Source organism: Streptomyces sp. NPDC088254, from assembly GCF_044740925.1.
Classification (GTDB): domain Bacteria; phylum Actinomycetota; class Actinomycetes; order Streptomycetales; family Streptomycetaceae; genus Streptomyces.
In genome coordinates this window covers 167,238-281,698 of sequence record NZ_JBIURQ010000003.1, presented here as the reverse complement: position 1 = coordinate 281,698, position 114,461 = coordinate 167,238, and the positions used below count along the sequence as shown (strand labels likewise).

The 114,461-nt window shown below is 71.4% G+C and carries 93 protein-coding genes and 1 pseudogene (2 of these 94 cut by a window edge); 40 read left to right on the top strand and 54 right to left on the bottom strand.

The features are described from left to right. Positions 1–133, top strand: partial view of a hypothetical protein gene (locus tag ACIOC0_RS11800; RefSeq protein WP_402154808.1) — the 3' portion only. 65 nt of this gene lie to the left of the window's left edge; 133 of the gene's 198 nt are visible here — the last part of the coding sequence; the start codon falls outside the window, past its left edge; the stop codon is at positions 131–133. 19 nt (positions 134–152) lie between these two features. On the opposite strand, the gene ACIOC0_RS11795 is transcribed toward ACIOC0_RS11800, so the two are convergent. The 3 genes from ACIOC0_RS11795 to ACIOC0_RS11785 form a co-directional block, all read right to left on the bottom strand. Beyond that, a complete protein-coding gene (locus tag ACIOC0_RS11795) occupies positions 153–1,103 on the bottom strand; it encodes an HpcH/HpaI aldolase/citrate lyase family protein (RefSeq protein ID WP_402154806.1) in 951 nt (316 codons plus the stop codon). A gap of 25 nt (positions 1,104–1,128) precedes the next feature. Beyond that, a complete protein-coding gene (locus ACIOC0_RS11790) occupies positions 1,129–2,346 on the bottom strand; it encodes a CaiB/BaiF CoA transferase family protein (protein ID WP_402154804.1) in 1,218 nt (405 codons plus the stop codon). Between the two features lie 231 nt (positions 2,347–2,577). Next, entirely contained in the window at positions 2,578–3,504 is a 927-nt protein-coding gene (locus tag ACIOC0_RS11785) for a LysR family transcriptional regulator (protein WP_402154803.1), read from the bottom strand. Between the two features lie 182 nt (positions 3,505–3,686). Between ACIOC0_RS11785 and ACIOC0_RS11780 the strand changes: the two genes are divergently transcribed. The 4 genes from ACIOC0_RS11780 (at position 3,687) to ACIOC0_RS11765 (ending at position 11,027) form a co-directional block, all read left to right on the top strand. Continuing rightward, positions 3,687–5,129 carry a CitMHS family transporter gene (locus ACIOC0_RS11780; RefSeq protein ID WP_402154801.1) on the top strand — a complete coding sequence of 481 codons (1,443 nt, stop codon included), beginning with the start codon at positions 3,687–3,689 and terminating at the stop codon, positions 5,127–5,129. 170 nt (positions 5,130–5,299) lie between these two features. Then, the gene (locus tag ACIOC0_RS11775; protein ID WP_402154799.1) at positions 5,300–6,694 is read left to right on the top strand and encodes a prolyl oligopeptidase family serine peptidase; all 1,395 of its coding nucleotides are present in this window, start codon (positions 5,300–5,302) and stop codon (positions 6,692–6,694) included. Positions 6,695–6,832: 138 nt separating this feature from the next. Continuing rightward, on the top strand, positions 6,833–9,286 hold the full coding sequence (locus ACIOC0_RS11770) for a glycoside hydrolase family 3 C-terminal domain-containing protein (RefSeq protein ID WP_402154797.1): 2,454 nt from the start codon (positions 6,833–6,835) through the stop codon (positions 9,284–9,286). A 136-nt stretch (positions 9,287–9,422) separates the two neighbouring features. After that, on the top strand, positions 9,423–11,027 hold the full coding sequence (locus ACIOC0_RS11765; protein ID WP_402154795.1) for a carboxylesterase/lipase family protein: 1,605 nt from the start codon (positions 9,423–9,425) through the stop codon (positions 11,025–11,027). Between the two features lie 161 nt (positions 11,028–11,188). Here ACIOC0_RS11765 and ACIOC0_RS11760 read toward each other — a convergent pair whose 3' ends face one another. Continuing rightward, complete coding sequence (locus ACIOC0_RS11760) at positions 11,189–13,588, bottom strand: SpoIIE family protein phosphatase (protein WP_402154793.1); 2,400 nt, start codon at positions 13,586–13,588, stop codon at positions 11,189–11,191. A 94-nt stretch (positions 13,589–13,682) separates the two neighbouring features. Here ACIOC0_RS11760 and ACIOC0_RS11755 point away from each other — a divergent pair, with 94 nt between their 5' ends. After that, on the top strand, positions 13,683–15,143 hold the full coding sequence (locus tag ACIOC0_RS11755) for an aldehyde dehydrogenase family protein (protein ID WP_402154791.1): 1,461 nt from the start codon (positions 13,683–13,685) through the stop codon (positions 15,141–15,143). A gap of 165 nt (positions 15,144–15,308) precedes the next feature. Here the strand turns inward: ACIOC0_RS11755 and ACIOC0_RS11750 are convergent, their stop codons facing one another. Beyond that, positions 15,309–16,181, bottom strand: coding sequence for a LysR family transcriptional regulator (locus ACIOC0_RS11750; protein ID WP_402154788.1), 873 nt, complete (start codon positions 16,179–16,181; stop codon positions 15,309–15,311). 131 nt (positions 16,182–16,312) lie between these two features. Between ACIOC0_RS11750 and ACIOC0_RS11745 the strand changes: the two genes are divergently transcribed. The 3 genes from ACIOC0_RS11745 (at position 16,313) to ACIOC0_RS11735 (ending at position 17,996) form a co-directional block, all read left to right on the top strand. Further along, entirely contained in the window at positions 16,313–16,702 is a 390-nt protein-coding gene (locus ACIOC0_RS11745) for a VOC family protein (RefSeq protein ID WP_402154786.1), read from the top strand. A 281-nt stretch (positions 16,703–16,983) separates the two neighbouring features. Further along, complete coding sequence (locus ACIOC0_RS11740; RefSeq protein ID WP_402154784.1) at positions 16,984–17,538, top strand: hypothetical protein; 555 nt, start codon at positions 16,984–16,986, stop codon at positions 17,536–17,538. A 98-nt stretch (positions 17,539–17,636) separates the two neighbouring features. Then, positions 17,637–17,996: a hypothetical protein gene (locus tag ACIOC0_RS11735; protein WP_402154782.1), complete on the top strand. Its 360-nt coding sequence runs from the start codon at positions 17,637–17,639 to the stop codon at positions 17,994–17,996. Positions 17,997–18,056: 60 nt separating this feature from the next. Here ACIOC0_RS11735 and ACIOC0_RS11730 read toward each other — a convergent pair whose 3' ends face one another. The 5 genes from ACIOC0_RS11730 to ACIOC0_RS11710 form a co-directional block, all read right to left on the bottom strand. Continuing rightward, a complete protein-coding gene (locus ACIOC0_RS11730) occupies positions 18,057–19,022 on the bottom strand; it encodes a YihY/virulence factor BrkB family protein (RefSeq protein ID WP_402154780.1) in 966 nt (321 codons plus the stop codon). Between the two features lie 24 nt (positions 19,023–19,046). Beyond that, the gene (locus ACIOC0_RS11725; RefSeq protein ID WP_402154777.1) at positions 19,047–19,289 is read right to left on the bottom strand and encodes a DUF6411 family protein; all 243 of its coding nucleotides are present in this window, start codon (positions 19,287–19,289) and stop codon (positions 19,047–19,049) included. Positions 19,290–19,414: 125 nt separating this feature from the next. Continuing rightward, on the bottom strand, positions 19,415–21,214 hold the full coding sequence (locus ACIOC0_RS11720) for a protein kinase (protein ID WP_402154775.1): 1,800 nt from the start codon (positions 21,212–21,214) through the stop codon (positions 19,415–19,417). Positions 21,215–21,301: 87 nt separating this feature from the next. Then, positions 21,302–21,589, bottom strand: coding sequence for a DUF4190 domain-containing protein (locus ACIOC0_RS11715; protein ID WP_352245003.1), 288 nt, complete (start codon positions 21,587–21,589; stop codon positions 21,302–21,304). Between the two features lie 155 nt (positions 21,590–21,744). Next, entirely contained in the window at positions 21,745–22,827 is a 1,083-nt protein-coding gene (locus tag ACIOC0_RS11710; RefSeq protein WP_402154773.1) for a glycoside hydrolase family 5 protein, read from the bottom strand. Positions 22,828–23,127: 300 nt separating this feature from the next. On the opposite strand from ACIOC0_RS11710, the gene ACIOC0_RS11705 reads away from it, so the two are divergent. From ACIOC0_RS11705 to ACIOC0_RS11690, 4 genes and pseudogenes are all read left to right on the top strand, one after another. Next, positions 23,128–23,748, top strand: a complete 621-nt coding sequence (locus tag ACIOC0_RS11705) for a TetR/AcrR family transcriptional regulator (RefSeq protein WP_402154771.1) — start codon at positions 23,128–23,130, stop codon at positions 23,746–23,748. Positions 23,749–24,172: 424 nt separating this feature from the next. After that, positions 24,173–25,852: an MFS transporter gene (locus tag ACIOC0_RS11700; protein ID WP_402154769.1), complete on the top strand. Its 1,680-nt coding sequence runs from the start codon at positions 24,173–24,175 to the stop codon at positions 25,850–25,852. Positions 25,853–26,219: 367 nt separating this feature from the next. Continuing rightward, the gene (locus ACIOC0_RS11695) at positions 26,220–27,443 is read left to right on the top strand and encodes an RNA-guided endonuclease InsQ/TnpB family protein (RefSeq protein WP_402154767.1); all 1,224 of its coding nucleotides are present in this window, start codon (positions 26,220–26,222) and stop codon (positions 27,441–27,443) included. Between the two features lie 62 nt (positions 27,444–27,505). Continuing rightward, positions 27,506–27,912 (top strand): annotated as a pseudogene (locus ACIOC0_RS11690) (MarR family transcriptional regulator); the annotation flags it as partial. 89 nt (positions 27,913–28,001) lie between these two features. On the opposite strand, the gene ACIOC0_RS11685 reads toward ACIOC0_RS11690, so the two are convergent. The 9 genes from ACIOC0_RS11685 to ACIOC0_RS11645 all read right to left on the bottom strand — a co-directional run bounded on the left by ACIOC0_RS11685 (position 28,002) and on the right by ACIOC0_RS11645 (position 40,875). Beyond that, complete coding sequence (locus tag ACIOC0_RS11685) at positions 28,002–28,265, bottom strand: hypothetical protein (protein ID WP_400024115.1); 264 nt, start codon at positions 28,263–28,265, stop codon at positions 28,002–28,004. Between the two features lie 302 nt (positions 28,266–28,567). Beyond that, a complete protein-coding gene (locus ACIOC0_RS11680) occupies positions 28,568–29,608 on the bottom strand; it encodes a rod shape-determining protein (RefSeq protein ID WP_402154765.1) in 1,041 nt (346 codons plus the stop codon). A gap of 218 nt (positions 29,609–29,826) precedes the next feature. Beyond that, a complete protein-coding gene (locus ACIOC0_RS11675) occupies positions 29,827–33,414 on the bottom strand; it encodes an SAV_2336 N-terminal domain-related protein (RefSeq protein WP_402154763.1) in 3,588 nt (1,195 codons plus the stop codon). Next, on the bottom strand, positions 33,404–34,510 hold the full coding sequence (locus ACIOC0_RS11670) for an AAA family ATPase (protein WP_402154761.1): 1,107 nt from the start codon (positions 34,508–34,510) through the stop codon (positions 33,404–33,406). The genes ACIOC0_RS11675 and ACIOC0_RS11670 overlap by 11 nt, the downstream gene beginning before the upstream one ends. Positions 34,511–34,580: 70 nt before the next feature. After that, complete coding sequence (locus ACIOC0_RS11665) at positions 34,581–36,296, bottom strand: trypsin-like peptidase domain-containing protein (RefSeq protein ID WP_402155078.1); 1,716 nt, start codon at positions 36,294–36,296, stop codon at positions 34,581–34,583. A 32-nt stretch (positions 36,297–36,328) separates the two neighbouring features. Next, positions 36,329–36,721, bottom strand: coding sequence for a CU044_2847 family protein (locus ACIOC0_RS11660; RefSeq protein WP_402154759.1), 393 nt, complete (start codon positions 36,719–36,721; stop codon positions 36,329–36,331). A 111-nt stretch (positions 36,722–36,832) separates the two neighbouring features. After that, a complete protein-coding gene (locus ACIOC0_RS11655) occupies positions 36,833–38,185 on the bottom strand; it encodes a carboxyl transferase domain-containing protein (protein WP_402154757.1) in 1,353 nt (450 codons plus the stop codon). Further along, positions 38,182–39,714 (bottom strand): acyl-CoA synthetase, encoded by a 1,533-nt coding sequence (locus ACIOC0_RS11650; RefSeq protein WP_402154755.1) that lies wholly within the window; start codon positions 39,712–39,714, stop codon positions 38,182–38,184. Before ACIOC0_RS11650 ends, ACIOC0_RS11655 begins: the two co-directional genes overlap by 4 nt. A 96-nt stretch (positions 39,715–39,810) precedes the next feature. Further along, positions 39,811–40,875, bottom strand: a complete 1,065-nt coding sequence (locus tag ACIOC0_RS11645; protein ID WP_402154753.1) for a MerR family transcriptional regulator — start codon at positions 40,873–40,875, stop codon at positions 39,811–39,813. Positions 40,876–41,035: 160 nt separating this feature from the next. Between ACIOC0_RS11645 and ACIOC0_RS11640 the strand changes: the two genes are divergently transcribed. Beyond that, the gene (locus ACIOC0_RS11640) at positions 41,036–41,920 is read left to right on the top strand and encodes a RimK family alpha-L-glutamate ligase (RefSeq protein ID WP_402154751.1); all 885 of its coding nucleotides are present in this window, start codon (positions 41,036–41,038) and stop codon (positions 41,918–41,920) included. On the opposite strand, the gene ACIOC0_RS11635 is transcribed toward ACIOC0_RS11640, so the two are convergent. Beyond that, positions 41,910–42,509 (bottom strand): hypothetical protein, encoded by a 600-nt coding sequence (locus ACIOC0_RS11635; RefSeq protein ID WP_402154749.1) that lies wholly within the window; start codon positions 42,507–42,509, stop codon positions 41,910–41,912. The two genes, ACIOC0_RS11640 and ACIOC0_RS11635, sit on opposite strands and share 11 nt — an antisense overlap. 175 nt (positions 42,510–42,684) lie before the next feature. On the opposite strand from ACIOC0_RS11635, the gene ACIOC0_RS11630 reads away from it, so the two are divergent. Further along, on the top strand, positions 42,685–43,458 hold the full coding sequence (locus ACIOC0_RS11630; RefSeq protein ID WP_130436932.1) for an IclR family transcriptional regulator: 774 nt from the start codon (positions 42,685–42,687) through the stop codon (positions 43,456–43,458). Then, positions 43,455–44,321, top strand: coding sequence for an SMP-30/gluconolactonase/LRE family protein (locus ACIOC0_RS11625; protein WP_402154747.1), 867 nt, complete (start codon positions 43,455–43,457; stop codon positions 44,319–44,321). The genes ACIOC0_RS11630 and ACIOC0_RS11625 overlap by 4 nt, the downstream gene beginning before the upstream one ends. Positions 44,322–44,356: 35 nt before the next feature. Here the strand turns inward: ACIOC0_RS11625 and ACIOC0_RS11620 are convergent, their stop codons facing one another. Genes ACIOC0_RS11620 through ACIOC0_RS11610 form a run of 3 tightly spaced genes read right to left on the bottom strand, consistent with a single transcriptional unit; the run spans position 44,357 to position 47,713 of the window. Further along, the gene (locus ACIOC0_RS11620; protein ID WP_402154745.1) at positions 44,357–45,763 is read right to left on the bottom strand and encodes an FAD-dependent oxidoreductase; all 1,407 of its coding nucleotides are present in this window, start codon (positions 45,761–45,763) and stop codon (positions 44,357–44,359) included. Then, positions 45,756–47,102 (bottom strand): MAB_1171c family putative transporter, encoded by a 1,347-nt coding sequence (locus ACIOC0_RS11615; RefSeq protein WP_402154743.1) that lies wholly within the window; start codon positions 47,100–47,102, stop codon positions 45,756–45,758. The genes ACIOC0_RS11620 and ACIOC0_RS11615 overlap by 8 nt, the downstream gene beginning before the upstream one ends. After that, entirely contained in the window at positions 47,099–47,713 is a 615-nt protein-coding gene (locus ACIOC0_RS11610; protein ID WP_402154741.1) for a toxin-antitoxin system, toxin component family protein, read from the bottom strand. The genes ACIOC0_RS11615 and ACIOC0_RS11610 overlap by 4 nt, the downstream gene beginning before the upstream one ends. A 319-nt stretch (positions 47,714–48,032) precedes the next feature. Here ACIOC0_RS11610 and ACIOC0_RS11605 point away from each other — a divergent pair, with 319 nt between their 5' ends. The 3 genes from ACIOC0_RS11605 to ACIOC0_RS11595 all read left to right on the top strand — a co-directional run bounded on the left by ACIOC0_RS11605 (position 48,033) and on the right by ACIOC0_RS11595 (position 50,908). Beyond that, positions 48,033–49,547, top strand: a complete 1,515-nt coding sequence (locus ACIOC0_RS11605) for an alpha-N-arabinofuranosidase (RefSeq protein WP_402154739.1) — start codon at positions 48,033–48,035, stop codon at positions 49,545–49,547. Between the two features lie 37 nt (positions 49,548–49,584). Then, entirely contained in the window at positions 49,585–50,043 is a 459-nt protein-coding gene (locus tag ACIOC0_RS11600; protein WP_402154737.1) for an RrF2 family transcriptional regulator, read from the top strand. A 217-nt stretch (positions 50,044–50,260) separates the two neighbouring features. Then, positions 50,261–50,908 carry a DUF4360 domain-containing protein gene (locus tag ACIOC0_RS11595; protein ID WP_402154735.1) on the top strand — a complete coding sequence of 216 codons (648 nt, stop codon included), beginning with the start codon at positions 50,261–50,263 and terminating at the stop codon, positions 50,906–50,908. 47 nt (positions 50,909–50,955) lie between these two features. Here the strand turns inward: ACIOC0_RS11595 and ACIOC0_RS11590 are convergent, their stop codons facing one another. Together ACIOC0_RS11590 and ACIOC0_RS11585 are read right to left on the bottom strand one after the other, a co-directional pair. Further along, on the bottom strand, positions 50,956–51,198 hold the full coding sequence (locus ACIOC0_RS11590) for a DUF397 domain-containing protein (RefSeq protein WP_402154733.1): 243 nt from the start codon (positions 51,196–51,198) through the stop codon (positions 50,956–50,958). After that, complete coding sequence (locus ACIOC0_RS11585; protein ID WP_402154731.1) at positions 51,195–52,040, bottom strand: helix-turn-helix domain-containing protein; 846 nt, start codon at positions 52,038–52,040, stop codon at positions 51,195–51,197. The genes ACIOC0_RS11590 and ACIOC0_RS11585 overlap by 4 nt, the downstream gene beginning before the upstream one ends. A gap of 129 nt (positions 52,041–52,169) precedes the next feature. Between ACIOC0_RS11585 and ACIOC0_RS11580 the strand changes: the two genes are divergently transcribed. Further along, positions 52,170–52,661: an ATP-binding protein gene (locus ACIOC0_RS11580; protein WP_402154729.1), complete on the top strand. Its 492-nt coding sequence runs from the start codon at positions 52,170–52,172 to the stop codon at positions 52,659–52,661. An 86-nt stretch (positions 52,662–52,747) separates the two neighbouring features. Here the strand turns inward: ACIOC0_RS11580 and ACIOC0_RS11575 are convergent, their stop codons facing one another. From ACIOC0_RS11575 to ACIOC0_RS11565, 3 genes are all read right to left on the bottom strand, one after another. Next, the gene (locus ACIOC0_RS11575) at positions 52,748–53,521 is read right to left on the bottom strand and encodes an intradiol ring-cleavage dioxygenase (RefSeq protein ID WP_402154727.1); all 774 of its coding nucleotides are present in this window, start codon (positions 53,519–53,521) and stop codon (positions 52,748–52,750) included. A 189-nt stretch (positions 53,522–53,710) separates the two neighbouring features. After that, positions 53,711–53,947, bottom strand: coding sequence for a hypothetical protein (locus ACIOC0_RS11570; RefSeq protein WP_402154725.1), 237 nt, complete (start codon positions 53,945–53,947; stop codon positions 53,711–53,713). 29 nt (positions 53,948–53,976) lie between these two features. Continuing rightward, entirely contained in the window at positions 53,977–60,894 is a 6,918-nt protein-coding gene (locus ACIOC0_RS11565) for a polymorphic toxin-type HINT domain-containing protein (protein WP_402154723.1), read from the bottom strand. A gap of 252 nt (positions 60,895–61,146) precedes the next feature. Between ACIOC0_RS11565 and ACIOC0_RS11560 the strand changes: the two genes are divergently transcribed. After that, positions 61,147–64,293, top strand: a complete 3,147-nt coding sequence (locus ACIOC0_RS11560) for an FG-GAP repeat domain-containing protein (protein ID WP_402154721.1) — start codon at positions 61,147–61,149, stop codon at positions 64,291–64,293. A gap of 97 nt (positions 64,294–64,390) precedes the next feature. Here ACIOC0_RS11560 and ACIOC0_RS11555 read toward each other — a convergent pair whose 3' ends face one another. The 8 genes from ACIOC0_RS11555 to ACIOC0_RS11520 all read right to left on the bottom strand — a co-directional run bounded on the left by ACIOC0_RS11555 (position 64,391) and on the right by ACIOC0_RS11520 (position 74,976). Then, positions 64,391–66,157: a pyridoxal phosphate-dependent aminotransferase gene (locus ACIOC0_RS11555; protein ID WP_402154719.1), complete on the bottom strand. Its 1,767-nt coding sequence runs from the start codon at positions 66,155–66,157 to the stop codon at positions 64,391–64,393. A gap of 163 nt (positions 66,158–66,320) precedes the next feature. After that, positions 66,321–67,475, bottom strand: a complete 1,155-nt coding sequence (locus ACIOC0_RS11550; RefSeq protein WP_402154717.1) for an aldose epimerase family protein — start codon at positions 67,473–67,475, stop codon at positions 66,321–66,323. Positions 67,476–67,623: 148 nt separating this feature from the next. Continuing rightward, positions 67,624–68,868 carry a multiple monosaccharide ABC transporter permease gene (gene mmsB / locus ACIOC0_RS11545; RefSeq protein WP_402154715.1) on the bottom strand — a complete coding sequence of 415 codons (1,245 nt, stop codon included), beginning with the start codon at positions 68,866–68,868 and terminating at the stop codon, positions 67,624–67,626. Further along, positions 68,865–70,415 (bottom strand): multiple monosaccharide ABC transporter ATP-binding protein, encoded by a 1,551-nt coding sequence (gene mmsA, locus ACIOC0_RS11540; RefSeq protein WP_402154713.1) that lies wholly within the window; start codon positions 70,413–70,415, stop codon positions 68,865–68,867. The genes mmsB and mmsA overlap by 4 nt, the downstream gene beginning before the upstream one ends. Positions 70,416–70,459: 44 nt before the next feature. Then, on the bottom strand, positions 70,460–71,566 hold the full coding sequence (gene chvE, locus ACIOC0_RS11535; RefSeq protein WP_402154711.1) for a multiple monosaccharide ABC transporter substrate-binding protein: 1,107 nt from the start codon (positions 71,564–71,566) through the stop codon (positions 70,460–70,462). A 155-nt stretch (positions 71,567–71,721) separates the two neighbouring features. Further along, positions 71,722–72,693, bottom strand: a complete 972-nt coding sequence (locus ACIOC0_RS11530; protein WP_402154709.1) for a hypothetical protein — start codon at positions 72,691–72,693, stop codon at positions 71,722–71,724. A gap of 121 nt (positions 72,694–72,814) precedes the next feature. Beyond that, positions 72,815–73,819, bottom strand: coding sequence for a zinc-binding dehydrogenase (locus tag ACIOC0_RS11525; RefSeq protein ID WP_402154707.1), 1,005 nt, complete (start codon positions 73,817–73,819; stop codon positions 72,815–72,817). Beyond that, entirely contained in the window at positions 73,816–74,976 is a 1,161-nt protein-coding gene (locus tag ACIOC0_RS11520; RefSeq protein ID WP_351098672.1) for a mandelate racemase/muconate lactonizing enzyme family protein, read from the bottom strand. Before ACIOC0_RS11520 ends, ACIOC0_RS11525 begins: the two co-directional genes overlap by 4 nt. Before the next feature lie 245 nt (positions 74,977–75,221). Between ACIOC0_RS11520 and ACIOC0_RS11515 the strand changes: the two genes are divergently transcribed. After that, positions 75,222–76,133, top strand: a complete 912-nt coding sequence (locus ACIOC0_RS11515) for a hypothetical protein (RefSeq protein ID WP_402154705.1) — start codon at positions 75,222–75,224, stop codon at positions 76,131–76,133. 22 nt (positions 76,134–76,155) lie between these two features. On the opposite strand, the gene ACIOC0_RS11510 is transcribed toward ACIOC0_RS11515, so the two are convergent. Further along, positions 76,156–76,593: a MarR family winged helix-turn-helix transcriptional regulator gene (locus ACIOC0_RS11510; RefSeq protein WP_402154703.1), complete on the bottom strand. Its 438-nt coding sequence runs from the start codon at positions 76,591–76,593 to the stop codon at positions 76,156–76,158. A 99-nt stretch (positions 76,594–76,692) separates the two neighbouring features. On the opposite strand from ACIOC0_RS11510, the gene ACIOC0_RS11505 reads away from it, so the two are divergent. Then, a complete protein-coding gene (locus ACIOC0_RS11505) occupies positions 76,693–77,715 on the top strand; it encodes an NADP-dependent oxidoreductase (RefSeq protein WP_402154701.1) in 1,023 nt (340 codons plus the stop codon). Positions 77,716–77,826: 111 nt separating this feature from the next. Here ACIOC0_RS11505 and ACIOC0_RS11500 read toward each other — a convergent pair whose 3' ends face one another. After that, on the bottom strand, positions 77,827–78,990 hold the full coding sequence (locus tag ACIOC0_RS11500; protein ID WP_402154699.1) for a serine hydrolase domain-containing protein: 1,164 nt from the start codon (positions 78,988–78,990) through the stop codon (positions 77,827–77,829). Between the two features lie 218 nt (positions 78,991–79,208). Here ACIOC0_RS11500 and ACIOC0_RS11495 point away from each other — a divergent pair, with 218 nt between their 5' ends. Further along, positions 79,209–80,015, top strand: a complete 807-nt coding sequence (locus ACIOC0_RS11495) for an EI24 domain-containing protein (RefSeq protein WP_402154697.1) — start codon at positions 79,209–79,211, stop codon at positions 80,013–80,015. Positions 80,016–80,184: 169 nt separating this feature from the next. Here ACIOC0_RS11495 and ACIOC0_RS11490 read toward each other — a convergent pair whose 3' ends face one another. Both ACIOC0_RS11490 and ACIOC0_RS11485 read right to left on the bottom strand, forming a co-directional pair. Beyond that, complete coding sequence (locus tag ACIOC0_RS11490) at positions 80,185–81,156, bottom strand: aldose epimerase family protein (protein ID WP_402154695.1); 972 nt, start codon at positions 81,154–81,156, stop codon at positions 80,185–80,187. Positions 81,157–81,171: 15 nt separating this feature from the next. Continuing rightward, positions 81,172–82,071 (bottom strand): SGNH/GDSL hydrolase family protein, encoded by a 900-nt coding sequence (locus tag ACIOC0_RS11485; RefSeq protein WP_402154693.1) that lies wholly within the window; start codon positions 82,069–82,071, stop codon positions 81,172–81,174. Between the two features lie 281 nt (positions 82,072–82,352). On the opposite strand from ACIOC0_RS11485, the gene ACIOC0_RS11480 reads away from it, so the two are divergent. Continuing rightward, the gene (locus ACIOC0_RS11480) at positions 82,353–82,847 is read left to right on the top strand and encodes a DUF3145 domain-containing protein (RefSeq protein WP_351098680.1); all 495 of its coding nucleotides are present in this window, start codon (positions 82,353–82,355) and stop codon (positions 82,845–82,847) included. A gap of 79 nt (positions 82,848–82,926) precedes the next feature. Here the strand turns inward: ACIOC0_RS11480 and fabF are convergent, their stop codons facing one another. From fabF to ACIOC0_RS11455, 5 genes are all read right to left on the bottom strand, one after another. After that, complete coding sequence (fabF, locus tag ACIOC0_RS11475; RefSeq protein ID WP_351098681.1) at positions 82,927–84,207, bottom strand: beta-ketoacyl-ACP synthase II; 1,281 nt, start codon at positions 84,205–84,207, stop codon at positions 82,927–82,929. Positions 84,208–84,293: 86 nt separating this feature from the next. Beyond that, entirely contained in the window at positions 84,294–84,542 is a 249-nt protein-coding gene (locus tag ACIOC0_RS11470; protein WP_030341284.1) for an acyl carrier protein, read from the bottom strand. 102 nt (positions 84,543–84,644) lie between these two features. Beyond that, entirely contained in the window at positions 84,645–85,646 is a 1,002-nt protein-coding gene (locus ACIOC0_RS11465) for a ketoacyl-ACP synthase III (protein WP_402154691.1), read from the bottom strand. Positions 85,647–85,655: 9 nt separating this feature from the next. After that, positions 85,656–86,594, bottom strand: coding sequence for an ACP S-malonyltransferase (locus tag ACIOC0_RS11460; RefSeq protein WP_402154689.1), 939 nt, complete (start codon positions 86,592–86,594; stop codon positions 85,656–85,658). An 89-nt stretch (positions 86,595–86,683) separates the two neighbouring features. Next, positions 86,684–87,892 (bottom strand): PucR family transcriptional regulator, encoded by a 1,209-nt coding sequence (locus tag ACIOC0_RS11455; protein WP_402154687.1) that lies wholly within the window; start codon positions 87,890–87,892, stop codon positions 86,684–86,686. 84 nt (positions 87,893–87,976) lie between these two features. Between ACIOC0_RS11455 and ACIOC0_RS11450 the strand changes: the two genes are divergently transcribed. Further along, positions 87,977–88,633 (top strand): pirin family protein, encoded by a 657-nt coding sequence (locus ACIOC0_RS11450; protein ID WP_402155077.1) that lies wholly within the window; start codon positions 87,977–87,979, stop codon positions 88,631–88,633. 12 nt (positions 88,634–88,645) lie between these two features. On the opposite strand, the gene ACIOC0_RS11445 is transcribed toward ACIOC0_RS11450, so the two are convergent. Continuing rightward, positions 88,646–89,470, bottom strand: coding sequence for a serine hydrolase domain-containing protein (locus ACIOC0_RS11445; protein ID WP_402154685.1), 825 nt, complete (start codon positions 89,468–89,470; stop codon positions 88,646–88,648). A 17-nt stretch (positions 89,471–89,487) separates the two neighbouring features. After that, positions 89,488–89,958 carry a GNAT family N-acetyltransferase gene (locus ACIOC0_RS11440; protein ID WP_402154683.1) on the bottom strand — a complete coding sequence of 157 codons (471 nt, stop codon included), beginning with the start codon at positions 89,956–89,958 and terminating at the stop codon, positions 89,488–89,490. A gap of 95 nt (positions 89,959–90,053) precedes the next feature. Here ACIOC0_RS11440 and ACIOC0_RS11435 point away from each other — a divergent pair, with 95 nt between their 5' ends. Next, positions 90,054–90,512 carry a MerR family transcriptional regulator gene (locus ACIOC0_RS11435; RefSeq protein ID WP_352244956.1) on the top strand — a complete coding sequence of 153 codons (459 nt, stop codon included), beginning with the start codon at positions 90,054–90,056 and terminating at the stop codon, positions 90,510–90,512. Positions 90,513–90,523: 11 nt separating this feature from the next. Here ACIOC0_RS11435 and ACIOC0_RS11430 read toward each other — a convergent pair whose 3' ends face one another. The 3 genes from ACIOC0_RS11430 to ACIOC0_RS11420 all read right to left on the bottom strand — a co-directional run bounded on the left by ACIOC0_RS11430 (position 90,524) and on the right by ACIOC0_RS11420 (position 93,387). Continuing rightward, positions 90,524–91,393 carry a DUF4429 domain-containing protein gene (locus ACIOC0_RS11430; RefSeq protein WP_402154681.1) on the bottom strand — a complete coding sequence of 290 codons (870 nt, stop codon included), beginning with the start codon at positions 91,391–91,393 and terminating at the stop codon, positions 90,524–90,526. Positions 91,394–91,450: 57 nt separating this feature from the next. Then, positions 91,451–92,668 (bottom strand): alpha/beta hydrolase, encoded by a 1,218-nt coding sequence (locus tag ACIOC0_RS11425; protein WP_402154679.1) that lies wholly within the window; start codon positions 92,666–92,668, stop codon positions 91,451–91,453. Between the two features lie 92 nt (positions 92,669–92,760). Continuing rightward, positions 92,761–93,387, bottom strand: a complete 627-nt coding sequence (locus tag ACIOC0_RS11420; protein WP_352244954.1) for a TetR family transcriptional regulator — start codon at positions 93,385–93,387, stop codon at positions 92,761–92,763. A gap of 66 nt (positions 93,388–93,453) precedes the next feature. Between ACIOC0_RS11420 and ACIOC0_RS11415 the strand changes: the two genes are divergently transcribed. Then, the gene (locus ACIOC0_RS11415; RefSeq protein WP_402154677.1) at positions 93,454–95,073 is read left to right on the top strand and encodes an MFS transporter; all 1,620 of its coding nucleotides are present in this window, start codon (positions 93,454–93,456) and stop codon (positions 95,071–95,073) included. A gap of 52 nt (positions 95,074–95,125) precedes the next feature. Here the strand turns inward: ACIOC0_RS11415 and ACIOC0_RS11410 are convergent, their stop codons facing one another. Then, on the bottom strand, positions 95,126–95,863 hold the full coding sequence (locus ACIOC0_RS11410) for a potassium channel family protein (RefSeq protein ID WP_402154675.1): 738 nt from the start codon (positions 95,861–95,863) through the stop codon (positions 95,126–95,128). A gap of 76 nt (positions 95,864–95,939) precedes the next feature. Beyond that, positions 95,940–98,687 (bottom strand): pyruvate dehydrogenase (acetyl-transferring), homodimeric type, encoded by a 2,748-nt coding sequence (gene aceE / locus ACIOC0_RS11405; RefSeq protein ID WP_402154673.1) that lies wholly within the window; start codon positions 98,685–98,687, stop codon positions 95,940–95,942. A 397-nt stretch (positions 98,688–99,084) separates the two neighbouring features. Between aceE and ACIOC0_RS11400 the strand changes: the two genes are divergently transcribed. The 6 genes from ACIOC0_RS11400 (at position 99,085) to ACIOC0_RS11375 (ending at position 103,507) form a co-directional block, all read left to right on the top strand. After that, positions 99,085–99,522, top strand: coding sequence for a DUF3052 domain-containing protein (locus tag ACIOC0_RS11400; protein WP_351098695.1), 438 nt, complete (start codon positions 99,085–99,087; stop codon positions 99,520–99,522). 113 nt (positions 99,523–99,635) lie between these two features. Then, positions 99,636–100,094: a peroxiredoxin gene (locus ACIOC0_RS11395; RefSeq protein ID WP_351097900.1), complete on the top strand. Its 459-nt coding sequence runs from the start codon at positions 99,636–99,638 to the stop codon at positions 100,092–100,094. A 114-nt stretch (positions 100,095–100,208) separates the two neighbouring features. Continuing rightward, positions 100,209–100,784 (top strand): TerD family protein, encoded by a 576-nt coding sequence (locus ACIOC0_RS11390; RefSeq protein WP_130436975.1) that lies wholly within the window; start codon positions 100,209–100,211, stop codon positions 100,782–100,784. 120 nt (positions 100,785–100,904) lie between these two features. Next, a complete protein-coding gene (locus tag ACIOC0_RS11385) occupies positions 100,905–101,480 on the top strand; it encodes a TerD family protein (protein WP_130436976.1) in 576 nt (191 codons plus the stop codon). A 48-nt stretch (positions 101,481–101,528) separates the two neighbouring features. Then, positions 101,529–102,671 (top strand): DUF475 domain-containing protein, encoded by a 1,143-nt coding sequence (locus tag ACIOC0_RS11380; protein WP_402154670.1) that lies wholly within the window; start codon positions 101,529–101,531, stop codon positions 102,669–102,671. A 101-nt stretch (positions 102,672–102,772) separates the two neighbouring features. Next, entirely contained in the window at positions 102,773–103,507 is a 735-nt protein-coding gene (locus ACIOC0_RS11375; protein ID WP_402154668.1) for a Tellurium resistance, read from the top strand. 24 nt (positions 103,508–103,531) lie between these two features. On the opposite strand, the gene ACIOC0_RS11370 is transcribed toward ACIOC0_RS11375, so the two are convergent. Then, positions 103,532–104,332 carry a TerD family protein gene (locus ACIOC0_RS11370; protein ID WP_402154666.1) on the bottom strand — a complete coding sequence of 267 codons (801 nt, stop codon included), beginning with the start codon at positions 104,330–104,332 and terminating at the stop codon, positions 103,532–103,534. Positions 104,333–104,501: 169 nt separating this feature from the next. Between ACIOC0_RS11370 and ACIOC0_RS11365 the strand changes: the two genes are divergently transcribed. From ACIOC0_RS11365 to ACIOC0_RS11355, 3 genes are read left to right on the top strand one after another with little or no spacing between them, the layout of a single operon-like run. Continuing rightward, positions 104,502–105,668 (top strand): HpcH/HpaI aldolase/citrate lyase family protein, encoded by a 1,167-nt coding sequence (locus ACIOC0_RS11365; RefSeq protein ID WP_402154664.1) that lies wholly within the window; start codon positions 104,502–104,504, stop codon positions 105,666–105,668. A gap of 54 nt (positions 105,669–105,722) precedes the next feature. Further along, complete coding sequence (locus ACIOC0_RS11360) at positions 105,723–108,239, top strand: phosphoribosyltransferase (protein WP_402154662.1); 2,517 nt, start codon at positions 105,723–105,725, stop codon at positions 108,237–108,239. Continuing rightward, positions 108,239–109,048 (top strand): HAD family hydrolase, encoded by an 810-nt coding sequence (locus tag ACIOC0_RS11355; RefSeq protein WP_402154660.1) that lies wholly within the window; start codon positions 108,239–108,241, stop codon positions 109,046–109,048. The genes ACIOC0_RS11360 and ACIOC0_RS11355 overlap by 1 nt, the downstream gene beginning before the upstream one ends. Before the next feature lie 50 nt (positions 109,049–109,098). Here ACIOC0_RS11355 and ACIOC0_RS11350 read toward each other — a convergent pair whose 3' ends face one another. Then, the gene (locus ACIOC0_RS11350; RefSeq protein ID WP_402154658.1) at positions 109,099–109,320 is read right to left on the bottom strand and encodes a zinc ribbon domain-containing protein; all 222 of its coding nucleotides are present in this window, start codon (positions 109,318–109,320) and stop codon (positions 109,099–109,101) included. Positions 109,321–109,503: 183 nt separating this feature from the next. On the opposite strand from ACIOC0_RS11350, the gene ACIOC0_RS11345 reads away from it, so the two are divergent. The 3 genes from ACIOC0_RS11345 to ACIOC0_RS11335 form a co-directional block, all read left to right on the top strand. After that, positions 109,504–111,780: an N-acetylmuramoyl-L-alanine amidase gene (locus ACIOC0_RS11345; protein ID WP_402154656.1), complete on the top strand. Its 2,277-nt coding sequence runs from the start codon at positions 109,504–109,506 to the stop codon at positions 111,778–111,780. 396 nt (positions 111,781–112,176) lie between these two features. Next, complete coding sequence (locus ACIOC0_RS11340; protein WP_402155076.1) at positions 112,177–114,342, top strand: transglycosylase domain-containing protein; 2,166 nt, start codon at positions 112,177–112,179, stop codon at positions 114,340–114,342. Positions 114,343–114,390: 48 nt separating this feature from the next. Then, on the top strand, positions 114,391–114,461 hold the beginning of the coding sequence (locus ACIOC0_RS11335; protein ID WP_402154654.1) for a hypothetical protein. 1,207 nt of this gene lie beyond the right edge of the window; the window shows 71 of its 1,278 coding nt (coding positions 1–71); it begins with the start codon at positions 114,391–114,393; the stop codon falls past the right edge of the window.

The following is a 114,461-nucleotide window of genomic DNA, read 5'->3' as shown; positions in this document are numbered from 1 at the left end:
CCCGCCCCTCGTCGAGGACCAGCCCTTGGACCACGTGCCGTCGTTCCTCGTCAACGGCTTCCGGGAGAGCCGATCGATGGCTGACGCCGCGCCGAACGTCTGCCCATCGACCACCAGATCATCTCCTCCCTGATCGCGGGTGGCGTTCTTGATCACAGGCCGGACGGCGGGAGTTCATCAGTCACCCGGATCTGCGCCCCGTGTCGTCCGAGAACGAGGCGTGCCGTAGAGGCCATGGCCTCGTCGACCATCTCGCCTCGGAAGGTCACAGCGCCCCTCCCGTCCTCCTGTGCCGCCTCGACCGCCGCTATCAGCTGTGCGCAGCGGTCCAGTTCGTCGAGGCTGGGAGAGAACACCTGGTTGATCACGGGGACATGGGAAGGGTGGATCGCCATCATCCCCTCGTAGCCGAGGGAGCGGTTCTGTTCGGCGAAGGCGCGGAGCCCCGGCAGGTCGGTGATGCGCGTCCACAATCCGCTGACCGGGCACGGCACTCCGGCTGCCCTGGCGTCCAGCAGAACGCGGGAGCGCAGTGCCACCGTTTCGGTTCCCTCCGGGCTCCAGCGGTAACCGACGGCGCGTTCCACGTCGCCGCCGGGTGCGGTGAGAGCGCCCAGGTAGGCGATACGCGGGGCGGCTCGGGCGATGTCGTAGGCCTCGCGCAAGCCACGGGCCGTCTCCAGCAGGGGCATCAGAGCGACCTGTCCCGGGGGCAGGCCCTGTTCCTGTTCGCACCAGCCCAGCAGCCGGTCGGCAAGCTTCACGTCCTGGGCGGAGCTGACTTTGGGGAGCACGATACCGGCGAGCCCGGGCCCTACGACCGCGCGCAGTTCCTCGGCCCCGGCCCAACCGCCCAGCGGGTTGACACGGACGAACAGCGCCATCCGTCCCGCCTGATCGGCCGACGCGGCGGCGGCCCGCGCGATGGCCTCGGCCACCTGCGCACGGGCTGTGAGCTTGCCCGGGGCGGGCACCGCGTCCTCCAGGTCGAGGACGGCCGCGTCGGCGCCCGCCGCTCGGGCCTTGGGCAGCCAGTCGGTTCTGGTGCCGGGGACGAAGAGCAGGGAGCGCAGCGGGGGCCGGCCGACCGTTCCCGCGTCCACCTCGGCAAGCCTCTTTGAAGACGTCTCAGATGACATCGCTCTTCTCCAGGTCGGCCAGCTCGTTCTCGCTGAGTCCGAGCCACTGCCCGTAGACGAGGTGGTTGTCCTGCCCGAGGGCGGGACCCGTCCGCCAGACCCGGCCGGGCCGCTGCCGGAAGTGCGGGATCACCGCTTGCATGCGCACCGGACCGAGGTCGGGGTCATCGACGGTGACGATGTCCTCGCGTTCGGCGTACACGGGGTCGGCGGCGATGTCCGCGGCGTCGAACACCCGTGAGGCCACGACTTCGGCACGGGCGAACTCTTCGAGGCACTCGCCGGTGCCACGCTCCGCCACCCAGTTCCGCAGGCCCTCGTCCAGTTGTCCCCGCCGGTCGTGCTGTTGCCGCGCCGTGGCGAACTCCTTCTCGGGGAGTCCCAGGAGACAGGCGATGTTGCGGACCGAGCGCAGCGTCGCGGAGGTCACCGTGATCCACTCGCCGTCGCGGGAGCGGTAGGTGTTGATCACGGCCGCAGGGGCGACCGCCAGCTGGTTGCCTGAGCGTTCGGGCACTTGTCCCAACTGGTCGTGGACGATGACCTGCCACTCGACGAGACGGTACAGGGACTCGAAGAGAGCGAGGTCGATCCACTCGCCGTCGAACCCGGGGTCGTGGTCACGGCGGTGCAGGGCGGCGAGGACGGCGTAGGCGCCCATCAGGCCGGTCACGGCGTCGCCGTGCGAGAACCCGGTGTGGACGGGCGGGCCGTCCGGAAAGCCGGTCAGGTGGACGACTCCGCTGCGCGCCTCACCCATCTTGCCGAAGCCTGGGGCGTCCGCCTGTGACGAGGTGGCGCCGAAGCCGGAGATCTGCAGCAGTACGGCCCGGGGGTTGATCCGGTGCACGGAGTCCCAGTCGAGTCCCCAGCTGCGCAGGCGCCCGGCGCGCAGGGTGACGATGACGACGTCAGCCCAGGCGACGAGTCGGCGGGCGACGGTCCGGCCGGCCTCGTGGTGCAGATCGAGGGTGACCGAGCGTTTGTTACGGCCGGCGACCTTGAACCACAGGGGGACACCGTCACGTTGCGGCCCCATGGCGCGGGCCGCGTCTCCGGTGCCGGGGGGTTCCACGTGTACGACGTCGGCCCCTTGGTCGGCGAGCATCGAGCCCGCCAGCGGCCCGGCGACCACATGGGCGAACTCGACCACTTTCAGCCCTTGCAACTGCCCGCGTCCGGTGGTGTTCCGCTCGTCGTCCGACACCGATGTGCTCCCTCACCCCTGCGGTTCGCCTTGGTTCCCGACCGCGTCGTCTGCGTTGGTGCGACACGGTCGTCGCGATTCGGGTCTTCAGGTTGCAGGAGCCGAGAAATGCCTGTCGAGCAACAGAAGGCCATCAATCAATGCGAAGAACGCATGAAACGGGAAGGGGCGGGTGCGTTGGGCGACCCGGGTGGCGCGGAGCTTCGGGCCCCCGGCACACTCCAGGCGGCCTCATGCCCAGGAAACCCCGGGCGGAAGGGAGCGGCCCTGGAGGCGGAACTCTTCGAGCGTATCCAGGAACCGCTCCGTCACGGTGGGGAGCGTTCGCCGGACGCGCAGCACGATGTCCAGGCGCCGGTGCACCACGGGGTCCACCAGAGGACGGCAGACGACGGGCCCGGCACCCATCAGCGGGAGCACGAGGGCGGGCATCGCCGACACCCCGAGGCCGGCGGCCACCAGTCCGCCCACGGTCGCGATACTGCCCGCCTCGGCCGCCGGTACCGCATGCGCGTCGATCTGGGCGAACGCCGCATCGGTGAGCCGGCGCACGCTCGAGCCGCGCCCGACGGCCAGGAACGGCTGACGAGCCAGGTCGTCCCAGGGGATCTCGTGGCGGTCGGCGAGCGGGTGGCCTTCCGGCAGCACCGCGACGAAGCGGTCTCCGACCAGGGGGCGGCGCTCCAACTGCTCGTGCGGGTTCCCGACGGTGGTGATCGCGAAGTCGGCGTCACCGGACAGGACCCGCTCCAGTACCAGCCGCTCCAGGCCGTCGAGGAGGCGTACCGCCGCCTGTGGCCGCCGCTCGCGGAAGTCGGAGATCACCTGCGGCAGGAGTACCGCGGCAACCGAGGGAAGGGTGGCCACGGCGACTGTTCCCGACTCGCCGAGCAGGAATCGCCGGAGTTCCTTCATGCCCGCCCGGTGAGCGGTGACGATCTGCTCGGCGATGCGCAGGGCCTCGACGCCTGCCGCGGTCAACTGCACGTTACGGGTGTCCCGTTCGAGGAGTTGGACGCCGAGCAGTCGCTCCAGGTCCGCGACCGCGCGGCTGAGCGAGGACTGGGACACGTGCATCTCCGCGGCCGCCGCGGTGAAGCTCGCAGCCCGGGCGACGGCCGTGTACGCCGCCAGTTGCCGCAAGGTGGTGTCCTCCATGGCCCACGAGAATAGGGCGCGCCCGCTTGAATTGATGCGCTTATGGCATGAACAGATCTCGGTTTGATGCTGGACACCGATCCGTCGGTGCTTCGAAACTCTCGCGTAACACCTCGGTCTGTCCCCGCCCAGCCCCCCGCCTACCGCCGCCGAGGGTCGTCCCCGAGAAAGCGAGCGCCGCCATGCTGGCAGCCCTGGGCTTCGCCACGATCGCCGTCATACTGCTGCTCACCATGACCCGACGCGCCTCGGTGCTGGTCGCTCTGATTGTGCTTCCGGTGCTGGCGGCGCTCATCGGGGGATTCGCGGCCGATCTGGGCGAGCTGATTCTCGGCGGGCTGTCCAAGGTGGCCCCCACCGGCATCATGATCGCCTTCGCAGTCCTGTACTTCAGCCTGATGGTGGACGCCGGGCTCTTCGATCCCCTGGTCCGCGGTCTGTTGCGCGTGGCGCGGGGCGACCCGTTGCGGATCACCGTCGCCACGGCCGTCCTCACGCTGTGCGTGGCCCTGGACGGCGACGGCGCCTCCACCTTCCTCATCACCGTTTCCGCGCTGCTGCCGGTCTACAAGAGGCTCGGTATGAACCCCCTGGTGCTGTCCGGAGTGGTCTGCCTGGGCGCGGGCGTGATGAACATGGTCCCCTGGGGTGGCCCGACCGTACGCGCCATGGCGGCGCTGAAACTGGACAGTTCCGAGGTGTTCAACCCCGTGCTGCCCGCGATGGGCTTCGGCATCGCCTGGGTGCTGGTGGCCTCGTACCTGCTCGGCCGCCGGGAGCGCAACCGTCTCGGCGCGCTGTCCCCGCGGGGCCCGGCCACGGACGTGGACAAGGGCGAGGACGAGTGGGACGACCGTGAACCCGCCGCTTCGACGACTGTCACGACTGCCGCGGCTGCCGAGTCGAGCGGGCGGACCACCACCACGACGGCCGATGGGCACGAGCGGCAGCCCCTCCGATCCCCCGGAGACGGGCCCGGCACCGTCCGGATCCCACCGCTGCCGCGTACCTGGCTGAACATCTTCAATCTCCTGCTCACCGTCGCCCTCGTGGTCTGCCTGATTCGGGAAGTGCTGCCGCTTCCGGTGCTGTTCGTCCTCGGGTTCGCGATCGCGGTGCTGGTCAACCACCCCACCTGGGAACAGCAACAGGCGCTGCTCGACAAGCACGCCAAGAGCGTGGTCCTGGTCACCACGATGATCTTCGCGGCCGGAGTCCTCACCGGAGTCCTCAGCGGCACCAAGATGCTCGACGAGATGGCCGAGGCGCTCGTCTCCGTCGTCCCCGACTCCTTCGGGTCACACCTGCCTGTCGCCGTGGCCGTCACCAGCATGCCGCTGAGCCTGCTCTTCACCCCGGACGCCTACTACTTCGGGGTGCTGCCGGTACTCGCCGAGACCGCGAACGGGTTCGGCACGGACCCGGCCGAGGTGGCCCGGGCCGCCGTCCTCGGCCAGATGACCACGGGGTTCCCGCTCAGCCCGCTCACCGCGTCCACGTTCATCCTGGTCGGCATGAGCGGTGTGTCCCTCGGCGAACATCAGCGCTTCATCTTCCGCTGGGCCTTCGCCACCACCCTCGTCATGACCGCCGGCGCCCTGGTGACCGGCGCCTTCTCCCTGTGACCGGCGTCCCGGGCCTGAGCGGAGCCTCCGCCGGTCACGGACTCCCGGCAGCCACCGCGATGCCGCTCGGGCCCACAACGTGCCGTCCGCTTCCGGGAGTCCGGAGGCGGGCGACCGGATCCACACAGAGGCACCTGGTCCGGGTGCCCCACCGACCGAGACGAGGACCCATGAGAGGGATCACCAGACGCACGGTGCTCACCGTCACGGCAGGTGCGGTCACGGCGCCGGCCGTGAGCACGGCGGCCGCCGCGGCCGCCGACACCACGACATCCACGTCCGAAGGACGACAGGCGGCCCGGAGATCCAATCCGGTTCTGCGGACGGACCTCGTCACGCGGGTGACGCCGAGGAACAACTGGCTGGTGACAGCGGTCGCCATCCAGTACTCGCATCGCATCGACTTACGCAGCGGGGCCATCCCGCCCTCCGCCTTCCAGGTGAACGCCACTGTGGGAGGGCGGACGGCGGCTCGCACGGTGACCCGGGTCTACTCCAACAACGCTGCCGAAGTGGACGACCGATCCGATCCCGGACGGCCGGGGGACCGCCTGATCGTCGAGCTCGACCCGAACGACTCCCATGCGCGGGCCGCCGGCACCGATCCCCTTCCACTCGACCGCGCCTACTCCGTCAGACAGGTCGCGGACGTGCGCACCCCGGGAGGTGAACCGGTGCTCAGGGCTGGTCCGTTCGCGAGCCGGAACAACGACATCATCACTCCCGTGGTCGACGACTTCGCCGCCGGCTCCTTCACCGACTCCGCGGGTTCTGAACTGGACTTCCGGCTGTACCGGCCCGAGGGATTCGTACGCGATCCTCACAGGCGCACGCGGTACCCGCTCGTCGTCACCCTGCACGGCGGTGGCGAAGTCGCGGACAACAACATGACCCAGCTCACGGCCAACCGCATCGCGGTCACGTTCGCCGAACCGGAACGACAGCGCCGCAACCCCGCGTTCGTCCTCTCCCCGCAGATCCCCCTGCCCCGTCCCATGGACGGACCCGACGGCACGGACTGGACCGACGCCAAGGTCCAGGCCGCGCTGATCGAACTCATCGACACCTTTGTGAGCGAGCACGCCCACAGCGTGGACACGGACCGGCTCTATGTCGTCGGCCTGTCCTCGGGCGGGCGTGGCATCTACAGCCTGCTGGCGAAGCGACCCGAGGTGTTCGCGGCGGCCCTGCCCACGGCCGGCTGGGGCGACGCGGCCGCCATGGAGGGGATCACGCACATTCCGATGTGGGCCGACCACTCCGTCGACGACCCGGTCGTCCCTTACCGGGAGGGCCGGTTCGGCAAACCCGGCACCTGGACACTGATGAACGCGCTGGAGACCGCCGGTGCACCGGTCAGCCGCGGGGAGTGGGCCAACGATCTGCCGAAGGCGCAGTTCGAGGCCCGGTCGCGGGAACTCCTGCGGCAGGCCCGGGCCGCGCGCAGTCACGTCCTGTTCACGAGCTACACGCCCGGAACGACACCGGTGAACCCGCACTTCGCATGGGCCCAGACGTACGAGAACGACGTGGTCATCGACTGGCTCTTCGAACAGTCCCGGTAGTCGGCCGCACGTGGCGGTCACCCGGTCCACCACCGTGGCGGACACCACCCGGAGATCGGCAGAAAAAGTCGCTTGCCGTCGTCCGCCGTCAGCCCGATCCGCCCTCTCACATCCGTCCATCAGAGACGAGGAGCCCGCATGGAGCTCAATCGCACATCGGTACGACGTCGCAGGACAGGCCGGTTGCGCCGCACGGCCCTGGTCGCGGGAGCGAGCGCGGTGCTCCTTGCCGCGGGCACGGTCGTGGCCCCCGGCGCCTCGGGCGCGGGCGACGCCCGGGTCACCGTCAGCGTGTCTCCCCGCGTGGCCGCCCTCATCGCCCGGATGTCACTTGACGAGAAGTTGTCCTTCGTCCACGGAGGCACCGATCCCCGTGCGCTCGGCCAGGCCGGATACATCCCCGGGGTTCCCCGCCTCGGCATCCCCGAGCTGCGGCTCACCGACGGTCCGGCGGGCGTACGGGTCAACGCGCACGCCACCGCGATGCCGGCGCCGGTCGCGCTCGCCTCGTCCTTCGACGACCGACTGGCCCGCACGTTCGGCGAGGTCGTCGGACGTGACGGCCGTGCGCTCGGCCAGGACGTCCTGCTGTCACCGATGACGAACATCATCCGGGTGCCGTACGCGGGGCGGAACTTCGAGACCTTCAGCGAGGACCCGCTGCTCAGCTCCCGCATGGTGTCCGGCGAGATCCGGGGCGTTCAGAGCCAGGGCCTGATCGCCACCGTCAAGCACTACGCGGAGAACAACCAGGAAGACAACCGCATGGGGGTGAACGTCAACGTCGACGAGCAGACCCTGCGTCAGATCGAGCTGCCCGCCTTCGAGGCCGCAGTCAAGGCCGGCGCCGGTGCGGTGATGTGCTCGTACAACTCGGTGAACGGCAGCCACGGCTGCGGCAGTCACGACCTTCTCAACTCCGTCCTCAAGGAGCAGTGGGGCTTCCAGGGCTGGGTCATGTCGGACTGGGGTGCGGCCCACGCGACGACCGACATCGTGAACGGCCTCGACCAGGAGATGCCGAGCGGCGTCTTTCTGGGCGACGAACTGAAGTCCGCGATAACGAACGGCACCATTCCGGTCTCGAAGCTGAACGACTCGGTCGCCCGCATCCTGGGCCAGATGAACAAATTCGGTCTCCTCGACGGCGCCGCGGGCCGGCGGCCCGCACGCGACCCGAAGGGCGGCGCCAAGATCGCGCAGAGGGTGGCCGAGTCCGGCTCGGTCCTGCTGAAGAACACCGGCAAGGCACTACCGCTGACCGGTAAGAACACCAGCATCGGACTCATCGGCCCGACGGCGAAGACGCCCAAGGTCACCGGCGGCGGCAGCTCCTACGTCGTACCGGACTCCGCGGCCTCGCCGCTGGCCACCATCACGCGCCGGGCCGGCCGGAACGCCACGGTGCGCTACGCGACCGGCGTCGACAACACCGGCGTCGCCATTCCCGCGACGGCCCTCAGCCCCGCCCTGCCGGTCGGCTCGGACGGCACGATCACCGTCACACCGGACGCCTCCTTCGAGCACAGCGGCACCCTCACGGTGCCGGCCGACGGCGACTACTCCTTCGCCTACGACCTTCCCGCCGCGTACGGCACGCTGAAGATCGACGGCAGCAGCGTCATCACCGGCTTCCTGGGCTCCAGCAGCGCCACGGTGCACCTCACGGCGGGAACGCACAGCTTCACGGCCGGCGCCCTCGCCATCCAGGGCGCACCGGCCAAGATCCGGCTGAACTGGGTCACCCCGCAGGCCGCGCGGGCCGCCCGGGAGCAGGCCGTGGCCCTGGCCCGCCAGGTGAAGACCCCCATCGTCTTCGCCTACGACGAGGGTACCGAGGGCTTCGACCGGAAGAACCTCTCCCTGCCGGCCGGCCAGAACGGGCTGATCTCCGCCGTCGCCGACGCCAACCCGAACACGATCGTCGTCCTCAACACGGGATCGTCGATCACCATGCCGTGGCTGTCGAAGGTCAAGGCGGTACTCGACACGTACTACCCCGGGGAAAACGGGGCGGAGGCCACCGCCCGGCTGCTCTACGGCGACGTGAACCCGTCGGGCAAGACCACGCAGACGTTCCCCGCGAGCGAGTCCGTCACACCGGTCGCCGGTGACCCGCTCAGGTACCCCGGAGTGGACAACCAGGAGAACTACTCCGAGGGCGTCTACGTGGGCTACCGCTGGTACGACAAGGAGAAGGCCGCCCCGCTGTTCCCCTTCGGCCACGGCCTGTCGTACACCTCCTTCGCCTACCGCGACCTCGCGGTCCGGCAGAGGCACGGCGAGTTGACCGTCTCGTTCACCCTGAAGAACACCGGCACCCGCGACGGTGACGAGGTCGCCCAGGTCTACGTCGGTGCGAGCCCGAAGATCACCGCGCCCCAGGCGGTGCGCTCGCTCGGCGGTTACCAGAAGGTGCGTCTGCGCGCCGGTCAGTCGAAGACCGTACGCATTCGGGTCGACGCACAGCAGTTGAAGTACTGGAACTCGTCCTCCCACTCCTGGGTGCTCGGCACCGGGCACCGGGAGGTGTGGGTCGGCTCCTCGTCACGGACGCTCCCCCTGCACGGCGGCGTCGACGTCACCCGCTGACCGTCCGGCTCGCAACATCGGCCGGGTGACGAGCGGCGTCTGATGCCGGGCCGGCCCCGGCCCGGCTCCCTGCCCCCACCAGCAAGGGTGCCGGCCGCACCGACGTGGCCGGCACCCGGCCAGAGAGGTCCCATCCATGACTGCCAGCAGAATCCGTACTGTCCTGGGCGGCGCGTTGGTCATGTCCCTGGCCGTCGTCGGGCTGCTGCCCGCGACGGCGTCCGCGAGTGCGCCGACCGTGGTACCCACCGACAAGGGCGCCGTGCGCGGCGCCACCTCGAGCGGCGTCGAGAGGTTCCTCGGCATCCCCTACGCGGCGGCGCCCACCGGCGCCCTGCGCTGGAAACCGCCGCGGCCCGCGGCGCGGTGGACCGGCGTTCGGGAGGCGGCCGGCTTCGGCGATCCCTGCCCCGTACTGCCCAGCGGCAACGGACCGCGCAGCGAGACCGAGGACTGCCTCGACGTCAACGTGTGGCGGCCGTCGGGTGTGCGGGCCGGCGCCCGTCTTCCGGTGCACGTCTTCATCCACGGCGGTGGCCTGACCAACGGCAGCGGCTCGCAGAACGACGAGTCGAAGCTCGTCAAGGAGACGGGTGTCATCGGCGTCTCGCTCAACTACCGGCTCGGCGCCTTCGGCTTCCTCGGCCTGCCCGCCCTCACCCAGGAGGGCGGCGAGTCCGGCAACTACGGGTTCATGGACCAGCAGGCCGCGCTGCGCTGGGTGCAGCGCAACATCGCCGCTTTCGGCGGGGACCCCGGTGAGGTCACCATCGACGGCGAGTCCGCGGGCGGCTGGTCCGTCTGCGGCCATCTGGTGTCGCCGGGCTCGCGCGGGCTGTTCACCCGCGCCATGATCCAGAGCGGCTCCTGCCCCAGCGGGCCGCAGACCCGGGCGGAGGCCGCCGGGACGGCGTTCGCCCGGCAGGCGGGCTGCGACGGCCCGGCCCGGGCGGCCGTCCTCGACTGTCTGCGGTCGGCTCCGGCGGGTACGCTCCTCGACGCGAGCCGGACCTTCTCGGCCGGCTTCGTGGACGGGACCCCGACGTTCCCGACCAAGGTGGGCGAGGCGCTGGACAGCGGGGAGTTCACCCGCGTGCCCGTGGTCGTCGGCGCCACCCGTGACGAGGGCCGCACCTTCGCCGCGGGCTACACAGGCGCGGGCAAGGAGGCCTACCTGGCCTTCGTCCAGGGCATCGCCGGCGCCCGCGCCGAAGAGGTCCTCGCCCGTTACCCCTGGCCCGACACGTCCGACCGGTACACCGCGGCGTACCTCATCGGCGGGATCATGACCGACTCGGGGATGATCGCGGGGATCGGCGGGTGTGGGCTCCGCTCGCTCGCCCGGACCCTCGAGCGGTACACCCCCACCTACGCGTACGAGTTCGACCACCGGACCGGCCCCGGCCTTACGCAGATCCCCGGCTACGTCTGGGGGGCCGGCCACGCCGCGGAACTCGCCTACATCTGGCCCAGCTTCAACAACGGCACGCCCATCGCCCCGCTGTTCAACGCCGACGAGCGCCGGCTCGCCCGCGAGATGACGCGGTACTGGGGCGCGTTCACGAAGACCGGCCGTCCGTCCGTCGCCGGGCAGACGGCCTGGCCCGGCTATCACAGGGGCAAGGGTCTGATGCTGTCGCTGCGGGCGGGGGGCAGGAGTGCCCTGATCGACGACGACCGGTACTCGACGCAACACCAGTGCGCGTTCTGGGACACCATGCCGGGCACACAGCACCTCTGAGCAGGTCGGGGGCCGGCAGAACGGAGCATCAGCCACCGCGCCGGTCCCCGACCCTGCTCAGGGAGCGTCAGGGAGCGTCAGGGAGCGTCAGGGAGCGTCAGGGAGCGTCAGGGACCAGGGCGACTTCGGGGACGGCCAGCTGGTCCTCGGGTACGACCGCCTCAGACGGCGGGAAGTGACTGCTCCGCCCAGATGATCTTGCCGTTGGTGGTCTGGCGGGCGCCCCAGCCCTGGGTGAGTTGAGCGACGAGAAGCAGCCCGCGCCCCCCTTCGTCGAAGGTCCGAGCCCGGCGCAGGTGGGGCGCGGTGGTGCTGCCGTCGGAGACTTCGCAGATGAGGTTCCGGTCGTGGATCAGTCTCAGTTCGATGGGCGGCCGGCCGTACCGGACAGCGTTGGTGACCAGTTCACTGACCACCAGCTCGGTGACGAACACGGCATCGTCCAGGCCCCACTCCGACAACTGCCGGCCCGCGTTCTTGCGTGCCTCGGCGACCGCGGCGGGGTCCGAGGGCACTTCCCAGGTGGCCACCTGGGAGGCGTCGAGGGCGCGGGTGCGGGCCACGAGGAGCGCCACGTCGTCGGAGGGGCGGTCCGTGAGCATGGTGCCCAGCAGAGCGTCGCAGGTGGCCTCCAGATCGTGGTCGGGTCCTCGCAGCACCTCGCGAAGGGCGGCGAGCCCTTCGTCGATGTCACGGCCGCGGGCCTCGACGAGCCCGTCGGTGAAGAGGACGAGCAGACTGCCCTCATCCAGTTCCAGCTCGGTGGACTCGAAGGGAAGACCGCCCAGCCCGAGGGGAGGGCCCGCGGGAACGTCGATGAACTCGACCGCGCCGTCCGGAGTCACCTGCGCGGGCACAGGGTGGCCCGCCCGGGCGACGGTGCAGTGACGGGAGACCGGGTCGTAGACGGCGTACAGGCAGGTGGCGCCGATGTCGCCGTCGGCCGAGGCCATGGCGTCGCCTCCGCCGGCCAGGTGGTCGACCAGGTCGTCGAGGTGGGCCAGTAGCTCGTCGGGCGGGAGGTCGACATCGGCCAGCGTGCGCACGGCGGTGCGCAGCCGCCCCATGGTTGCCGAGGCCTGGATGCCGTGGCCTACGACGTCTCCCACCACGAGAGCGACCCGGGCACCGGACAGCGGAATCACGTCGAACCAGTCGCCGCCGACTCCGGTCCGGGCGCTGGCGGGCAGGTAGCGGGAGGCGACGTCCAGGGCCACCTGCTCGGGCAGTCCTTGCGGCAGCAGGCTGCTCTGCAAGGTGAGAGAGATGTCCCGTTCACGGGTGTAGCGACGGGCGTTGTCGATGCACACTGCGGCGCGGGCGGTGATTTCTTCGCCCAGCAGCAGGTCGTCCTGCTCGAAGAGCTTGGGCTGCCGGTGACGGGAGAACGTGGCCACTCCCAAGGTGAGGCCACGAGCACGCATCGGCACCGCCAGTACCGAGTGGAACCCGAACCGTCGCATGCGTTCGGCCCGCTGCGGGGCAGTCCGGTCCAGATCCTCCAGGGCGGCGGGCGTGACGTGCTCGATGAATGGCCTGCCGGCAGCCAGGCACTTCGCCGCGGTGGATCTTTCCGGGTAGGCCGCCACCGTCCCGCGCGGCACCACGGTTTCGGGAGAGCCCTCCAGGACCGACTGGTAGGCGACGCGCCGCAGCCTCACCGGACCGCGCGGAGGGCCCTGCGGAGGATCGTCACCTCCCTCGATCGCCGGCAGGAGATCGACCGTGACGAAGTCCGCGAACCGCGGGACGGCGACGTCGGCGAGTTCCTGAGCGGTGCGGGGCAGGTCGAGAGTGCTGCCGATGCGCAGGCTGGCGTCGTTGAGCAGCACCAGCCGCTGCCGCGCGAGGTGCTGTTCCGTTATGTCGTGTGCCGAAAGCAGCACACCTTCCAGTCGTCCGTCGGAGTCCGCCACGGGGGTCAGGGACACCGACCACACGCTCTCGCGCTCATGGCCTGCGAGGTGGAGCGCGGCCCCGAGCTCCTGGCGACGACCGGTCTCCAGGACGGTCCGCATGCCCTCCTCGGTCCGTTCGCTCTCCGGGTCGAGGACGATCTCCGTCACCCGCAGCCCGCGCATCTCCTCTTCGGACAGGCCCATCACGCGTTCCATGTCCGCGTTCGCCCAGCGCAGCCGCAGTCCGGTGTCGTAGAGGGCCATCGTGTACGGGGACTGGGCAAAACTCCGCCCCAGGAACGTGTCGTCCTCAGGTGTCGGCGCCGGCCGGCTCACCGGTGACACCAGCAGCCAGCTGCCGTCTTCGTTCCAGCGGTGCGCCAGCAGTCCGACGGTGAGGCGGTGCCCGTCACGGTGCACCAGCGTCACCGTCCCACTCCATCTCCGAAAGCCCGTCGATGAACTCAGCACCTCATGGGGAGCGGCGCACCCGAACAACGCGGCAGCATTCCGGCCGACAACCTCGGGGGCCCGGTAACCGAGCAGCCGCCGCGCGCCTTCGTTCCACGCGGCCACGACACCGCGACCGTCGACGACGGCCCTTGCCGTGGCTGCTTCGTCGACCGTCTGCCTGGGAGCACATGAACCCAAACCGCACCTCATCTCCACATATCATGACAATAGAAAATAAGAGTGCCGGATAAACAATCTTCCCCCCACGGCAGGACGGCGACGACCCGGACGGAGGACGGCGCCCATGACTGTCAACGGCGAGAGCTGGCCGAACCAGGCCAGGTGGACCGGGAAGGTCTACAGCGCGGGGTGGCGCGAGTCCGAGGGCGGCACGCGACAAGTGACCGAACCGGCCACGGGGCATACGCTGGCCGAGGTCGGCGTCGCCTCCCCGGCGGACGTCGCTCGGGCCGGTGCACGGGCTGCCCGAGCTGCCGGGGCCTGGGCCGCAGAAGCTCCTTCCGATCGGGTCGAGGTCCTGCTCCGCACATCCGCTGCCCTGCGTGCGCACAGCGATGCGATCCGCGACTGGATCGTCCGGGAATCGGCCGGCGTCCCCGCCAAGGGCGACTACGAGATCAACGCCGGCCTTGCTCAACTGACCCACGCCGTCGGACTCGCCTTCCTGCCCCGGGGCGAGGTGCTGGCCGCCCAAGCCAACGGTGAGGTGAGTCTGACGTGGCGGGTGCCGATCGGCGTCGTCGGTGTCATCAACCCGTGGAACGCGCCGTTCCTGTTCGCTCTACGCGTGCTGGCACCCGCCCTCGCACTGGGCAACGCCGTGTTGCTCAAGCCCGACCCGCTCACCCCGGTGTCCGGGGGCGTCCTCGTCGCGCGGCTCTTCGAGGAGGCGGGGCTGCCCGAAGGCGTGCTGCACGTCCTGCCTGGCGACGCGCAGACCGGGCGGGCAGTCGCGGCGGATCCTCATGTCGCCATGGTCTCCTTCACCGGTTCCACCGAGGCCGGACGTGAGGTGGCCCGTGTGGCGAGCCAGGGGCTGAAGCGGATCTCCCTGGAACTCGGCGGCAAGAACTCGATCATCGTGCTCGACGACGCGGACATCGAGGCAGCCGCCCTGGCCGGAGCCGCGAGCACTTTCGGATACCAGGGACAGGCGTGCGTCGCCGCCGGGCGCCACGTGGTCCACGCCGACCTGGTCGAGGCCTACAGCGATGCGCTGGTCAGGTATGCGCAGAGCATGCGTATCGGTGACCCCCGCGCCGAGGGCGTCGCCCTCGGCCCGGTCATCAGCGAGCGTCAGGCCGCCAGGATCGAGCACATCGTCGACGAGAGCGTGGCCGACGGGGCACGGCTGCTCACAGGCGGCCGACGCGACGGGCTCTTCTACCCGCCGACCGTCCTCGACCACGTCGGCCGAGCCATGCCCGCATACACCGAGGAGATCTTCGGTCCCGTCGCCCCTGTCCTTTCCTTTCACAGTGAGACGGAGGCCATCGAGATCGCCAACGACACCGAATACGGTCTGACGGCTGCCGTGCACTCCGGATCCGTACCGAGGGCGACCGCTGTCGCCGAGCGGTTGCACACCGGCATGGTCCACATCAACGACGTCTGCGCCAAGGACGCCGCGAACGCCCCCTTCGGCGGCATGGGAATCTCCGGCAACGGCTCCCGCGTCGGAGGCACTGCCGGCCTGGAGCAGTTCACCCAGTGGCGCTGGATGACGGCGCCCGGGCAGATGTGACATCCGCTCCCGGCACCGAGCAGGCGCTGTCTCCCTGCAGTGGGACGTCCTACCTGCGAAAAGGTTGCCGGCCTGGGGCGGCGCAAGGTGGTGAGTGGCTGAGTGCTTCGCGGACGCCCTTGGCGGCCCGGTCGCGGTCCTTGCGGCAGGCCGCGAGAGGGGCCTCTACTCGCCCACGCCCAGCAGGGAGAGGAACGCGGTGGCCGCCGGGGGCGGGGTGGAGTGGCTCCAGATGAGGCGTTCCACTCGTACCGGGCCGTCGGTGACCCGTACGCAGCGCAGGCCGTGCAGTTCGGGGGTGAAGGTCGCGGGCAGCAGGGCGATGCCCAGGCCGTGGCGGACCATCCGGACCATCAGCTCCACGCCGGACACCTCGAACGCGACCTCGCGCCGCAGGCCCGCCGCCGCGAACGCCCGGTCCGACTGGGCGCGGGCGGCGCTGCCGTCGGCGAAGTCCACGAACACCTCGTCGGCGAGGAGGCGCAGGTCCACCTCGTCGTGCGAGGCCAGCGGGTGGTCCGGGGCGACCACCGCGACATGCCGGCCCTGGCCGAGTTCCCTGTCGTGGACGCCCCGTGGGACGAACCCGGGCTGTACGCCGAGGAACGCCGCGTCCAGTGCGCCTTCGCGTACCTGCTCGACGAGTTGCTCGCTGGAGCCCGCCCGGAGACTGAACCGGACGTGCGGGTAGCGCCGGCGGTAGTTCCGGATCACATCCGGCAGGTCGACGGCCGCCACGGTGGGGATCGACCCGACGGCCAGTCTGCCGCGTATCTCGCCGGTGGCCGCCGCCACCTCCGCCCGGGCCCGCTCGGCCGCCTCCAGGGCCTGGCGGGCGGCGGGCAGGAACGCCTCCCCGGCCGCGGTCAGCCGCACCCGGCGGCTGGTCCGCTCGAACAGCCTGGCCCCCAACTCCTTTTCCAGCCGCGCCACTTGATGGCTGAGCGCGGACTGGACGACGTGGCATCGCTCGGCGGCGCGGGTGAAGTTGGCGGTCTCCGCCACCGCGAGGACGTAGCGCATCTGCTGGAGATCCATGGATCCATCGTGGAACGCGATGAATCGCATGACAAACACGCGTTGGACTCATGGATGCCTGCCCGGGGATGCTCGGAGCAGGAGACGTCGACCGGGCCCGGCGGCGGCCGGACCCCCTGAGGAGAACCCCCATGCGCGTGATCGCCTTCGACCATCTCGTCCTCAACGTCGCGGACATCGAACGCTCGCTCGCCTTCTACACCGGCCCGCTCGGCCTGGAGCCCGTGCGGGTGGATGAGTGGCGGGACGGCAAGGCCCCGTTCCCGTCCGTGCGGGTGAGCCCCACGACGATCATCGACCTCGTCCAGACGCCGGCCGGGCAGGCGGAGGGCTCCAACGTCGATCACATCTGCCTGGTCGTCGAGCCGCTCGACTGGCAGGACGTCATCGACTCCGGCGTCTTCACCGTGCTCGACGGCCCCGGCGAGCGCTTCGGCGCCCGGGGCACCGCGCTCTCCCTCTACGTGCAGGACCCGGACGGCAACACCGTCGAACTGCGCTGGTACCCGCCGGAGGTCTGAGAGCCGTCTGTGGCTGCATCGCCCCGGGGCCGACGACGACTCCGTGTCCGGGAGGGTGCCCTGGTGATCACCCCGGTCGTCTGCCACGCTTGAGGCCGAATCAGTCGGTGTGCCGGGAGATGCCTGTGCCGAACGGACGCACGTGCACCGCACGTGATCTCGACAACGCCGCTCTGGAACTTCTGCGTGCCACCCGAGATGTGCGCAAAGCTCGCCGCGACGAGGCGACGCAGGTTGATTCGGACCGGCGTCGTCCGCAAAGACGCCGGCGGCGCGTCGTCGTGAGGCGTGCGCCTGGCCGGCTCGAGGAGGCCGTCGAAGGCCTCATGCGCTGCCTCGGCTTCCCTCCGTCCACCGCCGCGGACGACCGGACGGTGGCGGCGGAGGAACTGGACCGCGACCGCTTGGCCGACGACTGCGTGCGCCTGGCCATCTGCTTGCGTTCCGGCGTGTGGCGGTTCGCCTTTCCCGAAGGCGACCCCGGCGACCCCGGCGGGCTCCGAGGGGACGGAGAGCCCCTTGCGCCGGACGAAGACCTTCCCGCTGCCCGGGCCGAGCTGAGGGCCTGGGGCTATGCGGGCCCTCACCTGGAGAGTCTCGCCCTGCACGTGGTGGCGGGGCACGGTATTCCCGGCATCGGCGCACTGACCGGCATGCTGGCCGAAGGTGTCGTCAAGAGCCGGCAGGAAGAGGTCGACTCCCTGCTGGCGACCGTCCGTCGAGGGTTCGGCCGGGCGGCTCCCGCACGCCCGGACAGCGCCGTCGGCTCGCCCCGTCCCGACCCGCCACGCCCGGGGGAGCCGACCATGGGAGGTCCCGGCGGTCTCGGCGGCTGAGCGGGGTGCGCGGCCGGTGCGGGCGCGGAGTGCGGGGATGGGGCGCGACGTCTGGGCGCGCGGGGGGCGGGTAGACGGGTCGCGGATGAGGAGGTCTCGTGAATCTGGCACGGGGATCGAGCGACGACAGCGGCAGCCTGCTCTGGGGGCTGGGCGCCATCGCGCTCTACGCGCTGATCAGTTACGGCCTGGACTACCGGGCGCGCGCCCGGCGCGGCTCCCGGCATCCGGCGCGCGACGCGCTGCACGACCTCAAGGACCGCGAGGAGCCGCAGTCGCCGCGGCACCGGATCGTCAGCCGCGTGATCATGATCGGCGGAGGGGTGCTCACCGGCCTCGTCGCCTACACGACCAGCGGGACCCTGAGGGCCGTGACGGCCGGGCTGACCGCCGTGGTGGCGGTGACGGCGTGGGCGTACTACGACCATCGCACCGAGATACGCGACTCGGCCGGGTGAGGACAGCGGCGGCAACAGCGTTTACCGTCAGTGCAGTTGACGGGCGCCACCGTGCGCCCGTCAGTCGCCGGGGCCCGGGTCGGGACGCACGGCCTCGGCGATCCCGGCGCGCGCCGCCTCCAGTTGGGCGGCGAACGCGATGCCGAGGAACAGGGCCACACCCGTCAGGTTGGCCCACAGCAGCAGCGCCACGAAGGCCGTCAGCGGCCCGTACACCGCGCCGAACGCCCCGCTCTCCGCGACGTACAGCGCCAGCATCCAGGTGGCCGCGACCCACAGCACCAGATGCACCGCCGAACCGAACGCCAGCCAGGTGTAACCGGGTTGGGCCCGGCGCGGGGCCCAGCGGAAGATCACCGCGGAGCCGACCCAGGCGAGCAGCACACCGAGCGGGACCCTCAGCGCACCCCACCAGTCGAGGTGGGACCGCGACAGCCGGAGGGCCTCGACGACCGCGTTCCCGACGGCGTCCCCCGCGACGAGGACCAGGAAACCGGCGACCGTCGGCATGCCCGCGGCCAGTGAAAGCAGCAGGGAGCGGCCGTACTTGGCGAGGAACGGGCGGTCGCGCTCGATACCGTAGATACGGTTGGCGCCCCGCTCCACCTGCCCCATCGCCGAGGCCAGGTTCAGCAGGGCGAAGCCCAGCCCCAGCCACATCGCGACGGCGCTGCCGACGCCCGAGCCGGCACTGTGCGCGGCGGCGCCGAGCGCCTCCTCGACCAGCCGGGAGCTCGCGCCCGGGACGATCCGGCCGAGGGTGAGTTCGACGATCCGGCCCACGCTCTCGGTGTGCGCGGCGGTGGCCACGCCGACCAGCGCGATGGTGAACGGCACCATGCCCAGGACCACTTGGAACGCGAGCGAGCGGGAGCTGCTGAAGCCGTCGGCGTAACGGAACCGCGCGAACGCGTCCAGCAGCAGCCGGCGGCCGCCGTAGCGCCGGAGGGCGGTGAGCGCCTCGTCGCCGGAGAGTTCCTCCCCGATCATGTCCCGCGTCTGCGGGACATGCACAACGGTCCCCATGCCGCCCCCGTTCGGTTCCGGTTCCTAGAACGGCATGTGCCCGCGCGCGCGGCGACCGGCCGAGCCGCTGCGGCTCACCGCGCGGGAGCTGCTGTTGAACGGCTTGCTGAACAGCTTGCCCAGTACGCCGGGCGCCTTGCCGCCGGCGCGCGCGCCGAGGCCGAGGGAGCGCTGCGTACCGCGCTCGGGGTGGCGGGACAGGCGCGGGACGAGGAAGGCCAGCACGGCCAGGACCACACAGACGCCGATGACGACGGCGACCACCATGAGTCGGCTCCTTCGTACGAGGGGATTGCACGGTCACCGACACGTGTGCCCCGTCTCCTCGCGCCTAAGGGCCCCTGAAGACTCCGGCCGCCCTGAAAGAAGTCGGGGTGCTGTTCCCGTCCGCGTCACACCGTGTCGCGAAGCGCGCCCCAGGTCTCGCGGTCCACGACGCCGTCGGCCTCCAGTCCCCGGTCGCCCTGGAAGCCGCGCACCGCGCTCTCCGTGTCGGGGCCGAAGACGCCGTCCGCGCCGTCGCCGCCGAGGTCGTAGCCGCGCCGGATGAGCATGCACTGCACCTGGACCACGCGTTTGCCGCTGTCCCCCGGGCCGGTGCGCTTCTTGCCCGCGTAGTGGGTGCAGTCCGAGATCCAGGGCGAGCCCGTCGGCCCGGGGGCGGTGCTGCTCGGGGAAGGCTCGGCCGAGCCGCTCGGCTCGGCGGAAGCGCCGGGCCGGCCGGCCGGGGTGGAGGAGGCCGCTGGGCGGTCGTCGCCGGCGGGGGCGGAGCTCACGGGCGGCGCGGCGCCGGGCCCGGTGCGGTCGCCCGCGTTCCGGCGGGTCGCGCCCCCGGCGGACACCCCGGGCGACGGAACGGCCCGCGGAGAGGAGGGGGCCTCTTCGACGACGGTCCCGGAGGAGCGTGAGGAGGCGGACGGGCCCGACCCCGGGCGATGGGCGGTGGTGGAGGCGTCCTGGCGGGTGAGGACGAAGGCTCCCGTGGCCACGACGCACAGCGTGACGCCGACGGCCGTGGCCAGCACCGGCTTGCGCCGTGTCCAGGCGGGGGCACCCGCCGGGCGTAAGCGGGGCGCGGGCCAGGCGGGCGTCTGTGCCCGCGGTGCGTCCTGCCGGGCGGCTTCCCGGTCCTCCGGTACGGCCGGTGTGCTCGCCGGCGTCGCCGTCGCGGCGGCGGTGGCGGGAGCCGTCCGGTGGAGGCCGGTCCGTCGTTCCGCGGCGAGGCGGTGCAACGTCTCGTAGGCGCGCTGCCGGGCGAGCACCCGGCCGGCCAGCGGCTCGGGCCAGTCCGGCGGACCGGTGTGCGCCGCGGCCGCCTCGACCAGTTGCCGCGGAGTGGGGCGCCGCTCGGGCTCCTTGGCCAGGCACGCGGTCAGCAGCGCGCCGAGCGCCGCGTCCGCCGAGGCGATGGCGCCGATCAGCTCCGGGTCCGGCTCCTCGAACGCCACCCGGTGCATCACGTCGACGCCCGTGCCGTCGCCGAACGGGGCGTGCCCGGCCGCCGCGTAGACCAGGGTCCCGGCCAGGGAGAACACGTCCGACGCGGTGTCCGACCGGCCCGTCCTGAGGTGTTCCGGGGACATGTAGGCGGGGGTGCCCACCCGGTTGCCCGTGCCGGTGATCGAACTCGCGTCCACGGCCTTGGAGATGCCGAAGTCGATCACATGCGCGCCGCGGACGGACAGCAGCACGTTGGACGGTTTCAGATCCCGGTGCACGATCCCGGCGGCGGCGAGGTCGGTGAGCGCGCGCCCCAGCTCGGCGGTCAGCCGCCAGACCGTCGCCGGGGCGAGGGCGCCGTGCTCACGCACGACGTCCGCGAGGTCGGGTCCGGGGACGTACTCGGTGGCCATCCACAGCAGTTCGTCGCGGAAACCCGTGCCACACAGCCTCGGCGTGTGCGGGGTACGCAGCCGCGCGTGCACCGAGGCCTCACGCTCGAACCGGCGCCGGAACCTGACGTCCTCGGCGTACTCCGGCCTGATCACCTTCACGGCCACCAGACCGGGGCTGCCGTCCAGGGGACGGGCCAGATAGACCCGTCCCATGCCGCCGCTGCCGAGCAGGGCCAGCGGAACGAAGGGGCCCACCTCGGCGGGGTCGCCGACGCGCAGGGGGGAGGCGCCGGTCTCTCGCAGGGCGGCGGCCTCGACCGTCGCCGGTTCCGGCGGCGCCGGCCGTCGTTCTGCCACGGAACCCCCGAAGTGACCCGAAGTAATGTGCGCCGTACGCCAGTTCGCCCTGAAGGAGACGAGGCTAACCCAGCACCGGCGTCTGCGTCAGCCGCCCACGTACCAGCTGAATCCGCCGTTGCTGGCGGCGACGGCCAGCAGCACCAGCCAGAGGACCACGTCGACGACACCCAGGACGATGCCGGCCTTCGCCATCCCGGCGCCGTTGCGCGTGCCGGCCTGCCGCATGGCGACCGAGCCGAAGACGATGGCCAGCGGGCCCAGGACGATGTTGAGGAGGAACAGGCCGATGATGCCGCAGCACAGGCTCGCGATCGCCATGCCGTTGGTGCGCGATCCGGAGGACGCGGTGGAGGAACTTCCGTAACTCGACATTGCATACTCCCAATTGACGGTGGCGCGGCCCGAACCGGTCGCGCTGTACTTGCCTTTCGCTGACACTCCGAATGCCCCTTTGGTGCCGGGCCATGTCAACGCACCGTCAGATCAAGTGCTTTGGTCGAGCGCGCCCTCCGGGAGCGCGGGTGCGGCTACTTGCCGACGGGCTTGCCGCCTCCCCACGCCCAGGCGAGCCGGTCGGCGCCGGACCGGTTGGTCGTCTCCAGCCAGGGGCGGGACGGGGGACCGACCAGCTTCTGGATCGAGTAGATGTCGTCGGTGCGCAGGCCCGGCCAGTAGACGGAGCCCATCTTCAGCTCGCGGAAGGTGTCGGTGACGGCCTGGATGAAGTTGACGTAATTGTCGTCCGGGGTGGCCTTGTCGTAGTTCAGGCCGGTGGTCATCGGGGCCCCGAACTCGTCCGCGACCGTGCGGTTCGCGCAGTCGCCGATGCGCACCTTGAGGTCGGCCACCCACTGGTCGTAGGTGGCGTAGTCCTTCCAGAAGCCGTAGTGGTGCAGCGACAGGTAGGTGCCCTTGAGGCGCGGGTCTGCGCAGACGGTGGTGACGTGGTCGTTGTAGCCGGCGCCGCTGACGAACACCCGGTTGCGCGGCACGGACTTGTAGGTGTCGAGCCACTTCGCGGCGATGTCCGCCCACTGGGCGTCGGTGTAGCCGTGCGGCTCGTTCATCGGCTCGAAGTAGACGCGCTTGTCGTCCTTGTACTCCTTGACGACGGTCTTCCACATCGGCCAGTAGGTCGCCTCGTCGTCGATGAAGCCGTCCTTGCGGGGGCCGGTGCCCTCCCAGTAGGACACGATCACCTTGAAGCCCTGGTCGGACGCCGCGTCGATGACACCGCGGTACGACTTCCAGTACGCGCCGTTCACCGTGTACGGGTTGATCGGCAGCCGTACGGTGTTGGCGCCCAGGTTGGCGCGGAACGCGGCGATGACGCGGGTCGCCTTGGCGTAGGTCTGACGGTAGGTGTCGGTCGTCGACAGGCCGGAGAGCTGGAGGAGATCGTCGGCGAAGTTGTCCCGGGGGTCGGCCCAGTTGACGCCCTTGAACTGGGTGGTGTCCTGGGTGGGCCGGGCGGCGGCGGAGGCGGGCGCGCCGGCGAGCATGCTGCCGCCGACGGCGGCCAGGGCGACGGCGACGAGGGCGGCTCTCGTGCGCGGCGCGCGGGAGGGGGCGGCGGTGGGGGTGGGATGAACCGCGGGGGGAGTGCGCATCAGCTGGGCCTTCCGGGGCTGGGGCTGGGAGCTGGGGGGAGGGGGGCGGTCGGGAACCGAGGGGCACGGAGTGGGGGGAAGGTGGCCGTGAGGGGAGCGGACAGATCCGGCATGTTTACGTGAACATTGCGATGCGAGGGCCGAATGTTTACGTAAACATCGCGGCGCCGGAATCGTGGCACCCGCCCGGGTGATCGTCAAGGTTTCCCGCGCGTGACATCCGCCCCGGGAGTGTCCGGCGCGGGAGTGCCAGAATGGACCCGCCGATTCATCGATCCACCGATCCACCCGGGGTTTCTCGTGTCGAAGTCCGTGGCCCGCGAGCCGTTGCGGAGCAACGCGCGGTCCAACCGGGCGCGCATCCTCGCCACCGCCCGCCGGGAGCTCGGCCGCGATCCGGACGTCACCCTGGAAGAACTGGCGAAGGCCGCCGGCGTCGTACGGCGGACGCTGTTCGGGCACTTCCCCGGGCGGGCCGCGCTCCTGGAGGCGCTCGCGGAGGAGGCCGCCGAGACCCTGCGGAGCACGGTGGCGGCGGCGTCACGGCCGGACGAGCCCGCCGACCGGGCGCTGGCGTACTTCGCGTTCTCGATCTGGCCGGTGGGCGACCGCTACCGGATGCTCCTGACGCTCGCCCGGCGCGACCTGGGCGCGGAGCGGGTGGCGGAGATCCTCGCGGTGGCCCGCGACGAGATCACCGCCGTCCTGGAGCGCGGCCAGCGGGACGGCGTCTTCCCGGCACACCTCCCGGCGCCCGTTCTGAGCGCGGGCCTGGAGGCCATGAGCGTCGCCCTGCTGGAGCAGGTCAACACGGGTGCCTGGGAAGACGACGGCACCCGCCTCGCGGTGGCCACGCTGGTGGCGGCGGGGGTGCCGGAGGAGCGGGCGGCGAGGGTGGTGGCGGAGGTCGTCTCCGCGTAGCACGAGGGCGGGCGCTGCCGGTTGATGTGACGCCGGGTGCCCTCGCCGGGCGGGGCCTCGCCGGGCGGGGTCCCCCGTGCGGGCGGTTCCCTGACCTTCCTGGCGCGCCCCCTGAAGCGTCACCGCCCCCCATGCACCGGCGCACGCCTCCCCTCCCCACCCGCCAGGTGTCCCTCACGCCTGCCCACCCGGCACCCCTCTCCACCTCCCCTTCTCCCATCTCCGCCCCTGCGGCGGGGTGTTGGGACCTTCCGGTGTCACCGTCCGTTCGCCCGGCCGTCCGTAATCGGGCGGGGTGTCCGGGGCCGGGTGGGGCACACGGGTCATGGCCGCTGAAGCTCGCGTCGGCCTTATTTGCACGTGAGTGAGCAAGAACCTAAGCTGCACGCCGATGGGCAATTAACTCGTTCGCTAGGAGCACCTCATGCCGTCCCTCGCCGGCACACCCGAAGAGAAGACGACCCGCCCGTACCCCCGCCGCTGGTGGGCACTGCTCGTGCTCTGCCTGAGCCTGCTGATCGTGGTCATGGCGAACACCTCGCTGATCGTGGCCGCCCCAGCGATGACCGCCGACCTGGGGCTGAGCAGCAGCGACCTGCAGTGGGTCATCGACGGCTACACCGTCCCGTACGCCGCGCTGATGCTGGTGCTGGGGGCGATCGGCGACAAGTACAGCCGCCGGGGCGCGCTGGTCACGGGGCTCGTGCTGTTCGCCGGCGGGTCGGTCATGGGCAGCCTGGTGGACCGCACGGAGCTGGTCATAGCGGCCCGCGCCGTCATGGGCGTCGGCGCGGCCGTGGTGATGCCGGCGACGCTGTCCCTGCTCGTGGCGATCTTCCCCCGCGAGGAGCGGGCCAGGGCCATCACCGCCTGGACCGCGACCTCCGGTCTCGCCATCGCCGTGGGACCGCTCGTCGCAGGATGGCTGCTGAAGGACCACGCCTGGGGCTCGACCTTCCTGATCAACGTACCGATCGCCGTCGTCGCCGTGCTGGGTGCGCTGACGCTGGTCCCGCCGTCCAAGGCGGCCGGCATGGGCCGTATCGACTACGTCGGCGGCCTGCTGTCCATCGTCTCCGTCGGCTCCCTCGTCTACGCGACGATCGAGGGCCCGCACTTCGGCTGGGGCGTCGGCCCGGTCGCCGCCGCGGTCGTCGCCGGCGTGGGTCTCGCGGCCTTCGTGGCCTGGGAGTTGCGTCACCCGCGGCCCATGCTGGACGTGCGCAGGTTCGCACAGCGTCCCTTCAGCGGCTCGATGCTCGCCGTGCTGTTCTTCTTCTTCGGCACCTTCGGCGCGATCTACTACTCGACGCAGTTCCTGCAGTTCGTCCTCGGTTACGACGCCCTGGAGACCGGGGTCCGGCTGCTGCCGCTGGCCGGCGCTGTCTTCGCCGGAGCCGTCGCCACCGGGCGGCTGACGCCGAGGCTGGGCGTGAAGGCGATGGTCGGCTCCGGCATGGTCGTCGGCACCGTCGGCGTCCTGCTGCTCACCCGGATCGACACGGGCTCCGCGTACACCGACTTCCTGGCGCCGATGCTGCTGCTGGGCTTCGCCATCGGGCTGAGCGTGTCCCCGGCGACGGACACCATCATGGGCTCCTTCCCGGAGAGCGAACTCGGCGTCGGCGGCGGCGCGAACGACACCGCGCTGGAACTCGGCGGCTCGCTCGGCATCGCCGTACTCGGCTCGCTGCTCGGCACGGCCTACCGGGACGAGTTGACCGACCTCGTCGGAGGCCGGCTCCCGGCGGCGGCGATGCAGGCGGCGCAGGACTCGGTCGGCGGCGGCCTCGCGGTCGCCCAGCGGATCGCCCAGGACCCGTCCGGCGGCCCCCGTCAGGCCCAGGCCCTCGCGGACGCCGTCCACGAGGCCTTCGCCCACGGCGTCGCCCAGACCAGCCTGATCGGCGGCGTCATCATGGCCGCCGGCACCCTGATCGTCCTGGCCGTACTGCCCGGCCACCGCGCAACGGTCGCGGATCACCCGGCACCGGATGCGGGTGAAACCACCCGCGAGGCCGCCGCTGAGAACGTGGATCCCGAGAACCGGGCCGAGCCGAACGAGGCCGAGGCGACCCCGGCCGTGCCGACGCGACGGCGCTAGCGTCACCGCCGATGGATTGAGCGAACAGCAACTGGGCGATCCGGTCGATGAGTTGGCCGGATCGCCCTTGACCTCAAGTCCAGTTGAGTTCCTACGGTCGATCTTGTCGAAACGACACAGACCAGCGACAGGGATTCCGGCCATGGAGTACTCGCACAGCGACAACGACCTGATCAAGCAGCCCATCGGCTACCGGGATTCATTCGCAGTGCTCCGGCCTTCAGGCCGGGGGTGAAGCGAATCTCGTCGTGGCGACGCGGAGCGTCGCGGTGTTGTGCCGGCGGAGCCGGGCAGTGCACGGCAGGTGACATCTCGCGCATATGTTCCCGGTGACAGTGGGGGGTTCGAGCTTTCCAGGGTGATCGTCATGCAGCTCCGGTACGCCTTCAGGTTGTACCCCGACGCCGCTCAGCAGGCCGCGCTGGCCAGGGCGTTCGGGTGCGCGCGTGTCGTGTTCAACGACGCCGTGCGTGCCCGTGAAGACGCCCGGAAGGCCGAGCAGCGGTTCCCGACGGCCGGTCAGCTGTCCCGGAAGCTGATCACCGAGGCGAAGCAGACGAAGGAGCGGTCCTGGCTGGGTGAGGTCTCCGCGGTGGTGCTCCAGCAGTCCCTGCGGGACGCCGAGAAGGCGTACCGCAACTTCTTCGCCTCCCTCAAGGGCACCCGTAAGGGACCGAGGGTGGGAGCGCCACGGTTCAAGTCCCGTAAGGACAAGCGTCAGTCGATCCGTTTCACCGCCAACGCCCGTTGGAACATCACCGACAGTGGCCGGCTGAACCTGCCGAAGATCGGCGCGGTGAAGGTGAAGTGGTCCCGCACCCTGCCCGCCGTCCCCACCTCCGTCACCGTCATCAAGGACGCGGCCGGCAGGTACTTCGCCTCCTTCGTCATCGACACCGACCCCGCCGCCGACCAGGCGCGGATGCCAGAGACCGACCGCACCATCGGCATCGATCTCGGCCTCACTCACTTCGCGGTCGTCTCCGACGGCACGAAGATCGACTCCCCGCGCTTCCTCCGCCGCGCGGAGAAGAAACTGAAGAAGGCCCAGAAGGAACTGTCCCGCAAGCAGAAGGGATCTAAGAACCGCGCCAAGGCCCGCCTCCAGGTCGCCCGCGCCCACGCCGGAGTCGCTGACGCACGCCGTGAGTTCCACCACCAGCTCTCCACGAGACTGATCTGCGAGAACCAAGGGATCGCCGTGGAGGACCTGTCGGTTGCGGGACTGGCCCGCACGAAGCTGGCCAAGTCCGTGCATGATGCCGGATGGGCGTCGTTCGTCAGCATGCTGGAGTACAAAGCGGAACGGTACGGCCGCACCCTGGTCAGGATCGGCCGGTTCACACCGACATCTCAGACCTGCTCCACCTGCGGCGTCAAGGACGGACCCAAACCCCTGAACGTGCGGGAATGGACCTGCACCGCCTGCGGCACCGTCCACGACCGGGACACCAACGCCGCGATCAACGTGAAGACGGCCGCCGGACTGGCGGTATCGGCCTGCGGAGCGCCGGTAAGACCAGGAGCAGTCCCGGCACAGCGCGAAGAAACAGGAAGCCACGGATTCCCGACCGGAAACCGTGTCGTGTAGCGGCACAGCAGACCGGTAGAGAAGGCCAGAATCCTCGCCCTTCAGGGCGAGGAGCATGTCAATGGAGTTGGGCGGCCTACAAGGCCGTCGTCGCCCGTGCCCGGGCCGCCCTCGCCGGGATCGGGACCACCCAACCGCAGTGGTGGGTTCTCGCCAATTGGCGAGCGCCGACACCGTGAAGACCCGTGACGAAGTGTCCCGGCTCCTTCGGAACTACCTCGACATCGGCTCGGAAACCATGGAGTCGGAGATCGACACGACCATCGTCCAGGGCTGGATCACCGAGGACGCCGAGGGGCACCTGGGCCTCACGGCCGAGGGCAGGGCGTTCCACGACAAGGCCGCGGCCCTGCAGCGCGAGCTCTGGGCGGAACGGCATGCGGGTGTCTCCGACGAGGAGTACCTGATCACCCTCAAGGTGCTGCAGCGGTTCATCCACAACACGGGCGGACGGGCCTGGCACCACTAGCTAAGCTCATTATGAAAGATCAGTATGGGGCGACAGCCGAAGTTGGTCGCAGGGCAGTGAAGCGGGGTTCCTGCCTTTGGCGGCGGAACTCAGGTGAGGTCGAAGGTGACGCTCACGGAGCCGTTCCAGTCCGATGCCTCCATGAGTGTGAGGGCTCCATCCTTTGCCTCGACGACTCGCACCGTGATCCTGCCGCGATCCTCACCGGGAAACGCAACGGAGAAGTGGGGATCCATCTCCATGAGGAAGTCCCAGCCCTCGCGCTGGGTCGTGTCGAGTGCATTGGCATGCCGACCGGTTGCTTGCCACTTGCCGGCCGCGTCGACAGTGACGGTGACGTCGATGTCGTACATCTCAAGGCACGTCGAGTGATTAGCCCACCATTCGAGGCGGGCTCGAGCCACGAATCGATTCATGACGACACTATGCACGGCTCATAGGCCAGACGGGCTAGTTTGTGCGGCTGCCGGTCGTCGTGGGTCAGGTCGTCGAGAGTGAGCTGCATGGGACAGATTGGACGGGTCCTCGCCTCAACCACTTTCGCCTCACAGGCCTTCGCCATCTCCGGACCTCATTCTGAAACCATCAGTTAACAGGGAGCTCAGCAATCTTGAGACCGTCAGGGCCTCCCCGTCCGGCGGGCGTCGGGGCGGGTTCAGTCGGTTGCCAGTGGGGCCAGGGTCAAGGGGGCGATTCTGCCCTCCAGCATTGCGCCCAGGCCCTGGGCCGCGCAGATGTCGGGCTGTTCGGCGATGTGGACCGGCATGCCGGTGGCGCGGCGGAGCATCTGGTCGAAGCCGGGGAGCAGTGCCGAGCCGCCGACCATCATGATGCCGCGGTCCGCGAGGTCGGCGACCAGGTCCGGCGGGCATTCGCGGAGCACCCGGCCGATGCCGTCGAGGACCGCCGTCAGCGGCGTCTCGATCGCGTCCCGCACGGCCGCGGTGTCGACCTGGACGGTGCGGGCGAGTCCGGTGGCGACGTCGCGGCCGTGGATCTCCGTGCGGGCCGGTCCGTGCGCGGTGAGACCGTTGCCGGACAGGGCGAGCTGAAGAGGCCGTACGGACTGGCTCGGCAGCATCAACTCGTGTTCGTGCCGCAGGTGCTGGACGATCGCGTGGTCCACGGCCTCCCCGCCGACCGGGATCCGCTCGGCGGTGACGAGGGAACCGAGAGAGAGGACGGCGACCTGCGTGGCCGCGGCCCCGCACATCATGATCATGGTGGCTTCCGGCTGCTCCACGGGTAGCCCGCAGCCGACGGCGGCGGCGATCAGCGTGTCCACCAGCTCCACCCGGCGCGCGCCGAGGCCGACGAGCGTCTCTACGGTCGCGCGCTGGGCGAGCGGGCCGGCGTCGTGCGGGGTGCAGGCGGCGGCCCGCAGGAAGGGCCTGCGGCGCAGTTGCCGGCGCAGCTTGTCGCCGATCAGGTGCCGCAGCATGCGCTGCGCCATCTCGATGTCGATGACCGTGCCGCCGGACACCGGGTGCACGACACGGATGTAGTGCGGGGTGCGGCCCGTCATCTTCTCGGCGAACTCCCCGACCGCGATCAGTGCGCCGGTCCGGGTGTTCACGGCCGCGGCGGACGGCTGGTCGACGACGAGCCCTGCCCCCTTCACCCACACGCGGGTGCGGGCCGCGCCCAGGTCGACTGCGAAGTGGCAGCGGCGCAGCTGCTCCAGACTGGCGGTCATGGCGGGTCCTCCCGAGAGCGCAGACCATGGCGGCCGCCGGGGGCCGGCGGGCCTTCGTGCGTGGGCCGCCGGGCGGTGGCCTCCTACGCCATCGTGCGGGCGGGAGAGGACGCGCGCCCGCTGGAGGGGTCCGGGCGGGGTGCGACCGAACGGGTGAAAAACGGTCCTCGGCGCGCGGCGCGATCTGAGTGGGTGTCAGGGAAACTGCCGCTTGGGCGCTACAGTGCCCGCGCCGCGTCGAGCACCGGCGTGAGCGACCGCACGGTCACCTCGCAGCCCGCGCCCCTGAGCTCCTGCTCGACGGTCGGATTGCGGGCGAGGCCCAGGAAGCGCAGGCCGATCCGCTGGGCGGCGGTCAGCTCGGCCACCGTCGATCCGATGACGAGGCTCCTGGAGTGCGGGGCGCCCGGGGAGGAGGGCCGCCCCGACGCGGGCAGCGCAGGCAACGCGTGCAGGGCGCGCAGCAGGACGTCCGGGTTCGGGGTGAGCAGTGCGAGGTCCTTGGCGCGGCCGTGGATCCCGACCAGCGGCAGCCGGTACGGCTCCACGTACTGGCGGGCGGCCTGTTCGCACACGTCCGTCACCAGCGCCACCCGCCGCCCCGAGGCGTGCAACGCCCTCACCAGAGCGACGGAGTTGTGGGTCGTGGGCGCGTTCGGGACGGCTTCCAGTTCGAGGGCGTCCAGCCCGTCCCGCAGAAGGGGGCCCAGTGGATCCCGCGCGAAGACGCGCAGCACGTCGAGTGGGTGCGTGAGCGCGGGGTCGAGGGGGCGGTCGGAGGCGCGCGGTACGGCGTCGCCTCGCCGGTCGTAGTGGGGGGCGGATGCGAGGGCCAGCAGTTCCTGTGCGGCCTCGCGGGCGGTCGTCGCCGTGAACAGGCGGGTGAGGGGGCCGTCGAATCCGAGCAGGACGGTCTCGGCCCGCGCGAGGAGCCCGGCGGGCGTCGTCTCGCCGGACCGCTCCTCGTGGTGTTCGCCGTGCTGCTCGTCGGGGCGCTCACCGGACGGGGGCGCCGACGCGGAGGCCGTCCGGGGTGCGGGCGCGGACGCCCACGCCGGCGCGAGCCGCACCTCGCACGTCACCGTCAGCCCCGGCACCGGCCATCTGCCCAGCCCGGCGTTGACCGCGCGCTGGGCGCCGACCGCGCGGCGCAGGGCCTGATGGCGGGTGATGCGCGAGGCGGCCTCCGTCAGATGGGCCAGCAGCCGCTCCGGTACGCGCGTCACCTCGGCCCGTACGAACGCCACCGGGTCCGAGACGCGCCAGGTCAGCTCGGCCGTGGCCGCGAAGTCGCCCTTGCTGGAGCTGGGCAGGGACAGTCGGTGCACGGCGTGCTGGGGGGTGAGGTCCACCTCGTAGTACGTGGTCAGCCGGGGCGGGCGGATGCCGTGCGGCCGGGCGGGGTCGAGGAGGGTGAGCGGGCCGCCGGCCTGGGTGTGCACCACGGCGGTGCGGCCGTGCGCGGGCACGCCCAGTTGCCGCAGGTCCGGTGTGACGAAGGGGCCGCGCACCAGGTCCGCGCTCGCGTCCGGGTCGTCGCCCCGGGGTGCGGGCAGCGGGCAGTACCAGGCGAGCGGGGGCCCGTCGGCCGCGTCGCCGTACAGCGGGCGGAAGCGGTGCGGGCCGGAGGCGGCGGAGCTGTCGGCGAAGGACTCGTAGAGGTCCGGTGGGATCAGCACCAGGACGGGGGAGGCGGTGTGCGCGGGCTCGGGAAGTGGCGGCCCGTGTCCGAACGTCACCCGCAGGCGCGGCGGTTCGGCCGGCTCGGCGAAGGGGCCGGGCAGCCAGCGCAGGGCTGCCGCGAGGACGGGGAGGAGGTAGGCGTCCGCGTCGACGCCGACGTCGTAGCCGTCGGGGCGCACCCGGACGTCGTACTGGTGAGGGGCGAGATCGCCGCGTTCGAGGACCTGGTGCACCGCGTACTCGAGCGAGATGCGTGCCTCGGGACGGGTGCCGAGATCGACGTCGGTCTCGAAGCGGAGGGTGCGGCGGCCGGTGCCCGTGCCGGGGTCCGCCGTGCCGGGGTCCGCCGTGCCGCCGGTGCCGGGGTCTGCCATGTCGCCGGGGCCGGTGCCCTCGCCGGCGGCGTCACTGTTCGCGTCGCGGTCCTCGCGCTCGCCCGCGCCCCCCTCCGCCCCGAGTCGGCGTACCGTCTCCGTGCTCACCATCGCGAACGCCGGGGCGTCGGTGGGTGCCGTGTCGCCGGGGCTCGTCTCGGCGCGGAAGCCGCCCGCCGTCAGGCCCGCCCGCTCGTCGATCAACGCGCCCACGCGGTCGAGGAGTTCGCGGGCCCGGCCGCGCGCCGTGCGGGGCAGGGTGCGCAGCAGCAGGTCGCGTACGCCGGGGCGGAAGGCGTACGAGCCGGGCGGGCCGGGGACGGCGGCGAGCATGCCGCTGAGGATCACCTCGGCCAGGTGCTGCGGGCGCGGATCACGTTCCACCGCGCGCTGCACGAGCCGCATCACCGGTATCGAGGGCTGGGCCAGGGCCAGGTGCCCGGCGAGGCGGAACGCCTCCGGTGAGGCGGTGGCGCGGAAGCGGAGGACGAGGTCCTTTGCGGGGAGCGAGGCGAGGCCGGGAGCCGGATCGGCGAAGGCCGGGGTGGAGGGGCGTGGGGTGAGCCAGGCTGCCGCGCCGGGCGTGCGGCCGCCGCCGGGGGCGGCCAGCAGTGCCGCCCAGTGGGTGAGCCAGGGGACGCCGGCCTCCAGGACCGGGAGGGGGACGGCGGCGGGGTGCGGGGGCGGGGCGTCCCGGTCGTGGGGGGTGAAGGAGCAGGCGGTGAGCGGAGCCGCCGCGCCGGGGGAGGAGAGGACGCCCGGTTCGGCGGGCAGCGCCGTCGTCGCCCACAGGTGCTCCGGCAGCGGCTGGACGACGGCCAGCGGCATCCGGGCCGCCCAGTGGCGCAGGGCGCGGTGCCAGCGCTCGCCCGCGGGGCCGGGCCGCCACTGCGGGCCCATGCAGTCACTGACGATCAGGGTGACGGTCCGGCCGTCCCCGGGGTCCGGGACGTGCCGGGCGCGGCCGTCGGGTCCCGCCGGGTGCAGGGTGACCGTCCGGAAGACGCCCGACTGGGCCAGTACGGCGTGCAGTTCGCGGACGAGGGGGTGCCAGACCGGCATGGTCGGGCCGGTGTCGTGCACGAGGGCGAGCCGCAGCCAGCGGTCCCGTGCCGGGCGCAGGACGGGCAGCCAGACGTCGGGGTGTGCGCCGAGCCGTGCGATGCGGTCGGCTGTGGCGCGTTCGTCCAGCTCCCGCACCCGCGCCGACGGCACGGTCCGCTTCAGGGGACGCAGGGCGCGCTGAAGGCTCAGGGGGCGGGGCAGCATCGGCGGCACGGGCGCGAGGAGCGGGGTACCGCCGCCGCCCTGTTCGCCCTGGTGGGCGGGGGAGCGGGGGAGCCGCAGGGGGACGCGGCCGGAGGCGGGCGGCGGGGAGGGAGCGCCAGGGGCCGCGCGATCGGGGGCGGAATCGGGGCCGGCGTCTTTCGCACGGGGGCGGGAGTCGAGCGGGCCGCCCTCGTCGTCCGTGGCTGCGGCCGCTTCCGTGAGGGAGTCTCCCTCGTCACCCAACTGTCGTGCGATCCAGAGAACTTCGGCGATCTCCCGAGGGGTCGGCGTGAACTCGGAAGCGGAGCCACGGCCGGCGGCGGCGAGTACGGCGGCCAGCCGGGCGACGGCACGGACGTCCCGCCCCCGAGCCGCCTCCACGTCGAAGCGGCCCGACTCCGCGTCCTTGCCTTCCGCCCCGCCTTCCCCCTGTTCCTCCCCCTGTTCTCCCCGCTGTTCCCCGGGGCGTTCAAAAGCCATCGGTGTCTGCCGTGGGGGTCAGATAGGGCATCAGTTCGTCGGCCAGAGCGTCTCGGGAGGCGGGGTCCAGGCCGGCGACGCCGGTGAGGTAGAGGGCGTTCAGGAGCTGGTCGGTGGCGAGTTCGCCGTCGGCCGCCCGGTTCAGGAAGCGGGTGATGAGGTGGTCGGCCTCGCCCGGCGGGGTCGCCAGGTGGGCGCGGACGATCTCCGTGAGCTGCTCGTGGTCGGGGCGGCGCAGCTTCAGCCGGACACAGCGGCGCAGGAAGGCCGGCGGGAACTCGCGCTCGCCGTTGCTCGTCAGCACCACGAACGGGAAGGCGCGGCAGCGGACCCGGCCGCGGGTCACGGGCACCGGTGTGTCCGTGCCGTCGGCGAGCACCTCGGCGGTGGCGGCGTCGGCCGAGTGGCGGGCGGCGCGCATCAGTTCGGGGATCTCGTACTGGCCCTCCTCCAGGACGTTCAGGAGGTCGTTGGGCAGATCGAGGTCGCTCTTGTCGATCTCGTCGACGAGGAGGACGCGGGGGCGGTCGTAGGGGAGCAGGGCGGTGCCGAGGGGGCCGAGCCGTAGGTGGTCCTCGACGCCGTCCGCACCGGCGGCGCTCGCCTCGTTCGCCGTCCCCACGCCCGGCAGGTCCCCCCGGGAAGCCCCCGCCCCCGGTAGGTCCCTCCGGGAAGCCCCCGCCCGCCAGGCCGCCGCCTGCCTCGCCGCGTACAGGCGGGACAGGGGGTCGTACTGGTAGAGGCCGTCGGACAGGGCGCTGCGGCTGGTGATGTTCCAGCGCAGGACCGGGCCGAGGCGCAGCTCCCGGGCGACCGCGTAGGCGAGCGAGGACTTGCCGGTGCCGGGCGGGCCGGTGACCAGCAGCGGGCGGCGCAGGACGAGGGCCGCGTTGACGAGCTGCACGCTCTCGGGCGCGGCCACGTACGTGCGGGCGCGGTGCACGCGGTCGGGGGAGACGGCCGCCTCGTCCTCGGCGTCCCGGGGCGTGGGCAGGACGGGCTCGCCGTCGAACGCGCGCCAGGGCGGCGGCGGGGGCAGCCGGTCGACGCCGTCGTGCGGCTCGCTGTCGCCGGTGTAGACGGACCAGTGGGGCATGGGAGGGTTCCGGTCTCCGTTCAGGGGCTCGTCCGGTGGGCCCGGTCGGTCGACGGGCTGCCCGGTGGGCTCAGTCAAGAGGCGACACAGGCGATCGGGCGTGCGCCGCCGTCCCGCCGTGCGGGTCGGTGAAGACGCGCGGGTCGTCCCACAGCAGCTGGATGTCACGCGCCCAGTGCCCGTCCTCCGAGTCGGCCTCCTCCCGCAACTGAAGGATGCGGCGCGGCAGTTCGGCCGGCGGGACGACGGACACGCACGCGTCCAGCTCGTCCAGGAACGTCTTGCCCGCGCACCCGTCGCCGCCCGCGCAGGGCTCGTCCGGCCCGCCGTCGCAGCCGCCCCTGGACCAGACGACCACCGGCGCGGGCGCGGTGAGCGAGGTGTCGAAGTGGGGCCTGGTGCGGGCCGAGGCCGGTGCGGCGGCGAAGCCGGCCAGGCAGGCGTCGGCCTGCCGCAGCCGCACCCGCAGCCGGCGCGGCTCCTCCGCCCCGCCGCACTCCACCCGGTGCAGCCGCGCGCCGGGCACGGCGTCGAGCCGGTTCCAGGCCCGGGTCAGCTGATGCCGCGCACCCGCCCTGCGCCGCGCCTGGTCGGTGACGACGACCGGGTACACGCAGCCCAGCGGGGTGTCGTCGTCGGGTGCGCTCGCCCAGCGGTCGACGGGCAGGTCGATCCAGTCGCGGGGCAGGGCGAACGCGATCAACTCGTCGTCCCCTGCCGTCAGACAGGGGAAGGCGGCCTCGATGAGGTCGCGCACGCGGTCGGGCAGCTCGGCCCGCGGCACGGTCCCGGAGGCGACGGGGTGCCGGCGTCCCCCGCTGTACGCGGACACCTCGACGCGGACCTGCCCGTCGCCGGCGCCGCTGTGCTGGAGCTCGACCAGGATGGGCGCCCAGCGCGGGACGGCGGACGTGCGGACCGGGGCCCGGAACAGGGTCTCCACCTGGTCGGCGAAGCGGGCGACGGTGCCGGCCGCGTCCTCGCCGTCGATCTCGCACAGCACGAACAGGGCCGCCGCGCGCAGCGAGTCGAAGCCCTCCTGCGGCGGGTCCGGGTCGAACGGCCCGGCGGCGGCCCGGTAGAGCCGCGCGAGCCGTACGGGATCGCAGTCCAGGCCGGTGCGGACGGCCCGTTCGACGAGGTCGCGCAGCCGGGCCCGGTCGGCGGAACGGTGGTCGGAGGTGGGGACGAGGCCGGCGAGCCCGGGCCAGTGGCGGGCCATGACCTCGGTGGGCATCATGCGTCCGTTGCGCACGCCCTGGTCGCCGGCGGCCGCCGTGACCATGCCGACGACCTCGCCGGTGTCGACGAGGGTGACGGCCGCGCCGCTGAAACCGGGGGCGAGCGGCTGGCCGTCCGGCTGCCAGGCCTCCAGCTGCATCCACTCCCGGTTGAGCAACTGCGGTGCGGTGATGCGGTATTCGGCGAGGGTGCCCTCGTCGAAGCCGACCGGGAAGCCGTACACGACGAGTTTGCGGGGCTGCCGGCCGTGCGCCGCGTCGACGGGGGCGAGCGCGGCCGGGGCGATGCCGACCTCCCGCTCCAACTCCAGGACGGCGAGGTCGCCGAGGTCGGTGACGCCTCCGGCCCAGCCGCCCTCGGCGACGATCCGGGCGGGGACGGGAGCGGAGCCCGGCCGCTCGGTGAACGTCACCGCGAGCGCGTCCGCCGGACCCTCGTGCACCACGTGCGCGCAGGTCAGGACCAGCCGGGGGGTGACCAGGAACCCGGCGCCGACGACCTGGCCGGCGCACTCGACGCGGGCGTGCCACTCGGGGCTGTCCATGGCCGTCATGCGCCGCATGCGTTGCACGCGCGTCATGAGGAGGCGGAAGGCTCAGCCGCAGCCGTGGGAGCGCCGGGTCCGGCTCCCGACGATCCCTCCCCGGTGTCGCGCTCGGGCGACCACGTCAGTCTCACCACCAGGTGGCCCTCCGCCGTGCCCTTGGCGATGATCGCGCCCGTCTCGGCGGCCAGCTTCACCCCGAACTCGATCTCCACCCCGTCGGGCCGCAGCGCGCCGTCCCGGAAGACCCGCAGCGCGGACTCCGCGGCGGAGCGCACGCCCTCCAGCGCGCCTTCGAAGGTCCGGGCCGCCTGGACGGTGCCGTCGCCACGGGCGACCAGCCGCGAACCGGGACGCTGCTCCGTGACGGCCTCCACGGCGACCACGGCGCCGTCCTGCGTCCTGAACTCCACCAGTCCCGTCATGGCCCCCGGTCGCCCCCTCGTCCTCGCCGGTCGTCCCACGCCGCTGTGCACGTGACACGGCTCTGTGCAGCGTAGCTGTAACGGACGGTGCTCGCAGCCGCCCTGACCCCGTCACCCGGCGTCCGTGCGGATCACCCCCAGCTCGGCCAAGTCCTGCGGCCGGATGCGGAGTTGTTCCGCCGTCGACTCGATCTCGGACGGCGGGCGCTTGAGGATGCGGGCGGCCTGCTCCGGGGCGATGACGGAGAAGTAGCTGTCCGGTGTGGCCCAGGTGCGGTCGGGGGCGGCCAGTGCGAGCGCGCCGCCGGAGCCGCCCTCGCCTATGACCAGCGTGGTGACCGGGGTCCGGGCGGCGGCGACCACGCCGAACAGCTCCGCGATCGCCGCGCCCGCGCCCTGCCGCTCGGCCTCGGCGTCGTTGGCCGCGCCCGGGGTGTCCACCAGGGTCAGCACCGGGATGCCCAGCCGTTCCGCGAGCCGGATCAGCCGGGTCGCCGTGCGGTATCCGGCGGGGCGGGTCGCCGTGCCGGTCTGTGCGGCGTAGGCGATCGTGCGGCCGTCCCGCTCGCCGAAGCCGCAGAGGACGCCGTCGGGGTCCGTCCCGCCGCAGCGGTCGCCGCTGATCGTGACGCGGTGGGTGAAGTAGTCGTCCAAGTAGCGCGCGGCGCGCGGACGTTCGGGGGAGCGGGCCCGCTGGACCGCGTCCCAGCCGGAGGCGGGCAGACCGGCTGCGCCGAGGGGGCGGGGGACAGGTGCGGGCTCCGCCGACGGCGTGGTCAGGAGCCGCAGCCACCGTCCGAGCGTCTCCCGCAGCCCTTCCGGGGTCACGACCGCGTCCGCCGATCCGGCCGCGACCTGCGCCTCGGCCGTGTAGGCGGCCGGGTCGGCGTCCGGCGGCCTCACCCGCGAGCCCGCGAAGCCCACTTGGGCGCCGGGCAGCGCCAGGACGACGTCTGCGCCCGCGCCCAGGGTGGCCCAGCCGCCGCCGGTCGTCGGGTCCCGCACCACGGCGACCTGCGGCAGCCCCTTCTCTCGCGTGAGCGCCGACTGCTTTGCCACACGCTGGAGTTGGGTGAGGGCGAGCATGCCCTCCTGCATACGGCTGCCGCCGGTGGCGATCAACGGGACCACCGGGAGCCGGTGTTCCCGTGCGCAGGCGAAGGCGACCTCCAGCCGGTCGCCGGTCCGCTCGCCCAACGAGCCGCCCAGATAGCCGAACTCGAACGCGATCAGCACGGCGTGTACGCCATCGGCGTCCCCCGCGCTCTTGATGTGCGCGGTGCCGCAGACGACGGACTCCGTCTCGCCGGTCCGCTCCGCGGCGCGGGCACGGGAGGCGTCGTAGCCGGGCCAGCCGAGGGGGCCGTCCCTCTTCGAGTCCCTTGTCGGGCAGTCGAGTTCACGGAAGTCGTCGGCGACGAGTGCGATGACCTCCCGGGCGCTCGGGCGGTGGTCGGCGGTCATGACGGCAGCGCCCGCTTCATGATCTTCCCCATGTCGTTGCGGGGCAGGGAGTCCAGATACCGTACGACGCGCGGCCGCTTGTGCGGGGCGAGCCGGCCGGCGACATGGTCGGCCAACTCGCCTTCTCCCGGCGGGCTTTGTGGGTCGACCGGCACCACCCATGCCACGATCCGCTCCCCGAGGTCCGGGTCCGGCTCCCCGGTGACGGCGGCCTCGCGCACCCCCGGGTACTCCAGCAGCGCGTTCTCGATCTCCCCGGCCCCGATCTTGTAACCGCCGCTCTTGATCAGGTCGGTGGCCTTGCGCCCCACGATCCGTACGTAGCCGTCGGGATCGCGCACCGCCATGTCCCCGGTGCGGAACCAGCCGTCGGAGGTGAAGGCGGCGGCGGTGGCGTCGGGGCGGTTGAGGTACTCGGTGAAGAGGTTCGGCCCGCGCACCTGGATCTCGCCCACGGTCTCCCCGTCGTAGGCGGGGTTCTGCGTGGCCGAGGCGGCGTCGCGGATGCCGTCTGCCCCGGTGGGCGCGCCGGGCGCCGCAATCTGCGTGCCGCCGTCTGCGCCGATGGGCGTGCCGTCCTCCTCCACCAGCCGCAGTTCCACGCCCGGCAGAGGCACGCCCACCGTCCCCAGCCGCGCCTCCCCGTCGGCGCGGACGCTGGTGTTCATCAGCGTCTCCGTCATGCCGTACCGCTCGATCACCCGGCGGCCGGTCGCCGCCGCGATCCGCTCGTGGTCGTGCACGGGCAGCGCGGCCGAACCGGAGACCAGCAGCCGCGCCCCGGACAGGGCCTTGACCAGCTCGGGATCGTCGGGCAGCGCCTCGGCGAGCCGGTGATACATCGTCGGCACCCCGAACAGCATGGTCGCCCCCTCGTTCAGCTCCCGCGCCACGCCCTCGGCGGAGAACCGCCCCAGGTGCCGCACCGACCCGCCCCGCCGCAGCGGGCCGAGCACGCCCAGCACCAGCCCGTGCACATGGAACAGCGGCAGCCCGTGCACCAGCACGTCGTCCGCCGTCCACTGCCAGGCGTCCGCGAGGGCGTCCAGGGTCGCGACGAGTGCCCGCCGGGGGAGGACCGCGCCCTTGGGCGGGCCGGTGGTGCCGGAGGTGTAGACGACCAGTGCGGGATCACCGTCGTCCACGTGCGCGAAGTCGGCGCCGCCGCCGCTGACTCGGACGTCGACGTCGACGCGCGTCAAGTGGCCCGCCGCCTCGGGGAGTCGTTCGCCGGGAGCCGCCAGGACCAGCGACGGCGCACTGTCGGCGAGGATGTGCCCGAGTTCCTTCTCGCCCGACTTCGGGTTGAGCGGCACGACGGCGGCCCCGGCGAGCAGCACGCCCACCACGCCGACGGCGGTCTCCAGCGACGGGGTGGCCCACACGGCGACCCGCTCACCCTCGCGCACCCGCCCCCCGACCGCCGAGGCGGCCGCCGCGAGCTCCGCATACGTGAGAGACCGCTCGCCGAACCGCAGAGCGACACACTCGCCCGGCCCGTCGGCCAGAGCGGGAAAAAGGAACGACACGCAGCGACTCCTGGCTGTATCGACGGCACGAAGGTGGACGACACCTCACGGCATCACCTTTCCCTGTCCCGGGCGCCGCGAGACGCGCGCCGCCGGTCAGGCCGTCGTGGTTTGTACCACGTCTGCCACCACGCAGGTCACGTTGTCCGGGCCGCCGGCCGCGTTCGCTTCGGCGACCAGGGCGTGGACCGTCTCGTCGGGGGCGTCGGGGGTGGTGGTGAGGAGGCTGCGCAGACGGTCCTCCGGGACGACGGTCGACAGGCCGTCCGAGCAGAGGAGGTAGCGGTCGCCGGGGCGGGCGTCGTGCAGGCGCAGGTCGGGCGCGGCCGGGCCGCCGCCGGTCAGGGCCTTCAGCAGCAGGGAACGCTGGGGGTGGGAGACGGCCTCCTCGGGCGTGAGGCGGCCCTCGTCGATCAGCGACTGGACGATGGTGTGGTCCTCGGTGATCCGGAACAGTCCGCCGTCGCGGAGGAGGTACGCGCGGGAGTCCCCGATGTGGACCAGCGCGAGCCGGGAGCCCGTCCACAGCAGCGCCGTCAGGGTGGTCCCCACGTCGTCGCCGCCGTCGGCGATGTCACGGACCGCCTGGGTCGCGCCACGCACCGCGTCCTCCAGGAGGTTCAGCACGTTCCCGGCGGGCGCGTCCGGGGTGTCCAGGAAGCGCAGCGCCTCCACGGCCGCGCCGCTCGCCGGCGCGCCCGCCGGTCCGAAGCCGTCGGCGACCGCGAGCAGCCGGCCTCCCGCGTAGGCGGCGTCCTGGTTCTCCGGGCGGACCAGGCCCCGGTCGGAGTGGGCGGCGTAACGCAGTACCAGCATGGTGGTGTCCTTCCTCGGTGCTTCCGTCAACTGGTTCACGAGGAACGAGGCGAGGTCGCGCCGTACCGCCGTCTCCGCTTCCACCCGCGCCCAATACGCGCGGATCTCCCGGGCGGCGTCCGCCGGTTCGAGGGCGACGACCTCGCGGATGCGGGCCAGCGGCATGCCGAGCCGCCGCAGCCACGCCACCAGGCGCGCCTGCTCCAGCTGCTCGGCGGCGTAGTACCGGTAACCGGTGTGGGGGTCGACCCGCGCGGGTCGCAGCAGCTCCAGCTCGTCGTAGAGCCGCAGCGCCTTCGGCGACAGCCGGCTCGCCTTCGCGAAGGCGCCGATCGTCATGCTCATGTGCCTGTGCACCCCGTTTCCGTCTCGTTCCGCCACCGATGCTGGGGCTTCCCCGAAGGGGAAGGTCAACAGGGGCACGACGGTTGCCGCGGCGGCGCCGGCTCCGGCTAGCCTGCCGGGACGCGCGTCTCGCGAGAACGTACGAGAACGGAGTCCCGCCGTGCCCCGCATAGCCCTCGTGACCTACGACCCCGGTCCGGAGCCCAGCAAGGACCGCGACCTCCCCGTGCTGCGGCGCGCACTGGAGGACGCCGGAGCGCGGGCGGACGCCGTGTGCTGGGACGACGCCGACGTCGACTGGGCCTCCTACGACCTCGCCGTCATCCGCTCGACCTGGGACTACAGCTGGCGGGCGGCCGAGTTCACGGCGTGGGCGGAGCGCTGCGCGAAGGCGACACGGCTCGCGAACCCGGTGGAGGTCGTGCGCTGGAACGCCGACAAGCGCTACCTCGGCGACCTGGCCGAGGCCGGCGTCCCCGTCGTCCCGACGCGCTACGTCGCCCCCGGGACCCCGGACGCTTCGGCCGCTCTCCCCACCGGCCACGAGTACGTGATCAAGCCCACCTCGGGGGCGGGCGCGCGCTATGCCGCCCGCTACACCCCCGACCGGCACGAGACGGCCGTACGGCACCTCGCCCGGATGCACGAGGAGGGGCTGACGGCGATGCTCCAGCCGTACATGGCATCGATCGACACCGGCGGCGAACGGGCCCTGCAGTTCTTCGCCGGCCGCCTCCTGCACGCCAGCCGCAAGCGGGCGGTCCTCGCCCCCGGCACCCCCTTCGACGCGGACAAGGTGGCCCACCCCGGCCTGGAGCCCTGGACCCCGACCGCGTCCGAACTCGCGGTGGCCCGACAGGCGCTGTCGGCTGTCCCCGGCGACCCGGACCTCCTCTACGCCCGAGTGGACCTGGTGCAGGGCGCGGACGGCGAACCGCGGGTGATGGAGCTCGAACTGGTCGAACCGAACCTGTTCCTCCACCTCCACCCCACGTCGACCCAGACGGTCGCGACAGCGATCCTGACGACGGCCACTACGCCCTGACCGCCGTCCGCTGCAGCAGTCCCCAGGTGAACTCCGCCGCCACCTGCCGTCGCTGACCCTGACCGTCCGGGGCGGTGACGAGGAGGCCCCAGCGAGTGGGGGCCGTGCCCTCCAGGGGGCGGGCGGGAGCGAAGGCGCGGGCGGCCTCGTCGACCGTGCAGGACCAGGGGGTGAGATCATCGAGGGTGCGCAGGGGCGGCGGCTCCGCTCCCGGGGCGCGGACCAGCCACTCGTTCCACACCGCGCCGTTCGGGGCGAGCAGCACCTCGAAGCGGAGGTCGGGCCACAGCGGGAGCGGCCAGAGCAGCGCCTCACAGTCGAGGTCGCCGACACGGCGGGCGGTACGGGACTCCGGAGCGCCCAGCACCGAGCGGTACCGGGACGCGGCAGCCCGCCCCCGCGGCGACCGCACCATCGCCTGCCACCGCTTGTTCGCCTCCCGCATCCCGCCCAGGGACACCCCCAGCTCCCGCCGCGCGTCCTCCACCAACCCGGGATTGTGATCGGCCATACGCCGCAGCAGCACCAGCTGGAAGTGCAGAGCCGTGAACGGCTCGGCGGGACGCTTCTCGGACGGCATACCGTCCATCCTCACCCATCCCCCGCCACCCGGCCGGTGCGGTCGCTCACCGGCCGCTTCACACCCGCCCCGTTCCCGGCCATTGCCCGGCAGGTTGCTGTGTGGCTAGCCTGTGTTCGCCATGCCGATCGCCTGTTGGTATATCGAACACAGGCAATGAGACGATCAAGGGAGGGGGACGGTCGTGGGACGACTCGTACCTGCCGTGACCCGGGCTCTCGACATTCTCGAGCTCTTCCTCGACGGAGACGGGACGCTCTCCGCCCCCGACATCGTGCGCAAGCTCCAGCTGCCGCGCACCACCGTGCACGAGCTGGTCACCACGCTCGCCGCCCGGTCCTACATCGTCCAGATCCCCGGACAGCCCGGACGGTACCGCCTCGGCGTACGTCCGTACCAGCTCGGAAGCAGGTACGCCGAGCAGCTCGACCTGGCCGCCGAGGGGCAGCAGGTGGCCCGGTCCGTCGCCGAGACCTGCGACGAGACGGTCCACGTGGCGATCCTGGAGGGCACGGACGTCATCTACATAGCCAAGGTCGACTCCACGCACGCCGTCCGCATGGTCTCCGCCGCCGGACGCCGGCTGCCCGCCCACTGCACCTCCGTCGGCAAGATGCTCCTCGCCTCCCTCCCCGAGGCCGAGCTCGCCGCCCGCATCCCCGACGACGCCGAGCTCGTCCGCATGACGCAGAACAGCATCACCGAGCCGGGCGCGCTGCGCGAGGCACTGGCACAGATCCGCGAGCGCGGCGTCGCCGTGGAGAACCGCGAGTCCAACCCTGACGTCAGCTGCGTCGCCGCCCCCGTCCGCGACCGCACCGGGCAGGTGGTCGCGGCTCTGTCCATCTCCGTCCCCATGATCCGCTGGAGCGACGACCGCCGCCCCGAGCTGGAGCAGCTCGCCGCCAAGGGCGCGGCCGAGCTGTCCGAGCTCCTCGGCTACCGGAGCGTGTCGTGACGACGACGCGCAGCACGGCGTACGAGGTGGCCGTCCGCGCCCGGGCCACCCTCGGCGAGGGACCCACCTGGGACCCGGCCGCCGGCCGCCTCCTGTGGCTGGACATCCTCGGCTCCCGCCTCCACACCTACGACCCCGCCACCGGCCGCCGCACGGTACGCGTCACCGACCAGCACGTCGGAGCCGCCAAGCCCCGCGCCGGAGGCGGCCTCGTCCTCAACCTCCGCGACGGCGTCGCCCTCATCGAGGCGGACGGGGACGGCACCCTGCGCTGGCTCCACCGCGAGCCCGTCCCCGGCCGCCGCGCCAACGACGCCGCCGTCGCCCCCGACGGTTCCCTCTGGGCCGGCACCATGCGCTACGACGAGGCCCCCGGCGGCGGCACGCTCACCCGCCTCACCGGCGACGGCTCGGTCGAGCCCGTCCTCGACGACGTGGCCGTCAGCAACGGCACCGGCTGGAGCCCCGACGGCCGCCTCATGTACTACGTCGACTCCCCGACCCGCCGCGTCGACGTCTTCGACCACGCGGACGGCCAGGTGTCCGGCCGTCGTGCCTTCGCCGTGATCGAGGACGGCGCGGGCTTCCCCGACGGCCTCACCGTCGACGCCGACGGCTGCGTGTGGGTCGCGCTGTGGGACGGGGGAGCGATACGCCGCTACACCCCCGAGGGGAAGCTGGACCGTGTCATCGCCCTCCCCACACCCCGGGTGACCGCCTGCGCCTTCGGCGGCCCCACCCTCAGCGACCTCTACGTCACCACCGCCCGCGTGGGGCTCGACTCGCCCCATCCGGTGGCCGGCTCACTGCTGGTGGTGCCGGGCGCGGGACAGGGACTGCCCCAGCCGGCGTTCGCGGGCTGACACCGGGGAGGACGAGCCGGGCCCTGCGGCCGGGCTCAGTCCTCCAGCCCCGCCCGCTTGATCTCGTCCCCCGTCAGCGGCGGTCCCGAGAGCGGGGGCAGCAGCGGCCCCGCCGCCGCCCCCGCCAGCACCGCCGGCGACAGCAGCACCGCCGCGCCCCGCTCAAGCGACGTCACATCCGTCACCCGCCGTGCGATCCGGCCGTTGCCCGTCGCCGTGTGCATCAGCCGGTTCACGTACGCCGCCACCAGCCGGTCCCGCAGCCCGGGCCCGCCGTCGACCGCGCCCGGGTAGAACACGTCCTGCCCGATCGCCAGATCCCACGCCGCGCCCACCGGCCGGGCCACCGCCTTCTGCACCCGCCGCGAGAGCCCGGCCGCTCCCCATCCGTGACGTCGCGTCATATTTCGTAGAAGCAGGGCGCTTTGGGCGCTCACCGCGAGCCCGTGCCCGTACACCGGGTTGAACGCGGCCAACGCGTCGCCGAGGACGGCGAAGTTGTCGGGCCACGTCCGCATCCGCTCGTAGAAATGGCGGCGGTTGGCCGTCGCCCGGGTCACGGACACCTCGCTCAGCGGCTCGGCACGCTCCAACAGCCTCCCGATCAGCGGGTGTCGCAGACTGTCCCGCGCGAAGGGCACGAACTCCTCGGCGGCCGAAGTGGGTTCAGCACCCCGCGTGCCCGCCAGCGTGACCATCCACCGCCCGTCCTCGATGGGCAGCAGGAACCCCGACCGCCCCGGCCCCCCGGCCCGCGGATCGAGCTGCACGTTGACGACGGGGAAGCCGGACCGCGCGTGCTCGGGCGCCAGGTACAGCCGGCTCGCGTACGCCAACCCGGAATCCACCTCCCGCCGTTCCACCTCCGGCAGCCCCAGCGACGTCAGCCAGCGTGCCGCACGCGAGCCGCGCCCCGTCGCGTCGACGACCATCCCCGCACCGACGACCCGCTCACTCCCGTCGGCGGTCCGCACCCGCACCCCGGTGACCGCGGACGCCGTGCCCTCCAGCCCCGACGCCTCCGCCCCGGCCAGCACCTCCACCCGGGGGTCGGCGAGGACCCGCGCGCGGACCGTCGCGTCCAGCAGGTCCCGCCCGGCGAGGATCACATGGTGGGACTCCTCCCACCGCCGGAACCACCCCCGCGGCGACAGAGCGACCATGTCCGTGGTGACGGGAGCCCGCCGCGCGCCGGCCTCCCGCAGCGCCGCCGTGATCCCCGGCAGCAGCTCCTCCAGGGCCCGCACCCCGCCCGACCACAGCATGTGCGCGTGCCGCGCCTGGGGCAGCCCCTTGCGGGGCTCGGGTCTCTCGGGCAGCGCGTCTCGCTCGACGACCACGACCCGTTCGGCGAACTCGGCGAGGGCCCGCGCCGCGAGCATGCCGGTGTGGGAGCCCCCCAGGACGACGGCGGTTCTGGCGGGGTGGGACGGGTCAGTCATGCGCGGACACGCTCTCTGCCGGGGCGGCGGCGTGGGCGCGCACCGCGTTGATGTCGTCGGTGCTGCGCAACGCCCGGGCCACGGCCTGGATCTCGCGCAGCAGGTAAGTGGTGTCAGGGGTGGCGTCGGCGCCCGCGTCGGGAGACGCGCCACGAGGCGACGTGTCGCGAGCGGCCTCACCGGAGCCGGACGCCTCGCCGACGCCGGACGCCTCACCGGAGCCGGAAGTCTCACCGGCGACAGCCGCCCCGCCCCGCCCCCCGCCCGCCGCGACCGCGTCCAGCAGCGCCACCGCCGCCGCGAGCGCCTGCGCCCGCCGCCGGTCGTGGCCGAGTGCGAGGGCCGCCCCGTAGGCCCGCCCGCGCAGCCCCTCGTCGAGCCGCCGGGACAGCGGCAGCAGCGCGTCGCGGATGAACGTCTCACGGCGGATCAGCCGCAACTCCGGCGTGGCACGCAGCGCGAGCGGCTCGCGGTCGCCGGTGACCTCCCGCATCAGCCGGGACAGCGGCCGCAGGTCCCGGTGCCGCCGCCGCACCAGCCAGCGTTCCTGGAGGTACTGGCCGGCGTGCGGGACGATGAAGCCGACCGCGACGCAGGTGGCGGCGACACAGGCGGCCGACGGGGCCACGTTCGTGTTGAGCCAGTCCAGGTCGTGACCGGTCCAACGGGCCGCCACGGCAGTGAACTTGGCCGCGCTGAACAGCAGGTTCGTCGCATAGCCGACGCCCAGGAAACGCAGTCCCCAGCGCAGCCAGGCGTCGAGGCCGTCGGTGCGGATCCAGTTCCAGATCAGCCGGGCGGTGATCGAGCAGGCCACAGTGTGCGCGGTGAGGTAGAGCAGGATCTCCTCGCGCATGAACGGCGTACCGGCGTAGTAGGTGTCCAGGTCCCGGATCTGCTCCACGGGCACGTCGGCGAGCGCGAACAGCACCCACAGCGCGACGACCACCCCCGCGTACACGGAGACCACCCACCTCGTCGCGCGCCGGGTCGCCGCCGAGCGCTCGGCGCGGCCGTTGCGCCAGGCGATGATCAGCAGCAGCCAGGACGCGGAGAGCGCGGTCAGCAGCGAGTACACCCAGGGGGCGGCGATATTGGGCACGCCGGTGACCCGGTTGGTCCAGGCGATCGTCTTGGGGGCGGCGAAAATGAACACCGCGCAGGCGAACACCAGCAGCCCGCCGACGGCCCGCAGCAGCGGGTCCCGCCACAGTTTGAGGATGCTGGGCAGCTTGATCGCCAGGGCGGCGGCGAGGACGACGGTCGGCAGCCAGAAGGACACGTACAGCCCGCTGAGGAAGTGATCCGCGGCGAGAGCGCCGGGCACGGGTGCCGTCACCGCGCCGTCCCTCTGCGCCCCCGGTAGCCCATCGACCGCTGCACCGGCGTCAGCGACGACGACGGGTCGCCGCCCGGCCCGCTCAGGTACGGCCGCAGGGCCGCCGCGAGCCGGTGCCCGAACTCGTCGGCTTCCGACTCGTCCCGCCGCCGGGAGCCGTTGCGGGCCGCGACGGCCAGGGCGATGTCGTCCCGGCCGGACCGCCCGGCGAAGACGTGCGCGGCGGCCGTGTCGACACCGTGGTGGTGGTGCCGATGCCCCGCGTGCAGGTGCCACAACTCATGGCCGAGGATGACCAGTTGCTGCACTGCCTCGGCCCGTTCCTCGACGATGACCAGGTCGAAGTCCTGGAACTCCACCCACAGTCCGGTCACCTGGAACTCGTCGGGAAATCGCTCGAACCGCAGTTCGATGCGCCGTCCGCCGCGCACCGCGGTCATCTCCTCGCACAGCGCCCCGAACACCTCCTGCACGCCGTGCGGGGGGCGGGGCCGGGTCCGCAGCGCGGCGGACAGGACGCCGGCCAGCTCACGCATTGCCGGACCGTTCCTGCCGCGCCGCAGCGCCGAGGCGATGCGGGCCGCCCTGGCGCGCGCGCCCGCGATGTCCATCGCGTCCCCCTCCCGGCCGCCGTGCGGCAACCTGTTCGAGGCTACGCGGCCGGAACCACGCGGCGTCAAGCCTTGCCGGAAGACCTGCCGAAGATCCGCCGAAGACCCACCGGAGACCCGCCGAAGGCCCGCGCGGGAACCGGGACGCATCCTCATCCAAGGCCGCCGCCGTCACCGCCCCATTGACGCGCGAACCGCTCCGATCTTACGTTTTTGTTCGTTCCTGTTCGACGTCACGGGCGGCCTCCGGCATTCCGAACACAAACCCCCGTCACGAGGCCCCGAACACGAGTCACCGGACGACATCCGAAAGGCGCCCATGAGAACCGCCCGCCTCGCCCTGGACCCCGCCTTCACCGTCGGCCGGGTCGACCCCCGGCTCTTCGGCTCCTTCGTCGAGCACCTCGGCCGCTGCGTCTACACCGGCATCCACGAACCGGGCCACCCCACGGCCGACGAGGACGGCATCCGCGCCGACGTCCTCGACCTGGTCCGCGAACTGGGCGTCACCGCCGTCCGCTACCCGGGGGGCAACTTCGTCTCCGGCTACAAGTGGGAGGACTCGGTGGGTCCCGCCGAGGACCGCCCCCGCCGGCTCGACCTCGCCTGGCACTCCACCGAGACCAACCGCTTCGGCCTGTCCGAGTACATCGCCTTCCTCCGCAAGATCGGCCCGCAGGCCGAACCCATGATGGCCGTCAACCTCGGCACCCGAGGCGTCGCCGAGGCCCTGGAACTCCAGGAGTACGCCAACCACGCCGAGGGCACCGCCCTGTCCGACCTCCGTGTCTCCCACGGCGACAAGGACCCCTTCGGCATCAGGCTGTGGTGCCTCGGCAACGAGATGGACGGCCCCTGGCAGACCGGCCACAAGACGGCCGAGGAGTACGGCCGTGTCGCCGCCGAGACGGCCCGCGCGATGCGCCAGATCGACCCGTCCGTGGAACTGGTCGCCTGCGGCTCCTCCAGCCAGAGCATGCCGACGTTCGCCGAGTGGGAGGCGACCGTCCTGAAGGAGACGTACGACCTCGTCGACTACATCTCCCTGCACGCCTACTACTGGCCCGAGGACGGTGACCTCGACTCCTTCCTCGCCTCCGCCGTCGACATGGAGTCCTTCATCGCCAACGTCGTCGCGACCGCCGACCACGTGGGCGCGCGGCTGAAGTCGAAGAAGCGGATCAACCTCTCCTTCGACGAGTGGAACGTCTGGTACCTGCCCCGGTGGGAGGAGCATGCCAAGGGCATCGAACAGCGCGACTGGCCGGAGGCCCCCCGCCTCCTGGAGGACAACTACAGCGTCATGGACGCGGTCGTCTTCGGCTCGCTGCTCATCGCCCTGCTGCGGCACGCCGACCGGGTGACGGTCGCCTGCCTCGCCCAGCTCGTCAACGTCATCGCCCCGATCATGACCGAGCCGGGCGGCCCGGCCTGGCGGCAGACGACGTTCTTCCCCTTCGCCCAGGCGTCCCGGCACGGCCGCGGGGAGGTCCTCGACGTGCGCGTGGACTCGCCGACGTACGAGACGAGGAAGTACGGCGAGACGGACCTGCTGCACGCCACCGCCGTGCGCGCGGAGGACGGCACGCTCACGGTGTTCGCGGTCAACCGCAGCCGTACGGAGGCCCTGCCGCTGGAGGTGGCGCTGAACGGCCTCGGCGTCACGCGGATCGTCGAGCACAGCGTGCTCGCGGACGCCGACCCGGACGCCCGCAACACCCTCGGCGACCCCGAGCGGGTGGCCCCGCACGCCGCCGAGGGCACCACGCTCTCCGACGGGTCGCTCACGGCCACGCTGGAGCCGCTGTCGTGGAACGTGATCCGCCTGGGGTGATCCGTTCCGGAGCGGCGGGTGGCCTCACAATGGGCCCATGAGGATCTCGGCGCGGGCTGACTACGCGGTACGGGCGGTACTCGAACTGGCCGTACGGCAGGGCGGCGACCCGGTGACGGCGGAGACCGTCTCCGCAGCCCAGGGCATCCCGCACAAGTTCCTTGAGGGGATCCTCGGCGACCTCAGGCGCGGCGGGATCGTGGAGAGCCGGCGCGGCGGTGGCGGCGGCTACCGGCTGGCGCGCGAGCCGGGCAGCATCACCGTCGCGGACGTCATCAGGGCGGTGGACGGCCCGATCGTCTCGGTCCGCGGCGAACGGCCCACCGGCCTCACCTACACGGGCACCGCCGAGCCCCTGCTGCCCCTGTGGATCGCGCTGCGCGCCAACGTCCGCAAGATCCTGGAGGGCGTCACGGTCGCCGACATCGCGGCCGGCGCCCTCCCGGAGCCCGTGCGCGAACTGGCGGCGGAACCGGCGGCATGGGAGAACCCGTAAGGCCCCGGTGGGCTCGGCCCGCGCACCGGAGGGGTGTGTGAACCGGTCGGCGTGAATGGCCGGAGATCGGTCTGTCCGCGTCCCGGGCGGCTCCTTACGATGCGATCGCCTCGCCGCTTCACAGCAACTCCATGCGTTCTTCACAGAGTTCGGCTGTTCGGCTGTGGAGGGGCCCGGCGCAACCACCCCCCACCGATCCCGAAGAAGGGGAGAGACCATGGCTAGTGGCCTGCTCCTGGGCGGCGCGGTCGCCGCTCTCGTCACCGCCGCCGTGCCGGCGCACAGCCCGTCGTCCTTCGACAACCCGCCGCCGGACAAGATCGTGATCACCATCGCCACGGTGAACGGATCCGGCTGCCCCGCCGGCACCGCCGCCGTGGCCGTCTCCGCCGACAACACCGCCTTCACGGTGACCTACAGCGACTACCTGGCGCAGGTCGGCGGCAACTCCGACCCCACGGCGTTCCGCAAGAACTGTCAGCTGAACCTGAAGGTGCACGTCCCGCAGGGGTTCACCTACGCGATCGCCAGCGCGGACTACCGGGGCTTCGCCTCGCTCCAGCCCGGCGCGACGGCCGTCCAGCGGGCCTCGTACTACTTCCAGGGCTCGTCCAGCACCGTCTTCAAGAACCACAACCTCAGCGGCGCCTACAACGACAACTGGCAGGCCACCGACACCACGGACTGGGCCCAGCTCGTCTACGCGCCCTGCGGCGTCCAGCGCAACTTCAACATCAACACGGAACTGCGCGTGAACGCGGGCACCTCCTCGCCGGCCAAGGTCAGCTTCATGACCATGGACTCGACGGACGGCGACATCAGCACGACCTACCACATGGCGTGGAAGGAGTGCCCGGGCAAGTGACCCGACAGGGGCCGCCCGTCGCCTTCCGGCACGGACGGCCCCGAGGGTCACCGCGCGGCGTACGCGACGAAGTCGGCCCAGGCGGTGGGGGAGAGGGCGAGCTGAGGACCGCGCTTGTCCTTGCTGTCACGGACGTGGACGTGTCCCGGCGGGGTGGCGACCTCGACGCAGTCGCCGGAGCCGCTGCTGCTGTAGCTGGACTTGCGCCAGGAGAGGGCGACCTCGACGCAGTTGTCGCCGGAGCCGCTGCTGTAGCTGCTCTTGAACCAGACCAGTTCGGAGGTGCTCATAGATCCCCTCGCATCCGTTGCAACAGGCTCGTTGAGTCCTCGATGGTGAGAGCCTGTGAACGCATCCTGGCATATCGCCGCTGGAGGACGCTGATTGCTTTCGGGTTGGACACGAGTTGCCCGCTCTCCGGAGCTTCCATGTAGGCGAACCACTTGTGCTTCGGAGTCTCCAGCAACTGCATCGGTCCATGCAGTCCGGCATGTGACCTGCGGATCAACGGCATGATTTGGATCTCCACGTTTCGCAGATCGCCGATCTTCAGCAGCTGGTCGATGGCTCCGCGGGTGACCTCGGGTCCCCCCGTCTGGCGCAGCAGTACGTGCTCCTCGATGATGAAGCCGAAGGCGGTGTTGGGCTGCTCGTGCAGCAGCGTCTGGCGTTCGGCTCGTGCGGCCCAGTTGGCCTCGATCTGCTCATCGGTCAGCGGCGGCAGCTCATCGATGAACAGCTGACGCGCGTACGCCTCCGTCTGCAACAACCCTGGAATCATGCGGCACTCGTACGTATAGAGGGTGATCGCCGTCTTCTCCAGCCGGGCCCACTCCCGGAACCACGCCGCCAACCCCACCTGCCGCACCAGGTGCACGGCGGCCTTCCGCAGCGCCCCCGTGTTGCCCAGTACCGCCTCCGCCGCCTCGACGAAGTCGACGTCCGGCATGCGCCTGCCCAACTCCACGGAGGCGACCGTGTGTTTGGAGAACCCGACCAGGTTGCCGAACTCCTCCCTGCTCAGTCCGTGGAACTCGCGCAGAGCCTGGAGGACCGCCCCGAACGTCCGCAGACTGTCCGAGGACTCCGGCTCACCGCCGCCGCCCGCACCCACCCGTCCGTCGACCGCCATCGGCCACCTCCCTCGCGACCATGGTCACGTGGAGTCACCGGTACTGTCCAGTGAGTGACCGCGTACGCTGCGCGAGCGTACGCGGCACGTCGCTGGAGAAGTGGGCCCCACTCACGCCACATTGGCCGCATGACTGCTCGCTCCACCCCTCGACCGACCCGACTTCCGGTCACCGTAAGTGCGTTCACGCAGCGGCTGAGCGCGACGCCGCGCGGGGCGCGGCTGGCCAGGCACCTGGCGCTGAACCAGCTCGATGCGTGGGGCATCCCGCACGGCACGGAGGTGTCGGACGCGGTCGCCGTGATCGTGGCCGAGCTGGCGGCGAACGCGGTGACTCACGGCCGGGTGCCGGGCCGGGACTTCGAGTTGCGGCTGTCGCTCGTCGCGGGAAGCGTCCGCGTCGAGGTGAGCGACACCCGGGCCGAACCGCCGCTTCCGCCGGGACCGGGTGCCGTGAAAGAGCCGCTGCCGCTGGAGGAAGGCGGCCGGGGGTTGGTGCTGGTGCACGCCCTGGCGGCCCGCTGGGAGGTGGTGGACCGGGTGCCGTCGCCGGGGAAGACGGTGCGCGCGGAGGTCGACGTGCCGGGATGGCTGGGGATCGTGAAGAGATGCCCGGTCTGAGCGGCCCCGCAGGCGGCGGGGTCGCGCTGACCGGGTGTCACCGCGCGCTCGGTGACGCCCGGTCAGCGGTCAGGCCGTCGCCACGGTCAGCTGGTCTCGACGCCGAGGGTCAGGGCGCCCGCGTACCCCGCGGAGGGTGAACTCCCCAGCGCGGACAGGGTGAGCAGCCCGGAGGCCGCGCCGCCCCCGTCGTAGATCGAGTCCCGGGCGAGGGTGGTCCGGGTGACGCGGTTGGTGGAGTACGGCGAGATCGCGGCGACCCGGGTGGTGACGGTCTCGCTGAAGAAGAGCTGGCCGGTGTGGATCTCCCGGCCGCCGGTGAAGTGGCCGTCCGAGGTCAGGGTGACGCCGGTGTGGACCTTGACGTGGATGTGGATGCAGCGGCCCACGTACCAGCCGGGGTAGACGGACGTGATGACCGCGACGCCGGCGGAGTTCGTGAGCACTCCGCCGCGCAGGAAGGTGCCGTTGTCGGGCTCGCTGTGCCCGTTCTTGCCGACGAAGCCGGAGTACTCGCCGAGCGCGTCGGCGTGCCAGAGCTCGACGAGGGCGCCCCGGAGCGGGGCGCAGGTGTCGTCGTCGACGACGGTGAGGGTGAGCTTCAGTGGGACGCCGGGCTTGCCCTCGCTGATGTCGGCGCGGACATACTGCCCGTCGAGGTAGTAGGGGCCTTCGGTCATCTCCCGCGTGAGCGTGCACACGGCGGCTGCGGCGGTGTCCTGGCGGGTGCCGTTGAGGGCGCCGGCCGAGGCGGCGCCTCCCACGGCCAGGGCGGCGGCGGTGGCACCGCCGGCGACCAGCACCGTGCGACGCGCGACGGGGGTACGGCTTTCCGAGTTGCTCGAAGTGGCATCTGTCATGAACACGGCATCGTAGGAGCGGTACCTGTCACCCAGCTGTCGATCCGGCAAAGTGACACGTCGTCAAGTCCGATGCAGGCCGCGTCTCCAGGGGCGCGGACAAGGGACAGCTCCCCCGGAGCGTCTCCGGGGGAGCTGTCGTCTCACTTCGCCCGCGTCGGGCGACCGCACCTATGGCTCACGCCTCCGTCACCAGGGAGGACACGGCAGACCGGCGGCTTTCCTCGGCTCGAGGAACTCCTCCCGGAACACGTCCAGGGATGCTCTCAGCAGAGGAATGCCGATCTCCGGCCGGATGTGGCTCAGCCGGGCCGAGCTGTCGTCCAGGCGGAACTCCAGCAGGAGTTCACCCCGCCTGCCGTCGATCCACTCGACGACCTCCATCGACTCGAAATCGTTGTGATCGCTCAGGATGATCAGGGCCATGTACTCATGCCCCTGGACCGAGAAGGACCTCATAGCCAACCTTCGAACTGGACCCGCCCGCCGCGCATGCTCCACCGAGCACCGCGTTTCGTCACATCATCCGTGATCTCGAGCACTTCGTTGCCGTAGTGCGCGCTCGACGGGCTGATGGTTCGGGTCGCGTTCGGGTTGCCCAGCAGTTCGCCCAGCAGTTCCCTGCCGCCGTCGTTCAGAGCCCGCCTGTTGTTCAGACGGTTGGCCCCCCGAAGGAAAGGTGCGTACTTGGCGACATGACCAGGGGTGCGCTTGACCGGGTCGGTGTGCTTCTGCAGGGACCTTCCCGCCTCGGTCAGGTCGTAGTCGTACTGCCACTGCTTGCCCTTCTTGGGCGGGATGGGCCGAAGGGCCGCGGCGGCCAGGTCGAGATCCGTCGCGTCGGCCAGACCGCAGTTGTGGGCGAGGACCGGCGTGGATCCGGCCAGCACGTAGTACGTGTGGACGTCCGTGACGGTCAGGTTGTGAACCGTCGCCTTCTTCGCCGTCCACGCCTCGACCGCGCCGACCTGGATCCAGGTGCCCGAGGACGTCTGGAGCCACTGGCCCGGCTTCAGTGCACCGACGTCGATCCACTTCTTCAGGGACGGAACCCAGAAGGGGTGACCGGCGGTGGCGGTGAACGTCATGTTCCGCGACGGCTCGGCTGAGCCTTCATGGACCGACAACGTGACCTTCACCAGCCGCTTGGTGCCCTTGCCGATGATCGTCGCCGTGGCCGTCCGGACCGAGGTCCTGCCCGTCCTCGGGTCGGTGGCGACGACCTTGTCGCCGACCTTGACCTTCTCGATGGGCTTGGTCGACCCGTCGGCCATCAGCACACGGGTGCCGGGCTTGAAGCTGTTGGCCTCGCAGGCTGCTCCCTGGACCTCTTCCTTGACGGTTTCCTTGACCTCCTTCGCGACTTTCTTCACCGCCCGCTTCACCTGCGACGGCTTCGGACGCGGCTTCGGCTGGGAGCGGGGCTTGGCACGCGGCTTCGGACGGGCCGCCGCCTTGCGGGCCGCAGCCCGGCGGGCCGCCGCCTTCTTCGCCGCGGCACGTGCCGCGCGGGCACGGGCCTGGGCTGCCGCCCTCCTCGCCGCCGCGCGCTTGGCCGCCGCACGGGCCGCTGCCCGCTTGGCCGCCGCACGCTTGGCCGCGGCCGCCTTGCGGGCCGCCTCACGGCGGGCCTTGGCGGCAGCGCGCTTCGCGGCTTCGAGGGCACGCTTGCGGGCCAGGGCCGCGGCACGACGGGCTGCTGCCTGGGCCGCCTTGCGGGCCGCGATGATCGCCGCACGGCGGGCCGCCGCGCGGATCGCCGCCTGGATGGCGATACGGGCCGCTATACCGATCAGGATCGGGAAGAACGCCCCGGACGGGTCGGAGAAGGTGGCCGGTGCGTTGTTGCTGTAGGCGTACGGGTTCATCGTGGCCGGGTTACTGAAGTCGACCATGGGGTCGACCTGGATGAACCGGCCCGTCACCGGGTCGTAGTCACGGACGCCCAGGCGGGTCAGTCCGGTGTCCTTGTCGACCGTGCCGCCGACGAAGCCGCGCTCTCCGGGCCAGGCGGTGGGCTGCTGCCCCCGTGCCTCGCCGAACGGCATCGCCTTGCGGCGCGTCACCCGCATCGCCGGGTCCGCCATGTCGACGGTCGTGTGCGAGGTGCCGTGGCGGTCGGCCAACATCAGCTGACGGATGCCGCCGGTCGCACGGACCGTCGTCGAGCCGTCGGGGTTCCCGTAGAACCGTTCCGCCTTCGCGCTCGTGTTGGTCGCGTCGACGGTCAGCTCGGCGTCGGCGAGGTACAGCGTGCGACTGCCGTCCGCTCCGGTGCGGATGAGGCGGTCGCCGTCCGCGCCGTACAGGTACGACGTGGTCTTCGCGGCGCCGCCCTCGACCGGCTGGGTCACCTTGCGCAGCTTGCCCTCGACGTCGTACTCGAGCGTCTGGTTGGTGCCGCCGTGCTGGCGTCCGACGGTGTTGCCGGCCTTGTCGTAGGCGAAGGTGTTCAGGCGCTCGCCCTGCGGGCCGACCGACTTGATCTCGGCCAGCGCGCTGGGACCGCCCACGCCCTCCTTTCCGTACAGGTAGGTGCGGGTGACGTCCTTGGCGGTGTCACCGGTCGGGTCGTGCTCCACGAGCTTCTTGCGGTTGCCCGCGTCGTCGTACTCGAACGACTGCCAATAGGCCTCCGGCCCGCCGACCGTGTCCTTCGACGGGGCCGCCGTGCAGTCCTCAGCCGTCTTCGGCGTCCAGGCCGAGGTCATCTGCCTCAGCTGGTCGTAGACGAAGCACTGCGTGTCGGTCTTGCCCGCGTCGGGAGCCGCGTTGCCGGGCACATCGGTGATCTTGGTGACGTTGCCGGCCTCGTCGTACCCGTACCGCGTCTCGCTGATGCGGCCCGGGTTGACCGAGCGGTCGAAGGTGGCCGTCTGAAGGCGGCGCGTGAACTCGTCGTAGACGTACGTCCCGTGGACCTGCTTGCCGGCCGGACCGGCATCCGTGCTCAGTATCTCGCCGAAGGCCGAGTACTCGACGCCCGCGAGGTACGTGGACGCGCCGCCCATGAAGATCGGGAGATCGTCGGAGTTGTAGCGGAAGACGACCTTCTCGTTCACCAGCCCGCCCAGGCCCGGCACCTCGACCCAGGCCAACTTGCCGGTGGGGGTGTACTCGTACTTGTACTCGTACGAACCGCCCAGCCCGGTCACCTCGGCGGGGATCACCGTCTTCGTCTTCTTCACCCGGTAGGCGTTGTCGTACTCGGTGATCTCCTCCCGGTACTCCAGGCCGTTGTCGTAACGGATCTGCGCCGTGGGCAGGCCCTTGGCGAGGGTGTCGTACGTCCACTCGATGCGCTTCGGCCCGGTGGCACTCCCCTCGCGCAGGGTTTCCGGACGGCCGCCCGCGTCATAGGTGGTGAACAGGGACCGCTTCATCGGGTCCACGGTCTCGACCACGTTGTCCGCGTTGTCGTACCGCATCTCCGTGCGTCCGCCGTCGGGGTCGACGACGGCCGTCTGACGGCCCCGCTTGTCGTACTCGAACGTGGTCACCGCACCGCCCGGAGCGGTCACCGTGCGCAGGTTGTCCAGGTCGTCGTACGCGTAGACGGTGTCCCGCCACTTCGTACGCTCGGCGTTGGTGTACTCGCGCAGCCGCTCCGTGCGGCCCTCGGCGTCCTCGAAGGTCGCCGTGACCGTGTCGCCCTTCGGCGGGATCGTCGTGGAGACGTCCCCGTCGCGTTCGGTCGTCGTACGGAGCTTCTCCGTGCCGCGGTAGTACGTGATCTCCGCGGTGGGCTGGCCCAGGCCGTCGAAGGTGGTGCGGTTCTGCGACGGTACGTCCTGGTCGCCGACCGGGAGCAGCTTCGGCTCGGGCTCGGAGGAGTTGTAGTAGCCGTCGTTCTCCTTCCAGACCCGGCCGACGCTGTCGTAGAAGGTGTCGTTGACGATCCGGCCCGCGCCGACCGCCTCGTCCTGCGTCTGCCGCTCGCGCAGCATGCCGTCGAGGATCTCGTACGACACGGCGTACTGGCCGTTGTCCTTCAGCGTCCGCGAGGTGACGACCGTCGGGCCGTCACGGCGGACGGTGTAGTCGTAGCTGGCGGACGGGCTCTGCGACGGATCGCGGTCGATCTCCCAGACCTTCAGGAGCCGGCCCAGCGGGTCGTACTCCATGGTCGACGACTTGCCGTTGGCGTCGGTCTCCTTCTCGGGAAGACCGCGGACGGCGTCGAACTCCGTCGTCTCCGTGTGCAGGAGCGGGTCCGTGGAGACCTGCTTCAGCGGACGCGCCACGGTCTTCGGGGTGAACTCGACGGACGTCTTGCGGTTGTCCGCGTCCCACGTGGCGACCTCACGGCCGTGGATGTCGTACTCGGTCCTGTCGATGGTGACGTAACCGTCGCCGGTCGCGTTCATCTCCTGGACCTCGGTGGGCAGACCCCTGGTGGGGGCCGCGCCGAAGGCCAGGTTGTCGTAGAACGTGCGGCTGTCCTCCACGACCTCGCCGCCGGTGGTGCCGCAGGCTCCGAGGGTGGTCTTCTCGCGGGACTCCAGCTCGATCAGGTGCGCCCCGGTGTTGCGGGCGTAACTCACCGTCGAACAGCGGACCTTGCCGCCGGGCGTCTTCTCCTCGACCTGGTACGGCAGGCCGTAACCGTCGTACTTGGTGGTCTCGGTGGAGGTGCGCCAGGTCTCGCCCTTGACCCGCTCGCGGGTGCGGACGGTCTCCGGGCGGGTCATCCACGCCTCGAGCGGCGTGGTCCCGGCACGGGTTCGGGTGGCCGTCCGCACCGCCCAGGGGGTGGTGACGGTCGCCGAGTCGACGGGACCGCCGTCGGACTCGTAGGTGATCTGTTCCAGCAACTGCCCCTGATACTGCGGCAGATCCTGGTGGCTCGCGCCGTCACTGGTCTCCACGGCGGACGAACGCGTGCCGGAGGGCAGCTTGTCGCCGTGCAGGCCGCGGAAGTAGCGGTGCTCGCTGAGCTGCTTGACGTCGCTGCCGGCGCCCTGGCGGGTGCGGACCCGCTCGTAGCCGCGGTACTGCGACCAGGTGCGGTACTTCTTCTCGGTGAACTCGCTGTCGTCCCAGGCCCATGCGGCGCCGCCGAGGAACTCGTACGAGGTGACCTTGGCGGGACTGTCGGTGACCAGGTCCTCTTCGCTGACCCGGGTGACGACGTACTTGTGGAACCAGTCCTTGACCTGTGCCGTCGCGCCCTTGGGTGTCCAGAACTGCGGGAAGCAGCGCATGGTGTTGGTCTCGGGCGAGGCCGGCATCCGCTTCGGCTCCAGGGCCTGGCAGTCCTTGGCCGAGTAGGTGACGCCGATCCGGCCGCCGGTCTCGGTGTCGATGGCGTGGACGCGGTGGCGGGAGAAGGGCGGCAGGCCCTCCACGCCGTCGACGCGGTTGTCCATCTGAAGCCCTGCGAAGGTCACCTTCGGCATGTCGGCCGTGCCGTCGGCGCCGTGCCCGGTACGGGCGATCGACTCCAGCCACAGGGCCGGGGAGGTGGCGTCACCGGTGGGCGGGTACGACTGCTCCAGCGTCCAGGTGTCGACCGGCTTGAGGGCGCTGCCGACGAGCACGCTGGTGCTGATCTTCGTCAGGCGCTTGGTCGTCCAGAACGTGGGGGAGAACTTGTCGGTGCACTTGGCGCCCGACGCGCACTCCTGGTCCAGCGGGGTGTCCGGCCAGTGCTTGGCGTTGGCCGCGGTCCGCTTGGCCTCGGCGCAGTCGAACGCCGCGCTCGGTATGCATCGTTCGGACAGAGTGAAGCCGACGCGGCCGGCCGGCAGGACGCCGAACAGCTTGTCGGAGCGCAGGCCGTAGTCGATGCGCGCCAGCTGCGCGTTGCGGTCGTAGCGGGCCTGCTGGTCGGCCTTCATGTTCTGGCCGTAGAAGTTGGTGAACTTCGTCCACCACAGGGTCATGGCGTCGCCCAGCGGGTCGACCACGTAGTCCAGGTTCCAGCGGTAGGCCTGGGCGCAGTCGGAGTCCATGAACGCCGTGGCGTGGCAGGGCTCGTCGGGATGGTTGCCGAACACCGGCACGGTGAGCGCCGAGTTGGTGACCGTGCCGTCGGGGGCGCCGGGCAGCTTGTTCAGGCCGAAGTGGTACTGGGTGCCGTCCGTGGTGGTCAGGATCCAGTACTCGCCGTCCTTGGCGCCGTTGGCGGCGCCGGTCTTGTGCTCGAGGCGCGAGCCGTCGTCGTCGGCGGGACGCCACTCGTCGGTGCCGTCCTTCTTGACGAGTTCGGTGGTGTTGCCGCCCAGCGACATCACCACGTGGTCGGAGCCCCAGCACAGGTCGCCGCTGTCGCCGGTGTTGTTGGGCTTCTTCCCGTCGACGGCGTCCTTGTCGTCCGAGCAGGAGCGGTACTTGCGCTCGATGTAGCCCGGCTCGTAGTCCCAGCCCTCGGCGATCCAGGAGGACTGCGCATTGGTGGACGCGGTGCGGCCGTCCACCGCCTGCGAGGAGTAGGACAGTTCGACCTCGGGCTGCGGGCCGCCGGGCACCTCGGGCGCCTCGATCGGGTAGGCCCACGAGAAGCCGCCGGAGGACGAGCCGGCCATCCAGGAGCCGGACGGAGCGAGCGAGGTCGCCGCGTGGCTTCCGCCGGGCCCGGAGGCCTCCGCCGCGGCGGCGAACATGGTGGGCGCGGCCGCCAGGTCGGCGGTGGCCCGGACCGTCTTCGCGGCCGGGTCGTTGGCGCCGGGCAGGGCGGTGCGAGTACGGCACCGCTCCAGCTCGGGCGTGGTCAGCGCGCAGGCGGGAAGCTGGTACAGGCGGAGCCGGGAGCCCCAGTCACCGCCGTAGGTGTCCTTGAACGACGCGTAGTCCAGCTCCAGTTCGACGGAGCCGGACGCGGCGGGGGCCAGGCCGGTCTTCGCCGGCGCCGCGGTGAACAGGACGCCCTGGACGCCGGCCTTGCGGGCGGCGGTCTCGTCCTTCACCTGGACCTGGAGGGCGCTGCCGGCGTCGGCGGCTGCCTTCTTCGGGGCCGCGCCGCGGACGCCCAGCGCCGTACGGGCGGGTGCGGCCGTGGCCTGACGGGCCTTCACCAGGCCGGTCCGCACGGCGGTGTTCGCGCCCGGCGCGGTGGAGCCGGCGGTCAGCGGCGCCCGCTTGGGAAGCTTGTCGCGACTGTCGGTGACCAGTGTCGTGAACGTGCCGGGCGACACCTTTCCGGCCGCGGGCTTGAAAGCGCCCTCGGCGTCGTCCCGGGCGGCCGGACGCTTCTTCTCGAAATCGCGTCCCGGAACGGACGGATCGCGCTTGACGTCCGAGATCCTGGTGCTCCCGTCGGCGGCACTCGCGTCGTCGGGTATGAGGCCGACGAAGAGCACGAGGCCCACGAACAGGGAGACGGATCTGTGCCAGTGGCCGAAATAGCGTAACTGTCTTATGACTTGGTCCACCGAAGGACCTCCCCCTCACTCACTCTGTGTGATCTCACTCTGTGTGATCGAGTGTTGAACGGTCAGACAGTAGGCGTTGCCGATCACCCTGACAAGCAAAGGCCGGGCAATGCGACAATCCCCACTTTGCTCATGCGTAGGTAAAGAACTCCCCTTTCCGCGTGTACTGTTCGGCCTCGCGGCCCGAGTGAAAGGGCACGCAGCGGCCCCCGTGAGGGGCGCGCACGGCAACGACTCCGGGGGGATTCGCCCATGCCAGAAACATCCCGAAGACAGCGTCCGGCGAGGCGCTCGGCTCGGGCCGCGCTCGTCGCGGTGCTCGCCGGCGGGACGCTCGGGCTGACACCGCTGATGCCGCTCACGGCCGGCGCCGCCGACGCCCATCCGGCCGAGGCGGCCGCCGACGCCGAGGAGAGCGCACTCCAGCAGGCCGCCCAGAGCGGCAAGCCCGTGGAAGTGGTGTCCGCCCGCACCGAGACCAGCGAGACGCACGCCCTGCCCAACGGCAACCTGCGCACCACCCAGCACAGCCTGCCCGTCCGCGTGAAGCGCGAGGGCGTGTGGACCGCGGTGGACACCACGCTCACCGAGGCCGCGGGCCGGATCTCGCCCAAGGCCGCGCCCGGCCGCGTCACGTTCTCCGCGGGCGGCGACACCGAACTGGTGACCTTCGCCGACCAGGGCGGCGAACTCGCCCTGACTTGGCCGAAGCCCCTGCCCGAGCCGGTGCTCGACGGGGCGATGGCCACCTACCCGGAGGTGTTACCGGGCGTCGACCTGGCGGTGAAAGCCAGCCTGGACGGCTTCAGCCAGGCGCTGATCGTGAAGACGCGCGAGGCCGCCGACAACCCCGACCTGGCGCGGATCGACTTCGGTCTGAGCGCCGAGGGTCTCGACCTCACCAAGGACACCGCGAGCGGCACCCTGCGCGCGGTGAACGCGGCCGGGCAGACGGTCTTCGCGTCGTCCACGGCCCGGATGTGGGACTCGTCGGGGACGGAGGAGGAGCAAAGCGCCTCCCGGACCTCGGCCGCGGCCAAGGCTCCCGCCGGCCCGGCAGCGAAGTCCCCGCGCACGGCGACCGCCACGACCGCGTCCGAGAACGATCCCTCCCCGCTCACCTCCAAGAGCAGCGAGGTCGGCGTCCAGGTCTCCGACGAGAAGATCACCCTGACGCCCGACCAGAAGCTCCTCAACGCGCCGGACACCCGCTTCCCGGTGTACATCGACCCCCGGACGACCGGTACCCGCGAGGCCTGGACCATCGCCTACAAGCCGCATCCGACCAGCAGCTACTGGAACGGCACCGGCTGGGACGGCGGCAAGACGGACGAGGCGCGCGTGGGCTACGAGTCGTCGTCCGGCGGCACGGCCCGCTCCTACTTCCGCGTCGGCAGCAAGTTCCTGGCCGGCGTGAAGGTGATCGACGCGCAGTTCCAGATCACCGAGACGCACGCGTGGTCCTGCACGCCGAAGCCGGTCGAGCTGTGGCTCACCGGCGGGATCTCCTCGGCCACCACCTGGAACAAGCAGCCGGCCCTGAAGACCCTCCAGGACAGCCGCAACTACGCCCACGGCAACGAGGACGTCGGCTGCGCCAACAAGGCGGTCGACTTCGACGCCAAGGACGCGGCCGTCAAGGCGGCGGCCTCCAAGTGGTCCAACGTCACCTTCGGCCTGAAGGCGCCGGACAAGGCGGAGGACTCCAAGGACGAGTACAGCTGGAAGAAGTTCAAGCCGGACGCCAAGCTGATCGTCGAGTACAACCGTCCACCGAAGGCCCCTTGGGCGCTGGACACCATCCCCAGCTCCAAGGTGAGCGCCACCGAGTGCGGCAACGGCTCGTCGTACGTCACCCTCGGCAACACCGACGTGACGCTGACCGCGCAGGTCTGGGACCCGGACGGCGGCGGCGTCAACGTGCAGTTCCACCTGTGGGCGACCGGCAAGCACGACACCGCGCCGGGCATCATCTTCGACAAGCGCGTGAAGGTCACCGTGAAGGCCGCCGACTCCAAGGGCGCGCAGGCGCGGGTCGTCGTGGGCAAGGACCTGCTGAAGAAGCATCTCGGCGCCAGCAACGGCCAGTTCTCCTGGAAGGCACAGGCCGAGGACACCGCGGACGCGAACTTCGCCTCCGACTGGACGCCCACCAAGGGCGCGCCGGGCTGCCGTTTCGGCTTCGACCCGAACGCGCCGACCGTGATGCCGGTCGTCGACTCCAAGGACGATCTGTACCCGGAGACCACGGCCGACATGGAGCCCGTGGAGGGCGCGCTGTCGCGCACCAAGGGCGTGTTCGAGTTCGGCGCGAACGGCGTCGCGGACACCGTCGACTACCTGTACGGCCTGGACCGCACCCCGCCGAACGTGTCGGCCAAGCCCGCGGCCAAGGGCGGCAAGGCGACCGCCGAGATCACACCGCTCACGCCGGGACCGCACACGCTGTACGTGCGCATGGTGGACGCGGGCGGCAATCCCGGCCCCGTCTACCCGTACCGGTTCTACGTGAAGAGCCCGGGCGTGACGGACAAGCCCGGGGACGTCAACGGCGACGGCCTGCCGGACATGTTCGCGATCGACGGCTCCGACAACCTGCGCCTGTACGGCGGCACGGGCGCCGGCAAGGTCGCGACGATGCTCCCGCTGTCCTCCGGCGGCGGCTGGGGAGGCTCGCTGCTGACGCACCGGGGCGACTGGACCGAGGACTTCTACGAGGACCTGGTGGCACGCCGTTCCGACGGCAAGCTGTACCTGTACCCGAACAACGGGCAGGGCGAGTTCACCGAGGACACCAAGCAGGAGGTGTACGTCTTCCCGGACCCGGAGACCGAGGTGGCGATCGACCCGGCGACGATCAAGCAGATCGTCTCCGTCGGTGACATCACCCCGGACGCCGAGTCCGCCAACCCCGACTTCGTCGCGGTCGTCGGCGACCAGCTCTGGTTCCTGCCGGGTTACGCCTACGGCACGGTCGAGTCCGGCTACGTGATCGGAAGCAGCGGCTGGGGCAAGATGCAGCTCGCCTCCCCCGGCGACGTGGACGGCGACGGTTTCACCGACCTGCTCGCCCGTGACACCGTCGGCGGCGGACTGTGGGTCTACCACGGCCGCAGCCCGGGTGACGCGGACGGCGACGGGATCCCCGACGGCGGCACCGACCCGGCCTCCCTGGGCGACGGCGCCAACCGCACGGCCCACGCCACCGGCTGGACCACGGCGGCCCGCCCGCTGTTCACCGCCACCGGCGACACCGACGGCGACGGCGTAGCGGACCTGTGGACCACGACACCGAACACCACGGCGGGCCTGGAGTACCTCCCGGGCCGCCGAACCGGCGTGGGCACCCCCACGGTCGTCGGCACGGGCGGCTGGCAGACGATCAAACTGATCTCCTAGGCGGTCAGCCCGGAAGGGACCTGACAGCACGGAGTGCACGGAGCCCCCGGCCGACAACCCGTCGGCCGGGGGCTCCGTCGCGTCAGCTCGGCGGGGGTCAGCCCGCCTGGCCCATTCCCGCCGCGTTCGGCCAGCTCTGGGCGTTGGGCCACCCGGTGGCCGCCGCCGGGGAGAGGCCGTTGGTGCCGCGGACCTGGGCGGCGGTCAGGCCGCCTCGCGCCGGGACGCCCGGAGGGGTCTGGCCGGAGGCCATGGGAGCCGCGGCCGGCGTCATCGCCGGCGCGGGCACCGGGGCAGGGGCCGGCGGCGGGGCCATCGCCGCGGGGGTCATGGCAGCCGGGGCCATCGCCGCGGGAGCCATCGCGGCGGGCGCCATCGGCGGCGGGGCCATCGGCGGCGGCACGGGCGCCATCGGCGGGGCCATGGCGGCCGGGGCCATCACGGGCGTCATCGCCGGGGCGGGGGCGGGGGCCGGGGCCGGGGCGGGCGGCTGGGGCGCCGGTATCGACTGGGGGAAGATCTGGGCCGCCGCCGGCAGCGGCACCCCGGAGCCGTCGGAGGGGGTCGGGGCCGACATGCCGGCGGCGGCGGCCGGGGCGGGGGGCAGCCCCGGCGCACCGGCGCCCATGGCCTGAGCGGCAAGGCCCGGCATGCCGGCCCCGTTGGTAGCTCCCACCAGCCGATCCACGGCCGCCGTGCCCGAGCTGTAGCTGGTCCCGGCGCCCAGCTCGGGCACGGCGGCTCCCCTCCTGTTCCCGTAGAGCACCTGTTCCAGGCCGGACACCAGGCGACGCACGTCGACCTGGGGGCGCACCACGAGCCTCAGGAAGCGGCTGGAGGAGCCGATCTTGTTGCCGCACTCGCGGACCAGGATCCGGTGCTCGGTGAGCAGCCGGTCGCGGACCACGGTGCCCTCGGCGCCGACGGGGAGGCGCACGAAGAGGAAGTTCCCCTGCGAGGGGTAGACGGTCAGGCCGGGCAGCGCGGAGAGCTGGCTGGCCATCTCCAGACGGTCCCGGCGCACCTGCATCAGGCTCTGCGCGTACTCGGGGCCGTGCTCCTTCAGCATGAACACCACGTGCTCGGCGAAGGAGTTGAGGTTCCACTTGGGCAGCATGGAGCGGACCCGCCCGGCCAGCGCCGGGTTCGCGACCAGGTAGCCGAAGCGGATGCCGTGCAGGCCGAAGTTCTTGCCGAGGCTGCGCAGCACGACGACGTTGGGCCGCAGCATGGCCTCCTGCACCACGCTCGGCTCGGCCTCGGCGTCGGCGAACTCCAGGAACGACTCGTCGATGACGATCAGGTCCAGGTCGGCCATTGCGTCCATGAACTGCACCAGCGCGTGCTTGTGCAGGAACCCGCCGTCAGGATTGTTCGGGTTGCAGATGACGGCGACCCGGGTGCCGCGGGTGCGGATGAACTCGGCGTACTGCGCGAGGTCGAGGGCGAAACCGCTGGACTCCTGGAGCGGGAACATGTCGACCCGCTTGCCGGTCTCCATCGGCTGGTCGGTCCAGCGGCCGAAGGTGGGGACCGGCACCGCGAGGGACTCGCGGACCAGCAGGTGGTCGATCCAGGTGATCAGCTCGGTGGAGCCGTTGCCCATCGCGACGGCCTGCGGCGGGAGTCCGAGCAGGTTGCACAGCTCGGCGGTGATGGTGTCGGCGCTGCTCGGGTAGTACGTGATGATGTCCCGCAGCCGGTTCGACATCTCGTCGAACATCTGCGGGGTGGGGAAGTAGGGATTGCAGGGGATGCAGAAGTCCACCGGCCCGCCCCCGTCGCCGCCCTCGCGGGTCAGCGCCGCCATCGACGGGCTGTGCGCCGCGGTGCTGCGGAACAACGAGGTGACGTTGTCGGCCATGGAACCTCCGTATGGGGCGGGCCCGGTGGGGGACGACCGGGCCCGTCGTCATCTGGGTGGCCCGCGCGGGGGAGCGCGGGCCGTCCCTACATACGCAGGCCGGGGCGCAACTGTTCAACCGCCGAGAAGCGGGTGTCAGTTGCGCCCCACCGCTGAGGGAACGTCAGCAGTCGAAGGAGTGGACCGTCGTCGACCGGTACGTCCGGCCGGGCCGCAGCACGGTCGACGGGAAGTTCGGCTTGTTCGGCGAGTCCGGGAAGTGCTGCGTCTCCAGGCACATGCCGTCGCCCTGGCGGTAGACGGTCCCGCCGCTTCCGACGAGCGTGCCGTCGAGGAAGTTCCCGGAGTAGAACTGCAGGCCGGGCTCGGTGGTGGAGATCGTCAGGGTGCGGCCCGAGGACGGGTCGCGCAGGGTGGCGACGGGCGCCGGCCGGGAGGTGATGCCCTTGTCGAGGACCCAGTTGTGGTCGAGGCCCTGGCCGTACAGCAGCTGCTGGTGGGCGACGCGGATGTCCTCGCCGACGGTCTTGGCGCGGCGGAAGTCGAAGGGGGTGCCCGCGACCCTCGCCAGCTCGCCGGTGGGGATCAGGCCCGAGTCGACGGGCGTGTAGCGGGCGGCGTCGATCTCCAGCTCGTGGTCGTAGACGGTGCCGCTGGACTCGCCGGCGAGGTTCCAGTAGACGTGGTTGGTGAGGTTGACGACGGTGGCCTTGTCGGTGGTGGCCTCGTAGTCGATGCGCCAGTCGCCGTGCCGGGTGAGGGTGTAGGTGACCTTGACCTTCAGCGTGCCCGGGTAGCCCATCTCGCCGTCGGCGCTGGTGTACCGCAGGTGCAGGCCGACGTCGGAGCCCTTGGCGAACGGTTCGACGCTCCACACGTGCTTGTCGAAGCCCTTGGAACCGCCGTGCAGGCTGTTCGCGCCGTCGTTGACGTCGACCTGGTAGGCCTTGCCGTCGAGGGTGAACTGCCCCTTGCCGATGCGGTTGCCGAAGCGGCCGATCAGCGCGCCGAAGTAGGGGGACTTGGCGACGTAGTCCTCGATGTTGTCGAAGCCCAGGGAGACGTTGGCGTAGCGGCCGCGACGGTCGGGGATCTCCAGGGACTGGACGATGCCGCCGTAGTCCAGGACCTTCAGCCGTGTCCCGCCGTTGGCCAGCGACCACAGGTGGACCTCGGTGCCGTCGGCGAGCGTGCCGAAGACCTTCTTGGTCGGCTTCTTGCCGCCGGAGGTGGAGGCCTCGGCGACACCCCCGAGGGCGGTGGCGGCGATGCCCGCCGCAGCGGCGCCCGCGATGACCGTGCGTCTGTTCAGTTCCATGTAGCGGCTCCCGAAAGTGGGGTTGGGTGGGAGCCCCGCCGGGGCCCGCGCCCCCGAAGGGGCGCGGGGAACCGCGCCATCGGCCACGACCGGCCCGCAGGTTCGACACGGCTTGTACGGCCTTTCCCGGCGGAGCGTCCGCGCTTGCTTACGAACCGGACTTGCGCTTGTTCCACACGTCGAAGCCGACGGCGGCCAGCAGGGCGAGGCCCTTGATGACCTGCTGCCAGTCGGTGCCGACGCTGAGGAGGTTCATGCCGTTGTTCAGCACGCCGAGGACGAGACCGCCGATGATCGCGCCGAGGACGGTGCCCACACCGCCGCTCATGGACGCGCCACCGATGAACGCCGAGGCGATCGCCTCGAGTTCGTAGTTCAGGCCCGCCTTCGGAGAGGCCGCGTTGAGGCGGGCGGCGATCGCCAGACCAGCCAGGGCCGCGAGCACGCCCATGTTCAGGAAGACCAGGAAAGTGACCTTCTTGTCCTTGACGCCGGACAGCTTGGCCGCCGGCAGGTTGCCGCCGATGGCGTAGATGTGCCGGCCGAAGATGGAGTTGCGCATGAGGTAGCCGTACCCGACCACCAGCGCGCCCAGGATCAGCAGGATGATCGGCGCGCCCTTCCAGCTGGCGAGCAGCAGGGTGACGACGAGCAGCGCGGAGACGATCGCGACGAGCTTGAGCAGGAAGAGGTTGGTCGGCGGCACGTCGAGGGAGAACTCCCGCTGACGCTTGCGGTCCCGGACCTCCTGCATGACCACGAAGGCGATCAGCACGATGCCGAGGAGCAGGGTGATGTTGTGGTAGTTGGTCTCCGGGCCGACCTCCGGGAGGAAGCCGTTGCCGATCTTCTGCAGCCCGAGGGGGAACGGGCCGAGGGTCTGTCCCTCCAGCAGGATCTCGGTGACGCCGCGGAAGGTCAGCATCCCGGCGAGGGTGACGATGAAGGAGGGTATGCCGAGGTAGGCGATGAAGAAGCCCTGCACCGCGCCCGCCACGGCCCCCGCCAGCAGGCAGAGGGCGACGGCGACGGGCCACGGCACGTCGTGCTGCACGGTCAGCACGGCCGCGAAGGCCCCGACGAACGCGGTCAGCGAACCGACCGACAGGTCGATGTGGCCCGCGATGATGACCAGCATCATGCCGATCGCGAGGATCAGGACGTAGCTGTTCTGCAGCACCAGGTTGGAGATGTTGTGCGGCGTCAGCAGTCCGCCGTCGGTCCACACGCCGAACAGCGCCACGATCAGACCGAGCGCGATCAGCATGCCGTACTGACGCATGTTGCGGCGCAGGCCGTCCAGCACCAGCTGGAGCAGGTTCCCGCCCGCCGCGTCCCCGCTCTTGCCGGGCGGCGCGGGGGCCGGGCTCTTGGCGGTCACTTCCGTGCTCATCGGGTTACCTCTTTGTCCTTCGTCATCTGACGCATCAGCGATTCCTGCGTGGCCTCGGCACGCGGGAACTCACCCGTCAACCGCCCTGCGGCCATGGTGTAGATGCGGTCGCACATACCGAGCAGCTCCGGCAGCTCGGAGGAGATGAAGACGACCGCCTTCCCTTCCGCGGCCAGCTTGTCGATGACCGTGTAGATCTCGTACTTGGCGCCGACGTCGATGCCGCGCGTGGGCTCGTCCAGGATCAGCACGTCCGGACCCGCGAAGATCCACTTGCTGAGGACGACCTTCTGCTGGTTGCCGCCGGACAGCTTGCCCACCGGCTCGAAGACGGTCGGCGCCTTGATGTTCATCGACTTGCGGTAGCGCTCGGCCACCTGCCGTTCCTCGTGCTCGTCGACCACGCCCCGCTTGGCGACCTTGTCCAGGGCGGTCAGCGAGATGTTCCGGTTGATGGTGTCGATGAGGTTGAGGCCGTAGTGCTTGCGGTCCTCGGTGACGTAGGCGATGCCGTGCCCGATCGCCTCCGCGACGGACTTGGTGCGGATCTCCTTGCCGTCCTTGAGGACGGTGCCGCCCGCGTACCGGCCGTAGGACCGGCCGAAGACGCTCATGGCGAGTTCGGTGCGGCCGGCGCCCATCAGTCCCGCGATACCGACGATCTCCCCGCGCCGCACGTCGATCGACACGCCGTCGACGACCTTGCGCTGCTGGTCGATCGGGTGGTGCACGGTCCAGTTGCGGATCTCCAGCGCGGGCGCCGCGCCCGCCTCCGGCTCGTGCGGGGTGCGCTCGGGGAAGCGGTTGTCGAGGTCGCGGCCGACCATGCCGGAGATGATCCGGTCCTCGCTGGTCGCCTCGGCCTTGACGTCCAGGGTCTCGATGGACTTCCCGTCGCGGATGATCGTCACCGAGTCGGCGACCCGGCGGATCTCGTTGAGCTTGTGGGAGATGATGATCGAGGTGATGCCCTGGTTCTTCAACTCAAGGATCAGGTCGAGGAGTTTGCCGCTGTCCTCGTCGTTCAGGGCCGCGGTCGGCTCGTCGAGGATGAGCAGCTTCACCTTTTTCGACAGGGCCTTCGCGATCTCCACGAGCTGTTGCTTGCCCACGCCGATGTCGCAGACGCGGGTCTCGGGGTGGTCGCTCAGACCGACCCGGCGCAGCAGCTCGGAAGCGTGGCGCAGGGTCTCCCTCCAGTCGATGAGCCCGCGCTTGGCGTGCTCGTTGCCGAGGAAGATGTTCTCCGCGAGGGAGAGGTACGGCACCAGCGCCAGCTCCTGGTGGATGATGACGATGCCGTGCTGCTCGCTCGCCCGGATGTCCTTGAAGCGGCAGAGCTCTCCCTCGAAGAGGATCTCCCCCTCGTAGGTGCCGTGCGGGTGGACGCCGGAGAGGACCTTCATCAGGGTCGACTTGCCGGCGCCGTTCTCTCCGCAGATGGCGTGGACCTCGCCCTGACGGACGGTCAGTGTGACGTCCGACAGCGCTTTGACGCCGGGAAAGGTCTTGACGATCGAGCGCATTTCCAGGACGGGTCCCGCCATGGTCGTGCCTTCCAATCCGTGTTTCGTGTGAAGGGCGTCGGCGCTTACTTGAGCTGGTCGGCGGTGTAGTAGCCGCCCTTGACCAGGACCTCCTCGTAGTTGGTCTTGTCGACGCTCACGGGCTGGAGCAGGTACGCCGGGACGACCTTGTTGCCGTTGTCGTAGGTCTTGGTGTCGTTGACCTCGGGCTTCTTGCCGTTGAGGGACGCGTCGACCATGTTCGCGGCGACCTTGGCGAGCTGGCGCAGGTCCTTGTAGACGGTCTGCGTCTGCTGGCCGGAGATGATCGACTTCACCGAGGCGAGCTCGGCGTCCTGGCCGGTGAGGACCGGCAGCGGCTTGGCGGCGCTGCCGTAGCCGTCGGACTTCAGGGCGGACAGGATGCCGATGGAGATGCCGTCGTACGGAGAGAGGACGGCGTCGACCTTCCCGCTCGCGTACGACTTGGAGAGGATGTCGTCCATGCGGCGCTGGGCGGTGGCGCCGTCCCAGCGCAGGGTCGTGACCTGGGTGATCTTCGTCTGGCCGGACTTGACGACGAGCTTCTTGCTGTCGATGTACGGCTGGAGCACGCTCATCGCGCCGTTGAAGAAGTACTTGGTGTTGTTGTCGTCGTTGGAGCCGGCGAACAGCTCGATGTTGAAGGGGCCCTTGCCCGACTTCAGGCCGAGCTTGTCGGCGATGTAGTTGGCCTGGAGCTGGCCGACCTTCTCGTTGTCGAACGACGCGTAGTAGTCGACGTTCGGGCTGTTGAGGATCAGGCGGTCGTAGGAGATGACCGGGATCTTCGCGTCCTTGGCCTGCTGGAGAACGTTGTCCAGGGACTTGTTGTCGATCGCCGCGACGATCAGCGCCTTGACGCCCTGGGCGATCAGGTTCTCGATCTGGGAGACCTGCTGCTCGGGCTTGTCCTCGCCGTAGACCAGCTTGGTCTTGTAGCCCTTGGCCTCGAGCTCCTTGACGACGTTGTTGCCGTCGGAGATCCACCGCTCGGAGGACTTGGTCGGCATCGCGATGCCGATGGTCGCGCCCTTGGTGTCGCCCGCCTTCTCCTCGCTGCCGCCTTCGCTGTTCTGGCCGCAGGCGGACAGGGTGAGGGCGAGGGACGCGGCTCCGGCCAGTGCGGTGAGTGCGGCTCTGCGGTTACGCATGGTCATCATCCTTGATGTGGTGAGGGTGGTTCCCGGCCCCGCGAGTTGGAGGGCCCGAAGGCGGTGTGCCGGAAGGGCCGAGAAAACGCGCGTGTGGGATTCTGTTCGGCTGCGTCTGCTTGTGTGAAGCGTTTGTGTGCTGTGTGTCCGGAACGTTATGCGGGCGTTTCGAACCGCTTCAGTTCGCCGGGCAGTCGCGACCCCAGCGGAGCCATGTCCTCTCCGGCTCCGTGGCGTGCGAGCAGGTCCAGGGCGAGCCGGCCGCGCCGCACCCGCTCCTTGGCGGTGGACAGCGTCAGTTCCCGCAGGTGGTGCCCGTAGGGGTAGATGCCCGGGGTCTTGGAGAGACCGAACTTGAGGTAGAGCGGCGCCCCGCGCCGGATCAGCTCGGCGACCTCGTACATCCGGACGTACCCGCCCAAGTCGTCCGGTGCCTCGATGTACATGTCCATCGGAGCGCCCGACACCCGCCGGATCTCGGTGAGGTGATCCAGCGTCAGATCGCTGGGCACGTTGACCGAGTCGGCGCCCAGGTGCTCGTACACCGCGTACGCGGCCGGGTTGACGGGGCCGATCAGTGCGGACACCTTGAGCGTGGTGTCCGCCGGGATGATCCCGGCCTGCCGCGCCCGGTGCAGCGTCCACAGCACGCCCTCGTCGGCGACGAGCAGGCACTTGACGCCCAACTCCGTGGCCCGCACGGCGTCTTCGACGCAGCCGGCCACGGCGTCGTGGCCTCTGGCTCTCAGTCCCGCGCCGCGCGAGTCGGTCCGGGTGGAGCCGCCGATGTCCCAGGTGCCGCGCGGACCGGTGAACAGGCAGAGCTCGATGTCGCGTTCGGCGGTCGCCTCGACCATCTCGGTGATCTCGGCGTCGGACAGCATCCACACACCGCTGCCCTGGCTGATGCGGTGGATGGGCACGTCGAGCCGCGAGGCTTCCTTCAGGGCGACGGTCAGCGCTTCGGGGCCCTCGCACGAGGGGATCTCGGTGCGCCAGCGGCCGCCGCCCGGGAACGTGTGCGGTGAGGCGTCGGCGGGATCGAGGGCGGGCGCGCCCAGACCGAGCGCGGTGAGCGCCGGCTCGCCGGGTCGGCGGGCCGCCGTGGCGGAAGCGTCGGTGGTCACAAGGCTGTCCTTTGCGTTCGATATGTCGGACGAGGTTCGCGGCTCAAGGCGGAAAGGGGTGGTGGTACGCCGGTACGGAGGCCGTCAGGTGCCTTCGCACCGGCGCACGGCTGGGGGTGGCCTACGGCCGGAGCAGCACCTTGCCCACCTTCGGATCGCCGGAGCCCACCAGCTCGATCGCCTCGGGGAACTCCGTGAGCGGCAGCTCGTGCGTGACCAGCGGCAGCGGGTCCAGCAGTCCGGCCCCGAACACCCGGACGGTGTGGGACCAGGCGTCCGGCGGAGCCCCGAAGACGGTGTGCACCTCCAGCTGCCGTACGACCAGGTCCGTCGGGTCGAGTCCCTCGGCGCCCGGCGCCGGGATGCCCGTCAGGACCAGCCGGCCGCCGCGCCGGAGCAGCGAGGCGGCGGTGCGCGCGGCGGACGCGGACCCGGCCGTCTCGATCACCACGTCGAAGTCGTCGGGCAGCGCCTCGTCCCGGGTGCGGAAGCCGGTCGCCCCGAACTGCCGGGAGAGCTCCTCCCGGTCCCGCCGGGTGCCGACCACCAGCAGCTCGCCCGGCGAGCCCGCCTTGAGGAACTGGACGGCGAACATACCCAGCGTCCCGGTGCCGACGACGGCGACCTTCTCGCCCGGCACCGCGTGCGCCTTGAGGGCGGCGGCCGCGATGCAGGCGGCCGGCTCCAGCAGGGCGGCGGCGGTCAGGTCGGCGTCGTCGGGCAGGACGTGCAGCAGCCGGGCCGGCAGGGTGAGGGTGGCGGCCATCGCCCCGGGCTGGGTGAACCCGGTCTCCTCGTAGCCGTCCGTGCAGAGCGTCGTCTCGCCCGCGTGACAGCGGTCGCAGACCTGGCAGTTGCGGAAGCCCTCGCCCACGACCTTCCGGCCGACCAGTGAGGCGGGCACTCCCGTGCCCACCGCCTGGACCGTCCCCGACCACTCGTGGCCCGGGGTGAGCGGGTAACGGACGTAGCCCTCGGGCCGGTTGCCCTGGTAGACCTCGCGGTCGCTGCCGCAGATGCCGACGGCGTGGACCCGCACGAGCGCCTCGCCCGGCTCCGGCTCGCGCGGCGTGTGCGCGACGAGCCGGTGCTCGCCCGGCGCCTCGACGACGACGGCGGTGGTCACTTCCCGGAGCCCTTCGGCTTGCGCTGCTCCCAGCCCTCGGCCCACAGGTCGAAGCGGGCCTGCTGCTGCGGGAACTCGGCGGCCGCGTCCACGTCCAGCTCGACGCCGAGACCGGGCGCGTCGGAGAGGTGGAAGTAGCCGTCGACCACCTCGGGGGCGCCCTTGACGACCTTCTTGATCTCCGCGTCCGCGAAGTCGTTGAAGTGTTCGAGGATCTTGAAGTTGGGCGAGGTGAAGCCGACCTGGAGGGAGGCGGCGGTCAGCACCGGCCCGCCCACGTTGTGCGGGGCGACGAGCACGTAGTGCGTCTCGGCGGTCGCCGCGAGCTTGCGGGTCTCCCAGATGCCGCCGATGTGGCCGACGTCCGGCTGGATGATGTCGACGGCCTGGCTCTCGAAGAGCTCGCGGAACTCGATCCGGTCGTGGATGCGCTCACCGGTGGCCACGGGGACGTCCACCTTGGCGGCGACCTTCTCCAGCGCCTTCAGGTTCTCCGGCGGGCACGGCTCCTCCAGCCAAGCGGGCTTGAAGGGGGCGAGCTCCTTGGCCAGGCGGACGGCGGTGGCGGGGGAGAAGCGGCCGTGCATCTCCAGCATCAGCTCGGCGTCCGGGCCGATCGCGTCCCGCACGGCCTCGATCAGGGAGACGGCGTACAGGGTGTTCTCGTGGTCCAGCTCGTAGTGGCCGGTACCGAAGGGGTCGATCTTGAGGGCCTTGTAACCGCGCTCCATGACCCCCTGGGCGGCCTTGTGGTACGCCTCCGGGGTGCGCTCGGTGGTGTACCAGCCGTTGGCGTACGCCTTGACCTTGTCGGTGACCTTGCCGCCGAGCAGTTGCCAGACGGGGACGCCGAGGGCCTTGCCCTTGATGTCCCAGCAGGCCATCTCGACGACGGCGATGCCGGACATCACGATCTCACCCGCGCGGCCGTAGTCGCCGTACTTCATCCGGCGCACCAGGTCCTCGACGGCGAACGGGTCGGAGCCGAGAATGTGGTTGGCCTCGGCCTCCTTCAGATAGCCGATCAGCGCGTCGGTGTGGCCCAGCATGCGGGTCTCACCGACACCGGTGATGCCCTCGTCGGTGTGCACCTGAACGTAGGTCAGGTTGCGCCAGGGCGTCCCGACCACGTGTGTGCTGATTCCGGTGATGCGCACGGAAGTTGCCCCTCAGCTGTTCGAGATTTCGTCACACGTTCGAAATGCTGGCGTGACAGTAAGGACGGTGTGAGGGGAGTGTCAATGGGTCGAACAGGTAACGGTTTCGACAGTTTCGGGTGATCTTTCGACCGCGGGAGATCGTTTTTCGGCTGAGGGAAGCCCGTGAAGGCGTTGGTTTCCCACACAACTTTCACAGGGGGACCTAGGAACGCCACGCCCTGGGAACCTAGTCTTCCCGCGTCATGGATTACTGCCACCCGTGCCGACGGCACCTCAACGGCGCCCTCGCCTGCCCGGGGTGCGGCGCACCCGCTGAACCGCAGGGCGCGTACGCGCCGGAGGCGTACGGGCGGGAGACGTACCCCCCGGACGCCTGCCGGCCGGACCCGTACGGGCCGCAGCCGCACGAGAGGCAGCCCTACGAGCAGCAACCCTATGAGCGGCAGTCCTACGAGCCGCAGCCATACGAGCAGCAGTCGCCCGCCCCGGAGCTCGGTCACGCCGACCGCCCGGAGGCGGCCGAAGCGGTGGCCGACGACCCCGCGCCGGCCGAAGACGCCCCCGCGCAGGGACGTGCCGCCCGCCGGCGGGAGCAGGGCCGGGGCGGTCGGGTCCGGGACGCGGGCCGCGGGTCGGCGTCGGCCGACGAGAGCGACGCGAGTCGTCGCGACCGCAAAGCAGCCGTCCATCGAAGACGTCGTCGCCGGACCGTGCTGATCGCCGCCGGCTTCGTCCTGGCGGCCGGCGGGCTGAGCCTCGCCGAGCTCGGCGCCGACGGGCCCGGATCGCCCGAGCCGAACCCCGCGGCCGCCGACGGGGAGTCCTCGCCGCTCGAAGACGACTCGTCCACCCCCGCCGCCACGGCCGACGCCGACGCCCGTGAGGCCCCCGCCCCCGCCGCCTCACCCCGCCCGTCGGCCTCCTCCTCGGCCTCCCCGACCTCGGCGTCGCCCTCGCCCAGCGCGTCGGACACGAAGTCGCCGACCCGCGAGGCTTCTGCGGCGTCCTCCGCCCCCAGCGCGTCCTCCGCGCCCGCGCGGGACCCCCGGACGGTTCCGACGCGCACCGCCGGCGCCACGCCGACGACCTCCCAGCCGGCCCCGCAGCCCTCGCCTTCGGAAACGTGCAACCGTTTCCTGTGGTGGTGCACCTGAGTCCGCCCGGCCGGGCGTCACGTCACTGGTCCAGCATGCGGCGCAGCAGACGCCGTAGCAGCTCTCGTTCGTCGTCCGCCAGGCCGGCCAGGGGTTCGCTGGCGAAGCGGAGCGACTCGCGCAGGTCCCGGGCCACCTGATGGCCCTCCGTCGTCACCGCCGCCAGTTTCACGCGGCGGTCGGACGGGTCGGGGCGGCGCTCCACCAGGCCCCTGGTCTCCAGCCGGTCCACGATGCCGGTCACGTTGGACGGCTCGCACTTCAGCCGGTTCGCCAGCTTCCGCATGGGCAGCGGCTCCAGGCAGAGCAGGCCGAGCAGCCTCGCCTGCGCGCCGGTGAGCGAGTGCACGGCCGCGGCGTCCTCGTAGTCCGCGTGGTAGCGGGCCACCACCTCGCCGATGAGCTCGACGACCTCCAGGGTGGGATCGTCGGGACGGCGGGTCTGCTGGGGTGTGGACATGAGATCCAGGGTACCCGCTTATTTGACAACCTGAAATATTCAGGAGCATGGTTGTTTCAGGTAGTGAAATGAACGAGCTCAGCAGGTAAGGAAGGCTCCATGTCCGAGACCCCCACGCTTCCCGCCACCGGCCGCGAGTGGCGTCTGCTCAGCCGCCCCGTCGGCTGGCCGAAGCCCGAGGACTTCGAGCTGGCCGAGGCGGAGATCCGCCGGCCCGGCCCCGGCGAGGTCCTCGTCCGCAACGAGTACCTCTCCGTCGATCCCTACATGCGCGGCCGCATGAGCGCCGCCAAGTCCTACGTCGCCCCCTTCGAGCTGGGCAAGGCCATGCAGGGCGGCGCCGTGGGCGAGGTCATCGCCTCCGAGGCCGAGGGCGTCGCCGTCGGCGACCACGTCCTGCACTTCGGCGGCTGGCGCGAGTACGCCACCTTCGACGCGGCGCAGGCCGTCAAGGTCGACCCCGACACCGCCCCCCTGTCCACCTACCTCGGCGTCCTCGGCATGACCGGCCTGACCGCCTACGCGGGCCTGCTGCGCACCGCCTCCTTCAAGGAGGGCGACTCGGTGTTCGTGTCCGGCGCGGCCGGCGCCGTCGGCAGCCAGGTCGGGCAGATCGCCAAGCTCAAGGGCGCCTCCCGGGTCATCGGCTCGGCCGGCTCCGACGAGAAGGTCAAACTGCTCCTGGAGGAGTACGGCTTCGACGCCGCCTTCAACTACAAGAACGGCCCCGTCGCCGAGCAGCTCCAGCAGGCCGCCCCCGACGGCGTCGACGTCTACTTCGACAACGTCGGCGGCGACCACCTGGAGGCCGCGATCGGCGCGCTCAACGAGCACGGCCGCATCGCGATCTGCGGCATGATCTCCGTCTACAACAACACCGAGCCCGCGCCCGGCCCGAGGAACCTCCCCCGCCTCATCCAGACCCGCGGCAACATCCAGGGCTTCCTGGTCTCCGACCACTACGACCTGCAGCCGCAGTTCGTCCAGGAGGTCGGCGCCTGGGTCCGCTCCGGCGAGCTGAAGTACCGCGAGACGGTCGTCGAGGGCATCGAGAACAACCTCGAGGCGTTCCTCGGCGTCCTGCGCGGCGACAACACCGGCAAGATGATCGTGAAGCTCTGAGCGGCACACGCGCGTACGGCGAAGGCCGCGCCCCCGGACACGGGGCGCGGCCTTCGCCGTAAGCGGACAGCCCGTGCCGGACGCCGCGAGCTTCCCGGCGAACCCTTCCGGTCACAGCACCTGGCCTGCCGCCAGCGCCGCCCCGTGCACCGCCGCCGCCAGCCGGGCGTTCTCCGGGGCCGCCCCGCCGGGGAAGGCGAACCGGCGGCGGGTGTAGCCGTAGGCCAGCCCGCTGCGCGGGTCCGCGAACGCCTGCGAGCCGGCCGCCCCGCTGTGCCCGAAGGCCCCCGCGCCGAGGAACGGGTACCAGGTGTCCGCGGTCGCCTGGAACCCCAGTCCGAACGACTTGTGCGCCCGCGACACCAGGTCGTAGCCCACCGAGTGGAACTGCGCGAACTCCGCCGCCGTGTCCTCCTTCAGCAGCGGCGCCTTCCCGCCGACCTCGCTGATCGCCGCCGCGTACATCCCGGCCAGCCCCCGCGCCGACGCCACCCCGCCCACCGAGGCCGGGCCCTTGGCGCGGATCAGCGGGTCGTTCGGCAGCAGTTCGAGATCGGTCGGCTCGGCGGCGTGGCGGTTGAAGGCGATGGCCGACAGCGAGTGCGGCCCGCCGGCCAGCCGGTCGAGCAGGGCCCGCTGCTCCGGCGTCGGCGCCATCGGCTGCGTGCTGCGGAACCGCGTCTCGTGCCGCGCCGGCAGCCCCAGGAAGAAGTCCAGCCCGTAGGGGGCGCGCACCCGCTCCTCGTAGACGTCCTGCAGCGTGCGGCCCGTCGCGCGCCGCACGACCTCGCCGACGAGCGCGCCGATGACCAGCCCGTGGTAGCCGAAGGCGGTCCCCGGACGCCAGAACGGCCGCTGGTCGGCGAGCCGTTCGGCGAGCTGCCGGTCGTCGGCCAGCTCCTGCCGGGTGAACCCGGTGTCCGTGCCGACCACGCCCGCCCGGTGGGCGAGCAGTTCACGCAGGGTCAGCGCGCCCTTGCCCTCACTGCCGAACTCCGGCCAGTAGTAGGTGACCTTGCGGTCCAGCTCCAGGGTGCCGTCCTGCACGAGGAGCGCGGCCACCAGATGCGCCGCGCCCTTCGTCGACGAGAACACGCCGTAGAGGGAGTCCACGCCCGCCCCGTCCCCGGTCCACAGGTCGACGACCCGGCGGCCGTGCACGTACGCGCACAACTGGCCCTCGTAACCCGGCCGCTCCTGCGCGACGAACGCGGCGAACTCCTCCCGCGCCGCCTCGAAACCGTCCGCGACGGTGCCGTGGATCTCCTGCGTCATCCGTGCTCCTCAACCAGACCGCTGCTTGCGTGTTCCATCGTGATCAAAGCCTGCCCGACCTGGGGGTACTCGCGTGCTTCGTGGATCGGTACGGCGAGGTCTACCCGATCGACTCAACTGTGTGACACGGGGCTCGGTGTCTCCTGTGCCCCGGATGGCCTACACAGCCCCTCCATGACGCCCGCGGCTGATGTGAGCACGACCGATAGAGTGCGGCCATGCGAGAACTCGGGGCCGGATTCAAGTACCTCATGGAGGGCCAGCGATGGGTGGCCCGGCACGGCAGGCAGTACGGGTTCGCTCTGGTGCCGGGACTGATCACGCTCGTCCTCTACCTGGGGGCGCTGGTGGCCCTCGCGGTGTGGGGTGACGACTTCACGGCGTGGGCGACGCCCTTCGCCGACGACTGGTCGAGCCCCTGGCAGGGCCTGTTCCGCGGCTTCCTCACCGCCGTGCTGTTCGCCCTCGGACTGCTGCTGTCCGTCCTGACCTTCACGGCGGTCACGCTGCTCATCGGGGAGCCTTTCTACGAGAGCCTCTCCGAGCGCGTCGACCGTGACGTCTCGCCCGACGGCACCGCCCCCTCCTCCGGCCTGCCGCTCTGGCGCGAGCTGTGGATCTCCGCCCGCGACAGCCTGCGCATCCTGGTCCGGGCGCTGCTGTGGGCGGTGCTGCTGTTCGCCCTCGGCTTCATCCCGTTCCTCGGGCAGACGGTCGTCCCGGTGATCGGCTTCTTCGTCACCGGCTTCTTCCTCACCGAGCAGCTCACCGCCGTCGCCCTCCAGCGCAGGAACGTCGACCTGCGCGCCCGCCTCGCCCTGCTCCGCTCGCGCAAGCCCCTGGTGTGGGGCTTCGGCACCCCGCTGGGCCTCGCCTTCCTGGTGCCGTTCGTGGCGGTGTTCCTGATGCCGGGCGCGGTCGCGGGCGCGACCCTCATGGCGCGGGACCTGCTGGGCGAGGAGAGCGCGGACGGCGAGGACCGCGAGGACCGCGAGGGGACGGACACCGCGCCCCAGCCCCTGTGAGGACCTCCGGCCCTTGTGAAGGGTTCGTACGAAACCTGGGTGGGTAGGTCGAGGCGGGATCGCGGGAGCACCGCGAACGACCGGCGTCGGACGCGGCACTCCTCGCCCGAGAGCGGCCCCGGTCCGGGACCCTGACCCCTGGACCGGGGTTCGCGCGTTCTCGCGGGCCCTATCGCGCCGAGAAGCCGTACACCGTCTCCGAGCGGTACACCTCGCCCGGGCGCAGGACGGTGCTCGGGAAGTCCGGGCGGTGGGGGGAGTCGGGGAAGTGCTGGGTCTCCAGGGCGATGCCCGCACCGGGGGCGAAGGGCTCGCCGAGGTGGTCCGCGGTGTACACCTGGATGCCCGGCTCGGTCGTCGACACCGTCATCACCCGTCCGGACGCCGGGTCGTGCAGTTCGGCGACCTCCACCGCAGTGTCGGTGACGCCCTTGTCGAGCACGAAGTTGTGGTCGTAGCCGTCGCCCACCTTGCGGGACGCGCGGAAGTCGAAGCGAGTGCCCTCGACCTCCGCCGGCGCGCCCTCGGGGATCAGGTCCGCGTCGACCGGGGTGTACCGGGAGGCGGCCAGCCGCAGTTCGTGCCCGCCCGCGGGCCCGGATCCGGCGAGGTTGAAGTAGCTGTGGTTGGTCAGGTTCACCACCGTCGGCGCGTCCGTGACCGCCTCGTAGGCGATCCGCAGCGCGCCCGACGCGTCGAGGGCGTACGTCGCCGACACCTCCAGGCGGCCCGGGAAGCCCTCCTCGCCATGCGGGCTGACCCGGCTCAGCCGCACCCCGTGCTCGACCGGCTCCGCCTCCCACACCCGCTTGTCGAAGCCGCGCTCACCGCCGTGCAGGGAGTTCGGGGCGTTGTTCGGCGCGAGGGCGTACGTCCGCCCGTCCAGCGGGAAGCCGGCGTGCGCGATCCGGTTCGCGTACCGGCCGACCAGGGCGCCCAGATAGGGCTCCGGGTGCGCGAGGTACCCGTCCAGGGCGGCGAACCCCAGCACCACGTCAGCCGTCCGCCCCTCCCGGTCCGGGACCTCCGCCGACTGCACGATCCCGCCGTACGTCAGGACCCGCACCCGCACGCCCGCGCGCTCCAGGGTCCAGCGATGCACCGGTGTGCCGTCGGAAAGTGTTCCGAAGTGTTCGCTCATGAGCGAGACCCTAAGTCACGCGGTCGCGCCGGTGACCTTCCGGTAGGCGATCTCGGCGAGGCGCGCCTGGCCGTTCACGCTCGGGTGGAACCAGTCCCAGTGGCTCAACTGGTCGGTGCCGAAGCGGTAGTCGTACACCGCGCCCTCGTCGAAACGGCACCGCGGGTCCTTCGTGCAGACCTCCCCGAGCACCGTGTTGTAGTCCTCCACCCGCTTGTGCACCGTGTCCCGCCGCAGCGTCGCCGCCGCGTCCAGCGCGTCCGCGTCGCCCAGCATCGACGGGCAGATCCCCAGCTTCCACACCTGCTTGCCCAGCGCGCTGGTCCGGCCCTGCGACCACAGCCGCTTCAGGTCCGGCACGCTCGCCACGTACACCTGCGCCTTCGGCGCGGCACGGCGCAGCGTGCGCATCGCGTCCTCGAACGCGGCGCGGAAGTCGGCCACCGGCGTCATCGCCGCCGCCGTCGCCCGGCAGGCGTCGTTCGCCCCCACCATCACCGTCACCAACTGCGGCTTGTCCGCCGCCGCCCGCGCCATCTGCGCGGGCAGGTCCGCCATCCGCGCCCCGGTCACCGCGTGATTCCAGCTGTGCGTCGCCGCCTTGCGCGCGCCCAGCAGACGGACCGCCAGACTGTTCACCTCCGCGTTGCCCCCCGTCGCCCACGACACCTCCGGGCAGTCCGTCAGGATCGCGCAGGCGTCGAACCCCCGGGTGATGGAGTCGCCCACCGCGGCGATCGACGCCGGGCTGCGGTCCCACACGAAGGACGGCGTCGGCGTCGGCGCCGGCTTGCTCTGCCGCGCGCCCGGCGCCTCGGGGCCGCCCCCGCCCAGGGCGTCGCAGCCGGCCAGGCCCAGCACGGCCGCCGTGGTGACCGCGAGCACCGCCCGCCCGCGCCGGATTCCCTTCCGCATCCCCGGTGACCCCCTCGCTCCTCGTCCGGCTCCCGTGCGACCCGCCGCACCCGGTCCCTCTCCCATGACAACGTCCGGGAGTTCCCGACGGCGACCGGAAGCGACCGATCGCACCCGCACAGGCGTCCTGCCGGGTGAATGGCACACGTTTCACGACATCGGGACCGACGGTACGTCACACTCCTTGCGCCGCCGCACGGTAGCCTCGCCCTCAAAGCGGCTGCCCTGTCGCCGCCGCCACGCCAGCCTGCAAGACTGTCCCGCTCTGCCCGGAGGTCCCGGTGACGACACGTGGAGTTCTGTACGTGCACTCCGCGCCGCGCGCGATGTGCCCGCACGTCGAGTGGGCCGTCGCCGGGGTGCTCGGCACGCGCGTCAACCTCGACTGGATCCGGCAGCCCGCCGCGCCCGGCACCTGGCGCTCGGAGTTCTCCTGGCAGGGCCAGGCCGGCACCGCCTCCAAGCTGGCGTCCGCGCTGCGCGGCTGGCACCTGCTGCGCTTCGAGGTCACCGCCGAGCCCTGCGCCGGCGCCGAGGGCGAGCGCTACAGCTGCACCCCCGACCTGGGCATCTTCCACGCCGTCACCGGCATCCACGGCGACATCCTGATCCCGGAGGACCGGCTGCGCGCGGCCCTGCTGCGCAGCCGGCGCGAGGAGAGCGACCTGGAGGCCGAGGTGTCCAAGCTGCTCGGCAAGCCGTGGGACGACGAACTGGAACCGTTCAGATACGCGGGCGAGGGAGCCCCGGTGCGCTGGCTGCACCAGGTCGTGTAACCGGCCCACGAGACGCCGGGACGTCGAGTGGCCCGAACCCCACCCCGGGGTTCGGGCCACTCGACGTCTACAGGACTTCTCAGACCGTCCGGAACGCCAGCACCACGTTGTGCCCGCCGAACCCGAACGAGTCGTTGAGCGCCGCGATACGGCCCTCGACGGGCAGCTTGCGCGCCTCACCCCGAACGACGTCCGCGTTGGCCTCCGCCTCCGGGTCGAGGTTCTCCACGTTGATGGTCGGCGGAGCGACCCGGTGGTACAGCGCGAGGACCGTCGCCACCGACTCCACGCCGCCCGCGCCGCCCAGAAGGTGACCGGTCATCGACTTGGTCGCCGAGACGGCCATGTGGTCGGTGTCGTCGCCGAAGACCTTGCGCAGCGCCTTCAGTTCGGCGATGTCACCGGCCGGGGTCGACGTCGCGTGCGCGTTGACGTGCACGATCTCCGCCGGGTTCAGGTCGGTGCGCTCCAGCAGGTTCTGCAGGGCGTGAGAGATGCCCCGCCCCTCCGGCTCGGGCTGCACGATGTCGTGGGCGTCGGCGGAGATGCCCTGGCCGACGGCCTCGGCGTACACCCGCGCGCCGCGCTTGGCGGCGTGCTCGGCCGACTCCAGGACGATCACACCGGCGCCCTCGCCCAGGACGAAGCCGTCGCGGGCGACGTCGTAGGGACGCGACGCGCCCTGCGGGTCGTCGTTGTTCTTGGACATCGCCATCATGTTGCCGAACGCGGCGATCGGCAGCGGGTGGATCGCCGCCTCCGTGCCGCCCGCGACGACGACGTCGGCGCGACCGGTACGGATCATCTCGATGGCGTAGCCGATGGCCTCGGCGCCCGACGCGCAGGCGGAGACCGGGGTGTGCACGCCCGCGCGGGCGCCCACGAGCAGACCGACGTTGGCGGACGGGCTGTTCGGCATCAGCATGGGCACGGTGTGCGGCGAGACGCGGCGTACGCCCTTGTCCCGCAGCACGTCGTACTGGTCCAGCAGGGTCGTGACGCCGCCGATGCCGGAGGCGATGACGGCGCCCAGCCGGTCGGGGTCGACCGAGGCGCCCTCGGTGGACTCACCGGCCTTGCCTTCGAAACCGGCGTCCTTCCATGCCTCCTGAGCCGCGATCAGCGCGAACTGCGCCGAGCGGTCCAGCTTGCGGGCCTGGGGCCGCGGGATGACCTCGGTGGGCTCCACGGCGACCGGGGCCGCGATACGGACGGCCTGGTCGGCCGCCCACTCCTGCTCCAGGGGCTTGACGCCGGACTTGCCGGCGACCAGGCCCTCCCAGGTAGAGGCTGCGTCGCCACCCAGCGGTGTGGTTGCGCCGATACCGGTGACGACCACGGTGCGATTGGTCGGGCTCACGGATTCCTTCTCCAACGTTTGCGAGGATTCAGCGGCGCCACCGCCGGGTGGCGGGGCGGGCCGGAGCGTCCGGCCCAAGCAGTGGCTCAGGCCTGGTGCTTGAGGATGTAGTCGGTCGCGTCGCCGACGGTCTTGAGGTTCTTGACGTCCTCGTCCGGGATCTTGACGTCGAAGCGCTCTTCGGCGGCGACGACGACCTCGACCATGGACAGGGAGTCGACGTCAAGGTCGTCGGTGAAAGACTTGTCCAGCTGGACGTCCTCGACCGGGATCCCGGCGATCTCGTTCACGATCTCCGCGAGACCGGCGACGATCTCTTCCTGAGTGGCGGCCATGTCGGCGCTCCTTCGTTGGTGTTCTTCAGGGTGTGGCGCCCGCCGCGGTAGCGGCAGGTGGTGCGTTTCCCGTGCCGGACCGCATGATCCGGCACGGAGTGCCTAGGGGAGGGTAACGACCGTCGCGGCGTAGACGAGACCCGCCCCGAATCCGATGACGAGCGCGGTGTCGCCGCTCTTCGCCTCGCCGGTCGCCAGGAGCCGCTCCATCGCGAGCGGGATCGAGGCGGCCGAGGTGTTGCCGGTGGTGCGCACGTCACGGGCGACCGTGACGGACTCCGGGAGCTTCAGGGTCTTCACCATCGAGTCGATGATCCGCTCGTTGGCCTGGTGCGGGATGAAGACGTCCAGCTCGTCGGAGCCGATGCCGGCCGCTTCCAGCGCCTGCTGGGCGACCTTCGCCATCTCGAAGACGGCCCAGCGGAACACCGCCTGGCCCTCCTGCGTGATGGCGGGGAACTTGGCGACCTCGCCGGTGCGGTAGTCCGTCCACGGCACGGTCTGCTTGATGGTCTCCGACTTGTCGCCCTCGGAGCCCCAGACCGTCGGGCCGATCGCCGGCTCCTGCGAGGGGCCGACCACGACCGCGCCCGCGCCGTCGCCGAACAGGAAGGCGGTGGCCCGGTCTTCCAGGTCGGTCAGGTCGGACAGCCGCTCCACGCCGATGACGAGGACGTACTCCGCGGAGCCCTCGACGACCATTCCCTTGGCGAGGGTCAGGCCGTAGCCGAAGCCGGCGCAGCCCGCCGAGATGTCGAACGCGGCGGCCTTGGCGGTGCCCAGCTTGTCGGCGATCTCGGTGGCGACGGCCGGGGTCTGCTTGAAGTGCGAGACCGTCGAGACGACCACGGCGCCGATCTGCTCGGCGGTGATCCCCGCGTCGGCGACCGCCTTGCCGGCGGCCTCCACCGACATGGCGGCGACGGTCTCCTCCTCGTTCGCCCAGTGCCGGGTCTGGATGCCGGAGCGCGAGCGGATCCACTCGTCGGAGGAGTCGATCGTCTCCAGGATGACCTCGTTGGGCACCACCCGGGTGGGCCGGTAGCCGCCCACGCCCATGATGCGCGCGTACGGGGCGCCCTTACCGGGCTTGATCTTCGCCATCAGGGCTCCTCACGCACCCGCCGCGTCGGCGGCGGGCGTCACGGTCCCGGAGATGATCTCGCGGGCCGCGTCCAGGTCGTCGGGGGTCTTCAGCGCCAGCGTCCGCACGCCGGGCAGCGCGCGCTTGGCCAGACCGACCAGGGTCCCGCCGGGGGACACCTCGACGATCGCGGTGACGCCGAGCTCCTTGAAGGTCTCCATGCACAGGTCCCAGCGGACCGGGTTGGCGACCTGGCCGACGAGCCGGTCGAGGATCTCCGCGCCGGACGCCACGGTCCGCCCGTCCTTGTTGGAGACGTAGGCGACCGTCGGGTCGGCGGGGGTGACCTCCTTGGCGGCGGTCGCGAGCGTCTCGACCGCGGGGGCCATGTGGTGCGTGTGGAAGGCGCCGGCGACCTTGAGCGCGACGACCTTGCGGACGCCCTCGGGCTTGTCCTCGTTCAGCGCGGCGAGCTGCTCCAGCGTGCCCGCAGCGACGATCTGGCCCGCGCCGTTGATGTTCGCCGGGGTCAGCCCCAGCTTCCGCAGATGCGCGACGGAGACCTCCGGGTCGCCGCCGAGCAGCGCCGACATGCCGGTCTCGGTGATCGCGGCGGCCTCGGCCATGGCCAGACCGCGCTTGCGTACGAGGGTCAGCGCGGCGGTGTCGTCGAGGACCCCGGCGAACGCGGCGGCCGTGAACTCGCCGACGCTGTGGCCCGCGACGGCGCCCGGGGTCACGGCACCGAGTGCCGTGGCGGACAGGATTCCGGCGGCGACGAGCAGCGGCTGCGCCACCGCGGTGTCACGGATGGCGTCCGCGTCGGCCTGCGTGCCGTAGTGAACGAGGTCCAGTCCGATGGCGTCGGACCACGCGGCGACGCGGTCGGCGGCGCCGGGCAGTTCGAGCCAAGGGGTCAGGAAGCCGGGCGTCTGGGCGCCCTGGCCGGGAGCGACGAGTACGAGCACTCTCACACTCTCTCTTGAGGGCGGCCACGGCCGCCCGTGGGGACAAGGACGAAGAACGGCAGGGGGTTTTGTGGGCCCCCGACAAAAGCCTAGGTCTGGGGATCTCCATCGACCAGACGCCCCAGGATCAGTGCAATGCGCAAGGTGAACGCCGAGCGTACATCCGAAGGCGACCAGCCGGTGACGTCAGTCACACGTCGAAGCCGGTAGCGCACGGTGTTGGGATGGACGAACAGCATCCGGGCCGCCCCCTCCAGACTGGACGCCTGTTCGAGGTAGACGGAGAGCGTCTCCAGCAGCGCGGACCCCGCCTCCTCCAGCGGTCTGTAGATCTCCTCCACCAACTGCTCGCGGGCTCCGGGGTCGCCCGCTATCGCCCGCTCCGGCAGCAGATCGTCGGCCAGGACCGGACGCGGGGCGTCCTGCCAGGCGGAACACGCCTTCAGTCCCGCCGCGGCGGCCTGCGCGGACCGGGTCGCGGCCAGCAGGTCGGGCACCACGGGTCCGGCCACCACAGGGCCCGCCGCGTACGGGCCGATCAGCGACCTGGCCACGGCCAGCGGATTGTCGCTGCCGCCCGCGATGACGACGAGCCGCGAGCCGAGCACCCCGGTGAGCACCTGGAGCTTGGCGTGCCGGGCGGCCCGCCGGATCGCCTCCACCGTCAGTTCCGAGTCGCCGTCCGGGGCGGTGCCCAGCACCACGCACACGTTCTCCGGGGCGTTCCAGCCGAGCGCGGCGGCCCGGCTGACGGCCCCCTCGTCGGCCTCCCCGCTGAGCACGGCGTTGACGACGAGGGACTCCAGCCGGGCGTCCCACGCGCCGCGCGCCTCGGCCGCCTGCGCGTACACCTGGGCGGTGGCGAAGGCGATCTCACGGGCGTACACGAGGAGCGCCTCGCGCAGCACGCCCTCGTCGCCCGGAGCGGCGACCTCGTCGATCGCGGACTCCATGACCTCGATGGTGGTGCGCACCATCTCCACCGTCTGCCGGAGCGTGATCGCCCGGGTCAGCTCCCTCGGGGCGGTCCCGAAGACGTCCGTGGAGATCGCCTGCGGGGCGTCCGGGTGCCGGAACCACTCCGTGAACGCGGCGATGCCCGCCTGGGCGACGAGCCCGATCCAGGAACGGTTCTCCGGGGGCATCGCCCGGTACCACGGCAGGGTCTCGTCCATCCGCGCGATCGCCTGGGCGGCGAGACTCCCGGAGGACTTCTCCAGCCGCTTCAGGGTCGCGGTGTGCGGGTGCGCTGCCGCTCGGCGGTGGCGGGCTTCGGGTTCGGAGTGGGATTCGGGCACGGGACAAGACTGCCTTATCGGGACGGCGGGCCGCGCCGGTGGGTTGCCGGGGGGCTTCGCCCGCCCGATAGCGTGGGTCGCGTGATGGACGTACGGCGCGCCGAAGAGCGCTACCGCGGCGGTGATCCCGAGGCCGGGATCGACACCCGGCACGCCTTCTCCTTCGGCGCCCACTACGACCCCGGCAACCTCCGCTTCGGCGCGCTGATCGCCTGCAACGAGGAGCGGCTCGCGCCCGGCGCGGGCTTCGGCGAACACCCCCACAGCCACACGGAGATCGTGACCTGGGTGGTCGAGGGCGAGCTGACCCACCGCGACTCCGAGGGCCACGAGGTGACCGTACGCCCCGGGGACGTGCAGCGGCTCAGCGCGGCGGCCGGGGTGCGCCACACCGAGCGCAACGACGCCGAAGTCCCCCTGGCCTTCGTCCAGATGTGGCTGACCCCGCTGGAGCCCGGCGGCGACCCGTCCTACGAGATCGTCCGAGACGTCGCCGACTCCACCCCGTACGCCGTCCCGGGGGCCGGCGCGACCCTGCACGTACGGCGGCTGACGGCTGGGGAGCGGGCGGCGGCGCCGACGGGGTCGCACGGGTACGTGCATGTCGTGCGCGGCGAAGTGAGCGTGGAGGGCGAGCGGCTGGGCCCCGGCGACGCGGCCCGTGTCACGGACGCCGGCGAGGTCCGGGTGTTGGCGCTCACGCCGGCCGAGCTCCTGGTCTGGGAGATGCGCGCCGGCTGAGGGGGCCGTGACTCAGCCCTCCCGCAGCTCCGTCAGCAGCGCGTCCGTGAACGCCGGCCAGGCCTCGACCGCCCACGGGCCGAACGCGCGGTCCGTGAGCGCGACGGCGGCCAGCCGCGCGTCGGGGTCGATCCACAGGAACGTACCGGACTGCCCGAAGTGGCCGAACGTGCGCGGCGAGGAGGAACCGCCGGTCCAGTGCGGGGACTTGGAGTCGCGGATCTCGAAGCCGAGGCCCCAGTCGTTGGGGTTCTGGTGGCCGTAGCCGGGCAGGACGCCCTTCGTGCCCGGGTACTGCACGCTCATCGCCTCGGCGACCGTGCGCGGGTCCAGCAGCCGGGGCGCCTGCACCTCGGCCGCGAAGCGCAGCAGGTCCTCCACGGTCGAGACGCCGTCCTTCGCGGGCGACCCCTCCAGCGAGGTGGACGCCATCCCCAGCGGCTCCAGCACCGCCTGCCGCAGGTACTCCCCGAAGTCGATGTCCGTGGCCTTGGCGATGTGGTCGCCGAGCTGCTCGAACCCGGCGTTGGAGTACAGCCGCCGCTCCCCGGGCGCGGCGGTCACCCGGTGCTCGTCGAAGGCGAGCCCCGAGGTGTGCGCGAGCAGATGGCGCACGGTCGCCCCGGGCGGCCCGGCCGGCTCGTCCAGCTCGATCGCCCCCTCCTCGTAAGCGACCAGCGCGGCGTAGGCGGCGAGCGGCTTGGTGACCGAGGCCAGGGGGAAGCGGCGCCCGGCCGGGCCGTGCGTCCCGAGGACCGTCCCGTCGGCCCGCACGACACCCGCCGCGGCGGAGGGGACGGGCCAGTTCTCGATCAGCGCGAGGCTCTGCGACGACATGCCCCGAGCCTATGCGGCTACAGGAGCAGCTCCATCAGAGGGTCGGGCTTGGGCTTGAAGCCGAGCGAGGCGTACAACGGCTCGGCCTCGGGGGACGCCGTGAGGTGGACCTGGCGTACGCCCCGCTCGCGGAACCAGGTCAGCAGCGCTTCCATGCACGCCCGCGCGTGCCCCCTGCGCCGGGCCCGCGGGTCCGTCGCGACGCTGAAGACGAACCCGACGGCGCCGTGCGGATTGCCGGCCCGCCCGATCCGGTACTCCACCGTGCCGACCACCGACGCGGACAGCGTCCCGGGCCGTTCGGGGCAGTCCACGACGAACGCACCGAAGTCACCGTCCGGTTGGGCCAGCCGGCGCCGCAGCCCGGGCAGGGACTCGGCGTGCCAGTCGGCCGGTCCGGCGCTGGGGGCGAGGGAGTCGATCATCACCTGGCGCAGCCTCAGCACTTCGGCGGCGTCCTCGGGCAGGGCCCGGCGTACGGCATTCATGCCCCGCAAGCTAACCGGTGGGATCCGGCCGCGTCTTCCGGATTCTTTCCGTTCCCGCTTGCCTGGAGCGCACTTGAAGGTCATAGCGTGGGGCCATGACGGTGTTGCAGACCACGCCCGTGACCACCGAGCGCAGCCAGAGCTCCGCAGACGTCTGCTCCGGACCGCCGCCGGGCCATCCGCGCCCGGACGGGCAGGACCGCTACACGATCAGCGAGGTGGTCGCCTTCACCGGCCTGACGGCGCACACCCTGCGCTGGTACGAGCGGATCGGGCTGATGGCCCACGTCGACCGCTCGCACACCGGCCAGCGCCGCTACAGCAACCGCGACCTGGACTGGCTCGACCTGGTCGGCAAGCTGCGGCTGACCGGCATGCCGGTCGCCGACATGGTGCGGTACGCCGAGCTGGTGCGCGAGGGCGAGAGCACGTACGAGCAGCGGCGCGAGCTGCTGGAGGAGACCCGGCGCGACGTCCAGGCCAGGATCGCCGAACTCCAGGACACGCTCGCCGTGCTCGACCGCAAGATCACGCACTACTCCCGGGGCGCGTGAGCGGGAAGTCCCTACAGCTCGGCCAGCAGGTCGGCCTTCTTCGCGGAGAACTCCTCGTCGGTGACCAGCCCGGCCTGGTGCAGCTCGCCGAGGTGGCGGATCCGGTCGGCGACGTCCGCCGGGTCCCGGCGGCGCGGGTCCGCGGCGGGGACGGCGGCCGCCGGGACGGCCGGCGTGCTCCCGCGCGTGCGGACGGCCGCCAGCACCGCCGCCGCCAGCGGCAGCGACTCGTGCACCGCCCCGTACCCGAGCCCGAACACCACCGTCGCGGGGTCCTGGTCCGTCCCCGCGGGCGCGTGCCCGCCGCGGTGCAGCCGCAGGAAGCCCTCCAGGACCTCCGGCGACCGCCACTCCACGCCGCTCAGCTCGGACACCGGGAAGCTCTGGTCGCCCGCCTTCCACTTCGCCGACGACGCGCCCGTCCAGAACCACCGGAACCGCACGGTCCGCCCGTCGAAGGACGCCTTCGCGTCGTAAGCCTTGAACGACAGCGGCGCCTTCGGGGCCGCCACCAGGAACCGGTCGGCCGGACCCGACTCGGTGAGCCGCTCCCGCAGCTCTTCGGCGTAGTACTCCGCGAGCGCGTCCCGCTCGCCCGGCAGCACCAGCCGGTAGGGGTCGCAGGACTCCTTCAGCTGACCCGCCGCGGCCTCGATCAGCGGGTCCGCGCCCTCGCGCGGTCGGATGCGCAGCACCGCGGTCCCGCGTCTGCCGGGCTCCAGCGTCACGCCCTCGATCGCCGCCAGCGGGATCCGGCGCTCCCCGAGCGCCGACAGCAGCTTCGGTGTGCGGATCCCCCGTTCGTAGCGGATGAGGACGGAGTCGGACTCGAACTCCCAGGCGGCATGAAATCCGGCCAGTACGTCACCCATGCGGCTCATCGTATGCGGCACCGGCTTCTTCCGTCCCTCCTCGCGCACACCGCTCTTTCTGCGCTTCTACGCGCGTCCCGCCGTCGTTGCGCCGGACAGATCATCCCGGCAGACGTCATCCTCCGTGGCGCAGCGCACCGAGTCGTACACGCCGGCGCCGATGGCGGCGAAGTTGCGCAGGCTGTCCGTGCCGGGCTCGAAGTAGCCCGCGTGACCCTTGGCCTCCCGCGCGGACAGCACCCGCGCGCCGAACCCGGACGACACCGGGTCCGCGCCGTGCCCGAGGCCGCCGAGCTCCAGATAGGGAACGTCCTGCACCCAGTCGTCCGCGTCCCGCATCGCCCACACCCGGGCGGAGGTGCGCAGCTGGACCGCGTTCTCCACGCGCATGCCGGGGCTGCCGGCCACCGCGATGTCGCTGACCCGCTCCGGCAGCGTGTGCGCGGCGACCCCGCACACCACGGAGCCGTAGCTGTGGCAGAACAGCGAGACGGGCGAGACGCCGGGCAGGGCGCGCACCAAGGCGTTCAGCCGGATCGCGCCGGACTCGGCGCGCATCGCGGTCGCCGAGTCGATGCCGAGGCCGGCGGGGGAGGTGTAGTCGGCCCAGGCGATCACGGCGGTCCGCGTCTTGGGGCTCGCCTCCCGCTCGGCCGCGTACAGCGCCTGGGCCATGCCGACGGGCGCCGAGTACTTGCGGTAGGTGCGCTGGAAGGTGAGCAGCGCGGTGTCGACGCCGGGGACGACGACGGAGATCCGCTGGGCGCTGTCGAGGTCGCCGAAGACCTCGGCGGCGCGGCCGGCGCCGTCCGGGTCGAAGGCGAGGATCTTGCGGTCGCGGTCGCTCATCGACTCGTAGCGCTGCATGCGCCGCCCGGCCTCGTGCTGGCCGGCGGGGGAGAGCCGGGCGTCGTGCATCCGGGTGCGCTCGATACGTGCCTGCTCCCGCAGCGCTGTGCGGTTGGCGAGGTAGCGCAGCTCGGCCGGGGCGCCGTTCATGTTGCCGACGGCGAGCGGGTAGCGGTGCGCGAGCGTGGTGCGCTGGGCCGCGGTGAGGGTGGCGAAGAACCGGGCGAGCCGGCCGGGGGCCGCGGACGGGTCCGGCAGCGCGCGTCCGTCGACGCGGCCCTCTTCCCAGGCGGTGAGCGACGCGCGCAGGGCGGTGCTCTCCCGCTGGTGGTGTACGGCGGTCCAGCCTGTGGTCGCCAGCATCACGAAGACTACGGCGAGGGCGAGCAGCAGCCGCCCCATGTTGAGCGGGGGAGTGGAGTCGAAGGAAGTCACTGGAAGGACACACTAGGAGAACGGGATGGTCTCGGGAGGCCCGAGTGACGGGGATCACGTTTCGATGACCGTGACGATGGTCATGAGATCTCTCAGGCCGTGCGCCAGCTTCCCATGAGCGCGGGCCCCAGTTGGTCGAGGTAGCGGGACGCGAGGGCGCGCATCTCCTCCAAGGTCACGTTCTCGCCGCTGCTCCAGTGCCGCTCCGTGAGCCGCATGACCCCGCCGAAGGCCGCCACCGCCAGCCGCGGCCGCGGGTCGGCCTCCACGTCGAGCCCCTCGCGGTCCGCGAGGACCCGGGCGATCGTCTCCTCGGTCTCGACCGAGTGTCGCAGATACGCGGCGAGCAGCACCGGCGTCGACTCGATCACCCGGCACATGCGCAGGTACAGCTCCACCGGCACGACCTGCTCGACGATCTCGTGCACCGAGTTCCAGCCGTCCAGGACGGCCTGACGCAGGGCCTCCAGGGGCGCCTCGTGCGGCGGGCGTTCGCGCACCGCCTCGACGAAGCGCGCCACGGTCATGTCGGCGACCGCGAGGGCCGCCTCCTCCTTGCCGGCGAAGTAGCGGAAGAAGGTGCGCTGGGAGACGTCGACCGCCTGGGCGATCTCGTCGACGGTGGTCCGCTCGTACCCCCGGGTGGTGAACAGTTCCAGCGCGGCGCGCAGCAGCGCGTCCCGGGTGCGCTGTTTCTTGCGCTCACGCAGAGTTTCCATAGATGTCAGTTACCGACTTGTGAATTGGTTTGTCAATTGTCAGCGGCTGTCACTAGCCTCCTTCGTATGACTAGTCAGACCACCGTCAATAAGACGGGACCGGGGGACGGGGCGCCCCACGACCCGTCGGACCAGCCTCCGGCCAAGGGGCTGCGCGGCCACCCGTGGTTCACGCTCATCACCGTCGCCGTGGGCGTCATGATGGTGGCCCTGGACGGCACCATCGTCGCCATCGCCAACCCGGCGATCGCCAGCGACCTGGGCGCCACCTTCGCCGAGGTGCAGTGGATCACCAACGCCTACTTCCTCGCCCTCGCGGTCTCCCTGATCACCGCGGGCAAGCTCGGTGACCGCTTCGGGCACCGCCAGACCTTCCTGATAGGCGTCGTCGGCTTCGCCGCCGCCTCCGGCGCGATCGGCCTGTCCGACAGCATCGCGCTGGTCGTCACCTTCCGCGTCTTCCAGGGGCTGTTCGGCGCGCTGCTGATGCCGGCCGCGCTCGGGCTGCTGCGCGCGACCTTCCCGGCCGAGAAGCTGAACATGGCCATCGGCCTCTGGGGCATGGTCATCGGCGCCTCCACGGCCGGCGGTCCCATCCTCGGCGGCGTCCTCGTCGAGCACGTCAACTGGCAGTCGGTGTTCTTCATCAACGTGCCGGTCGGCGTCCTCGCCCTGGCGCTGGGTGTCGTCATCCTGCTCGACCACCGCGCCGAGAACGCCCCGCGCTCCTTCGACCTGCTGGGCATCGCCCTGCTGTCGGCGGCGATGTTCTGCCTGGTCTGGGCGCTGATCAAGGCTCCCGATTGGGGCTGGGGCGACGGCAAGACGTGGGCGTTCGTCCTCGCCTCCCTCGCGGGCTTCGCGCTCTTCGCCTACTGGGAGACCAGGGTGGCGGAGCCGCTGATCCCGCTGGCGCTGTTCCGTTCCGTCCCGCTGTCCGCGGGCGTGGTCCTCATGGTCCTGATGGCGATCGCCTTCATGGGCGGTCTGTTCTTCGTGACGTTCTACCTCCAGAACGTGCACGGGATGAGCCCCATCGACGCGGGCCTTCACCTGCTGCCGCTCACCGGCATGATGATCGTCGGCTCGCCGCTCGCCGGCGCGATGATCACCAAGTGGGGGCCGCGGATCCCGCTGGCCGGCGGCATGGCGGCCACCGCGATCGCCATGTACGGCATGTCCACGCTGGAGACGGACACCGGCAGCGGTGTCATGTCCGTCTGGTTCGCGCTGCTCGGCCTCGGACTCGCGCCCGTCATGGTCGGCGCCACCGAGGTCATCGTCGGCAACGCTCCGCTGGAGCTGTCCGGCGTGGCCGGCGGTCTCCAGCAGGCCGCGATGCAGATCGGCGGCAGCCTCGGCACCGCGGTGCTGGGCGCGGTGATGGCCTCCAAGGTGGACAGCGACCTGCCCGTCAACTGGAAGGATGCGGGGCTGCCGGACCTGACGCCCGAACAGCTCGGCAAGGCCTCCGAGGCGGTCCAGGTCGGCGTGCCGCCGGTGGCGCCGGGCACGCCGGCGCCGATCGCCGCCAAGATCGCGGACGTCGCCCACGACACGTTCATCTCCGGGATGAGTCTGGCGTCCCTCGTCGCGGCGGGCGTGGCCGCGGTCGCCGTACTGGTCGCGCTGCTGACCAAGCGCGGGGCCAACGCCGACGCGGGAGCGGGCGTCGGTCACATCTGACGGGGGCTCCCCGAGCGCGACTCGGGCGACTGGCCCCGGGCTTCGTCCGGGGTCAGTCGGCGTTCGCGCGGGACCTCAGGGCCGCCACCTCCGTGCGCAGCGCCCTGACCTCCTCGGTCAGGGCCTGGATCGCCTCCGTCTGCCTGCGCTCCTCCACGTCGTCCTTCTCGAAGCGCTCGATGAACCACGCGGCGATGTTCGCGGTCACGACACCGAGCAGGGCGATCCCGGACAGCATCAGGCCGACCGCGATCATCCGGCCCAGTCCCGTGGTCGGCGCGTGGTCCCCGTAGCCCACGGTCGTCATCGTCGTGAAGGACCACCACAGGGCGTCACCCAGGGTGCGGATGTTCCCGTCCGGCGCGTCCCGCTCCACCGACAGCACCGCCAGCGACCCGAACATCAGCAGCCCGACGACCGCCCCCGCGACATACGTCGTCACCTGTATCTGCGAGGCCATCCGCGCCCGCTGCCCCACCAGCAGCAGCGTCGACACCAGCCGCAGCAGCTTCAGCGGCTGTATCACCGGCAGCACCACCGCGGCCAGGTCCAGCCAGCGGGTGCGGACGAACTGCCGGCGGTCCCGCGCCAGCGCCAGCCGCACCGCGTAGTCCCCGGCGAACGCCGCCCACACCGCCCACTCGACCGCCGCGCACACGACGGTGAGCGACGCGTCGGCCGAGGTGTCGACGATCGGCAGGGCGTACGCCACGGCGAACACCACGGCGAGCGCCAGCAAAGGCCGCTGCGTCCGCTCTTCCCACCGCGCCTGGGCCGTTTCTTCCCGCATGACCCGCATCGTAAGGAACGGGTGAACGCGAAGGGGCGGTGAGGCCGAACCTCACCGCCCCTCACCGCCTACGGGATCAGGCGTCGCCGCCCGCCGCCCCCGGGTCCGCCGCCGCGACGTCCAGCAGCTGGTACCGGTCGACGGCCTGCTTCAGTGCCGAACGGTCGACCTTGCCCTCCTTGGCCAGCTCGGTCAGGACCGCCACCACGATCGACTGCGCGTCGATGTGGAAGTACCGCCGGGCCGCGCCCCGCGTGTCCGCGAAGCCGAAGCCGTCCGCGCCCAGCGACTGGTAGGTCCCCGGCACCCAGCGCGCGATCTGGTCCGGCACCGAGCGCATCCAGTCGGAGACCGCCACGAACGGCCCCTCGGCCCCGGCGAGCTTGCGGGTCACGTAGGGAACGCGCTGTTCCTCCTCGGGGTGCAGCAGGTTGTGCCGCTCGACCTCGACGGCCTCGCGCCGCAGCTCGTTCCAGGAGGTCGCCGACCAGACGTCGGCCTTCACGTTCCACTCCTCGGCGAGGATCTTCTGCGCCTCGACCGCCCACGGCACGGCGACGCCGGAGGCGAGGATCTGCGCCGGGACGGAGCCCGAGACGCCCTCGCTGAAGCGGTAGACGCCCTTGAGGATGCCCTCGACGTCGACGTTCTCCGGCTCGGCGGGGTGCCGGATGGGCTCGTTGTAGACGGTGAGGTAGTAGAAGACGTCCTCGCCCGGCTTGCCGTCAGCGGTCTCGCCGTACATCCGGCGCAGACCGTCCTTGACGATGTGCGCGATCTCGAACCCGAACGCGGGGTCGTACGCCACACAGCCCGGGTTGGTGGAGGCGAGCAGCTGGGAGTGGCCGTCCGCGTGCTGGAGGCCCTCACCGGTCAGGGTCGTACGACCCGCGGTCGCACCCAGCACGAAACCGCGCGCCAACTGGTCGGCCATCTGCCAGAACTGGTCGCCGGTGCGCTGGAAACCGAACATCGAGTAGAAGACGTAGACCGGGACGAGCGGCTCGCCGTGCGTGGCGTAGGCCGAGCCGGCCGCGATCAGAGAAGCCGTGCAGCCGGCCTCGGAGATGCCGTCGTGCAGCATCTGACCGGTGGGCGACTCCTTGTACGCGAGCAGCAGCTCGCGGTCCACGGACTCGTACTGCTGGCCGAGCGGATTGTAGATCTTCGCACTCGGGAAGAACGAGTCCATGCCGAAGGTGCGGTACTCGTCCGGCGCGATCAGCACGAACCGCTTGCCGAGTTCCTTGTCCCGCATGAGGTCCTTCAGCAGCCTGACGAACGCCATGGTCGTGGCGATCGACTGCTGACCGGATCCCTTCTTCACGGTCGCGTAGGTCTTGTCGTCCGGCAGCGCGAGCGGCTTGGCGCGCACGACCCGCGTCGGGACGTACCCGCCGAGCCCCTTGCGCCGGTCGTGCATGTACTGCAGCTCCTCGGAGTCGCGCCCCGGGTGGTAGTACGGCGGGACCCCGCCCTCCAGCTCCTTGTCGGAGATCGGCAGGTGCAGCCGGTCGCGGAAGCCCTTGAGGTCGGCGACCGTCAGCTTCTTCATCTGGTGCGTGGCGTTGCGGCCCTCGAAGTTCGGCCCGAGCGTCCAGCCCTTGACCGTCTTGGCGAGGATGACCGTCGGCTGGCCGGTGTGCTCCACGGCCGCCTTGAACGCCGCGTAGATCTTCCGGTGGTCGTGGCCGCCGCGCCCCAGGTGCAGGATCTGGTCGTCGGTCATGCCCTCGACCATCGCGCGCAGGCGCTGGTCGTCGCCGAAGAAGTGCTCGCGGATGTACGCGCCGGACTCGGTGGCGTACGTCTGGAACTGGCCGTCGGGCGTGGTGTTCATCTTGTTGACGAGGAGGCCGTCGCGGTCCTGTGCGAGCAGCGGGTCCCAGGACCGGTCCCAGATCAGCTTGATCACGTTCCAGCCGGCGCCCCGGAACACCGACTCCAGCTCCTGGATGACCTTGCCGTTGCCGCGCACCGGGCCGTCGAGGCGCTGGAGGTTGCAGTTCACGACGAACGTCAGGTTGTCCAGGCCTTCACGGGCGGCGATGGACAGCTGGCCGAGCGACTCGGGCTCGTCCATCTCGCCGTCCCCGAGGAACGCCCACACATGCGACTTGGAGGTGTCGGCGATCCCGCGCGCGTGCATGTAGCGGTTCATCCGCGCCTGGTAGATCGCCCCGATCGGGCCGAGGCCCATCGACACGGTCGGGAACTCCCAGAAGTCCGGCATCAGCCGGGGGTGCGGGTACGAGGAGAGCCCGTGCGGCGCCTTGGACTTCTCCTGGCGGAAAGCGTCCAGGTTCTGCTCGCTGAGCCGGTCCAGCAGGTACGCGCGCGCGTAGATGCCCGGCGAGGCGTGCCCCTGGAAGAAGACCTGGTCGCCGCCGTCGCCCTCGTCCTTGCCGCGGAAGAAGTGGTTGAAGCCGACGTCGTACAGCGACGCGGAGGAGGCGAACGTGGCGATGTGGCCGCCCACGCCGATGCCCGGGCGCTGGGCGCGCGAGACCATCACGGCCGCGTTCCAGCGGGTCGCGTTGAGGATCTTCCGCTCGATCTCCTCGTTGCCCGGGAAGAACGGCTCGGCCCTGGTGGGGATGGTGTTGACGTAGTCCGTGCTGCGCATCTCGGGCACGGCCACGCGCTTCTCGCGGGCCCGCTCGATCAGGCGCAGCATCAGGTAGCGGGCCCGTTCCCGGCCGCGCTCGTCGATCGCGGCGTCGAGGGAGTCGAGCCACTCCTGGGTCTCCTCGGGATCGAAGTCAGGAACCTGACTCGGGAGGCCGCCAATGATGATCGGGTTGCGATCGGATCCGGAAGCCACGCTGTTCCTTACCTGTCGGAGGGCTGATTGTCCGCTGTGCCGCTGTGTCCGCCGGCCCGCGCTGCACGCCCCGGGTCTGCAGTGCCTGCACCGCCCCCATCGTGTACCTCGGGGCCGCAAACGTCATCTCTACCCAGAGGTAACCGGTACCTGTTCGAAACTCGTACCCGTGGATGGTTCTCAAACGCGCATTCAGGGCACACAGGTGTGGTGTGTGTCACCCATCGGCCCGGGTGGTGTGCCTGAAGTTGCGGCGACACGGCCAGGATCGTCACCGTTTCGGCGGTCTGAACCGCCGGGTACTTGCGCGATCCGTCCCGCCCGTGTGGACTACGGCCAATGCTTCGCGCACGCGCGTGGCTGAGTTATTTCCCGAAACATGATCAGGAGGCACCCCGTGAGCGCGACCGCGGACCACGCGGAGGAGCGGACGAGCCCTGCCGTCAGGCTGGGTTTCCAGCCCGGGCAGGTGGTCCAGGAGATCGGCTACGACGACGACGTCGATCAGGAGCTCCGCGAGTCCATCGAGGAAGTCATCGGCAGCGACCTGGTGGACGAGGACTACGACGACGTTGCCGACGCCGTGGTGCTGTGGTTCCGCGACGAGGACGGCGACCTGACGGATGCGCTGGTGGACGCCACCACGTACATCGAAGAAGGCGGCTCCATCCTCCTCCTCACGCCGAAGACCGGCCGAGCGGGGTACGTCGAGCCCAGCGACATCTCCGAAGCCTCGACGACGGCGGGTCTGTCGGCCAGCAAGAGCGTCAGCGTGGGCAAGGACTGGAGCGGCAGCCGGCTGGTGACGCCCAAGGCGGCCAAGTCCAAGAAGTGACGAACTGAAGGCCCGGACGGGCCGGGCGCGCGCCCGGCCCGTCCGGAGGCCCGCCGTGATCGCTGCGTAGGCTGGGGCTCACCCAGACAGCCCCACGAAGGGACGTCCTCGCGATGGCGATCCAGGTCGGCGACAAGGCCCCCGACTTCGAGCTCAAGGACAACCACGGCAGGACCGTGCGCCTGTCCGACTTCCGCGGCGAGCGGAACGTCGTCCTGATCTTCTACCCGTTCGCTTTCACCGGTGTGTGCACGGGCGAGCTGTGCGAGGTGCGGGACAACCTGCCGCGCTTCGCCGACCGCGACACCCAGGTGCTCGCCGTCTCCAACGACTCCATCCACACCCTGCGCGTCTTCGCCGAGCAGGAGAACCTGGAGTACCCGCTGCTCAGCGACTTCTGGCCGCACGGCGAGGTGTCCCGGGCCTACGGCGTCTTCGCCGAGGACAAGGGCTGCGCGGTGCGCGGCACCTTCGTCATCGACAAGGAGGGCGTGGTGCGCTGGACCGTCGTGAACGGACTGCCGGACGCCCGCGATCTCGGCCAGTACGTCTCGGCTCTCGACACCCTGTGATTGACGGGCCCCAGAGCCTGTGGGGTCCGGGAACCCGTCACTAGGATCGACTCGTTGATCCGATATCCGACGCACGACGGGGCTCCCCGGCCCCTGACACCAATGGAGGACTTCGTGGGAGTCAGCCTCAGCAAGGGCGGCAACGTTTCGCTGACCAAGGAGGCCCCGGGCCTGACCGCGGTCATCGTCGGTCTGGGGTGGGACGTGCGCACCACGACCGGCACCGACTTCGACCTGGACGCGAGCGCGCTGCTGCTGAACAACGCGGGCAAGGTCGCCAGCGACGCCAACTTCGTCTTCTTCAACAACCTCAAGAGCCCCGACGGCTCGGTCGAGCACACCGGCGACAACCTCACCGGTGAGGGCGAGGGCGACGACGAGGCGATCAAGGTCAACCTCGCGGCCGTACCGGCCGACGTGGAGAAGATCGTCTTCCCGGTCTCCATCTACGACGCCGAGAACCGCCAGCAGTCCTTCGGCCAGGTCCGCAACGCCTTCATCCGCGTCGTGAACCAGGCCGGCGGCACCGAGATCGCCCGCTACGACCTGAGCGAGGACGCCTCGACGGAGACCGCGATGGTCTTCGGCGAGCTCTACCGGCACGGCGCGGAGTGGAAGTTCCGCGCCATCGGCCAGGGCTACGCGTCGGGCCTGCGCGGCATCGCGCAGGACTTCGGCGTCAACGTCTGAACCGACTCGCCCACTGTCCGGCGCCGCACCGTTTACGGGCGGCGCCGGACGCGCAGGACAACCGAAGATGACCGGGCTCCGGCCCTGACAGCCGGACAGGCCCCAGGGGAGGATCAGCACATGGGTGTCACGCTCGCCAAAGGAGGCAACGTCTCCCTGTCCAAGGTCGCGCCTAACCTCACGCGGGTGATGGTCGGCCTCGGCTGGGACGCGCGCTCCACCACCGGAGCACCCTTCGACCTCGACGCCAGCGCGCTGCTGTGCGCGGGCCAGCGGGTCATGGGCGACGAGTGGTTCGTCTTCTACAACCAGCTGACCAGCCCCGACGGCTCCGTGGAGCACACCGGCGACAACCTCACCGGTGAGGGCGACGGCGACGACGAGTCGCTGCTCGTCGACCTCGCCAAGGTGCCGGCCCAGTGCGACAAGATCGTCTTCCCGGTCTCGATCCACATGGCCGACGAGCGCGGCCAGACCTTCGGGCAGGTCAGCAACGCGTTCATCCGGGTCGTCAACCAGGCCGACGGCCAGGAACTCGCGCGCTACGACCTGAGTGAGGACGCCTCGACCGAAACCGCCATGATCTTCGGCGAGCTCTATCGCTACCAGGGCGAATGGAAGTTCCGTGCGGTCGGGCAGGGGTACGCGTCAGGGCTGCGGGGCATCGCTCTAGACTTCGGGGTCAACGTTTCGTAAAACCGCGTACGGCGCGGGGGAGCCCCGTACACAAGGATTGGGTAGCCAGTGGTTCTGAAAACCTTCGGGTGGTCGTTCGCGGTGACCGCGCTCGGCCTCGTCGCGGCGGTGTTCTACGGGGGGTGGACCGCCTTCGGAGTCGTGGCGATCCTTTCCGTCCTGGAGATCTCGCTGTCCTTCGACAACGCAGTCGTCAACGCCGGGATCCTGAAGAAGATGAACGCCTTCTGGCAGCGCATCTTCCTCACCGTCGGCGTCCTCATCGCCGTCTTCGGCATGCGCCTCGTCTTTCCCGTCGTCATCGTCGCGATCAGCGCCCAGCTCGGGCCGATCGAGGCCGTCGACCTCGCGCTCACCGACAAGGACCGCTACCAGGAGCTCGTCACCGACGCGCACCCGGCGATCGCCGCCTTCGGCGGCATGTTCCTGCTGATGATCTTCCTCGACTTCATCTTCGAGGACCGGGACATCAAGTGGCTCGCCTGGCTGGAGCGCCCGCTCGCCAAGCTGGGCAAGATCGACATGCTGTCGGTCTGCATCGCCCTGATCGTCCTGCTGATCACCGCGATGACCTTCGCCACCAACGCCCACCTGCACGCCGGGCACGCCGACAAGGCCGAAACCGTCCTGCTCTCCGGCGTCGCCGGCCTCATCACGTACCTCGTCGTCGGCGGTCTCTCCAGCTACTTCGAGGACAAGCTGGAGGAAGAGGAGGAGCGCGAGCACGAGGCCGAGGAAGAGGCCAAGCGCACCGGCAAGAAGCAGTCCGCCGTGCTCCTCGCCGGCAAGGCCGCCTTCTTCATGTTCCTCTACCTCGAAGTCCTGGACGCCTCGTTCTCCTTCGACGGCGTGATCGGCGCCTTCGCCATCACCAACGACATCGTCCTGATGGCCCTCGGCCTCGGCATCGGCGCCATGTACGTCCGGTCGCTCACCGTCTACCTGGTCCGCCAGGGCACCCTCGACGACTACGTCTACCTGGAGCACGGCGCCCACTACGCGATCGGCGCCCTCGCCGTCATCCTGCTGGTCACCATCCAGTACCAGATCTCCGAGATCATCACAGGCCTGGTCGGCGTCGTGCTGATCGCCTGGTCCTTCTGGTCCTCCGTCCGCCGCAACCGCGCCCTGGCCGCGGCCGAAGGCGGATCCGGCTCGGACGAGAAGAGCGAGATCTCGTCCGGGGTGTGATCACCTTCCCGGTGAGGAACGCTCTGTGCGGGGCGGCCGCCGGAGGACGAGTCCTCCGGCGGCCGCCCCGCCGGTCTTCCACAGATCCCCTGGGGGCGGGAATGGGATTCTTCGACGGACTCCGGCCCGGCCGGGCCGCCGACTTCGACTCGGGCAGCGCGGCGACCAACGCCATCGAGCTGACCAAACGGCACAGCCAGGTCTCGCTCACCCGGCAGGACGCCGCCACCGGAAACCTGCGCATCAACCTGACCTGGCGGATGCGCACCTCCGACATCGGCGGCGGGCGGGAGAGCCTGTTGCGCCATCCTCTCAAGGCGCTGCGCCCGCCGGAGGTCATGGGACACAGCCAGAGCATGGTCAACGTCGACCTCGACCTCGGCTGCCTGTACGAGCTCGCCGACGGCACCAAGGGCGTCGTCCAGCCGCTGGGCGGGCTCCTCGGGGACGTCAACGCCCCGCCGTACGTGAAGCTCAGCGGGGACGACCGGTTCGGCTCGGCGTCCGGGGAGACGATCTACGTCAACCTCGACCACCGCGAAGCGATCAAGCGGCTGCTGGTGTTCGTCTACATCTACGACCAGACGCCGGCCTTCGACCGCACCCACGCGATCGTCACGCTCTACCCGAGCAACGGGCCCCGCATCGAGATCGGCCTCGACGAACGGCACCCCCAGGCCCGCTCCTGCGCGGTGGTGATGATCGAGAACGTGAAGGACGAACTGGTGGTGCGGCGCGAGGTGCGGTTCGTGTACGGCTTCCAGGCGGAACTGGACCGGCTCTACGGGTGGGGACTGCAGTGGGGACGCGGCTACAAGGCCAAGGCGGAGAAGTGACCGCGCGCCCCTGAGCGAGTCGCCCTACCGACCGATGAACTGGGGGCCCTGCGGCGGCATCCGGAACTCCTGAGCCGGGGCCTGCGCCGCCGGGGCCGGAGCCGGGGCCTGCTGAGGGGCGTCCGGGTAGCCGTAGCCGTACGTCGGGAGGTTCGGCGGGTAGCCGTAGGTGGCGGGGGGCTGCTGCGGGGTGGTCGTCGTCGGCTGCTCCGGGGGGAGCGGCCGGGACAGGCTCGGGGTCGGGTCCGGAGCCGTCCTGGGCAGCCCGTCGTCCTGCTGCTCCGCCGACTCGTCCACCGAGATGCCGTAGTCGGTCGCCAGTCCCTTGAGGCCCTCGGTGTAGCCCTCGCCCAGCGCGCGGAACTTCCAGCCGTCCCCGCGGCGGTACAGCTCCCCGCAGATCAGCGCGGTCTCCTCGCCCGTCTCCGGACGGATGTCGAACGTGGCCAGCGGATCGCCGTCCTTGGCCGCGTCGTACAGCAGGATGCTGAGGGACCGTACGTGGTCGAAGGTGACGCCGTCCGCCGAAGCGACCAGGAGAATGCGGCCCACATCGGGCTCGACACCGGCGAGGTCCGTCTGGATCGTGTCGGTGAGGCCCTCTGTCACCCGCTTCGCGCCGAGCCGCCACACCTTCCCGGAGGGGTGCCGGGGCTGGTTGTAGAAGACGAAGTCCTCGTCGGAGCGCACACGGCCGTCGGGACCGAGGAGCAGCGCGGAGGCGTCCACGGCCGGTACCCCCCGCCCCGGCGTCCAGCGCAGCACGGCGCGCACCGTGGTGGCCTTCAGCGGGACGTTCGACCCCTTCAGCATGGCGTGCGTCATGCGGTCATCCTGCCCTTTCGGTTCTGCTCACGACAACGCGGGGTACTCGGCGGTTCCGTGTCACCTGAAATTCACGACCGCCGGGAACCCCGGACATCTGACCCTACGTACTATTACCGGCCACCCATCGCCGAAATCCACCGGCCACCTTGCTCCACGGGGGAGATACATGCGTCATTTCGGGCACCTCACCGCCGAGGTGCGGCAGCGTCTCTTCCACCGGGAGCCGTGCGCCTTCGACGCCGACTCGCCGGGCCGGCTGCTCTCCGCCGCCCTGGGCGCCACGCTCTACAGCCCGGCCACCAGGCCCCGGCTCGCCGACGACGTGGTCAAGCAGACCGCACGCGGCGTGGTCTCGATGGTGCTGTGCCTGGAGGACTCCATCGGCGACGAGGACGTGGCCGAGGGCGAGCGGAACCTCGTCCGCCAGTTCACCGAGCTCGCCGCCCGCCCCGCGGGCGAACTGCCGCTGCTGTTCATCCGGGTCCGCGCACCCGAGCAGATCCCCGACCTGGTCCGGCGCCTCGGCCCGCAGGCGCGGCTGCTCAGCGGCTTCGTGTTCCCGAAGTTCACCGAGGAGCGCGGCATCCCCTTCCTGGAGGCGCTGACCGGCGCCGAGGTGTCGAGCGGCCGGCGGCTGTTCGGCATGCCCGTGCTGGAGACGCCCGAGCTGATGTACCGGGAGTCGCGGGTGGAGGCTTTGGAGGGCATCGCCCGCGCCGTCGAGAAGTACCGCAGCCGGGTCCTCGCCCTGCGCCTCGGCGTGACCGACTTCTGCTCCTCCTACGGGCTGCGCCGGGCCCCCGACATGACCGCCTACGACGTGCAGATCGTCGCCTCCGTCATCGCGGACGTGGTGAACATGCTCGGCCGGGCCGACGGTTCGGGATTCACCGTGACCGGGCCGGTGTGGGAGTACTTCCGGGTGCCCGAGCGCATGTTCAAGCCGATGCTGCGGCACAGCCCCTTCCTGGAGGGACAGGCCGTGGAGCTGCGTGAGAAGCTGATCGAGCACGCGATGGACGGGCTGCTGCGCGAGATCTCGCTCGACCACGCCAACGGCCTGCTCGGCAAGACCTGCATCCACCCCTCGCACGTGCCGGCGGTCCACGCGCTGTCCGTCGTCAGCCACGAGGAGTACAGCGACGCGGCGGACATCCTGCGGCCGGAGCGCGGCGGCGGGGGAGTGCTGCGGTCGGCGTACACGAACAAGATGAACGAGGTGAAGCCGCACCGCGCCTGGGCGGAGCGGACCATGCTCCGGGCCGAGGTCTTCGGCGTGGCCAACGAGGACGTCAGCTTCGTCGACCTGCTCGCCGCGACCATCCCCGGCTGAGCCCCCCCTCACTCGCCTCACTCCTCTCTCCACCTGGCTTCGACATAGGGACGCATGAACAACTCAGTGAACAACGCGGTCTGGTCCGGGACCTGGGTCGCCGAGCGGCTCGGGCTGGAACTCGTGGGCGACGACGCGCTCCGTGACCACCTGGGGCTCGCCCTGCGCCGCAACCCCAAGCGGGCGCACCTGCTCGTCTCCAACGTGCTGGGCAAACACGTCCCGCAGTCGCCGGCCGTCGTCCGCGGCCACGGCGTCGCCCTCGGCCGCCGGGTGCGGGAACTGCTGGGCGCGGAGGCGGGGAACGCGGTCGTCCTCGGCTACGCGGAGACCGCGACCGGCCTCGGCCACTGCGTCGCCGACGGCATCGGCTCCGTCCCCTGCCTGCACTCCACTCGCCGCCCGGTGCCCGGGGTCGCCCGGGCCGGCGGCTTCGAGGAGGCCCACTCCCACGCCACGTCCCACCTGCTGCTGCCGGAGGACCCCGCGCTGCTGGTCGGCGACGGGCCGCTGGTCCTGGTCGACGACGAGTTCTCCACCGGCAACACGGTCCTCAACACCATCCGTGACCTCCACGAGCGTTATCCGCGCCGCCGGTACGTGGTGGTCGCCCTGGTCGACATGCGCTCGGCCGCGGACGCGGGGCGTCTGAACGACTTCGCCCGCGAGATAGGCGCGAGAGTCGACCTGGTCGCGGCCGCCTCCGGCACGGTGCTCCTGCCGGAGGGGGTGCTGGAGAAGGGGCGGGAGCTGGTGGCGCGGTACGAGGCAACGGTGAGCCATGAAACGGACGGTTCCGGCAACCCCCCAGGGGCGCGGGTAACTGCGCGAACAACCCCCACCGGCCCGCAGCCAACACACCACCTCACCCGCGTGGACCTGAACTGGCCCCAAGGCCTCCCCGACGGGGGTCGGCACGGCTTCACGCCCGCCCACCGCGCACAACTCGACGCCGCCCTCCCCGACATGGCCGCCCGCCTGGCAGCCGCACTGCCCAGGGACGCCCACCGCGTGCACTTCCTCGGCTTCGAAGAGCTGATGTACGCCCCCCTGCGCCTCGCCTGCGAGCTGGAGCGCGGCGGTGGCGTCGAGGTCACCTACTCCACCACCACCCGCTCCCCCGTCCTCGCGGTCGACGACCCCGGTTACGCGATACGCAGCCGCCTCGTCTTCCCCGCGCACGACGACCCCGCCGACGGCCCCGGCGAGCGCTACGCCTACAACGTCGCCGGCGCCGGATTCGACGCCGTCGTCGCCGTCGTGGACTCCGCGGCCGACACGGAGGAGCTGCACGCCCCCGGCGGCCTCCTCGACCGCCTCGCCGCGCACACCCCGCACGTGGTCCTCGCCGTCGTACCGTCGTACGTGCCCGAGCCGCTGTACGCCGACGCCCTGCCCGAAATGAGACCCTCCATGCTGTCCGAGCCCCTCCGCGGCCCCGCCTTCTCCTCGTACGCGCCCGAGGAGGTCGGCTGGCTGCTCCAGGACCTCTCGGAGGTGACGCTGGAGGCGCCGACCGAGGAGCGCGAGGAGGCCATCCAGTCGGGCGGCGCGCACTACGCCGAGTCGCTGCCGGTGGAGTACCAGCCCAGCGAGCAGTACCAGGAGCTGTTCCACGCCGCCCTCGGGACCTCCGCGGCGCGTCTCGCGCAGGCGGTCGGCGCGGTCACGGAGCTGGTGATCGCCGAACGCTCCCCGCGCCCCGTCCTGGTCTCCCTCGCCCGCGCCGGCACCCCCGTCGGCGTGCTGATGCGCCGCTGGGCGGCCCACCGGCACGGTCTCGAGCTGCCGCACTACGCCGTGTCGATCGTGCGCGGGCGCGGCATCGACGCCAACGCGCTGCGCTGGCTCGCCGAGCACCACGACCCGCGGGACGTCGTCTTCGTCGACGGCTGGACCGGCAAGGGCGCGATCACCCGCGAACTCGCGGCGGCTGTCGAGGAGTTCGAGGCGGCGGGCGGCGCGCCCGGCTTCGACCCGGAGATCGCGGTGCTCGCCGACCCGGGATCCTGCGTGCGCACGTACGGCACCCGCGAGGACTTCCTGATCCCCTCCGCATGCCTCAACTCCACGGTGTCCGGCCTGATATCGCGGACGGTGCTGCGCGCCGACCTGGTCGGCCCGCACGACTTCCACGGCGCGAAGTTCTACCGCGAACTGGCCGGAGCGGACCTGTCCAACGCCTTCCTGGACGCCGTCTCCGCCCGCTTCCCCGACGTCGCCGACGCCGTCGACGGCACGGTGAAGGAGCTCCTCGCGAGCGACCGCTCGCCCACCTGGGAGGGCTGGGCCGCGGTGGAGCGCATCAGCGAGGAGTACGGCATCCACGACGTGAACCTGGTCAAGCCCGGCGTGGGCGAGACCACCCGGGTGCTGCTGCGCCGCGTCCCGTGGAAGATCCTGGCCCGCTCCGGCGCGGGCGCCGACCTGGACCACGTCCGGCTGCTCGCCGGACAGCGAGGGGTGCCGGTGGAGGAGGTCGGCGAACTGCCGTACACCTGCGTGGGGTTGATCCACCCGAAGTACACGCGGGGCGCGACCGGCGCCGACGGCCGGGCGGTGACGGTCTGATGCCGGTGCTGGTGGCGAGCGACCTCGACCGTACGCTCATCTACTCCGCGGCGGCCCTCGCGCTGACCATGCCGGACGCGCGGGCGCCCCGGCTGCTCTGCGTGGAGGTGCACGAGAGCCGGCCGCTGTCGTTCATGACGGAGACGTCGGCGCGGCTGCTCACCGAACTCGGGGACGCGGCGCTGTTCATGCCGACGACCACCCGGACGCGCAAGCAGTACCTGCGCATCAACCTGCCGGGCCCGCCGCCCAAGTACGCGATCTGCGCCAACGGCGGCCACCTCCTGGTCGACGGGGTGTCCGACCCGGACTGGCACGCGTCGGTGACCGCGCGGCTCGCCGACGAGTGCGCGCCGCTCGCGGAGGTGCAGGCGCATCTGGCGGCCTTCTCCGACCCGCTCTGGCTGCGCAAGCAGCGCGTCGCGGAGGACCTGTTCGCCTACCTCGTGGTGGAGCGCGAGCTGCTGCCCGAGGAGTGGGTGAAGGAGCTCGCGGTCTGGGCGGAGAACCGCGGCTGGACGGTGTCCCTGCAGGGCCGCAAGATCTACGCCGTGCCCAAGCCGCTCACCAAGAGCGCGGCCGTGCGCGAGGTGGTCCGCCGTACCGGCGCGCAGCTCACGCTGGCCGCCGGCGACTCGCTCCTGGACGCCGACCTGCTCCTGGCGGCGGACCGGGGCTGGCGCCCCGGCCACGGCGAACTGGCCGACGAGGCCTGGACGGCGCCGCGGATCACGGCGCTGCCCGAGCGGGGCGTCCTCGCCGGGGAGCGGATCCTGCGGGAGTTCCTGCGGGGGGCACACGAGGGATGACCCCCGCCGCGGCCCGTCTTTGACGTCAGCCGCCGCGCCCGTCGCCGGAGTCAGCCGCAGCAGCCTCCGCCGCAGCAGCCGCCGCCCCCGCCCCCGCCGCCCGCCTTGGGCGCGGGGGCGGTCGTCGTGCCGCCCACGGCCACGGCGGAGAGCAGCTTGACCGTGTCGTCGTGGCCGGCGGGGCAGTCGGCGGGGGCGGAGGACTCCGCCATCGGGCGGCTCAGTTCGAACGTGTCGCCGCACGTCCGGCAGCGGTACTCGTAGCGAGGCATGCGCCCAGGTTAGCCGGGCGGCCCGTCCTCGCCCCGGAAAGCCGATGGCTCGACCCCGACTGGCCGGAACCCGATCTTCATGGTATTTACAGTTGTCAAATCTTGAAACAGTGCGGGCGGTCTGCCCTGGGGGGTCCCGGAAGGCCGCCGGTTCCGTGGCACGGGAAAGGTGTGCGGGTCTGAATGAGGCGTCGTCGGTGGGGGACGGGCGCGGTCGTCGCGGCGGGCGTGTGCGGGACGTTGTTGGCGGTGCAGACGGCGACCGGGGGGCCGTCCGGCGAGGGGGGCCGCGACGAGCGCGGACCGGTCCGTGACCAGGTCCGGTCGGCCGCGCTGACGCCGAGCCGGGACGGCGCGTCGGCCACACTGGGCCGGCGGGAGACCGAGCCCTTCGGCATGCTGGGCGTCACCTGGCGGGACCCCTCCGCCGTGCTGAACGGCACGGTCGAGGTGCGCACCAGGGCGGTCGGTTCCGGAACCTGGTCGGACTGGCTCGCGCTGGAGCGCGACGCGGGCCGCGAGGAGGTGGGCGGCGTCCGGGGCGGCACCGAGCCCGCGTGGGTCGGGCCGTCCGACGGCGTCGAGGTGCGGGTGAACGGCAAGGCGGCGCGACGCCTGCCACAGGGGCTGCGCCTGGACATGATCGCCGCCGACGGGAGCTCCACCGCGGCCGGTGGCATCGAGCCCGCCGCGTTCGTCGCCGACGGGGACGGTCCCACCGCCCCGGAGACGACGCCGCCGGAAGCGACCCCGTCGACGCCCCCGTCCGCGTCGGAGACGGCCACGGACGGGTCGTCCCCGTCCGAGGCGCCCACCTCGGACTCCGCGTCGCCTTCGTCGTCACAGCCGGCGTCGCCCTCGTCGTCACAGCCGGCGTCGCCCTCCGCGTCCGCGTCGCCGTCGCCCTCCGGGCCGGGGACGCCTACCGCGCCGCCGTCCACCGTGCCGCGGCCGCCGATCACGCCCCGCTCCGGATGGGGCGCGGACGAGTCGCTCAGCCCGGAGGAGCCCGCCTATCCGCCCGGCGGGAAGATCAAGGCCGTGGTGGTGCACCACACCGCCCAGAGCAACGACTACACCTGCGCCGAGGCGCCGTCGATCATCAACGCCGTCTACACCTACGACGTGCGGACGCTCGGCTGGAAGGACCTCGGCTACAACTTCGTCGTCGACAAGTGCGGCACCGTCTACGAGGGCCGCAAGGGCGGCGTGGACCTGCCGGTGGTGGGCGCCCACGCCTACGGCTTCAACTCCCAGACCACCGGCATCGCCGTGCTGGGCACGTACACCGACTCCCCGCCCTCCCAGGCCGCGATGGTCTCGGTGGCCCGGCTCGCCGCGTGGAAGCTCGGCCAGTACGGCGTCGAGCCGGACTCGGCGGTCGACCTCACCACCGCGGTCGAGGGCCGCACCCTCGCCGGCAGGTCCTGGGGGCCCGGGGAGACGCTGACCCTCCCGGCGATCCACGGGCACCGCGACGGCTACAACACCCTGTGCCCGGGCGACGCGTTCTACGCCCGCCTCGGCGAACTGCGCGGCCTCGCCGCCGGACCCGTGACGGGGCTGACGCTCACCTCCGTCACCGGCACGACCGCCGTCGGCCCGACCCGGTACGCCACCGGCCCCGTCACGCTGAACTGGTCGGCCACGACACCGGCCGCGCTCGTCTCCCGCTACGAGGTGCTGGTCGACGAGGAGCCGGCGCTCACCGCCGACGGCGACGCGACCTCCGCCCGGGTGCCGCTGACCGACGGCGCGCACCAACTGCGGGTCAGGGCCGTCCACCTGTCCGGCCGGACCTCGGTCACCGAGCCCGTCGCCGTGACCTCGGACACCACCGCGCCCACCTTCCCCGTCGCGCCGGGCCTCGCCCTGCGCCAGGGCGTCGTGGACCCGGCCGCCGTGCCGCTGACCCTCGGGTGGACCGCGGCCGACGCCGCCCTGAAGGAGGTGCGCCTGACCGCCCCGACGGCGGCGGCCTTCGGACCGGCCGTCACCAGCGCCCCGTACACCGCACCCCTCGGCGCCACCACCACCTGGTCGCTGAACGCCTCCGACGTGGCCGGGAACACCACCACGGCCTCGGTCGCGGGCACGACGGCCGTCCTCGAGGAGACCGACGCCGTCCGGACCGGGACCTGGACGGCCAAGTCGTCCGACGGTTTCCTGGGCGGCGGTTCCCTCGGCAGCCGCTCCAAGGACGCCTCGCTGACGTGGACGTTCACCGGCCGCTCGGTCGCCTGGGTGGTCGCGCGGTCCGCCCTCTCGGGCCGGGCGGACGTCTACGTGGACGGCGAGAAGGCGACGACCGTGGACCTCAGGCTGTCCAAGGTCGGCTACCGGAACGCCATCTGGACCCGGACCTGGGCCGAGAGCGGCCCGCACACGGTCAGGATCGTGGTGGAAGGCACACCGAGGCGTCCCACCGTCCTCACCGACGGCCTCGTGTACCTGAGGTAGCGGGGACTTTTCGGGAACTGCCGAACAACCAGTGCATTCGGCCGGGGCGTCGCCCACCGGCGTCCCCGCCGAATGCCCTGACCCACCCCGACTTCGGGCGAAGGGACGGGAAAGTTTAGGATTGACCCGAGGTGTTCTGATGTATTCCCCGCATCGCCGACTGTGTTTGCTTCTGTCGATTTCTCATGTGGAGAACTTGCGAAGAGCGCTGGTAATTTGAGAGCGCCGCGATGAACCGCGAGGTCGTGGGACTCAGGGTCTGCAGCCGTCGACACGGCAACCATGTCAGGTCCTCGTACGTCTGTACGTCTGCCTGCGCGAGCAGCACCGAGTGCGGAGGGAGACAGTGTGACCCAGAGGGGGCAGGGGGAGGAGCCCCAGGAGCCCGACGCGACCATGCAGTTGAAGGTCCCGGCTTCTTTCAAAGCCGACGAGACCATGCAACTGCGCGTCCCGGACGGAGGGATACCCGTCACCCGGGACTCCCCGGCGGCATCCGAGGACCCCGGGAACCGGCGCAAGAGCCGCAAAGCGCCGCGCCCCTCCTTCTTCGGCCGGCTCCACGCCCGAATATCCGCCCTGCTCGGCCCCCATCTGGCCCCGCTGGCCGCCCGCCTGAAGCCCTACGTCCGCCGGATGCGCCCGCAGTACCCGCGCCCGGGCCGCGAAGGCTGGCAGCGGTGGGTGCCCTCCTGGCGGCAGTGGCTCGGCGGCCTCCTCGGCGCCCTCGGCCTGAGCACCCTCTTCCTGGTCACGGCGTACGCCGTCACCGACATACCGGAGAACCTCAACACCTACGCCACCCAGCAGGACAACGTGTACTTCTGGGCCGACGGCACGCCCATGGCCCGCACCGGCTGGGTGCAGCGGCAGGCGATGCCGCTCAAGGACATCCCCGAGGACGTCCGCTGGGCGGTGCTCGCCGCCGAGAACGCCAGTTTCTACAGCGACCCCGGCATCTCCTTCAAGGGCATCAGCCGCGCCCTGTTCCGCACCATCGGCCAGGGCGACACCCAGGGCGGCTCGACGATCACGCAGCAGTACGTCAAGAACGTCTACCTGAACCAGAACCAGACCGTCAGCCGCAAGTTCACCGAGGCGATGATCGCGCTCAAGCTGGACAACCAGATGAGCAAGGACGACATCCTCGAGGGCTACCTCAACACCAGCTGGTTCGGCCGCGGCACCTACGGCATCCAGCGCGCCGCCCAGGCCTACTACGGCAAGGACGTCAGCGAACTCAACGCCAGCGAGGCCGCCTTCCTCGCCTCCCTGCTCAAGGGCGCCGGCCTGTACGACCCGACGCTGAGCGGCTCCAACCGCGCCCGCGCCATGGAACGCTGGACCTGGACCCTCGACCGGATGGTCGAGATCGGCAAGCTGTCCAAGGCCGAGCGGGCCAAGTACACCAAGTTCCCCGACCCGCTCAAGAGCAACCCGCTGTACGACACCGGTGAGCAGAGCGACTACCTCGTCGAACTCGCCGCCCAGTACGCCAAGAAGGCCGGGAAGATCACCGACAAGGACTTCGACCTCGGCGGCTACCAGATCTACACGACCTTCGACAAGAAGCGTGAGGCGCAGCTCACCGACGCCGTCACCAAGGCCCGCGCCAAGGCCGCCAAGGACGAACCCAAGGCCGCGAAGAACGCGCACTACGGCGCCGCCTCCGTGGACACCGGCGGACGGATCCTCGCCGTCTACGGCGGCCCGGACCACCGTACGCAGGGCTACAACGAGTCCAACGCCACCACCGTCCCGGCCGGTTCGGCCTTCCTTCCGTTCGTGTACGCGGCCGGACTGGAGCACGGCGTCCACAAGGAGCGCGGCGGCGAGGCGACGGAGGTCACCGGCGACACCGTCTACGACGGCGACGACGACATACCGGTGACCACCCCGGAGGGGCCCTACTGGGACCGCAGCGGCCGCAAGGTGTCCGCCAGCAACGACGGCGACCGCTCCTACGGGAAGATCTCCCTGCGCCGGGCGCTGGAGCTGTCGGTGAACACCCCCTTCATGCAACTCGGCATGGACACCGGCCTCGAGAACGTGCGCTCCACCGCCGAGGCCTCCGGACTGCTCGCCTCCAGCATCGGCGCCCAGGTCCCCGCCCTGTCCACGGGCAGCTCCACGCCCAGCGCCATCCGCATGGCCAGCGGCTACTCCACGTTCGCCGCCCAGGGCAAGCACACCGAGCCGTACTCGGTGTGGAAGATCACCCACAACGGCACCAAGGTCGCCCTCGACATGCCCGCGCCGCGCCGCGCCGTCGGCGCCGACGTGGCCCGCGAGGTCACCTCGGCCCTGAAGGGCTCCTTCCGCGCCGCCCACCCCTCCGCCGCGTCCGCCGGCGCCGAGGTGGCCGGCAAGGCCGGCACCACCGAGGACGACAACGCCGCCTGGTACGTCGGCACCGCCAAGTCGGTGTCCACGGCGATCGTCGTCTACCGCATCGACCTCACCAAGAGCCTCGAACCGCTGCCGCTGGAGGGCGTCGCCGGCGACACCACCGACGGCGTCGCCTACGACATCTGGTCCAAGGCCATGAGCCCGCTCGGCTGACCACCGACGGACCCCGCCGTCACCGACCGTCTGGAGAATGAGCCGCACATGAAGTCACCGTCGGGCCGCCGCCGCAAGGCCGCGGCACCGCGCCGCCCCGCCGCTCGTCCCGGGTTCGT

Excerpts from the sequence above, each read along its gene's own strand:
- ACIOC0_RS11785 (WP_402154803.1), bottom strand. The coding sequence starts at position 3,504 with ATGGAGGACACCACCTTGCGGCAACTGGCGGCGTACACGGCCGTCGCC.
- ACIOC0_RS11780 (WP_402154801.1), top strand. The coding sequence starts at position 3,687 with ATGCTGGCAGCCCTGGGCTTCGCCACGATCGCCGTCATACTGCTGCTC.
- ACIOC0_RS11775 (WP_402154799.1), top strand. The coding sequence starts at position 5,300 with ATGAGAGGGATCACCAGACGCACGGTGCTCACCGTCACGGCAGGTGCG.
- ACIOC0_RS11770 (WP_402154797.1), top strand. The coding sequence starts at position 6,833 with ATGGAGCTCAATCGCACATCGGTACGACGTCGCAGGACAGGCCGGTTG.
- ACIOC0_RS11765 (WP_402154795.1), top strand. The coding sequence starts at position 9,423 with ATGACTGCCAGCAGAATCCGTACTGTCCTGGGCGGCGCGTTGGTCATG.
- ACIOC0_RS11760 (WP_402154793.1), bottom strand. The coding sequence starts at position 13,588 with ATGAGGTGCGGTTTGGGTTCATGTGCTCCCAGGCAGACGGTCGACGAA.
- ACIOC0_RS11755 (WP_402154791.1), top strand. The coding sequence starts at position 13,683 with ATGACTGTCAACGGCGAGAGCTGGCCGAACCAGGCCAGGTGGACCGGG.
- ACIOC0_RS11750 (WP_402154788.1), bottom strand. The coding sequence starts at position 16,181 with ATGGATCTCCAGCAGATGCGCTACGTCCTCGCGGTGGCGGAGACCGCC.
- ACIOC0_RS11745 (WP_402154786.1), top strand. The coding sequence starts at position 16,313 with ATGCGCGTGATCGCCTTCGACCATCTCGTCCTCAACGTCGCGGACATC.
- ACIOC0_RS11730 (WP_402154780.1), bottom strand. The coding sequence starts at position 19,022 with ATGGGGACCGTTGTGCATGTCCCGCAGACGCGGGACATGATCGGGGAG.
- ACIOC0_RS11725 (WP_402154777.1), bottom strand. The coding sequence starts at position 19,289 with ATGGTGGTCGCCGTCGTCATCGGCGTCTGTGTGGTCCTGGCCGTGCTG.
- ACIOC0_RS11715 (WP_352245003.1), bottom strand. The coding sequence starts at position 21,589 with ATGTCGAGTTACGGAAGTTCCTCCACCGCGTCCTCCGGATCGCGCACC.
- ACIOC0_RS11710 (WP_402154773.1), bottom strand. The coding sequence starts at position 22,827 with ATGCGCACTCCCCCCGCGGTTCATCCCACCCCCACCGCCGCCCCCTCC.
- ACIOC0_RS11700 (WP_402154769.1), top strand. The coding sequence starts at position 24,173 with ATGCCGTCCCTCGCCGGCACACCCGAAGAGAAGACGACCCGCCCGTAC.
- ACIOC0_RS11695 (WP_402154767.1), top strand. The coding sequence starts at position 26,220 with ATGCAGCTCCGGTACGCCTTCAGGTTGTACCCCGACGCCGCTCAGCAG.
- ACIOC0_RS11685 (WP_400024115.1), bottom strand. The coding sequence starts at position 28,265 with ATGTACGACATCGACGTCACCGTCACTGTCGACGCGGCCGGCAAGTGG.
- ACIOC0_RS11680 (WP_402154765.1), bottom strand. The coding sequence starts at position 29,608 with ATGACCGCCAGTCTGGAGCAGCTGCGCCGCTGCCACTTCGCAGTCGAC.
- ACIOC0_RS11675 (WP_402154763.1), bottom strand. The coding sequence starts at position 33,414 with ATGGCTTTTGAACGCCCCGGGGAACAGCGGGGAGAACAGGGGGAGGAA.
- ACIOC0_RS11670 (WP_402154761.1), bottom strand. The coding sequence starts at position 34,510 with ATGCCCCACTGGTCCGTCTACACCGGCGACAGCGAGCCGCACGACGGC.
- ACIOC0_RS11665 (WP_402155078.1), bottom strand. The coding sequence starts at position 36,296 with ATGGACAGCCCCGAGTGGCACGCCCGCGTCGAGTGCGCCGGCCAGGTC.
- ACIOC0_RS11660 (WP_402154759.1), bottom strand. The coding sequence starts at position 36,721 with ATGACGGGACTGGTGGAGTTCAGGACGCAGGACGGCGCCGTGGTCGCC.
- ACIOC0_RS11655 (WP_402154757.1), bottom strand. The coding sequence starts at position 38,185 with ATGACCGCCGACCACCGCCCGAGCGCCCGGGAGGTCATCGCACTCGTC.
- ACIOC0_RS11645 (WP_402154753.1), bottom strand. The coding sequence starts at position 40,875 with ATGAGCATGACGATCGGCGCCTTCGCGAAGGCGAGCCGGCTGTCGCCG.
- ACIOC0_RS11635 (WP_402154749.1), bottom strand. The coding sequence starts at position 42,509 with ATGGACGGTATGCCGTCCGAGAAGCGTCCCGCCGAGCCGTTCACGGCT.
- ACIOC0_RS11620 (WP_402154745.1), bottom strand. The coding sequence starts at position 45,763 with ATGACTGACCCGTCCCACCCCGCCAGAACCGCCGTCGTCCTGGGGGGC.
- ACIOC0_RS11610 (WP_402154741.1), bottom strand. The coding sequence starts at position 47,713 with ATGGACATCGCGGGCGCGCGCGCCAGGGCGGCCCGCATCGCCTCGGCG.
- ACIOC0_RS11605 (WP_402154739.1), top strand. The coding sequence starts at position 48,033 with ATGAGAACCGCCCGCCTCGCCCTGGACCCCGCCTTCACCGTCGGCCGG.
- ACIOC0_RS11600 (WP_402154737.1), top strand. The coding sequence starts at position 49,585 with ATGAGGATCTCGGCGCGGGCTGACTACGCGGTACGGGCGGTACTCGAA.
- ACIOC0_RS11595 (WP_402154735.1), top strand. The coding sequence starts at position 50,261 with ATGGCTAGTGGCCTGCTCCTGGGCGGCGCGGTCGCCGCTCTCGTCACC.
- ACIOC0_RS11590 (WP_402154733.1), bottom strand. The coding sequence starts at position 51,198 with ATGAGCACCTCCGAACTGGTCTGGTTCAAGAGCAGCTACAGCAGCGGC.
- ACIOC0_RS11585 (WP_402154731.1), bottom strand. The coding sequence starts at position 52,040 with ATGGCGGTCGACGGACGGGTGGGTGCGGGCGGCGGCGGTGAGCCGGAG.
- ACIOC0_RS11580 (WP_402154729.1), top strand. The coding sequence starts at position 52,170 with ATGACTGCTCGCTCCACCCCTCGACCGACCCGACTTCCGGTCACCGTA.
- ACIOC0_RS11575 (WP_402154727.1), bottom strand. The coding sequence starts at position 53,521 with ATGACAGATGCCACTTCGAGCAACTCGGAAAGCCGTACCCCCGTCGCG.
- ACIOC0_RS11570 (WP_402154725.1), bottom strand. The coding sequence starts at position 53,947 with ATGGCCCTGATCATCCTGAGCGATCACAACGATTTCGAGTCGATGGAG.
- ACIOC0_RS11560 (WP_402154721.1), top strand. The coding sequence starts at position 61,147 with ATGCCAGAAACATCCCGAAGACAGCGTCCGGCGAGGCGCTCGGCTCGG.
- ACIOC0_RS11555 (WP_402154719.1), bottom strand. The coding sequence starts at position 66,157 with ATGGCCGACAACGTCACCTCGTTGTTCCGCAGCACCGCGGCGCACAGC.
- ACIOC0_RS11550 (WP_402154717.1), bottom strand. The coding sequence starts at position 67,475 with ATGGAACTGAACAGACGCACGGTCATCGCGGGCGCCGCTGCGGCGGGC.
- mmsB (WP_402154715.1), bottom strand. The coding sequence starts at position 68,868 with ATGAGCACGGAAGTGACCGCCAAGAGCCCGGCCCCCGCGCCGCCCGGC.
- mmsA (WP_402154713.1), bottom strand. The coding sequence starts at position 70,415 with ATGGCGGGACCCGTCCTGGAAATGCGCTCGATCGTCAAGACCTTTCCC.
- chvE (WP_402154711.1), bottom strand. The coding sequence starts at position 71,566 with ATGCGTAACCGCAGAGCCGCACTCACCGCACTGGCCGGAGCCGCGTCC.
- ACIOC0_RS11515 (WP_402154705.1), top strand. The coding sequence starts at position 75,222 with ATGGATTACTGCCACCCGTGCCGACGGCACCTCAACGGCGCCCTCGCC.
- ACIOC0_RS11510 (WP_402154703.1), bottom strand. The coding sequence starts at position 76,593 with ATGTCCACACCCCAGCAGACCCGCCGTCCCGACGATCCCACCCTGGAG.
- ACIOC0_RS11505 (WP_402154701.1), top strand. The coding sequence starts at position 76,693 with ATGTCCGAGACCCCCACGCTTCCCGCCACCGGCCGCGAGTGGCGTCTG.
- ACIOC0_RS11500 (WP_402154699.1), bottom strand. The coding sequence starts at position 78,990 with ATGACGCAGGAGATCCACGGCACCGTCGCGGACGGTTTCGAGGCGGCG.
- ACIOC0_RS11495 (WP_402154697.1), top strand. The coding sequence starts at position 79,209 with ATGCGAGAACTCGGGGCCGGATTCAAGTACCTCATGGAGGGCCAGCGA.
- ACIOC0_RS11490 (WP_402154695.1), bottom strand. The coding sequence starts at position 81,156 with ATGAGCGAACACTTCGGAACACTTTCCGACGGCACACCGGTGCATCGC.
- ACIOC0_RS11485 (WP_402154693.1), bottom strand. The coding sequence starts at position 82,071 with ATGCGGAAGGGAATCCGGCGCGGGCGGGCGGTGCTCGCGGTCACCACG.
- ACIOC0_RS11470 (WP_030341284.1), bottom strand. The coding sequence starts at position 84,542 with ATGGCCGCCACTCAGGAAGAGATCGTCGCCGGTCTCGCGGAGATCGTG.
- ACIOC0_RS11465 (WP_402154691.1), bottom strand. The coding sequence starts at position 85,646 with ATGGCGAAGATCAAGCCCGGTAAGGGCGCCCCGTACGCGCGCATCATG.
- ACIOC0_RS11450 (WP_402155077.1), top strand. The coding sequence starts at position 87,977 with ATGGACGTACGGCGCGCCGAAGAGCGCTACCGCGGCGGTGATCCCGAG.
- ACIOC0_RS11445 (WP_402154685.1), bottom strand. The coding sequence starts at position 89,470 with ATGTCGTCGCAGAGCCTCGCGCTGATCGAGAACTGGCCCGTCCCCTCC.
- ACIOC0_RS11440 (WP_402154683.1), bottom strand. The coding sequence starts at position 89,958 with ATGAATGCCGTACGCCGGGCCCTGCCCGAGGACGCCGCCGAAGTGCTG.
- ACIOC0_RS11435 (WP_352244956.1), top strand. The coding sequence starts at position 90,054 with ATGACGGTGTTGCAGACCACGCCCGTGACCACCGAGCGCAGCCAGAGC.
- ACIOC0_RS11430 (WP_402154681.1), bottom strand. The coding sequence starts at position 91,393 with ATGAGCCGCATGGGTGACGTACTGGCCGGATTTCATGCCGCCTGGGAG.
- ACIOC0_RS11420 (WP_352244954.1), bottom strand. The coding sequence starts at position 93,387 with ATGGAAACTCTGCGTGAGCGCAAGAAACAGCGCACCCGGGACGCGCTG.
- ACIOC0_RS11415 (WP_402154677.1), top strand. The coding sequence starts at position 93,454 with ATGACTAGTCAGACCACCGTCAATAAGACGGGACCGGGGGACGGGGCG.
- ACIOC0_RS11410 (WP_402154675.1), bottom strand. The coding sequence starts at position 95,863 with ATGCGGGAAGAAACGGCCCAGGCGCGGTGGGAAGAGCGGACGCAGCGG.
- ACIOC0_RS11395 (WP_351097900.1), top strand. The coding sequence starts at position 99,636 with ATGGCGATCCAGGTCGGCGACAAGGCCCCCGACTTCGAGCTCAAGGAC.
- ACIOC0_RS11385 (WP_130436976.1), top strand. The coding sequence starts at position 100,905 with ATGGGTGTCACGCTCGCCAAAGGAGGCAACGTCTCCCTGTCCAAGGTC.
- ACIOC0_RS11375 (WP_402154668.1), top strand. The coding sequence starts at position 102,773 with ATGGGATTCTTCGACGGACTCCGGCCCGGCCGGGCCGCCGACTTCGAC.
- ACIOC0_RS11370 (WP_402154666.1), bottom strand. The coding sequence starts at position 104,332 with ATGACGCACGCCATGCTGAAGGGGTCGAACGTCCCGCTGAAGGCCACC.
- ACIOC0_RS11365 (WP_402154664.1), top strand. The coding sequence starts at position 104,502 with ATGCGTCATTTCGGGCACCTCACCGCCGAGGTGCGGCAGCGTCTCTTC.
- ACIOC0_RS11360 (WP_402154662.1), top strand. The coding sequence starts at position 105,723 with ATGAACAACTCAGTGAACAACGCGGTCTGGTCCGGGACCTGGGTCGCC.
- ACIOC0_RS11355 (WP_402154660.1), top strand. The coding sequence starts at position 108,239 with ATGCCGGTGCTGGTGGCGAGCGACCTCGACCGTACGCTCATCTACTCC.
- ACIOC0_RS11350 (WP_402154658.1), bottom strand. The coding sequence starts at position 109,320 with ATGCCTCGCTACGAGTACCGCTGCCGGACGTGCGGCGACACGTTCGAA.
- ACIOC0_RS11345 (WP_402154656.1), top strand. The coding sequence starts at position 109,504 with ATGAGGCGTCGTCGGTGGGGGACGGGCGCGGTCGTCGCGGCGGGCGTG.
- ACIOC0_RS11340 (WP_402155076.1), top strand. The coding sequence starts at position 112,177 with ATGCAGTTGAAGGTCCCGGCTTCTTTCAAAGCCGACGAGACCATGCAA.